The sequence below is a fragment of the Streptomyces sp. NPDC003635 genome, assembly GCF_053587635.1.
Map to the genome: position 1 here is coordinate 1 of NZ_JBSFOK010000024.1, position 106,198 is coordinate 106,198.

The 106,198-nt window shown below is 71.9% G+C and carries 92 protein-coding genes and 2 pseudogenes; 49 read left to right on the forward strand and 45 right to left on the reverse strand.

Features of this window, described 5'->3' with window-relative positions; genetic code table 11:
* Window positions 1-108 precede the first annotated feature (108 nt).
* The 5 genes from ACWDRW_RS22385 to ACWDRW_RS22405 form a co-directional block, all read right to left on the reverse strand.
* A complete protein-coding gene (locus ACWDRW_RS22385; RefSeq protein WP_451725617.1) occupies window positions 109-1,056 on the reverse strand; it encodes an aminoglycoside phosphotransferase family protein in 948 nt (315 codons plus the stop codon).
* Between the two features lie 50 nt (window positions 1,057-1,106).
* The gene (locus tag ACWDRW_RS22390) at window positions 1,107-2,231 is read right to left on the reverse strand and encodes an aminopeptidase P family protein (protein ID WP_451725618.1); all 1,125 of its coding nucleotides are present in this window, start codon (window positions 2,229-2,231) and stop codon (window positions 1,107-1,109) included.
* Window positions 2,232-2,319: 88 nt separating this feature from the next.
* Window positions 2,320-2,943, reverse strand: a complete 624-nt coding sequence (locus tag ACWDRW_RS22395) for a LysE family translocator (protein ID WP_451725619.1) — start codon at window positions 2,941-2,943, stop codon at window positions 2,320-2,322.
* 88 nt (window positions 2,944-3,031) lie between these two features.
* Window positions 3,032-3,610, reverse strand: coding sequence for a PDZ domain-containing protein (locus tag ACWDRW_RS22400; protein WP_451725620.1), 579 nt, complete (start codon window positions 3,608-3,610; stop codon window positions 3,032-3,034).
* Between the two features lie 100 nt (window positions 3,611-3,710).
* Window positions 3,711-4,595, reverse strand: a complete 885-nt coding sequence (locus ACWDRW_RS22405; RefSeq protein WP_451725621.1) for a LysR family transcriptional regulator — start codon at window positions 4,593-4,595, stop codon at window positions 3,711-3,713.
* Between the two features lie 88 nt (window positions 4,596-4,683).
* On the opposite strand from ACWDRW_RS22405, the gene ACWDRW_RS22410 reads away from it, so the two are divergent.
* Together ACWDRW_RS22410 and ACWDRW_RS22415 are read left to right on the forward strand one after the other, a co-directional pair.
* A complete protein-coding gene (locus tag ACWDRW_RS22410; RefSeq protein ID WP_451725623.1) occupies window positions 4,684-5,397 on the forward strand; it encodes a CTP synthase C-terminal region-related (seleno)protein in 714 nt (237 codons plus the stop codon).
* A 47-nt stretch (window positions 5,398-5,444) separates the two neighbouring features.
* Window positions 5,445-6,995, forward strand: coding sequence for a hypothetical protein (locus ACWDRW_RS22415; RefSeq protein ID WP_451725625.1), 1,551 nt, complete (start codon window positions 5,445-5,447; stop codon window positions 6,993-6,995).
* On the opposite strand, the gene cyc2 is transcribed toward ACWDRW_RS22415, so the two are convergent.
* Window positions 6,985-9,153, reverse strand: coding sequence for a germacradienol/geosmin synthase Cyc2 (gene cyc2, locus ACWDRW_RS22420; protein ID WP_451725627.1), 2,169 nt, complete (start codon window positions 9,151-9,153; stop codon window positions 6,985-6,987). The two genes, ACWDRW_RS22415 and cyc2, sit on opposite strands and share 11 nt — an antisense overlap.
* Window positions 9,154-9,320: 167 nt before the next feature.
* On the opposite strand from cyc2, the gene ACWDRW_RS22425 reads away from it, so the two are divergent.
* The 3 genes from ACWDRW_RS22425 to ACWDRW_RS22435 are packed head-to-tail and all read left to right on the forward strand — an operon-like array spanning window position 9,321 to window position 12,725.
* On the forward strand, window positions 9,321-10,559 hold the full coding sequence (locus ACWDRW_RS22425) for an endonuclease/exonuclease/phosphatase family protein (protein WP_451725629.1): 1,239 nt from the start codon (window positions 9,321-9,323) through the stop codon (window positions 10,557-10,559).
* Between the two features lie 46 nt (window positions 10,560-10,605).
* Entirely contained in the window at window positions 10,606-11,466 is an 861-nt protein-coding gene (locus ACWDRW_RS22430) for an alpha/beta fold hydrolase (RefSeq protein WP_451725631.1), read from the forward strand.
* Window positions 11,463-12,725: a cytochrome P450 gene (locus ACWDRW_RS22435; protein ID WP_451725633.1), complete on the forward strand. Its 1,263-nt coding sequence runs from the start codon at window positions 11,463-11,465 to the stop codon at window positions 12,723-12,725. Before ACWDRW_RS22430 ends, ACWDRW_RS22435 begins: the two co-directional genes overlap by 4 nt.
* Here ACWDRW_RS22435 and ACWDRW_RS22440 read toward each other — a convergent pair.
* The 3 genes from ACWDRW_RS22440 to ACWDRW_RS22450 form a co-directional block, all read right to left on the reverse strand.
* On the reverse strand, window positions 12,697-13,899 hold the full coding sequence (locus tag ACWDRW_RS22440; protein ID WP_451725635.1) for a damage-control phosphatase ARMT1 family protein: 1,203 nt from the start codon (window positions 13,897-13,899) through the stop codon (window positions 12,697-12,699). The genes ACWDRW_RS22435 and ACWDRW_RS22440 overlap by 29 nt on opposite strands.
* A gap of 73 nt (window positions 13,900-13,972) precedes the next feature.
* A complete protein-coding gene (locus ACWDRW_RS22445) occupies window positions 13,973-14,620 on the reverse strand; it encodes a ScbR family autoregulator-binding transcription factor (RefSeq protein ID WP_451725637.1) in 648 nt (215 codons plus the stop codon).
* A gap of 70 nt (window positions 14,621-14,690) precedes the next feature.
* Window positions 14,691-15,605 (reverse strand): ScbA/BarX family gamma-butyrolactone biosynthesis protein, encoded by a 915-nt coding sequence (locus ACWDRW_RS22450; protein WP_451725638.1) that lies wholly within the window; start codon window positions 15,603-15,605, stop codon window positions 14,691-14,693.
* A 176-nt stretch (window positions 15,606-15,781) separates the two neighbouring features.
* Here ACWDRW_RS22450 and ACWDRW_RS22455 point away from each other — a divergent pair, with 176 nt between their 5' ends.
* Both ACWDRW_RS22455 and ACWDRW_RS22460 read left to right on the forward strand, forming a co-directional pair.
* The gene (locus ACWDRW_RS22455) at window positions 15,782-16,450 is read left to right on the forward strand and encodes a ScbR family autoregulator-binding transcription factor (RefSeq protein WP_451725640.1); all 669 of its coding nucleotides are present in this window, start codon (window positions 15,782-15,784) and stop codon (window positions 16,448-16,450) included.
* A complete protein-coding gene (locus tag ACWDRW_RS22460; protein ID WP_451725642.1) occupies window positions 16,447-17,307 on the forward strand; it encodes an NAD(P)H-binding protein in 861 nt (286 codons plus the stop codon). The genes ACWDRW_RS22455 and ACWDRW_RS22460 overlap by 4 nt, the downstream gene beginning before the upstream one ends.
* Window positions 17,308-17,388: 81 nt before the next feature.
* On the opposite strand, the gene ACWDRW_RS22465 is transcribed toward ACWDRW_RS22460, so the two are convergent.
* Complete coding sequence (locus ACWDRW_RS22465) at window positions 17,389-19,188, reverse strand: S8 family peptidase (RefSeq protein ID WP_451725644.1); 1,800 nt, start codon at window positions 19,186-19,188, stop codon at window positions 17,389-17,391.
* Window positions 19,189-19,574: 386 nt separating this feature from the next.
* Between ACWDRW_RS22465 and ACWDRW_RS22470 the strand changes: the two genes are divergently transcribed.
* Window positions 19,575-20,498, forward strand: coding sequence for a lytic polysaccharide monooxygenase (locus ACWDRW_RS22470; RefSeq protein WP_451725646.1), 924 nt, complete (start codon window positions 19,575-19,577; stop codon window positions 20,496-20,498).
* 259 nt (window positions 20,499-20,757) lie between these two features.
* Window positions 20,758-22,137 (forward strand): annotated as a pseudogene (locus tag ACWDRW_RS22475) (glycoside hydrolase family 43 protein).
* A gap of 13 nt (window positions 22,138-22,150) precedes the next feature.
* Here ACWDRW_RS22475 and ACWDRW_RS22480 read toward each other — a convergent pair.
* The gene (locus ACWDRW_RS22480; RefSeq protein ID WP_451725648.1) at window positions 22,151-23,086 is read right to left on the reverse strand and encodes an ABC transporter substrate-binding protein; all 936 of its coding nucleotides are present in this window, start codon (window positions 23,084-23,086) and stop codon (window positions 22,151-22,153) included.
* Between the two features lie 209 nt (window positions 23,087-23,295).
* On the opposite strand from ACWDRW_RS22480, the gene ACWDRW_RS22485 reads away from it, so the two are divergent.
* Genes ACWDRW_RS22485 through ACWDRW_RS22500 form a run of 4 tightly spaced genes read left to right on the forward strand, consistent with a single transcriptional unit; the run spans window position 23,296 to window position 27,304 of the window.
* The gene (locus ACWDRW_RS22485) at window positions 23,296-25,821 is read left to right on the forward strand and encodes an ATP-binding protein (protein WP_451725650.1); all 2,526 of its coding nucleotides are present in this window, start codon (window positions 23,296-23,298) and stop codon (window positions 25,819-25,821) included.
* Window positions 25,818-26,294, forward strand: coding sequence for a roadblock/LC7 domain-containing protein (locus tag ACWDRW_RS22490; protein WP_451725652.1), 477 nt, complete (start codon window positions 25,818-25,820; stop codon window positions 26,292-26,294). The genes ACWDRW_RS22485 and ACWDRW_RS22490 overlap by 4 nt, the downstream gene beginning before the upstream one ends.
* Window positions 26,295-26,322: 28 nt before the next feature.
* A complete protein-coding gene (locus tag ACWDRW_RS22495; RefSeq protein ID WP_451725654.1) occupies window positions 26,323-26,739 on the forward strand; it encodes a DUF742 domain-containing protein in 417 nt (138 codons plus the stop codon).
* The gene (locus ACWDRW_RS22500) at window positions 26,687-27,304 is read left to right on the forward strand and encodes a GTP-binding protein (RefSeq protein WP_451725656.1); all 618 of its coding nucleotides are present in this window, start codon (window positions 26,687-26,689) and stop codon (window positions 27,302-27,304) included. The genes ACWDRW_RS22495 and ACWDRW_RS22500 overlap by 53 nt, the downstream gene beginning before the upstream one ends.
* Here ACWDRW_RS22500 and ACWDRW_RS22505 read toward each other — a convergent pair whose 3' ends face one another.
* From ACWDRW_RS22505 to ACWDRW_RS22515, 3 genes are read right to left on the reverse strand one after another with little or no spacing between them, the layout of a single operon-like run.
* Complete coding sequence (locus tag ACWDRW_RS22505; RefSeq protein WP_451725658.1) at window positions 27,305-27,979, reverse strand: ABC transporter permease; 675 nt, start codon at window positions 27,977-27,979, stop codon at window positions 27,305-27,307.
* Window positions 27,976-28,626 carry an ABC transporter permease gene (locus ACWDRW_RS22510; protein WP_451725660.1) on the reverse strand — a complete coding sequence of 217 codons (651 nt, stop codon included), beginning with the start codon at window positions 28,624-28,626 and terminating at the stop codon, window positions 27,976-27,978. Before ACWDRW_RS22510 ends, ACWDRW_RS22505 begins: the two co-directional genes overlap by 4 nt.
* Window positions 28,623-29,762, reverse strand: a complete 1,140-nt coding sequence (locus ACWDRW_RS22515) for an ABC transporter ATP-binding protein (protein WP_451725662.1) — start codon at window positions 29,760-29,762, stop codon at window positions 28,623-28,625. The genes ACWDRW_RS22510 and ACWDRW_RS22515 overlap by 4 nt, the downstream gene beginning before the upstream one ends.
* A 250-nt stretch (window positions 29,763-30,012) precedes the next feature.
* Between ACWDRW_RS22515 and ACWDRW_RS22520 the strand changes: the two genes are divergently transcribed.
* Window positions 30,013-30,813: a class I SAM-dependent methyltransferase gene (locus ACWDRW_RS22520; protein ID WP_451725664.1), complete on the forward strand. Its 801-nt coding sequence runs from the start codon at window positions 30,013-30,015 to the stop codon at window positions 30,811-30,813.
* Here ACWDRW_RS22520 and ACWDRW_RS22525 read toward each other — a convergent pair.
* From ACWDRW_RS22525 to ACWDRW_RS22535, 3 genes are read right to left on the reverse strand one after another with little or no spacing between them, the layout of a single operon-like run.
* Entirely contained in the window at window positions 30,803-31,561 is a 759-nt protein-coding gene (locus ACWDRW_RS22525; protein WP_451725666.1) for an FAD:protein FMN transferase, read from the reverse strand. The genes ACWDRW_RS22520 and ACWDRW_RS22525 overlap by 11 nt on opposite strands.
* A 2-nt stretch (window positions 31,562-31,563) precedes the next feature.
* Window positions 31,564-31,965 (reverse strand): FMN-binding protein, encoded by a 402-nt coding sequence (locus ACWDRW_RS22530; protein ID WP_451725668.1) that lies wholly within the window; start codon window positions 31,963-31,965, stop codon window positions 31,564-31,566.
* A gap of 10 nt (window positions 31,966-31,975) precedes the next feature.
* Window positions 31,976-33,316 (reverse strand): ferredoxin reductase family protein, encoded by a 1,341-nt coding sequence (locus ACWDRW_RS22535; RefSeq protein ID WP_451725670.1) that lies wholly within the window; start codon window positions 33,314-33,316, stop codon window positions 31,976-31,978.
* 158 nt (window positions 33,317-33,474) lie between these two features.
* Between ACWDRW_RS22535 and ACWDRW_RS22540 the strand changes: the two genes are divergently transcribed.
* Window positions 33,475-34,164, forward strand: a complete 690-nt coding sequence (locus ACWDRW_RS22540) for a response regulator transcription factor (RefSeq protein ID WP_451725808.1) — start codon at window positions 33,475-33,477, stop codon at window positions 34,162-34,164.
* The gene (locus tag ACWDRW_RS22545) at window positions 34,161-35,600 is read left to right on the forward strand and encodes a sensor histidine kinase (RefSeq protein ID WP_451725672.1); all 1,440 of its coding nucleotides are present in this window, start codon (window positions 34,161-34,163) and stop codon (window positions 35,598-35,600) included. The genes ACWDRW_RS22540 and ACWDRW_RS22545 overlap by 4 nt, the downstream gene beginning before the upstream one ends.
* Window positions 35,601-35,683: 83 nt before the next feature.
* On the opposite strand, the gene ACWDRW_RS22550 is transcribed toward ACWDRW_RS22545, so the two are convergent.
* Window positions 35,684-36,220: a barstar family protein gene (locus tag ACWDRW_RS22550; protein WP_451725674.1), complete on the reverse strand. Its 537-nt coding sequence runs from the start codon at window positions 36,218-36,220 to the stop codon at window positions 35,684-35,686.
* An 87-nt stretch (window positions 36,221-36,307) separates the two neighbouring features.
* Here ACWDRW_RS22550 and ACWDRW_RS22555 point away from each other — a divergent pair, with 87 nt between their 5' ends.
* Window positions 36,308-37,297, forward strand: coding sequence for an NAD-dependent epimerase/dehydratase family protein (locus ACWDRW_RS22555; protein ID WP_451725676.1), 990 nt, complete (start codon window positions 36,308-36,310; stop codon window positions 37,295-37,297).
* Between the two features lie 12 nt (window positions 37,298-37,309).
* Here ACWDRW_RS22555 and ACWDRW_RS22560 read toward each other — a convergent pair whose 3' ends face one another.
* Together ACWDRW_RS22560 and ACWDRW_RS22565 are read right to left on the reverse strand one after the other, a co-directional pair.
* The gene (locus ACWDRW_RS22560) at window positions 37,310-38,422 is read right to left on the reverse strand and encodes a sensor histidine kinase (protein ID WP_451725678.1); all 1,113 of its coding nucleotides are present in this window, start codon (window positions 38,420-38,422) and stop codon (window positions 37,310-37,312) included.
* Entirely contained in the window at window positions 38,419-39,129 is a 711-nt protein-coding gene (locus ACWDRW_RS22565; RefSeq protein ID WP_451725680.1) for a response regulator transcription factor, read from the reverse strand. Before ACWDRW_RS22565 ends, ACWDRW_RS22560 begins: the two co-directional genes overlap by 4 nt.
* A gap of 103 nt (window positions 39,130-39,232) precedes the next feature.
* Here ACWDRW_RS22565 and ACWDRW_RS22570 point away from each other — a divergent pair, with 103 nt between their 5' ends.
* From ACWDRW_RS22570 to ACWDRW_RS22580, 3 genes and pseudogenes are all read left to right on the forward strand, one after another.
* Window positions 39,233-39,940 carry a glycosyltransferase family 2 protein gene (locus tag ACWDRW_RS22570; RefSeq protein ID WP_451725682.1) on the forward strand — a complete coding sequence of 236 codons (708 nt, stop codon included), beginning with the start codon at window positions 39,233-39,235 and terminating at the stop codon, window positions 39,938-39,940.
* Window positions 39,937-40,557, forward strand: a complete 621-nt coding sequence (locus ACWDRW_RS22575; protein ID WP_451725684.1) for a TIGR04282 family arsenosugar biosynthesis glycosyltransferase — start codon at window positions 39,937-39,939, stop codon at window positions 40,555-40,557. The genes ACWDRW_RS22570 and ACWDRW_RS22575 overlap by 4 nt, the downstream gene beginning before the upstream one ends.
* A gap of 158 nt (window positions 40,558-40,715) precedes the next feature.
* Window positions 40,716-41,036, forward strand: a pseudogene (locus ACWDRW_RS22580) (class I SAM-dependent methyltransferase); the annotation flags it as partial.
* Between the two features lie 134 nt (window positions 41,037-41,170).
* Here ACWDRW_RS22580 and ACWDRW_RS22585 read toward each other — a convergent pair.
* Both ACWDRW_RS22585 and ACWDRW_RS22590 read right to left on the reverse strand, forming a co-directional pair.
* Complete coding sequence (locus ACWDRW_RS22585) at window positions 41,171-41,614, reverse strand: hypothetical protein (RefSeq protein WP_451725686.1); 444 nt, start codon at window positions 41,612-41,614, stop codon at window positions 41,171-41,173.
* Window positions 41,614-42,855: a molybdopterin-dependent oxidoreductase gene (locus ACWDRW_RS22590; protein WP_451725688.1), complete on the reverse strand. Its 1,242-nt coding sequence runs from the start codon at window positions 42,853-42,855 to the stop codon at window positions 41,614-41,616. Before ACWDRW_RS22590 ends, ACWDRW_RS22585 begins: the two co-directional genes overlap by 1 nt.
* A 137-nt stretch (window positions 42,856-42,992) precedes the next feature.
* On the opposite strand from ACWDRW_RS22590, the gene ACWDRW_RS22595 reads away from it, so the two are divergent.
* Window positions 42,993-44,345: a hypothetical protein gene (locus tag ACWDRW_RS22595; RefSeq protein ID WP_451725809.1), complete on the forward strand. Its 1,353-nt coding sequence runs from the start codon at window positions 42,993-42,995 to the stop codon at window positions 44,343-44,345.
* 54 nt (window positions 44,346-44,399) lie between these two features.
* Here the strand turns inward: ACWDRW_RS22595 and ACWDRW_RS22600 are convergent, their stop codons facing one another.
* Window positions 44,400-47,084 carry a SpoIIE family protein phosphatase gene (locus tag ACWDRW_RS22600; RefSeq protein ID WP_451725690.1) on the reverse strand — a complete coding sequence of 895 codons (2,685 nt, stop codon included), beginning with the start codon at window positions 47,082-47,084 and terminating at the stop codon, window positions 44,400-44,402.
* A 199-nt stretch (window positions 47,085-47,283) separates the two neighbouring features.
* Here ACWDRW_RS22600 and ACWDRW_RS22605 point away from each other — a divergent pair, with 199 nt between their 5' ends.
* A complete protein-coding gene (locus ACWDRW_RS22605) occupies window positions 47,284-48,042 on the forward strand; it encodes a DUF4142 domain-containing protein (RefSeq protein ID WP_451725692.1) in 759 nt (252 codons plus the stop codon).
* A gap of 7 nt (window positions 48,043-48,049) precedes the next feature.
* Here ACWDRW_RS22605 and ACWDRW_RS22610 read toward each other — a convergent pair whose 3' ends face one another.
* Window positions 48,050-49,105, reverse strand: a complete 1,056-nt coding sequence (locus ACWDRW_RS22610) for a PucR family transcriptional regulator (RefSeq protein ID WP_451725694.1) — start codon at window positions 49,103-49,105, stop codon at window positions 48,050-48,052.
* 145 nt (window positions 49,106-49,250) lie between these two features.
* Window positions 49,251-49,832, reverse strand: a complete 582-nt coding sequence (locus ACWDRW_RS22615; RefSeq protein WP_451725696.1) for an Rv1733c family protein — start codon at window positions 49,830-49,832, stop codon at window positions 49,251-49,253.
* Window positions 49,833-50,088: 256 nt separating this feature from the next.
* Between ACWDRW_RS22615 and ACWDRW_RS22620 the strand changes: the two genes are divergently transcribed.
* The 3 genes from ACWDRW_RS22620 (at window position 50,089) to ACWDRW_RS22630 (ending at window position 52,752) form a co-directional block, all read left to right on the forward strand.
* A complete protein-coding gene (locus ACWDRW_RS22620; RefSeq protein WP_451725811.1) occupies window positions 50,089-50,880 on the forward strand; it encodes an SAM-dependent methyltransferase in 792 nt (263 codons plus the stop codon).
* A gap of 247 nt (window positions 50,881-51,127) precedes the next feature.
* Complete coding sequence (locus tag ACWDRW_RS22625) at window positions 51,128-52,132, forward strand: lysylphosphatidylglycerol synthase transmembrane domain-containing protein (protein WP_451725698.1); 1,005 nt, start codon at window positions 51,128-51,130, stop codon at window positions 52,130-52,132.
* A gap of 47 nt (window positions 52,133-52,179) precedes the next feature.
* Window positions 52,180-52,752: a hypothetical protein gene (locus tag ACWDRW_RS22630; protein ID WP_451725700.1), complete on the forward strand. Its 573-nt coding sequence runs from the start codon at window positions 52,180-52,182 to the stop codon at window positions 52,750-52,752.
* A gap of 3 nt (window positions 52,753-52,755) precedes the next feature.
* Here the strand turns inward: ACWDRW_RS22630 and ACWDRW_RS22635 are convergent, their stop codons facing one another.
* The 5 genes from ACWDRW_RS22635 to ACWDRW_RS22655 all read right to left on the reverse strand — a co-directional run bounded on the left by ACWDRW_RS22635 (window position 52,756) and on the right by ACWDRW_RS22655 (window position 57,401).
* The gene (locus ACWDRW_RS22635; protein ID WP_451725702.1) at window positions 52,756-53,991 is read right to left on the reverse strand and encodes a PP2C family protein-serine/threonine phosphatase; all 1,236 of its coding nucleotides are present in this window, start codon (window positions 53,989-53,991) and stop codon (window positions 52,756-52,758) included.
* Window positions 53,992-54,123: 132 nt separating this feature from the next.
* Complete coding sequence (gene msrB, locus ACWDRW_RS22640; protein WP_451725704.1) at window positions 54,124-54,531, reverse strand: peptide-methionine (R)-S-oxide reductase MsrB; 408 nt, start codon at window positions 54,529-54,531, stop codon at window positions 54,124-54,126.
* Window positions 54,532-54,544: 13 nt separating this feature from the next.
* Window positions 54,545-55,930 carry a UDP-N-acetylmuramate--L-alanine ligase gene (murC, locus tag ACWDRW_RS22645; RefSeq protein ID WP_451725706.1) on the reverse strand — a complete coding sequence of 462 codons (1,386 nt, stop codon included), beginning with the start codon at window positions 55,928-55,930 and terminating at the stop codon, window positions 54,545-54,547.
* A 74-nt stretch (window positions 55,931-56,004) separates the two neighbouring features.
* Window positions 56,005-56,460: an indole-3-glycerol phosphate synthase gene (locus ACWDRW_RS22650; protein WP_451725708.1), complete on the reverse strand. Its 456-nt coding sequence runs from the start codon at window positions 56,458-56,460 to the stop codon at window positions 56,005-56,007.
* 149 nt (window positions 56,461-56,609) lie between these two features.
* A complete protein-coding gene (locus tag ACWDRW_RS22655) occupies window positions 56,610-57,401 on the reverse strand; it encodes a pyrimidine reductase family protein (RefSeq protein WP_451725710.1) in 792 nt (263 codons plus the stop codon).
* 128 nt (window positions 57,402-57,529) lie between these two features.
* Here ACWDRW_RS22655 and zapE point away from each other — a divergent pair, with 128 nt between their 5' ends.
* The 12 genes from zapE (at window position 57,530) to ACWDRW_RS22715 (ending at window position 69,908) form a co-directional block, all read left to right on the forward strand.
* A complete protein-coding gene (gene zapE, locus ACWDRW_RS22660) occupies window positions 57,530-58,612 on the forward strand; it encodes a cell division protein ZapE (RefSeq protein ID WP_451725712.1) in 1,083 nt (360 codons plus the stop codon).
* Between the two features lie 442 nt (window positions 58,613-59,054).
* Window positions 59,055-59,633, forward strand: coding sequence for a carbonic anhydrase (locus ACWDRW_RS22665; protein ID WP_451725714.1), 579 nt, complete (start codon window positions 59,055-59,057; stop codon window positions 59,631-59,633).
* Window positions 59,634-59,641: 8 nt separating this feature from the next.
* Window positions 59,642-61,096, forward strand: a complete 1,455-nt coding sequence (locus ACWDRW_RS22670) for a SulP family inorganic anion transporter (RefSeq protein ID WP_451725716.1) — start codon at window positions 59,642-59,644, stop codon at window positions 61,094-61,096.
* A gap of 113 nt (window positions 61,097-61,209) precedes the next feature.
* Entirely contained in the window at window positions 61,210-61,995 is a 786-nt protein-coding gene (locus tag ACWDRW_RS22675) for a slipin family protein (protein WP_451725718.1), read from the forward strand.
* Between the two features lie 90 nt (window positions 61,996-62,085).
* Window positions 62,086-63,465, forward strand: a complete 1,380-nt coding sequence (locus ACWDRW_RS22680; RefSeq protein ID WP_451725720.1) for a PhoX family protein — start codon at window positions 62,086-62,088, stop codon at window positions 63,463-63,465.
* Window positions 63,466-63,531: 66 nt separating this feature from the next.
* Window positions 63,532-63,996 (forward strand): MarR family winged helix-turn-helix transcriptional regulator, encoded by a 465-nt coding sequence (locus tag ACWDRW_RS22685; protein ID WP_451725722.1) that lies wholly within the window; start codon window positions 63,532-63,534, stop codon window positions 63,994-63,996.
* 63 nt (window positions 63,997-64,059) lie between these two features.
* Window positions 64,060-64,914, forward strand: a complete 855-nt coding sequence (locus ACWDRW_RS22690) for a polysaccharide deacetylase family protein (RefSeq protein ID WP_451725724.1) — start codon at window positions 64,060-64,062, stop codon at window positions 64,912-64,914.
* 18 nt (window positions 64,915-64,932) lie between these two features.
* A complete protein-coding gene (locus tag ACWDRW_RS22695; protein ID WP_451725726.1) occupies window positions 64,933-65,115 on the forward strand; it encodes a hypothetical protein in 183 nt (60 codons plus the stop codon).
* Between the two features lie 59 nt (window positions 65,116-65,174).
* The gene (locus ACWDRW_RS22700; RefSeq protein WP_451725728.1) at window positions 65,175-65,855 is read left to right on the forward strand and encodes a peptidyl-tRNA hydrolase; all 681 of its coding nucleotides are present in this window, start codon (window positions 65,175-65,177) and stop codon (window positions 65,853-65,855) included.
* Window positions 65,856-65,955: 100 nt separating this feature from the next.
* Window positions 65,956-67,275 (forward strand): DUF692 domain-containing protein, encoded by a 1,320-nt coding sequence (locus ACWDRW_RS22705; protein WP_451725730.1) that lies wholly within the window; start codon window positions 65,956-65,958, stop codon window positions 67,273-67,275.
* A gap of 104 nt (window positions 67,276-67,379) precedes the next feature.
* Window positions 67,380-68,153 carry a TIGR04222 domain-containing membrane protein gene (locus ACWDRW_RS22710; protein WP_451725732.1) on the forward strand — a complete coding sequence of 258 codons (774 nt, stop codon included), beginning with the start codon at window positions 67,380-67,382 and terminating at the stop codon, window positions 68,151-68,153.
* A 117-nt stretch (window positions 68,154-68,270) separates the two neighbouring features.
* A complete protein-coding gene (locus tag ACWDRW_RS22715) occupies window positions 68,271-69,908 on the forward strand; it encodes an alpha/beta hydrolase (RefSeq protein ID WP_451725734.1) in 1,638 nt (545 codons plus the stop codon).
* Here the strand turns inward: ACWDRW_RS22715 and hemQ are convergent.
* Both hemQ and hemG read right to left on the reverse strand, forming a co-directional pair.
* On the reverse strand, window positions 69,857-70,588 hold the full coding sequence (gene hemQ / locus ACWDRW_RS22720) for a hydrogen peroxide-dependent heme synthase (protein ID WP_451725736.1): 732 nt from the start codon (window positions 70,586-70,588) through the stop codon (window positions 69,857-69,859). The genes ACWDRW_RS22715 and hemQ overlap by 52 nt on opposite strands.
* A 5-nt stretch (window positions 70,589-70,593) precedes the next feature.
* Window positions 70,594-72,051, reverse strand: a complete 1,458-nt coding sequence (gene hemG / locus ACWDRW_RS22725) for a protoporphyrinogen oxidase (RefSeq protein WP_451725738.1) — start codon at window positions 72,049-72,051, stop codon at window positions 70,594-70,596.
* Window positions 72,052-72,235: 184 nt separating this feature from the next.
* On the opposite strand from hemG, the gene ACWDRW_RS22730 reads away from it, so the two are divergent.
* Together ACWDRW_RS22730 and ACWDRW_RS22735 are read left to right on the forward strand one after the other, a co-directional pair.
* Window positions 72,236-73,144 carry a DUF4349 domain-containing protein gene (locus ACWDRW_RS22730; protein WP_451725740.1) on the forward strand — a complete coding sequence of 303 codons (909 nt, stop codon included), beginning with the start codon at window positions 72,236-72,238 and terminating at the stop codon, window positions 73,142-73,144.
* 38 nt (window positions 73,145-73,182) lie between these two features.
* Window positions 73,183-74,577: an FAD-dependent oxidoreductase gene (locus tag ACWDRW_RS22735; protein WP_451725742.1), complete on the forward strand. Its 1,395-nt coding sequence runs from the start codon at window positions 73,183-73,185 to the stop codon at window positions 74,575-74,577.
* 63 nt (window positions 74,578-74,640) lie between these two features.
* On the opposite strand, the gene ACWDRW_RS22740 is transcribed toward ACWDRW_RS22735, so the two are convergent.
* The gene (locus ACWDRW_RS22740) at window positions 74,641-74,961 is read right to left on the reverse strand and encodes a hypothetical protein (RefSeq protein WP_451725744.1); all 321 of its coding nucleotides are present in this window, start codon (window positions 74,959-74,961) and stop codon (window positions 74,641-74,643) included.
* 108 nt (window positions 74,962-75,069) lie between these two features.
* Here ACWDRW_RS22740 and ACWDRW_RS22745 point away from each other — a divergent pair, with 108 nt between their 5' ends.
* Complete coding sequence (locus ACWDRW_RS22745) at window positions 75,070-75,891, forward strand: rhomboid family intramembrane serine protease (protein WP_451725746.1); 822 nt, start codon at window positions 75,070-75,072, stop codon at window positions 75,889-75,891.
* 1 nt (window position 75,892) lies between these two features.
* On the opposite strand, the gene hemE is transcribed toward ACWDRW_RS22745, so the two are convergent.
* Window positions 75,893-76,948: a uroporphyrinogen decarboxylase gene (hemE, locus tag ACWDRW_RS22750; RefSeq protein ID WP_451725748.1), complete on the reverse strand. Its 1,056-nt coding sequence runs from the start codon at window positions 76,946-76,948 to the stop codon at window positions 75,893-75,895.
* A 109-nt stretch (window positions 76,949-77,057) separates the two neighbouring features.
* On the opposite strand from hemE, the gene ACWDRW_RS22755 reads away from it, so the two are divergent.
* From ACWDRW_RS22755 to ACWDRW_RS22775, 5 genes are all read left to right on the forward strand, one after another.
* Window positions 77,058-77,729, forward strand: a complete 672-nt coding sequence (locus tag ACWDRW_RS22755) for a DUF3000 domain-containing protein (protein ID WP_451725750.1) — start codon at window positions 77,058-77,060, stop codon at window positions 77,727-77,729.
* Window positions 77,730-77,986: 257 nt separating this feature from the next.
* Entirely contained in the window at window positions 77,987-78,649 is a 663-nt protein-coding gene (locus tag ACWDRW_RS22760) for a response regulator transcription factor (RefSeq protein WP_030687574.1), read from the forward strand.
* Window positions 78,650-78,844: 195 nt separating this feature from the next.
* Window positions 78,845-80,146 (forward strand): ribonuclease D, encoded by a 1,302-nt coding sequence (locus ACWDRW_RS22765; protein ID WP_451725752.1) that lies wholly within the window; start codon window positions 78,845-78,847, stop codon window positions 80,144-80,146.
* 378 nt (window positions 80,147-80,524) lie between these two features.
* Window positions 80,525-81,742 (forward strand): thiolase family protein, encoded by a 1,218-nt coding sequence (locus ACWDRW_RS22770; RefSeq protein WP_451725754.1) that lies wholly within the window; start codon window positions 80,525-80,527, stop codon window positions 81,740-81,742.
* Window positions 81,739-83,868 (forward strand): 3-hydroxyacyl-CoA dehydrogenase NAD-binding domain-containing protein, encoded by a 2,130-nt coding sequence (locus tag ACWDRW_RS22775; RefSeq protein WP_451725755.1) that lies wholly within the window; start codon window positions 81,739-81,741, stop codon window positions 83,866-83,868. Before ACWDRW_RS22770 ends, ACWDRW_RS22775 begins: the two co-directional genes overlap by 4 nt.
* Window positions 83,869-83,925: 57 nt before the next feature.
* Here the strand turns inward: ACWDRW_RS22775 and ACWDRW_RS22780 are convergent, their stop codons facing one another.
* On the reverse strand, window positions 83,926-84,939 hold the full coding sequence (locus tag ACWDRW_RS22780; RefSeq protein ID WP_451725757.1) for a hypothetical protein: 1,014 nt from the start codon (window positions 84,937-84,939) through the stop codon (window positions 83,926-83,928).
* 51 nt (window positions 84,940-84,990) lie between these two features.
* Here ACWDRW_RS22780 and ACWDRW_RS22785 point away from each other — a divergent pair, with 51 nt between their 5' ends.
* Window positions 84,991-85,359 carry an NTP pyrophosphohydrolase gene (locus tag ACWDRW_RS22785; RefSeq protein ID WP_451725759.1) on the forward strand — a complete coding sequence of 123 codons (369 nt, stop codon included), beginning with the start codon at window positions 84,991-84,993 and terminating at the stop codon, window positions 85,357-85,359.
* A gap of 2 nt (window positions 85,360-85,361) precedes the next feature.
* On the opposite strand, the gene ACWDRW_RS22790 is transcribed toward ACWDRW_RS22785, so the two are convergent.
* From ACWDRW_RS22790 to ngcE, 10 genes are all read right to left on the reverse strand, one after another.
* Window positions 85,362-86,786 carry an ArnT family glycosyltransferase gene (locus tag ACWDRW_RS22790; RefSeq protein ID WP_451725761.1) on the reverse strand — a complete coding sequence of 475 codons (1,425 nt, stop codon included), beginning with the start codon at window positions 86,784-86,786 and terminating at the stop codon, window positions 85,362-85,364.
* Window positions 86,787-86,861: 75 nt separating this feature from the next.
* Window positions 86,862-88,385, reverse strand: coding sequence for an amino acid permease (locus tag ACWDRW_RS22795; protein ID WP_451725763.1), 1,524 nt, complete (start codon window positions 88,383-88,385; stop codon window positions 86,862-86,864).
* A gap of 138 nt (window positions 88,386-88,523) precedes the next feature.
* Window positions 88,524-90,452 carry a 1-deoxy-D-xylulose-5-phosphate synthase gene (gene dxs / locus ACWDRW_RS22800; RefSeq protein ID WP_451725765.1) on the reverse strand — a complete coding sequence of 643 codons (1,929 nt, stop codon included), beginning with the start codon at window positions 90,450-90,452 and terminating at the stop codon, window positions 88,524-88,526.
* A 193-nt stretch (window positions 90,453-90,645) separates the two neighbouring features.
* Entirely contained in the window at window positions 90,646-91,941 is a 1,296-nt protein-coding gene (locus ACWDRW_RS22805) for a sugar ABC transporter permease (protein ID WP_451725767.1), read from the reverse strand.
* Window positions 91,938-92,729 carry an ATP-binding cassette domain-containing protein gene (locus tag ACWDRW_RS22810; protein WP_451725769.1) on the reverse strand — a complete coding sequence of 264 codons (792 nt, stop codon included), beginning with the start codon at window positions 92,727-92,729 and terminating at the stop codon, window positions 91,938-91,940. Before ACWDRW_RS22810 ends, ACWDRW_RS22805 begins: the two co-directional genes overlap by 4 nt.
* Window positions 92,730-92,913: 184 nt before the next feature.
* Window positions 92,914-94,011 (reverse strand): substrate-binding domain-containing protein, encoded by a 1,098-nt coding sequence (locus ACWDRW_RS22815; protein WP_451725812.1) that lies wholly within the window; start codon window positions 94,009-94,011, stop codon window positions 92,914-92,916.
* 133 nt (window positions 94,012-94,144) lie between these two features.
* Window positions 94,145-95,344, reverse strand: a complete 1,200-nt coding sequence (locus ACWDRW_RS22820; protein WP_451725814.1) for an ROK family transcriptional regulator — start codon at window positions 95,342-95,344, stop codon at window positions 94,145-94,147.
* A 195-nt stretch (window positions 95,345-95,539) separates the two neighbouring features.
* On the reverse strand, window positions 95,540-96,460 hold the full coding sequence (locus ACWDRW_RS22825) for a carbohydrate ABC transporter permease (RefSeq protein WP_451725771.1): 921 nt from the start codon (window positions 96,458-96,460) through the stop codon (window positions 95,540-95,542).
* A gap of 16 nt (window positions 96,461-96,476) precedes the next feature.
* Window positions 96,477-97,406 (reverse strand): carbohydrate ABC transporter permease, encoded by a 930-nt coding sequence (locus tag ACWDRW_RS22830; RefSeq protein WP_451725773.1) that lies wholly within the window; start codon window positions 97,404-97,406, stop codon window positions 96,477-96,479.
* Between the two features lie 72 nt (window positions 97,407-97,478).
* The gene (gene ngcE / locus ACWDRW_RS22835; protein WP_451725775.1) at window positions 97,479-98,924 is read right to left on the reverse strand and encodes an N-acetylglucosamine/diacetylchitobiose ABC transporter substrate-binding protein; all 1,446 of its coding nucleotides are present in this window, start codon (window positions 98,922-98,924) and stop codon (window positions 97,479-97,481) included.
* Between the two features lie 346 nt (window positions 98,925-99,270).
* On the opposite strand from ngcE, the gene ACWDRW_RS22840 reads away from it, so the two are divergent.
* The 3 genes from ACWDRW_RS22840 to ACWDRW_RS22850 all read left to right on the forward strand — a co-directional run bounded on the left by ACWDRW_RS22840 (window position 99,271) and on the right by ACWDRW_RS22850 (window position 105,940).
* Entirely contained in the window at window positions 99,271-103,065 is a 3,795-nt protein-coding gene (locus ACWDRW_RS22840) for a GH92 family glycosyl hydrolase (RefSeq protein WP_451725777.1), read from the forward strand.
* A 203-nt stretch (window positions 103,066-103,268) separates the two neighbouring features.
* On the forward strand, window positions 103,269-104,630 hold the full coding sequence (locus ACWDRW_RS22845; RefSeq protein WP_451725779.1) for a hypothetical protein: 1,362 nt from the start codon (window positions 103,269-103,271) through the stop codon (window positions 104,628-104,630).
* 77 nt (window positions 104,631-104,707) lie between these two features.
* Window positions 104,708-105,940, forward strand: coding sequence for an AAA family ATPase (locus ACWDRW_RS22850; RefSeq protein ID WP_451725781.1), 1,233 nt, complete (start codon window positions 104,708-104,710; stop codon window positions 105,938-105,940).
* Window positions 105,941-106,198: the final 258 nt, after the last annotated feature.

The following is a 106,198-nucleotide window of genomic DNA, read 5'->3' on the forward strand; positions in this document are numbered from 1 at the left end:
CCAGGGTCGGGTGTGAGCCTCGGGCGGGCGCGAGCCCGGAGCGGGCGCGAGCCCGGAGCGGGCGCGAGCCCGGAGCGGGCGCGAGCCCGGAGCGGGCGCGAGCCCGGGTCAGGTTTCGTCGTGGGGGGCCTCGTCCTCTCGGAGCTCGGTCACCCGCTCCAGCAGGATCGCCTCCCACGCCACTTCCAGCTGGTGTCGGAGCTGGGGCAGGGGGCCTCGGTCCGGGCCGGTGAGGGCCTCGGCGAGGCGGACGACGGTGTCGCAGCGAGCCAGCCACAGGCCGCGCAGGCAGGGCCGGGCCCCGTAGCCGGCCAGGGTGGCGGCGCGGACGGCGGCCGGGGAGCCGACGGCACGGGCGAGCCCCGCGATGTCCTCCGCGGGGTCGCCCACGACCGTGTCGGTCCAGCCGAGGACGGCGCGCACCCGACCGTCGGCGCTGACCACGAGGTGCTCGCCGGTCAGCCCGTGGTGGACGAGGACGGCGCTGCCGGGCTGGGCGGCGAGCTGTACGGCGGCCGGCGGAGTGAGCTGGTGCAGCCGGGTCGGGTCGAACTCGTCGGTCGCCGCGAGGCGCGCGGCGGCGCGTTCGGCGGCCCGGCGCAGCCCCTCCAGGGAGCGCGGTCCGGTCCTCGGCACACCGAGCGACTCGGCCTGCCGTACGGGGACCTCGCGCAGCCCGGTCAGCAGCCCCGCCAGGTCGGCCTCGCCGAGCGCGGACACGTCGTGCACCTCGGCCGAGCCGCCGGGCAGCTTGGTGTCCAGGGTGTAGGTCAGGCCCGGCGCCCACTCGCCGTAGGCGACGCTCGTCGGTACGGCGACCGGGACGTGCGGGCGGACGAGGTCGCGCAGCCGCAGCTCACGGCGCTGGCGGGCGGCGGCCTCGCGGTCGGGCGCGAGGCGCAGCACATGGCGGGTGCCGACCCACCAGGTGGCGGCCGAGCCGCCCTCGGCGACGGGCCGGACCTCGGGTCCTGCGGTGTCGTCCGCGCCCTCCTTGAGCAGGGAGCGGACCAGTCGGCGGACGGTGTCCGCGGTGGGTGTCGGTGCCTGGGTCATGGGTCGCGCCGTTTGTCGCTGGAGGGTGTGCCGGGGCTGCTGAGGGCCGTTCAGTCCACTATGACGAGCTCGCGGGTCGTGTCGTTGAGGCGCCGTCCGCCGTCCCCGGTGACCGTGACGATGTCCTCGATACGGACCCCGAAGCGTCCGGGCAGGTAGATGCCGGGCTCCACGGAGAAGCACATCCCGGGCACGAGGGGCTGTTCCTCCCCTTCGATCATGTACGGCGGTTCGTGCGTGGTGACGCCGATGCCGTGGCCGGTGCGGTGGATGAAGTACTCGCCGTAGCCGGCGTCCGTGATCACCGCGCGGGCGGCCCGGTCGACCTCCTGGCAGGCGACGCCGGGCCGTACGGCACGGAAGCCCGCCTCCTGGGCCTCGCGCACGACGGCGTGGACCCGGTGCTCCTCGTCGGTGGGCTCGCCGACGTGGACGGTGCGTGAGGTGTCCGAGCCGTACCCGCCCAGGAGGCCGCCGAAGTCGAGGACGACCATGTCGCCGCGCTCGATGACCCGGTCGCCCGCCTCGTGGTGCGGGTTGGCGCCGTTCGGTCCCGAGGCGACGATCGTGAAGTCGACCGTGGTGTGTCCGTGCTCGCGCAGCAGCCGGGCCAGGTCGGCGGCGACGTCGGACTCCGCCCGCCCGGCGAAGGGAACCTTCCGGATCTCCTCGTACGTCGCGTCCGCGGCGGCGCCGGCGGCTGCCAACCGCTCCAATTCCGCCGTGTCCTTGACGGCGCGGAGCATCGGCAGGGCCTCGGTCAGGGAGGCGTAGGAGGAGCCCGGCAGGGTGCGCGTCAGGCCGAGCAGGTGCATGGCCCAGGCGTTGTCGCTGATGCCGAACCGGCCGCCGGAGTCGAGCAGGGCCGCGGTGGCGGCGTAGGGGTCCTTGCCGTCGGTCCAGTCCCGCAGGGCGAGCGCGGGCCCGCCGGGCGCCTTCTCGGCGTCGGGGGCCTCCAGCGCGGGGACGATCAGGGCGGGGTCCTGGCCGGGGACCAGGACGAGCAGCGTGAGCCGTTCGGTGACGTGCGGCGCGTAACCGGTGAGCCAGACCAGGTCGGGTCCCGGCGCGACGAGCAGCCCGGCGAGACCGGCGTCGGCGGCCGCCCGCGCGGCGCGCTCCATACGGGCGCGGTAGTCGTCGGCGGTGAAGGGGGCGGGCGTACGGGCGGTCATCCGGGCCTCCCGGGGCGGGTGAAGGTGACTACGGGCAGCATCCTGCCCGCATGGCGGGGGCGGCGCGAGCCGGTCGGCGGAGCCGGTCTCATCCCTCCAGGGCCATCCGCACGCCGAGGAGCAGCAGCACGCCGCCGGAGACCTGCTCCAGCCGCCTGCGCACTCCCGCGCGGGACAGCAGGCTCTTCATCCGGCCGACGAACCACACGTACAGGCCGTAGTAGCCGATCTCGTAGACCGCCCAGATCGCGGCGAGCGCCACTGTGGCCGGCAGGTGCGGGGCGCCGTCGGGGACGAACTGCGGCAGGAAGGACACGGCGAAGACGGCCGCCTTGGGGTTGGCGAGGTTGAGCAGCAGCCCCGCGCGGTAGGAGGCCCAGCCGCCGCGGCCGCGGATCGCCTCGGCCTCGCTCGTGGGTTCGTGCCGGGCGCGGCGGGCCGCCCGCAGGGTCTGGACGCCGAAGCCGACCAGGACCACGGCGCCGACGACCCGCATCACGTCGTACGCCACCTCCGAGGCCGTCAGCAGGGCGGTGAGGCCGAAGGCGGCGACGACGCCCCACACGAACACGCCGGTCTCGTTGCCCAGGACGGTCAGGAAGCCGGAGCGGCGGCTGTGCAGCGACTGCCGGATGATCAGCACCGTGCTGGGGCCGGGCGAGGCGGCCACGAGGGTGCAGGCCCCGAGGAAGGCGACGAGAGTGGTCGGCATGGGGCCCCATGGTGGCCTGGGCGCGCCTGTGGGGACAGTGGTTTTACGGGACGCCTCAGGCGGGGCGGTACGGTCGGAGCACGGACCCTCAGGTGACGACGCCCGGGACGACCGTCAGCTGCTGGTAGCCGCCGCTCTCATGACGCACCGTCAAGGTGACCTCGGTGCCGGGGCGGGCCTCGGCCACCGCGCGGGCGAGATCGGCCGCCGTGTCGACCCGGGTCGTGCCGAAGACGAGGAGGACGTCACCGCGGACCAGGCCCGCCGACCAGCCGGGCCCGGGCACATGGACGCCGACCACCTCGGCGCCCGCCTTCTCGGCGTCCACCGCCTCCACGCCGAGGGTCGCGGTGACGGTCTCCGCGGTCGGGCCCGGCGTCGCCGCGAGCTTGGGCCGGGGCTCCACCGGGGCCGAGCGGGTGCCGGGCGACGGGGCCGCCTTCTGCAGCTCGGCGAGCTTGCTCATGCCGATCACCGTGGCGCCCACCGTGCCGAGTCCGACGCCGGACAGGACCAGGACGGCGCCGACGAACAGGGCGAACAGCAGTGTTTTCAGCCGTCGTCCGCGCCGGCGCGCGGCGTGCGGGCGGCGGCCGGGCGCCGCCCGGGTGCCGCCGCCGGGGTCCTGACCGGGCATCGGCTTGGGACGCAACGCGGTCTGTTCCATGGCTCGCCTCCAGCCGGCGCACTGCGGATCGTCTCCGGCTCGAGGACTACCCGGGGCGCCGACGCACGACGTGCCACGAACGAGTGAGACTGACCCGGCGTCAAAGGCGGAAGTCCCCTCCCGCGCGGGACGTCAGCGCGGCCGCCAGCTCCTGTGCGGCCCCCTGGAGCGAGTTGGCGTACACCAGCTCCGTGCGGTGGACGAGGCGTGGTGCGGTGACCGGAACGGCGGCCGTGCCCGGTACCCCGGTCGCCAGGGACCGGGGCAGCAGGGTCAGGCCGTGGCCCGCGGCGGCCAGCGCTGCGAGGACGCGCCCGTCCGTGCCCTCGTAGCGCAGGGACGGGCGGAAGCCCTGGCCGCCGCAGGCCGCGCGGAGGTGCGCGAGCGGCAGCCCCGCGTCGGGGGCGTCCAGCCAGCGGGCGTCGGTGAGATCGCCCAGGCGCAGACCGGGGCGCCGGGCCAGCGGATGCGTCCGGGGCAGCAGCACGCACACCGGTTCCTCGCCCGCTCCGCGCGTGGTCAGCGGTGCCACGTCGGCCAGCCGCAGCGGGTCGCTGGGGGCGGCCAGGCCGTCGACGAGGCCCAGGTCGGCGGCGCCGGTGGCGACGGCCGCCGGGATCTCGTCCCGGGCCGGTGCCTTCAGGGTCACCCCGGCGGCCGGGAGCGCGGCGAGGACCCGGGGAACGAGGGCGGTCGGCGCGGCGGCGAGGGTCAGCCCGTGCGCGGGCGCGGACGCCATGCGTACGACGTCGGCGCGGGCCGCGTCCAGGCGCAGCAGCAGGGGGCCCGCGTGCTCCAGGAGGCGCTCGCCCGCTGCCGTGGGGGCGACCGGTCGGCGGGTGAGCAGCGAGGTGCCCAGGTCCTGTTCGAGGGCGGCGATGTGCTGGGACACCGCCGACTGGGTGTAGCCGAGGGCGCGCGCGGCCTCGGAGAAGGAGGCGAGGCGGGCGACGGTGACGTAGGTGCGCAGCAGATGCGGGTCCACGAGGGCCAGGGTGTCATCAGCTCCGCTTATCGATGGTGCAGGGATCATCGTTGGACGTGAACTCGGCCCGGCGCCCAGGATGAAGCGCATGACCGAGACCTGCGCGCGGATCGCCCTGGTCGGCGACCGCTCCCCCAATGTCGTGTCCCACACCCGGATCCCGTTGCTGCTGGACGCCCTCGCCACCCGCGAACGGCTGGTCCTCGACGCGTACTGGATCCCGTCCGAGGAGGCCGGCGAGCCCGGCGCGGTGGACGGGTTCGACGCGGTGTGGGTCGTGCCGGGCGGCCCCTACCGCAGCGAGGCCGGGGTGCTCGCGGCGATCCGCACGGCACGCGAGCGGGGCATCCCGTTCCTCGGGACCTGCGCCGGGTTCCAGCACGCGCTGCTGGAGTTCGCCCGCACGGTCTGCGGGCTGACCGGCGCGGCGCACGCGGAGAACGACCCGGCCGCCGAGGAGCCGCTGATCGCGCCGCTGGCCTGTTCGCTGGTGGGTCACGAGGGCGTGGTCCTGGTCGAGCCGGACTCGCTCGCCCAGTCGGTGCTCGGTTCGGAGCGGACGGTCGAGCGCTACTTCTGCGCTTACGGCCCGGCCCGCCACCTCGACACCCTGAGCGCGCACGGCCTGCGCTTCTCCGGACGGGACGAGGAGGGCGGGGTCCGGGTGGCCGAGCTGCCCGGCCATCCCTTCTTCCTGGCCTCGCTCTTCCAGCCGGAGCTGTCCGGCGACGGCTCGCGTCCGCATCCGATGGTGACGGCGTGGGCCCGGGCCGCCGTCGAACACGCACGTCAGCCCGCCTGAGGGACGCGCCGGGCCCGTTGTCGGTGGGGACTGTTACGTTCTGTGACATGACCGATCACGCCCTGCGCGTCCTGCGCCAGGACCCGCGCCTGGCCGAACTGGCCGCGTTCCCGTTCGACTTCGACCCGCGCCGGGCGGCCCACGGCCATGTCGAACCGGTCCGCCTCGCCTCGGGCGGACCGCTGGAGGTCGTGGCGGGCACCGGCGCGGGCGGCACGTACTTCGTGTGCGCGGACGGCTCGATGCTGTACGCCGACTCCGAGGGCGGGGCCGGGATCATCGGCTCGAGTGTCGAGGAGGCGCTGGAGACGGTGATCGGTCTGCCCTGCTGGTTCGATTTCGTGGACCTCTCGCCGGCGGACGGGGAGCGGGCGATTCTCGCCCGGTTCGCGGAACTCGAGGCGGAACTGCGCGAGCACCACGACCTCGACGCGGCCCGGGCCGAACTCCGCGCCGCCCTGGGCCTTTCCGAGCGGTCCCCGGTGGAGCTGGTCACCCGGCTGCATACCGCGCTCCTGCGCACCGAACCCGACTTCGTGCTGCTCACCGAGGAGGAGGGGTTCGCCTACCGGCTGCTGGACGAACACCCGCGGCCACCTCTGTGGGAACCGGTGCTGGCCCGAGGTCGCGCGGACCTGGCCCGGTTGCGGGCGGCCGGCACCCGCGCCGGGTGGGACGCGGTGGCCGACGATCCCGTACGGCGTCGACTCGTCCTGCGGGCCGCGCAGTTCGACCGGGCCGACGGTGACCTGGACCTGCTGCGGTATCTGCTGTCGCGCGAGAGGGAGTCGTCGATGACGGACGAGCTCCGGCTCGCCGCCGTCCTCGTGGGCCGGCACGGGGACGTCACCGACCTTCCGCTGCTGCACGAGGTCCGGGAGACGGATTTCGACACCCATTGCGGCCTCAGCGAGATGCCCGGGCCGGGCGCGGACGCCTCCGAGCTGGTGAGGTGGGCCGAGGAGCTGGACGAGTGGATGTTCGGCGCGGATCCGGCGGACGAGCCGCTGACGACGTGGACCGAACTCGCCCTGGACCAAGGGATGACCGAACTGGGGCGGGTGGCGCTGATCCGCGCGCTCGACGAGATCTTCCTGGACCAGAGCGTCCTGCTGCGGCCGGGGGATCCGGCCCGGCTGGAGACCGGACGGATCAGCCAGCTCGCCGATGAGCTGGAGCGGGCGGGCGACCTCCCCCAGGCTCTGCGCGCGCGGCGGCTGTACGCCGCGCTCCAGGAGACGGCGTGGGACCGCGTCTCGGCCCACCGGAACCAGGCTCGGCTGGAGCGCCTCTGCGGGCAACTCCGGCGGGCCGGAGCCACCTTGGCCGCGACACGTGATCTCCTGGCCGACCCGGGCGACGATTCCCTGCGGCACTGGAGCCGGACGAACTTCGGCCGCTTCATCGCCGAGGAGCACTACGCCCTGACCCGGGCCCTCGCCGACGCGAGTCACACCGAACCGGACCTCGCGGAACAGGCCCGCGCCCTGCTCACCGCCGCCGACGCGATACTCGGCGAGCTCTCGGAGTTCCCCGCGAAGGGGGTCCGGGAGCTCGCCGAGGACACCGCCGAGCGCGTGCGGGACGTCAGCCCCTGAAGCAGCCGACCGGCAAGGCGGACGGCCGGTCCGGCAGGAAGCCGTGGGCTCGGCGGGCCAGGTGGTCGGACTTGTAGCGGTCCACCTCGCGGTGCCAGTTCAGGATGCCCGCCATCCAGTTCCCGAGGTCGCCGACATACGCCCCCATGGCCTCGCGGGCCTCGGCCGAGAGACCGAAGTCGTCGTAGAGCACCGGTAGTTCCTGGGCGACGACATGCTCGAACTGCTGCATCCGCTGGGTCATCAGATCGTGCACGACGCCGAGGGCGGCCGGGTAGTCGCAGCCGAAGAAGTTCTGCACGACGAGGATCGAGTTGTGGATCTCGCCCTCGTACTCGATCTCCTTCTGGTACGAGAAGACGTCGTTGATGAGGCAGGCGTAGTCGACGGCGGCGTTCTCCAGGGACCGCACGGGGCCGCTTCGGTAGACCTCCGTCGGTACCGCCGGGCCGTGGCCCATCCGGCACAGGGCCATCGTGAGGTCGGCGCCGAAGGTCGCGCGGCGCATCTCCAGGTAGTCGACCGGGTCGGGGATGCGGTGCTGGAGCTGGTTGGACAGCTCCCACACCCAGCTCTCGGTCATGACGTTCACCGCGTCCTTGAGGGTGCGCCGCTGCTCGGGCGTCATCCCGGCGGTCGTCCGCGCCCACAGGTCGACGAGTCCGCGTTCCATGGCGCCGACGGGGACGGGGGTCGCCTCGCCGTCGACGGGCATGCAGTCGGCGAGGCGCCGCGTGGTGAGCCGGGCGGCCGCCAGATCTCGGCGGTGGCCGAAGACGAGGGGGTAGTAGTCATCGCCGTAGGTCCCCCAGGCGAGCCAGGCCGCGCTGAGGTCGAGGGCCTCCTCGGTCGCGTCGGGATCCAGGCCGGCCGAGCACAGGGCCAAATCGGCGGCGGCGAGCCTGTCCTCGTCCCAGACGCCCTCCGCGAGCACGCCCATGCGCCTGCACCAGTCGGTGAGCCGCTGCCGGGCGCCCGGCAGGTGCGGGCAGAGCTCCACCTGGAAGGGCATGTGGATGTCGGGGATCACGGAGGGCCCGACCTTCTGGTACGGCACGTGCGTGTAGGCGCGCAGTCGTTCGGCGCCGGCGGCGGCCAGCAGGGCGCCGACGTCGGCGGCGGAGGTGCCGGGCCCGGTGAGGCCGTCCCAGGGGTCGGTGGGGCGGGCGCGCTCGTTCATGTATCGGCTGGAGCGCATGTGCCAGGCCTGGCCGCCGGACTGCCAGTCCTGCAGGCCCAGGGTGTACGCGGCGATCGCGGCCACCTCGTCCGGGGGCAGGCCGCGCTCCAGGGCGAGCGCGGGGACCTCGGTGAGGGCGGTGTGCTCGAACTGGTGGAGGCGGGAGGTGAGGACGTCGTTGACCATGTCCGCGGCCTGCTGGGTCGTACAGCCGAAGAAGGTCTCCAGGACCAGGACGCCGTTGCTGAGTTCGCCCTCGTCCTCGACCTCGCGCTGGTAGGAGAACAGGTCGTTGCGCAGGTGCACGGCGTCGGAGAAGGTCTCCATCAGCACCCGCAGGGGCCGGGAACCGGCGACCGACTCCGGGACCTCGGCGCGGGCGTACTCCACCAGGCCCGCCGACCAGGGGGCGCCGCCCACCTTGCGACGCATCTCGATGTACTCGACGGGGTTGGCGATCCGCCCCTCGTTGATGTTGGACAGCTCCCACATGGACTCGTTGAGCAGATGCTCGGTGGCCACGGCGAAGCGGCGGCGCCAGCCCGCGGACATGGCCGGGACCGTGCGCGTCCAGAGGTCGGCGAGGCCGGCCTCCACCGGGTTCCGGGGCTCGGGCATCGGCGTCGCGTCGTCCATGGGCATGAAGAGCGCGAGCCGGTCGAGATGGGCCTTGCCGGCGGCGCGGTCCTGGGTGCGCTTGTACATGTCCAGAAAGTGGTCGTCGAAGAAGAAGACCCAGACGTACCAGTCGGTGATCAGGGAGAGGGCGGGGCCGTCGCATTCGGGGTGGGTGTAGGCGCAGAGCAGTCCGTAGTCGTGTGCCTCGAGGTCGGACCGCTCCCAGATCCCGGAACCCTCCAGCATGCCCATCTCGCGCGCCCAGGCGGCCGAGTGGGCGCGGGCCTCATCGACGTGGGGGTTGAGCCGCGCGGGATACGGCATGTAGAAGTGCGGGAGTTCGAAGGGCTGCTGCGTCATGGCCGGGCACTACCCGGTGGCCCATACAGCCATCCGCACGCCGGGACATGATCACACCATCGCGTGAATCCGGGATGAACCCGCGGATTCCGGGGGGCCCTTGTGACGTTCACCTCTACGCGCGCAGACTACGGAAGTTCTCGTGCCCCCTCCCAGCCGGAGTCCCGATGAACCAGCCCGCATCCCTCTCCCGCCGCACCGCTCTCGCCTCGCTCGCCGGAGCGGCGCTGGCCGGCACCGCGGCCTGGCCGGCCCCGGCCGCCGAACGCCACTCCCGCGCCGTCCGGTTCGCGACCTTCAACGCCTCCCTCAACCGTTCCGCCGAGGGCGCGCTCGTCGCCGACCTGTCCACGCCGGACAACACCCAGGCACGCAATGTCGCGGAGACGATCCAACGGGTCGACCCCGACGTCCTGTTGATCAACGAGTTCGACTACGTCGCGGGCGGCGCCGCGGTCCGGCTGTTCCTCGACAACTACCTCGCCGTCGGTCAACGCGGGGCGCGGCCGGTCCGCTACCCGTACCACTTCACCGCCCCGGTCAACACCGGTGTCGCCTCGGGCGTGGACCTGGACGGCCGCAACGGCGCGGTGATGACGCCCGGTTCGGACGCGTACGGCCAGGACTCCTTCGGGTACGGCTGGTTCCCCGGGCAGTACGGCATGGTCGTGCTCTCCAAGTACCCGATCGGCACCCGCTCGGTGCGTACCTTCCAGCGCTTCCTGTGGAAGGACATGCCCGGCCACCTGATGCCCCCGGGCTACTACGGCGCGGAGGCGACGGCCGTCTTCCGGCTGTCCTCCAAGAGCCACTGGGACGTGCCGGTGCGGATCGGCCACGAGACGGTGCACTTCCTGGTGTCGCACCCCACGCCGCCCACCTTCGACGGCCCGGAGGACCGCAACGGCCGCCGCAACCACGACGAGATCCGGCTGTGGGCCGACTACATCGGCGGGCGCGGGCGCGGCGCCTACCTCTACGACGACCGGGGTGTGCGCGGCGGGCTGCGGCCGGGGGCGCGCTTCGTGCTGGCCGGCGACCAGAACGCGGATCCGTCCGACGGGGACAGCTACGCCCACGCCATCCGGCTGCTGCTGGACCACCCGGCGGTCCGCCGGCCCGCCACCCCGCCCGCGAGCGCGGGCGCGCCCGAGGCGGCAGCGCTCCAGGGCGGCGCCAACGTCTCGCACAGCGGCGATCCGGCGTACGACACCGCGGACTTCAGCGACGGCGCCCCCGGCAATCTGCGCGTGGACTACGTCCTGCCCTCGCGCGGACTGGTCCCCGGCGCCAACGGCGTGTTCTGGCCGACGTCGGCCGATCCGCTGTACCGGCTGGTGGGCGGCGGGGCGAACGTCCCGACGTCGGACCACCGGCTGGTGTGGCAGGACGTGTACGTCCGCTGAATCACGTGCTCTTGCCGAGCCCGGGCGGGAGGGCCACCGTAAGCGCATGACCTCCTTCACGCTCCCGCACGAGCTGCACGGCGCCGGTGCCCACAAGGTGTTCGCGGTGCACGGCTGGTTCGCCGACCGGTCCGCGTACGCAAGCGTCCTGCCGGATCTCGACGTGACGTCCTTCACCTACGCGCTGGTCGATCTGCGCGGCTACGGCGAGGCCAAAGACGCCGTGGGGGCGTACTCGACGGCCGAGGCGGCGCAGGACCTGCTGGAGCTGGCCGACCGGCTCGGCTGGGAGCGGTTCTCGGTGGTGGGGCACTCGATGGGCGGGACGGTGGCGCAGCGGCTGCTGGCGCTGGCGCCGGGGCGGCTGCGCCGGATCGTGGGCGTCTCCCCGGTGCCCGCCTCGGGGCTGCCGCTCCCCGCCGAGCAGTGGGAGCTGTTCGCGGACGCGGCCCACATGGCGGAGAACCGGCGGGCGATCATCGACTTCACCACCGGTGGTGTCCGCCCCGCCGCCTGGCTGAACCGCATGGTCAGCCGGTCCCTCGCGGTCAGCGATCCGAAGGCGTTCCGGTCCTGGCTGGACTCCTGGGCCGGGGAGGACTTCCACGCCGAGGTGGCGGGCGCCCGGGTGCCCGCGCTGGCCGTCACGGGCCGCCTCGACCCGGCGCTGTCGGCGGCGCTGCTGCGCGAGACCTGGCGGCGCTGGTACCCGTACGGCGAGGTGCGGGAGCTGACCTCGGCGGGGCACTACGCGATGGACGAGACACCGCTGGAACTGATCCAGATGGTGGAGGCCTTCCTCGACTCGGACGACGAGGACGAGCCGAACGGGCCGGAGGCACCGGCGCAAAGCGCGGCGCCGGGAGGGCCGGCCGCGGCCGAGGCGCGCGAGGGCGAGGAGGCGTGACCTTCCGGCCGTCCCCGCCCGTCCCCGACGTCTTCGATCCCCGGCAGTACGCCACCGGCGTGCCCTACGCCGCCTACCGTGTCCTGCGCGACCACCACCCGGTGGCCTGGCAGGACGAGCCCGAGGTGCTGGGCTGGCCCGCGGGTACCGGCTTCTGGGCGGTGACCCGGCACGAGGACGTGGTCCGGGTGCTCAAGGACCCGCTGACGTACTCCTCCCATCTGGGCGCCACCCAGATCCGGGATCCGGACCCGGCGGACCTGCCGTTCATCCGACGCATGATGCTCAATCAGGATCCGCCCCAGCACGGCCGACTGAGGAGACTGGTCAGCCGGGCGTTCACCCCGGGCCGCGTCGACCGTTTCACCGCGGTCGCCGAGAAGCGCGCCCAGAGCCTGTTGGCGCAGGCCATGGCGACGGCGCGCGAGGGGGACGGCACGGTCGACCTGGTCACCGCCGTCACCGACGACTACGCCCTGCTCAACCTGGCCGACCTGCTCGGCGTCCCGGAGCGGGACCGCGGGCTGCTGCTGCACTGGACGCAGCGGGTCATCGGCTACCAGGACCCGGACGAGGCCGGGCCGCCGGTGCTGGACCGGACGGGCAAGCCGGTCAACCCGCGGTCCCCCGCGATGCTGCGGGACATGTTCGACTACGCCCGCGAACTGGCCGTGTACAAACGGCGGTACCCGGCGGACGACGTGCTCACGATCCTCGCGCACGACGCCGAACTCACCGGCCCCGAGCTGGAGATGTTCTTCTTCCTGCTCACCGTCGCGGGAAACGACACCGTGCGCTCGGCGGCACCCGGCGGCCTGCTGGCCCTGTCCGAGCACCCACAGGTCTACGACCGCCTGCGCGCCGGCGACATCGAACTCGCGCCCGCCGTGGACGAGTTGCTGCGCTGGCATCCGCCGGTGCTGACCTTCCGCCGGACCGCCGACCAGGACACCGAGCTGGCCGGGCAGCGGATCGGCGCCGGCGACAAGGTGGTCGTCTTCCACGCCTCCGCCAACCGTGACGAGCGGGTCTTCGCCGAGCCCGACCGGCTGGACCTGACCCGCGCGCCGAACCCGCACGTCTCCTTCGGCGACGGCCCGCACGTCTGCCTGGGCGCGCACTTCGCCCGGCTGCAACTGCGGGTGCTGTACCGGGAGGCGCTGCGGGTGCTGCCGGTCCTGCGCGGCGCGGGTCCGCCCGTGCGGCTGGTGTCGAACTTCATCAACGGGATCAAGTCGCTGCCCGTCCAGGTGCGTTGACCTGGACGAGTGCGCGGGTCCCGCTGGTGCGCCAGCGCTGTCCCTCGGCCGCGGTCAGGGCGGCCTCCGTCCCGGCGTCCAGGCCGGTGATCACCTCGGACTTCAGGGTGCGCAGGGCGGCGACCGGGCCAGGGAAGTACGCGGTGACGTCAGTGAAGGCGGTGGTCGGCGGCCAGCGGCGATCACCCACCAGGCGCCGGTAGTTGAGGTCGCCCTTGAGGACGGTCAACGTGGCTCCGGCGAACTCCGCACGGAGGTCGCCGGGCATCCGCTCGTACGGCAGGGGCGCGCAGGAGAAGGGGTGGGCGCGAACCGTGAGCCGGCCGTCGGTGAGCGCCGTCCACAGCGTGTCGCCGTACGCCCGTGCCGCGCCGGACGAGGACCTGAGCCGGCGCAGGGCGTCGAGTACGTCGGCGGGGGTGGCGTCGGAGACGAAGTACGGGTACGGCTTGACGTGCAGCACGGCCCGCTCGACGCGGCCGGTGCTCAGGAGGTGGGCGATCAGCAGCAGGTCGGGGACGAGTTCGCGGCCCGCGTTGTCGGCGACGAGACACAGCAGGGGTACGGTGGCCGGGGCGGGCGTCAGCAGGGACCACAGGGCCGTGCTGTCGTCGGCCACCAGGGGTGGGGTGCCCTCCGGCGTGGTACCGCCCGCGTCGGACAGCCGGAAGCCTAGGTCGGCGCGGTTGCCCCACAGGGAGCCGTGCAGCAGGGCCCGGTCCCGCTCCTCGGCGGACAGCTCGGCGAGACCGTCGAGCGCGGCCAGTTCCTCGTCCGTCTCCGCGGAGTCCAGCTCGGCCAGTTTGGCGGGCCGGAACGGGTCGACGCCCTGCCAGGCGCCGGGCGCGAAGTAGCCGACGGCGTCGAGGAGTCTGCGGTAGAACCAGCTCTCCGCCCACAGCCACGGCAGGGCGGTCCAGGGGCGGCCCGTGTGGTCGGCGAGGCCCCACTCCCGCCAGCGGTCCCGGTCGTGGGCGTCGGCGGGGAGCGGTTCGACGACGCCCTTGGTGCACTCGTCGAGGAGCACGTCGAGCGCGGCCCGCCGCTCGGGCCCGTACGGGAAGGCCTCGCGCACCTGACGGATGATCGCCGGGTGCCGTTCGGTGAGGACGGAGTGCGGGAAGGACCCGGGTTCGTCGCCGAGGATGACAGGCGGAGGCGGGGTGTCGCGCATACGCCGACCGTATCGCGCACCAGGCTGTCTCAGCCGCCTCGGGCCCGGTGGTCCGGCCCCTGGTTTCGCCACCTCACCCGATCCTGGCCTCCCGCTCCAGTTGGTTCGCCAGCGTCAGATAGCGCGGCCTGCGCGGCACCGGGACCATGCCGCGGATCAGGAACTGCCACATCTCCGCGACCCGCCGGGGCTGCCGCGCGACGGGTTCGAGGGAGCGGCCGACGACCCGGGTACCGACGAAGAAGCAGACCAGGGAGTGGGCCGCGGCGTCGATGTCGACGTCCGCATGGACGTCCGACTCCTTGACCGCGCCCACGAGTTTGCGGGAGGCGATGTCCAGCCACTCCGTGAAGGGGTGCTGCAGCGGGGCCTTCACCGCCACTCCGCCGGTGGCCAGTCGGAGCCCGGCCCGCGGGATCGGGCCCTCCACGGACATGCGGCTGATCCCGAACGTCGTGCGCATCAGCGTTTCCAGGGAGGAGTAGCCGCGCGCCTCCATCTCGCCGGCGATCTGCCGGGAGGCCTGGGACTGCAGCTCCATGATCGCGCGGGCCAGGTCCTCCTTCGCCGCGAAGTGGAAGTACAGGGCTCCCTTGGTGACTTGGGCGTGCTCGACGATGTCGCTCAGACTGGTCGATTCATAGCCGCGACGATCGAACAGGTCAGCGGCAGCGGTGATGATCGTCGCGCGGGTCTGTTCAGCGCGTAACTGCCTCGCCATCGGCTGGACTCTCCTGGGGCGGAAAAGAACGGGTCATGCCGTTTGTTTTTTACTCCCCGTACACCATAACTCACGGCGCAACCGTACCCACCCGGCATGCGAAGACTGCCGAGTCCCCCTGGATGCCGACGACTTGGACCTGACCCTCCGAACCGGGCTTCGCCTCGATCCATGTGGGCTGGTCCAGTTCGGCGTAGCGGTCGAAGGTCGCGTGGAACGACACCGGCGCGCACCGCCCGCCGCCCACGACCCGAGCCGCCTGACCGGCCGCCTCCAGCAGCAGCATGCCGGGAACGTGGTCGAGGGGGTGGTCGAAGAAAACGGGATGCGCGGTATCTACTCGCAACTGCCAGCGCCCCGGACGGTCAGGGCGGGCGAGGACGACATCGGCGGGGACCGTGCGACCCACCAGGGCGGGCAGCGGTCCGGGCGGCGGGAGCGGCACGGTGTCGGTGGTGGCCGTACGGCCGCCGCGCAGCCTGCGGTAGACGGCCTCGCTGGTCCAGGACGCGGCGAAGTACGCGCTCGCCACCCGCGTCTCCTCTATGGCCACATCCGCCGTGAGCCGGAACGCGGCCACTCGCCCCGCGCGGTGGCGGACGTCGAAGATCTCGACGGCGACGGCCGCCTCGGCGGGGGCGGGGCCCACGGCGAGGTGCTCGGGACGGGTGCTGACGCGCAACTCCTGGAGCACGAACCGGTAGCCGAGCGGGACGTCGTACTCGGTGTGGGCGAGGAGGGTTCCGCTCTGCCGAACCGTTTCGGTGACGAGCAGCGGCTCGTATGCGGTACGGTCGCTCGACACGTGTACCTGGTGGGCCCGCGGCCACTGCGCCGCGACGTCGAAGCGGTCGGCCCCGATCCGGCGCCAGCCGGTGAGGAGGGTCTCGGCGACGGCCGCGCGGTGCACCAGCTGGCGGGGCACAGTGGTGGTGAGCGCCTCGGACGCCGCAGGGAAATCGGCGAGTTCCGGCATATGAGGCATGTGTCTCCCTGGCTCCCCCGACAGTGCTGACAGACGGCGAGGTGCCCGTGCCGTGAGCGCTAGAGTACGAGCCGACCGGTTTGTTTTCAATGAGACCAGGGTGACCAGGATCGGTGCACGTCCGGGCCGTCGTACTGTGGGCCATCCGGTCAACTCGGCGCTTCGGAGGGCCCCTTATGGCGAAGCAGGAACGCGCCATCAGGACGCGCAGAGCGATCCTGGAAGCCGCGGGCGCGGTGTTCGACGAGCACGGCTACGCCTCGACGACGATCTCCATGGTGCTGGAGCGGGCCGAAGTCACCAAGGGTGCCCTGTACTTCCACTTCCCTTCCAAGGAGTCTCTCGCCCAGGCCGTACTGGACGAGCAGGTGCCCTTCGGTGCGGTGCCGCCGCAGCCGTGCAAGCTCCAGGAAATGGTGGACATGAGCTTCGTCTACGGTCGGCGGCTGCTGCACAACCCGCTGCTCCAGGGCAGTGTCCGCCTGACCGTGGACCAGGCCACGCCACCGGGAGTCGATCACAGCGGACCGTTCCGGCAGTGGGCGGACCATCTGGTCGACCTGCTGGAAGAGGCCCAGAAGCAGAATGAGTTGCTGCCCGCCGTCGTGCCGCGGGAGACGGTGGAGCTGCTGGTCGGGTCCTTCGCCGGCATTCAGCTGATGTCCCGGGCGCTGACCGGACGGGAGGATCTCGCGCACCGCCTCTCCGTGATGTGGGCGCACATCCTGCCGAGCATCGCCGTGCCGGGGCTGCTGGGCCGGCTGGACACCGCGCCGGACCGGGGCGCGCGGATCCTGGCCTCACTCGAGGAGGAGGCCGAGCTGATGCAGGGGGCCGAACCATGATCCTGCTCACCGGAGCGACCGGAACGGTCGGCGGTCTCGTCGCCCGTCGGCTGCGCGGCGCCGTACCCCTGCGGCTGCTGACCCGCCGCCCGGACCGCGCGGCGGGCCTCGCCGGACCCCAAGTGGAGGTCGTGGGCGGTGACTTCGACGATCCGGCGAGTCTGCGGGCCGCGCTGACCGGAGTGACGTCCACGCTGCTGGTCACCGCGAATCCGCTGACGCACGTCCATGACGAGCACTTCGTGGCGGCGGCGCGCGAGGTCGGCGTACGGCAGGTGGTGAAGCTGTCGGCGCTCGCGGTCACCGACCCCGGCGCAGACGACCTGATCACGATCTGGCAGCGGCACAACGAGCAACTGCTGCGCGAGTCGGGGTTGTTGTGGACGCTGCTGCGCCCGCGCGCCTTCATGTCCAACACGCTCGGCTGGGCCATCTCCGTGCGCGCCGAGGGTGTCGTACGGGCGGCGGGCGGGACCGCGGTCAACGCCACTGTCGATCCCCGGGACATCGCCGAGGTGGCGGCACTGACGCTGCTGGACCCGACAGCGCACACCGGGCGGGCGTACGGGCTCACCGGGCCCGAGGCCCTCAGCGCCGAGGACCAGACGAAGATCCTCGGGGAGCTGCTGGAACGGCCTTTGAGCTTCGAGGAGTTGACCGGTGCCGAGGCACTGCGCCGACTGCTCGGGCGGTATCCGGCGCCGATCGCCGAGGCGCTCGCCGAGAGCGCGGCGCGAGGGCGGGCCGGGGCGAAGGCGCAGGTGGACCCGACGGTCGAGGAGCTGCTGGGACGGCCCGCGGGAAGTTACCGGCAGTGGGCCCTCGACCATCTGGAGGCGTTCCGGGGCCGGGCATGACGACGGGCCGGCCGATGCCCCATCCGCACCGGCCGACCCGTCCGCTGTGAGGAACCCCGAGGGTTCCCATGTCCGGCTCGCTCAGAAGGTCAGCTTCCAGCTGTTGAGCGTGCCCGTGTCCTGCGCCGCCGTGTCCTGGACCCGCAGCTTCCAGGTGCCGTTCGCGACCTCCGCGGAGGCGTTCACCGTGTAGGTGGTGTTGACGTTGTCCGCGGAGTCCGAGGAGCTGGCGGACTTCAGGCGGTACGTCGATCCGTCCGGGGCGACCAGGTCGATGACCAGGTCACCGCGGTAGGTGTGGGTGATGTCCACGCCGACCTGGAGCGCCGAGGGGGCGTTGCCGGTGCGGCCGGAGACGGTGATCGGGGACTCGATCGTGCCGTTGTCCGGGACCGCGACGGCCGAGGTGCTGGTGAAGGTGGTGCCCCCCGTGGAGCCGCCGGACCCGCTCACCGCCTGCACCGTCTTGGCCGCGTCGGCCAGGCCCGCGCCACAGCCGCCCGAGCAGGTACCGGCCAGCGGACGCGAGTTGGTCTTGATCGCGGACTCGATCTGGGCCGGGGTCAGCGCGGAGTTCTTCGACTTCATCAGCGCGGCGAGACCCGCGACGTGCGGGGCGGCCATGCTGGTGCCCTGGTAGTACTCGTAGCTCTCCGCGCCGGGACCCTGCGCGCCGGAGTTCAGCGTGGACAGGATGCCGTTGGTGGTGACGGAGTTGGTCTCACCACCGGGAGCGGCGATGTCGACGACCGTGCCGTAGTTGGAGTAGTAGGAGCGGTTGCCCTGGCGGTCGGCGGCCGCGACGCTGATGACGTTGTTGCAGCTGGCCGGCGAGTAGTTGGCCGCGTTGGCGTTGCTGTTGCCCGCCGCGACGACGACCGTGGTGCCGCGGTTCACGGCGGCGTTGATCGCGTTCTGGGTCGCGGTGGTGCAGGCGCCGCCGCCACCGAGGCTCATGTTGATGACCTTCGCGACGTTCGTGTTGGCCGGGACACCGGAGACCGTCCCGCCGGACGCCCAGGTGATGGCGTCGATGATGTCGGAGTCGTAGCCACCGCACTTGCCGAGGACCCGCAGCGGGGAGACCTTCGCGCCGTACGCGACACCGGCCACGCCCTTGCCGTTGTTGGTGGCCGCGGCGATGGTTCCGGCCACGTGGGTGCCGTGCCAGGAGGAGTCGTAGGCCGGGTCGCCGGACTGGCACTCGCTCGCCGCGGTCCAGTCGCCCGGGTCGGCCGGGTTGCTGTCCCGGCCGCCGCCGTCGTTGGCCACGGTCGCGTCGGAGATGAAGTCGTAGCCGCCGACGATGTTCGCCGCGAGGTCGGAGTGGGCGACATAGCCGGTGTCGATCACCGCGACGGTCACCCCGGAGCCGGTCGCGAGGTCCCAGGCGCCCGGCACGTTCATGCCCGCGGTCGTCTCGAACAGGTCCCACTGCTTGGTGTACTCGGTGTCGTTCGGCGTGGCGAGCGGCTTGTTCAGCCGGTCCGGTACGACGTAGGAGACCTGCGGGTCGGCCTCGTACTCGGCAATGACGTCGGCGACATCCGCCTTGGTCAGGTCCTCGCCGAGGTCGACGAGCGCGGCACCGGTGCCGAGGCGGCGCTGGAAGTCCAGCTCCTCGCCGGCCTCCTTGCCCTTGGCGACGGCGTCGGCGTCGGCGGCCTTGTTCGACTTCGCCTCGGCGGCACCGGACTTGTAGCCGACGATGAGACGCTCGGCCGGGGCGCCGGGGGCGGCCTCGGTGCGGGTGGCGGGGGCGTCCTGGGGGGCGGCGGAATCCTGGGCGACGGCGACCGAGGCGGTAGCGGCCGTGAACAGCGCGGCGGAGACCGCGGCGACGGATATCAGCTTCCGTCGCACGGAGGGAGAGGTACGCAAGGGCTTGCCTTTCGTGGCCGTACTCCGGGCAGCGCGGAGCGGCGGTCGATGCGCTTCGTCCTCGAAGCGGAGGGGGGGAGAACCGAAAAGCGGTGCGATGGCCCGGCCAGGCGTGGGGACCGACCCGTCCGGGGTTACCTGTGGGTCGGCTGTGCTGGAACGATAGGCAAACAGCTGGTCATAGGGATACAGGGGAAACCCTCGATCCGGCCGGAAACCAACCCTCGGCGTCCACCGGTTGACCGCTTGTGTCCGTCTTTGCACGGGCTCGCAGGGGATGAACGCAGCGGGCTCCGCGCCCGTACTGGTCAGAAGCAGACGGTCCCGTCCCGGCCCGGCACGGCCCGGCGGCGGACCGACCCGGAGCGGCCGAGGAGACCCGTCACATGACCCGGACCCGCGCTCGGGGCGCCGCCCTGGCGGCGGCCCCCGCGCTGCTCGCCCTGTGGACCGCGGCCCCGGCGGCCGCGCACGGCGCGCCCACGGATCCGGTCAGCCGGGTCATGGCCTGCTCCCCCGAGGGCAACAGCGCGGCGCGGTCGGCCGCTTGCCGGGCGGCCGTCGCCGCGAACGGCGCGCCCTTCACGGCCTGGGACAACCTGCGCATCGCGAACGTGAACGGCCGGGACCGGCAGACCGTCCCCGACGGCCGGCTGTGCAGCGGCGGCCTGCCCGCCTACCGAGGCCTCGACCTGGCCCGCGCCGACTGGCCCTCGACCCAGCTGCGGCCGGGCGCCGGCCTGACCATGCGCTACGTCTCGACCATCCCGCACACCGGCACCTTCCGCCTGTACCTCACCAAGCAGGGCTACGACCCGACCCGTCCGCTCACCTGGTCCGACCTGCCGGAACAGCCCTTCGCCGAGGTACGCGACCCGGCGCTGACGGACGGCGCCTACCGGATCCCGGCGACCCTGCCGAAGGACCGGACGGGACGTCATGTGCTGTACACGATCTGGCAGAACAGCAGTACCCCGGACACGTACTACTCGTGCTCGGACGTGGTGTTCCCGGAAAACGAGGGCGCGACCGACAAGGAGAGCACGGCACAGAAGGAGGAGCCCGCGGAGAAGGAGAGCGCGCGGGAGCGGCAGAGCGCGACCGCACCCTCGGCCTCCCCTCCACCCTCGCCCTCGCCCTCGCCCGCCGCGCCCTCCCCGTCGCCCACCTCGGTCGACGACCGCCGTACGGCGGTCACGAAGGCGGACGCGGAGTCCGGCCCCTCGGCTCCGCTGCTGGCGGGCGGCGCCGCCGCGGTGCTGGCGGTCACCGGCGGCGCAGCCGTGGCCGTACGGCTTCGGCGGCGCTGAACCATGCCGTCGCCTCTCCCTTGACCCTCGAAAGTAACCCCGGGTAACTTCCCCGAACGCTGCCGCGGAGAACGGCGGGAGGCGGGGGAGCCCGCCTGAACCGGGCTTCCCCGCCGACCGTCACGACGGAAACCGGCCAACGCGGCCCACCTCATTGACGTACCCCTGCCCCGCCCCTACCTTCTGACCGCTCCACCGAACTGCGTTCGCGATACCGAACAGTTACCCGCATCAGCAGTGACCGCTCCTGGAGTTCCCCATGACCGCTCTGTCCCGCAGAACACTCCTAGGCCTGGCGGCGACCACCCCGCTGGCCGCGACCGGCGCGCTGACCCTCGGCTCCGGGACCGCGCACGCCGCGGACTCCGCCTACGTGATGGCCTACTTCACCGAGTCGAACACCATGCTGGAGGCCAACTACGGTCTGCACCTGGCCGTCAGCACCGACGGTCTGCGCTGGACCCCGCTGAACCAGAACGCCCCCGTGGTCACCCCGACCGCCGGAGCCGGCGGTCTGCGCGACCCGTTCGTACTGCGCAAGCAGGACGGCACCTTCGTCGTGCTGGCGACGGATCTGAGCGGCACCGACTGGAGCCGCACCAGCGTGTACATCCACGTCTGGGACTCGGTGGACCTGCGCTCGTTCACCGGCTACCGGTTGCTGAAGCTGCACGACATGACCACCACGCACAGCTGGGCCCCGGAGGCCTACTGGGACGCGGGGCGGGGGCGGTACGGGATCCTCTACTCGTCGGTGAACAGCAGCGGCCACAACGTGATCATGGTGAGCTACACGACCGACTTCCGGACGACGACCGGCCCGCAGGTCTTCTTCGATCCCGGCTACGACGTCATCGACGGCAACCTCACCGTCGGTGTGAACGGCGTCAACCACCTCTAGTACAAGCGGGACCAGACCCTCGTCGGGGCGCGATCCACCACCCTGAACCCGGGCAGCTTCACCCCCTACAGCACTCCGGTCGCGCACGGCGGCACCGAGGCGCCGACGGTGGTGAAGTCACTGACGTCCGGCACCTGGTACCTGTGGGGGGACACCTACACCCCCAACGGCGTCTTCTACGCCTGGCAGTCCACCGACCTCGCCTCCGGCATCTGGACGCCGGTCGACCAGAGGCGGTACACGCAGCCCCTCAACTCCAAGCACTGCGGTATCCACCCGATCACCTCGACCGAGTACGACAATCTGCTCACCCGGTGGGGCGCCCCCGCCTGGAACCGGCTCAAGTCGTACAACTTCCCCGACCGTTACGTCCGGCACAGCGGTTTCGCCGGACGGATCTACGCGTACCCCTTCGACCCGTACCCCGACTCCCAGTGGAAACTGGTGCCGGGGCTCGCGGACGCGGCCGGGGTGTCGTTCCAGTCGGTCAATTACCCGACGCGCTACCTGCGGCACCACAGCTACAACCTGCGCCTGGACGCGAACGACGGGACGTCGTCCTTCGCCGGGGACGCGACCTTCTACCGTACGGCGGGGCTGGCGGACGCGTCCTGGGCGTCCTTCCGGTCGTACAACAACCCGACCCGGTACGTCCGTCACTACGACTACGCCCTGCGGATCGATCCCGTCTCCACAGCGACGGAGCGGCAGGACGCGACGTTCCAGGTCGGGTTCTGACGTCGTCTCCCGGTCAGCCGAGGCCGACCGACTTCAGCCACTCCTTGGCCACGTCGAGCGGGTCCTTGTTCTCCAGCTGGACCTGGGAGTCGAGGTCGAGCAGCGTCTTGGTGTCGAGCTTGGCGGAGACCGCGTTGAGCGCGTCGACGCCCTCCTGCGACAGGCCCGACTTGTAGACCAGCGGGGTCACGTTGGCGAAGCCGAAGAGGTTCTCCGGGTCCTGGAGGACGACGAACTTCTCCTTGGTGATGGTCGGGTCCGTGGTGAAGATGTCCGCGGCCTGCACGGTGTTCTTCGTCAGCGCCGCCTGGGTCAGCGGACCGCCGGCGTCGAGGGCCTTGAAGGACTTGAACTCGACGCCGTAGACGTCCTTCAGGCCGACCAGGCCCTGGTGCCGGGTCTGGAACTCGGGCGAACCGCCGATGACCATCTCGGGCGCGATGTCCTTGAGGTCCGCGAGGGTGGACTCGGCGGTGAGGTTGTACTTCTTCGCCGTCGCCGCGTTGACGCTCACGGAGTCCTTGTCCTCGGCGGGCGAGGACTCCAGCAGCGTCAGCTTCTTGTCCAGCTTGGTCTGCACCGCCGCGTTCACTGCGTCGGCGCTCTTCTGCTCCGCCTTCGGGTCCAGGTACGCCAGCAGCGAGCCGTTGTACTCGGGCAGCACCGTGATGGAGCCGTTCTTGAGCAGGCCGTAAGTGGTCTCACGGCTGCCGATGTTGGGCTTGTACTCGACCTTGACGCCCTTGGCCTTCAGGGCCTCGCCGTAGATGTCGGCGAGCAGGATGGACTCGGCGAAGTTGTTGGAGCCGACGACGACGGTGTCGCCGCTGGCCTTGTCCCCGGCCAGGGGGTTGTCGTTCTCGTCGTCGGACGAGCCACATCCCGCGAGCAGGGCCGCGGCGGCGGCCAGCGCGACGATGGACCTGCTGCGTGGGGCGGTAGAAGTCACGATTCCCGTTCCGGACTGAGGGGTTGGGCGGACGGCAGTTCTCCAGTTCTGAACTGATCCAATCCAGCGGCTTCTTGATCAGTCAAGGGAATCCGGGTCACCGATTGGCCTCAATGGGTAATCGGTTGTGATCGTATGTGACGACGTTTGCCTCAAGAGGCGATAGTCTCCCCGCAGTTGACGCCTGGAGCTCGAATCGAGGAGGAATGGTGTCCACGAACGAGGTGGACGCGTCGTCCACCGCGGCACACGGTTCCTCCGGATTCCGGCGCCTCGCCGACCGCTGGCCCTTCCGGCGCAAGCTCAACCTGCTGGTCGGCGTGCCGCTCGCCGTGGTGGCCGCGTTGCTCGCCTACCTCATCAGCGACCAGCTCGACCAGTCCTCCTCCGCCTCCGACGCGGCCCGGCTGGTCCGGGACAGCGCCGAGGTCGCCACCCTGGTGGACCGGGTGGAGGCCGAGCACCAGCAGGCCATCCTGCTCTCCGTGCGGCACGAGGCCGCCGACGGCAGGGCCCGCCCCGCCACCGACGACTACGACCGGGCGCAGGCCGCGGTGGACGCCCAGGTGACCAAGGTCCGGGAGACCTTCGGCGACCGGCTGCCGGAGACCGAGGCGCGGGCCCTGAGGGAGATCAGCGCGCTGGGCAGTCTCCGGGACACCATCGAGCAGGGCTATCTGCCCGCCGACAACATCGACCCGGCGTACACGAACGCGGCCAAGGGCGTCATCGACGGCCTCGGACTGGACCGCAACACCTCCCTCGCGGCCACCTTCACCGGCAACCTCCTCGACTCGCTGCTGCGCGCCGACGCCGCCCACAGCGCCTTCGAGACGGGGGTCTTCTCGGCGACGACCGGTGACTCCAACGCGCTCATCGAGTTCATCGGCGCGGTCGGCTCCTACGAGGTGTACACCTACCAGGCGGACCGCTTCGCCCGGTTCGCCACCACCGAGCAGGCCGAGGAGCTGCGCGGGATCGAGCACAGCTCCCCGCAGGCGGTCATCATCCGGCAGTACGCCGAGCTCCAGATCGACCCCAGCACCCTCCAGGCCGACTCCCCCGCCGAGATCCGCCAGGCGTTCCGGACGGCCCTCGACTCCTACCCCGCCTACCGCGAGCAGGCCGAGATCCGGCTCGGCGTCACCGCCTCCCTCATCGACCAGATCGCCGACCGCGCCGACGCGGCCTCCGACGACGCGGCCTGGCGCGCGGGACTGCTGCTCGGGTTCGCCCTGTTCGGCTTCGCGCTGTGGCTCGCGCTGTCGGTCGCGGTCCGCCGCTCGGTGGTACGGCCGGTGCAGGCCCTCACCGGCGCCGCCCGGGAGGTCGCCGAGGTCGCCGACCGTGAGCTGGCCCGGGTCGCCGACGACGACGCCGAGGACGACGGACCGCCGCGGCTGCGCGAGGTGCCGGCCACCGCGCGCGACGAGATCGGCGACCTGGCCGATGCCTTCAACCGCGTCCAGACCACCGCGGCCGCCCTGCTGGAACGCCAGGTGCTCAGCCGCCGCAACGTCGCCGAGATGTTCGGCAACGTCGGCCGCCGCGTCAGCAACCTGACCACCCGCCAGCTCTCCCTGATCGACGCCGTGGAGCGCGGTGAGACCGACCCCGAGCTGCTGGAACGGCTGTACAGCATCGACCACATCGCGGTCCGCCTGCGCCGCAACGCCGACAGCCTGATGCTGCTGGCCGGCATCCGGGAGTCGGGCCTCGGCTCGGGCCCGCTCGCGCTCACCACGGTGGTACGCGCCGCCCTCGGTCAGATCGAGGGCTTCCAGCGGGTACGGCTGACCGCGCGCTCCGAGGCCGCGGTGGAACCGGACGTGATCGGCGACCTGACCCTGATGGTGGCCGAACTGCTGGAGAACGCGGTGTCGTTCTCGCCCGCGGGGTCCCCGGTCGAGGTGACCGTGGTGACCGGCGCCGACGAGCGGTCCGCGTCGATCGTGATCGCCGACCACGGACTCGGCATGAGCGCCGAGCGCCTCGCCGAGGAGAACGCCCGGCTGATCCGCCGCGAGCGGCTCGACCTGGTGCCGACGAAGGTGCTCGGTCTGTTCGTGGTCGGCACGCTGGCGCGCCGCTGGGAGATCGCGGTGACGCTGACCCGGACGCCGGGCGGGGGTGTGACGGCTGAGGTGAACGTCCCGGCGGCGCTCCTGCTGCCGACGGCGGCGGTGCAGGCGCCGGCCACGAAGGCCGCCACCGAGGCGTCCGGCTCCGGTCCCCTTCCCGCGGCGGCCGACGACTCCGGCCCCCTCCCCGCGGCCGCCGACGACTCCGGCCCCCTCCCCCGCCGGGTCCCCCGGCGCGAGGGCGCGGTTGACGACTCCGGGGCGCTCCCTCGCCGTGCAGCTCCCGCACCGCGGACAGCCACCGCCCCACCCACGGCCGCCGCCACCGCCGTACCGACCGCGGATCACGCCCGCGCCGGGCAGCCGGAGGCCTCCCCCCGGGCGCACGCCGACGGGCCGCCCGCGGGCGGCTCCGGTTCCCGACCGCTGCGCCGCCGGGTCCGCGGGGCCACCCTGCGCTCCGCCGAGGACACCTCGTCCCAGCCGGTCCTGCCCCGGACCGCCCGCCCCGCCGACGCCGACGCCGTACGGTCCGCGCTGGAGGAGTTCGAGGCGGCCGTGGAGCGGGCGCACCGGGACAGCGGCACCTTCGAGCAGATCCAGACGACCGAAGAGCAGGACCAGAACCACCTCCCGGAAGGAGCGGAGCAGTGAGTACGTCGACAGGTGGCACTCCGGCAGGAGGCACCACCCCGGCCGAACTCCAGGCCGCCGCAGCCGACTTCACCTGGCTGCTGAATCGCTTCGCGACCGAGACCGCGGGCGTCGTCGATGCCATCGCCGTCTCCTCCGACGGGCTGCTGATCGCGGTGTCCGAACTGCGCGAGCACGCCGACTCCGAGCGGCTGGCCGCGATCGTCTCCGGCATCACCAGCCTCGCCGCGGGCGCCTCCGGCAACTACGGCCTGGGCGGCCTCAACAAGGTGATCATCGATCTGGAGGGCGGGCACGTGCTGGTCTCCGCGATCGGCAGCGGCGCCGTGCTCGGCGTGGTCACCGACAAGGAGGCCAAGCTGGGCAACATCGCCTACGAGATGACGCTGTTCGCCAACCGCGCCGGCACCGCGCTCAGCCCGCAGCTGGTGCTGGAGCTGAAGAACAGCGTCGGCGCCGCGTCGGCGCGCTGACCGGGCCCTGAAGGACGGAACGGACCCCATGGCGGACGGCACCCCACCCCCGGGCCCCGACCCGGTCGGCCCCGCCCCCGCCGTACGGCCGTTCCTGGTCACCGCCGGCCGGGTGGCGCCCAGCGCGTCCGGCCGGCCGATGCCCGTCGAGACCCAGGTGGTGGCCACCGCCGAGGGGCTCGACGCGCTCGCGCTGCTCTCCTTCGAGCAGCACGACATCGTCGCGGCGTGCCGGCGGCCGCAGTCCATCGCGGAGATCGCCGCTCGGCTGCGGCTGCATCTGAACGTCGTCCGGGTGCTCGCGGAGGATCTGCGGGCCGAGGGGCGGCTGACGGTGCATGTGCCGAACTCCGAGGCCGTCCACGATTCATCCGTACTGCGAAGAGTGATCGATGGCCTGCGCGCCATCCCCGACTCCCGGGGGGTACTCCGTGACGACGACTGAACCGGCCGCCGCCGTACGACCGCCGCTGCCGGTCAAGATGGTGATCGCGGGGGGATTCGGGGTCGGCAAGACGACCGCGGTCGGCTCGATATCCGAGATCGAGCCGCTGACCACGGAGGCCGCGATCACGGAGGTCGCGGCGGGCGTCGACGACCTGACCCACACTCCCGGCAAGACGACCACCACGGTCGCCATGGACTTCGGGACCATCACCATCGACCCGACGCTGAAGCTGTACCTGTTCGGGACGCCCGGGCAGGAGCGGTTCGGGTTCATGTGGGACGACATCGTGGAGGGCGCGGTGGGCGGGCTCGTCATCGTCGACACGCGGCGCCTGGACGACTGCTACGCCGCGGTCGACTACTTCGAGCACAAGGGGATCCCGTTCGCGGTCGCGGTGAACGCGTTCGACGGGAAGGTCGAGCACGCACTGGACGACGTGCGCTGGGCCCTCGATGTCAGCGCGGGCGTGCCCGTCGTGGTGTTCGACGCCCGGGAGCGCGGCTCGGTGCGGGACGCGCTGCTGGTCGTCCTGGAGCAGGCCCTCGCCCGCACCGAGGCCTGACTAGCCGATCCCGGCCCGCCGTACGCCCCGCGACACCGTCAGCCGCGCCACCGCCCAGAAGAGGCCCAGCGTCGCCAGGGCCATCGCGGCCACCAGGGTCGCGCCGCCGACGACCTTCTCGTAGTCCCGCTGGTACAGGCCGTCCACGATGTAGCGGCCCAGGCCGCCGAAGCTGACGTAGGCCGCGATCGTCGCCGTCGAGACGATCTGGATGGCCGCCGAGCGCAGGCCGCTGAGGATCAGGGGGAGCGCCACCGGGAGTTCGACCCGGAACAGGATCCCCGCCTCGGCCATGCCCATGCCGCGGGCGGCGTCCACGGGGGCCGGGTCCACCGAGCGCATCGCCTCGTAGGTGGTGACCAGGATCGGGGGGATCGCGAGGACCACGAGGGGGATCATCACCGGGGCCATGCCGAGGCCCAGCAGCACGAACATCAGCACCATCAGGCCGAAGCTGGGCAGCGCCCGGCCCGCCGTCGCGATGAGGGCGAGGGTGTTGCCGCCCCGGCCGGTGTGCCCGGTGAGCAGGCCGACCGGGAGCCCGATACCGGCGGCGATGCCCAGCGCCATCAGGGTGTAGCCGAGGTGCTCGGCGACCCGGGTGGGGATGCCGTCGTAGCCCTCCCAGTGGGCGCTGTCGCTGAAGAAGGCGTCGATGTGGTTCAGGATGTTCATCGAGCGGCCTTCCTCGGCATCCAGGGGGTCAGCAGCAGGCGTACGACGATCAGGGCCGCGTCCACCAGGATCGCGAGGACAGCCGTGCCCACGACAGAGAGCCAGATCAGGCGATCCTGGTGGTAGATCATGCCGCTGTTGAGCAGGTTGCCGAGCGCGCCCTGGTTGCCGATCAGCATGCCGACGCTGACCAGGGAGATGCTCGACACCGCCGCCACCCGCAGCCCCGCGATGATCGCGGGCGCGGCGATGGGCAACTGCACCTGGAAGTAGCGGCGTACGGGCCCGAAGCCCATGGCCGTGGCGGCGGCCAGGGTCTCCTGCGGTACCGAGCGGACGCCGTCGACGATCGCCGGGACCAGCACGACCAGGCTGTACACGGCCAGCGGGATCATGACGGTGAGTTCGGACAGGCCCGTGTAGTCGATGAGGACGACGAAGAAGGCCAGCGACGGGATCGCGTACAGCACGGTCGTCACCCACAGCACCGGTGGGTACAACCAGCGCAGCCGTATGCAGAGTTGGGCGATCGGCAGGGCCATCAGCAGTCCGGCCAGCACCGGGAGGAGGGCCTCGCGGAGGTGGAGGCCGACCAGGCCGAGGTAGCTGTTCTGGAGGTCGCTCGGCATGTCGAAGAGCTCGCTCATCGCGCGGCCTTCTCCGTCTTCGCGGTCTTCGCGGTCTTCGCGTGGGCGCCCCGGATCGCCTCGCCGATGGTCTGCTGCGAGACCACTCCGGACGCCCGGCCCTCCACGTCCACGGCGACGGCCCAACCGGTCGGGGAGAGCACCGCGCAGTCGAGCGCGGCCCGCAGGGAGTCGGTGCCCGACACGAACGGGCGTCCGTAGGGCAGGAGTCGGGCCGGGTCGATCGCGCCCGCGGTCAGCTCCTTCGGCTCGGCCCACCCGAGCGGCCTGCCGTCCAGATCGGTGACGAGGAGATAGGGGGCGTCGGCGGTGTCGCGGGCGGCGATCTGCTCGGCGGTGGCGTCGATCGCGACGATCGGAGCGGTGAGCAACTCCAGTCCCGCGGAGGGGAAGAAGGACAGGCGCCGGATGCCCCGGTCGGTGCCGAGGAAGTCCTCGACGAAGGAGTCGGCCGGGTCCGTGAGCAGTTCGGCGGGCGGGGCGAACTGGGCGAGCCGGCCGCCGGTGCGCATCACGGCGACCATCGTGCCGAGCTTGACGGCCTCGTCGATGTCGTGCGTGACAAAGACAATGGTCTTGCCCAACTCGTCCTGGATGCGCAGCAGTTCGTCCTGCAGGCCCTTGCGGACGACCGGGTCGACGGCGGAGAAGGGCTCGTCCATGAGGAGGACCGGCGGATCGGCGGCGAGCGCCCGGGCCACGCCGACGCGCTGCTGCTGGCCGCCGGAGAGCTGGTACGGGTACCGCTTGGCGAGGGCGCCGTCGAGGCCGACCCGGTCCATCAGCTCGCGGGCCCGGGCCCGGGACTTCTCCTTGCCCCAGCCGAGCAGGCGGGGCACGGTGGCGATGTTGTCCAGGATCGTGCGGTGCTGGAAGAGTCCCGCGTTCTGGATGACGTAACCCATCGAGCGGCGCAGGGTGTTGACGGGCTGCTGCAGGATGTCCTTGCCGTCGAGGAGGATGGTGCCCTCGCTGGGTTCGACCATCCGGTTGATCATGCGCAGGGTCGTGGTCTTCCCGCAGCCCGAGGGTCCGACCAGGACGGTGATCGAGCGGTCGGGTATCTCCAGCGAAAGCCGGTCGACCGCCACCGTGCCGTCCGGATACCGCTTGGTGACTGAATCTATCCGTATCAAAACGCCGAATACCCTTCGGGTCTGGCAGAAGTCGCCCGCTTCCGGCCGGGATTGAGCAGGCCGTTGCGGGGAGAGTCTAGACCGCCTGAGTCGCGGCGCCTTGGCGGGTGCGTGGCGTGATCCGCGCGGGTCGGAGCGCGGCCGGCCGCATGGGCGGGGCTCCCGTTCGTGGTCGTGGCGGGAGCGACCCGTTCGTCGGTGGATGCCCTGGATGTCGGCCGAAGAGGGCCGCGTCCCGCATGGTGGAGTCATGAGCGAGCAGCAGCGGTTCGACGTCTGGCAGGCCGGGCCCGCCTACGAGCGCCACATGGGGCGGTGGAGCCGGAAGGTCGCCGAGCGGTTCACCGCCCTGGCGGGCCACGCGGACGGGCTGCGCTGGCTGGACGTCGGGTGCGGGACGGGGGCGCTGTCGGCGGTGCTGGCCGCCCGGTGCCGGCCGGCCCTGGTGCTGGGCTGCGACCGGGCGGCCGAGCTGGTGGCGACGGCCCGGGACACGGCGCACGGGCCGGTGCGGTTCGTGGTGGCGGACGCGCTGGCGCTGCCGGTGCCTGACGGCGCGTGGGACGTCGCCGTCAGCGGGCTCGCGCTGAACTTCCTGCCCGAGCCCGCCGAGGGGGTCGCCGAGATGGTCCGGGCGGTACGGCCGGGCGGCCGGGTCTCCGCGTATGTCTGGGACTACGCGGAGGGCATGGTCCTCCTGCGCCGCTTCTGGGACGCGGCCGCGGCGACGGACCCGGCGGCGGGCGAGCTGGACGAGGGGCGCCGGTTTCCGATGTGCCGGCCCGACCCGCTGCACGCGCTGTGGACGGGGGCCGGTCTGGAGGACGTCCGGGTCACCCCGGTCGTCATCCAGACCGTCTTCACCGATCTCGCCGACCTGTGGTCCCCGTTCCTCTCGGGCCAGGGACCGGCCGCGGGCTACGTCGCCGCCCTCCCGCCGGACAGCCGCGACCGCCTCCGGGACACCCTCGCCGAGACCCTCCCCCAGGATCCGGACGGCTCGATCGAACTCTCGGCCCGGGCCTGGACGGTGACCGGCGTCAAGCCGTGACGCCGACTGCCGTCACCGGTGGGTTCGGTGCCGCGACCGGCAGCCCCTCCGTGCGGAACACCCGCCGCTCCGCGTCCACCGCGAACACCTCGCACCCGGGGCGGGCGGACGCCCACGCGACCCCTTCCGCACCCATGGCGAAGGCGGCCGTGGCCGTCGTGTCCGCCACCGTCAGGGAGTCGGCGACGACCGTGACGCTGAGCAGACCGGTCGCCGGACGTCCGGTGCGGCCGTCCAGGATGTGCGCACCCCGCTCGTAGAGGGCGGAGGTCGCGACGGCCCCGTCGGTCACCTCCAGGACGGCGCACACCCGGTCGGCGTGGTCGGGATGCCGTACCCCCACCCGCCAGGGACCGCCCGCGGCGACCACGTCACCACCGGCGTTGAGGCAGAAGCGCGCCACCCCGGCCGCCCGCAGCAGCCCCGCCGCCCGCTGCACCGACCAGCCCTTCACCACCGCGCAGGGGTCGAGGCCCCGCCCCGGCAGACGTACGTCGAAGGCACCGCCGGTCGCCACCCGGTACTCCTCGCACAGGCCGAGGACCTCGGCGAGGTCGGCGCCGACCTCGCCGGGCCCGATCTCGCCCCGGTCGAGCCGGGACACCTCGCTGCCCGCCTTGAACGGGCTGAACCGCTCGTCGACCTCGCGCAGCCAGGAGAAGACGGCGTCCACGGCCGTATCGGGGACATGCTCGTCGTCCACCCGGAGCGAGACCGGGAACCCCATGACGTGTTCGACTCGGCGCACGCTCAGCCCTTCTCGTCGATCGCCGCCTGGAGGGACTCCTTGTAGCCCTCGCTGGTGATCGTCGCCCCGGAGACCGTGTCGATGTCCGCGCTCTGCGCCGCCAGCGTCTCCTCGATCAGCTTCGGCACGGCCGCCGTGGTCTGCGGATGGTCCGGCTGCTGGAGCATCCGCACCGAGGCGATCTCGTCACCCTGGTACGTCAGCTCCACCTGCACCGGGCCTTTCTCGGTGTTGACCACCGTGCCCTCGACGACCAGGGCGGAGGAACCGGACGACGAGGTCGCCGAAGGGACGGGGGCCGCGGCCTCGACCGGGGCGGACGAGGTGTCCGTCGACGGCTCGTAGCGCCACAGCGGGACCAGGCCGACGGCGGTCAGGACCAGGACGGGTATGGCTCGCTTCACGGTCTCCCTCTCATCCCGCCAGGCTGAAACGCTCGAAGTGGATCTGCGGCTTGGGCACGTTCAGCTCGCGCAGACTGCCCAGGACCGCGTTCATCATCGGGGGCGGTCCGCACAGGAAGACGTCCCGGTCCGCGATGTCCGGCACCAGCTCGGCCAGTTCGGCGGGCGCCAGCTTGTCCGGGTGGACGGGCCCGGTCACCAGGTGCAGCTCGGCGCCCTTGGCGAGGGCCAGTTCGCGCAGTTCGTCGTAGAGGACGGCGTCCCGGTCGGCGGCCACCCGGTAGATGACGACCGCGTGCCCGCGCAGTTCCTCGAGCAGCGCCCGGATGGGCGTGACGCCGACGCCGCCGGCGATGAGCACGGCCTCGGGGCGGGTGCGGTGCAGAGCGGTGAAGGCGCCGTAGGGGCCCTCGGCGAAGACCCGGGTGCCGGGCTTGAGATGGCGCAGGCCCGCGCTGCCCTCGCCGGCCGCCTTGGCGGTGAGCCGGAGCGAGCGGCCGTCGGGGGCGGCGGACAGCGAGAAGGGGTTCGCCTGCCACCAGCGGTCCTTGGTCAAGAACCGCCACAGGAAGAACTGTCCGGCGCGGGCGGGCAGCCGGTCCAGGTCGCGTCCGGTGATGTGGACCGAGACCACGTTGTCGGACTCGGGGACGACCGCCGAGACGCGCAGCCGGTGCCGCCAGTTCCGCCACAGCGGCAGGGCGGCCCGGCCCACCACCACCGAGCCGAGGGCGACGCCCCACACGGCGTACCAGTACGCGGTGGCCGCCGACGAGGCCGTGAAGGTCGTACCGACCGCGACCTGGTGGGTGAAGGCCAGCACCACGGCGAGGTAGGTGTACAGGTGGATGAAGTGCCAGGTCTCGTAGGCGAGCCGGCGGCGGGCGAGGCGTCCGGAGACCGCGCCGACCACGAGGACGATCACCAGCGCGGCGACGGCCCGCAGCACGCCCTCGACGGTCTCGGCGAGGTCGACCAGCTGGTTGACCGGGTCGAGCCCGGAGGAGTCGGCGTAGCCGAAGGTGATGAACACGGCGTGCGCCAGCAGCGTCCACAGGATGCCGAAGCCGGTCCAGCGGTGCCAGGACGTCAGCCGGTCCATGCCGATCCGCCGGTCCAGCCACGGCAGCCGGGCCACCAGCAGCAGCTGGAACGCCATGAGCAGAGCGCCGTAGAGCCCGGCGAGGCGGCCGAGGACGAGCAGCGCGTTGGAGGCGCCGAAGCCCGCGTCGACGAAGAAGTAGGTCACCACGGCCACGTTCACGGCCAGCACGGCGTACAGGCCGACGCGGGCCACCACCCTGGGGCGTATCGCCGTGGGGGGTGCGGGGGGTGATTGGACGGTCGTCACGGGCGGCAGCTCCTCATGGGGGTTGGGGGCCGGGGTACCGAGCTTGGCCGGGTGAAGCTGTCGATCACCTGTCGTGCGTCTTTCAAGTGGTTATCGATGTGACAGGGGACGCACGACCGGGCTGTGGTGCGGGGGGCCGGGTGAAGCAGTATGAGCGGGTGGAAAAAGTACGACTCCTCGTCGTGGACGACGACCCGCCGATCGCCGACCTCGTGGCGACGGTCGCCCGGTACGAGGGCTGGGAGGCGGTCACCGCGAACTCCGGTGAGGAGGCGCTGCGCCGTGCCGCCGAGTTCCATCCGGACATCGTCGTGCTCGACCTGATGCTGCCGGACGTGGACGGCTTCGGTGTGCTGGACCGGCTGCGCCGCTCCGGGACGATGGTGCCGGTGGTGTTCCTCACCGCCCGCGACGGCGTCGCCGACCGGGTGGCGGGGCTGACCCGGGGCGGCGACGACTACCTGGTCAAGCCGTTCGCGGTGGAGGAGCTGATGGCCCGGCTGCGGACCGTGCTGCGGCGCAGCGCCGGGCCCGGCTTCCAGCGCTCGGTGCTGCGGGTCGGCGATCTGACCATGGACGAGGACACCCGTGAGGTCCGCCGCGGCGAGAAGCTGCTCACGCTCACCCCGACCGAGTACGAGGTGCTGCGCTACCTCCTGCGCAAGTCGCCGACCGTGCAGACCAAGGCGCAGATCCTCGACCACGTCTGGGAGTACGGCTTCGGCGGCCGCTCCAACGTCGTCGAGTTGGTGGTCAGCCGGCTGCGCCGCAAGCTCGACGACACCGGGCCGCCGATGATCCACACGGTGCGGGGCTTCGGGTACGTCGTGCGGCAGGCCGCGGAGTGATCGGGAGGTTGCGCGGGTCGTACGGCGGGCTGCGGCTGGGCACCCGGCTCGCACTGGGGCTCGGGGCGCTGGCCCTGGTGGTGTTCGCGGTGGTGGGCACCGCGCTGACGACGTACATGCGCGACTACCTCTCGGTCCAGCTCGACACCCAGCTGGCGCAGGCCCAGGTCGCCCAGTCCAAGAGCATCGCGGACCACGGGACGCTGTCCGGGAAGAAGTACTACCGCTGGTACTACGCCGTGTACGACGTCTCGGACGGCGCCCCCGAACTGCGCCGGCCCGAGGTGGCCACCGATCTGCCCGAGGACGTCGACGAGTTCACCGCCGTGGCCGAGGAGCGGGTCGCCACCGGCGAGGAGGTGCTGCGCACCGAGGACCTCAAGGGCGAGGGCCGGTACCGGCTGCGGGCCTGCGAGGTGGAGCCCGGGGTGGTCCTGGTCAGCGCCGCGCCGATGGGCGACATCGACGACACCGTGGGGCAGCTGATCACGATCCAGGCGGTCACCTTCGGACTGGCCCTGCTGGCCCTGGTGGTCGCCGGGCGGTCCCTGCTGCGGCGCGGCCTGAAGCCGCTGAGCGACATGGCGCACACCGCGCGCGGCATCACCTCGCACGATCTGACGGACTCGGCGCGGCTGCCGGTACGCCATGCCGCGCGCGGCGGCGGGCCCGAGGTGGAGGAGCTGCGGACCGCGTTCAACACCATGCTGGAGCACATCGACGAGTCGCTCGCGGTACGCACGGAGGCGGAGCAGCGGTTGCGCCGCTTCGTCGCCGACGCCTCGCACGAACTGCGTACCCCGCTGATGTCGGTACGCGGCTACGCGGACCTCTTCCAGTACGCCGCGGCCAACGCCCCCGAGGAGCGCGACAAGCACCTGGCCCGCCTGCGCGCCGAAGCGGCCCGCATGGGCTTCCTGCTGGACGACCTGCTGCTGCTCGCCCGCCTGGACGCGGCGGAGGTGGAAACCCCGCTGCGGCCTCGCGCGACGGACCTGGTGGAACTGGTGGAGGAGGCCGCGGACGCCTTCCGCGCGAGCCACCCGGACCATCCGCTGACCCGGTCTCCCGGCCCGTCGACGCTGCCCGTCCGCGTGGACCCGCAGCGCGTCCGCCAGGTCCTGGACAACCTCCTCACCAACGCGGCCGTGCACACCCCGCCGGGCACGGAGGTCTCGGTGACGGTGTCGGCCGCCCGGGACACGGCCCGCATCCGGGTCGCCGACGCCGGCCCCGGCATACCGCCGGCCGACCGCGCCCGCGTCTTCGATCGCTTCTACCGCGTCGACAAGGCCCGCAGCCGCGACCGCGGCGGCAGCGGCCTGGGCCTGGCCGTGGCGACCTCGCTGATCCGCGCCCACGGCGGCACGATCGCCCTGACGAGCGAACCGGGCTCGACGGTCTTCACGGTGACGCTCCCGGCGGCCTCGGACTAGTGCCGCGTCAGGCAACGTTTGCCCGTCAAGGAGCGGCGTCCGGTGCGTGCTCTCGGCGTGCCGGGTGGTTGCCTGACGCGGCACTAGCCCGAACGGCGGCTGGCGTCGGACCATTCGGCGTCGTTCCACTCGACGGCCGTCGCACCCACCGGCTCGAACCCGATGTCCGGGTCGTCGCTCTGGACCAGGCACATGATGCGGTGCCCGAACAGGGCCGCGCTGCGCGCCCGGTCGGCGACGATGTCGAGCAGGGCCTGCGCCACGTCCGGTGCCACCCGGGTGAAGCTGTCGTAGCCGGTGAACACCAGGACGAGTCCGGTCGCGTCACGCGTGGTTCCGTACTCATAGGACTCGACGTCCCGCAGACAGTCGTTGAGCGCGTCGAGGTTCCGGCCGTAGTAGTCGGGGAAGTCCAGGGCAGCGGCGACGTCCCGGTGCATGTCCGCCTGCTCGGTCCACGCGCCCGCGTCCAGGGCGACGACCCGGTAGCCGCGCTCGCGCAACCGGCCGACGGCGGCGTCCAGCAGGCTCCGGCGCCAGTACAGGGTGACGAAGGAGTTCAGCATCAGCTCTAGGGCGGGGTCGTCGGAGAGGTCGGCGTCGGGGTCGAAGGCAGCCACCCGCGCACTGTAGCCGGACCTTACGGACCCATGACATGACGGGTGGCGGGTCACCGGAAAGTCCGGTCGCCGCCCTAGCGTGGGGCCATGCGTGTACTGGTCACCGGCGGAGCCGGGTTCATCGGGTCCCAGGTCGTGCGGGTGCTGGCGGAGCGGGGGCACGAGCCCGTGGTGTACGACGTCCGGGCCGATCCGGAGGCGGACGTACGGGATCCGGACGCCGTCCGGCGGGCGCTCGCCGGCGTCGACGCGGTCTGCCACCAGGCGGCGATGGTCGGGCTCGGCACCGGTTTCGGGGACGCGGCGGAGTACGTGTCCCGCAACGACCTCGGTACGGCCGTCCTGCTCGCCGCCATGGCGGACCTGGGCGTCCGGCGGTTCGTGCTGGCCGGGTCGATGGTGGTGTACGGCGAGGGGCGGTACACCTGCGACCGGCACGGTGTCGTACGACCGGGGCCGCGGGCCGCGGCCGATCTGGACGCCGGGCGGTTCGAGCCCCGGTGCCCCGAGTGCGGCGAGGAGCCGGCGCCCGGGCTCGTCGGTGAGGACGCCCCGGTCGACCCGCGGAACGTGTACGCCACGACCAAGCTCGCCCAGGAGCATCTGGCGGCGGCCTGGGCACGGGTGACGGATGGTCAGGCCGTGTCCCTGCGCTATCACAACGTGTACGGGCCGGGCATGCCCCGGAACACCCCGTACGCGGGGGTCGCCTCCTTCTTCCGGTCCGCGCTCGCCCGTGGCGAGGCCCCCCGGGTGTTCGAGGACGGCCGTCAGCGGCGGGACTTCGTGCACGTACGGGATGTGGCGGCGGCCAACCTGGCGGCGCTGGAGGCGGGTTCGCCCACGGGCGCGCTCGTCGCCTACAACACCGGCAGCGGCGAGCCGCACACCGTCGGCGAGATGGCCCGCGCGCTGGCAGCGGCGTACGGAGGTCCCGAGCCGGTGGTGACCGGGGAGTACCGGCTCGGCGACGTACGGCACATCACCGCCGACTCGGCCCGGCTGCGGGACGGGCTGGGGTGGAAGGCCGAGGTCGGATTCGAGGACGGGATGCGGGAGTTCGCGCGGGCCGAGTGACGCCTCGGTCCCTCAGGCCTCCGCCGCCGGCAGCGTCACCTCGAAGCGGCAGCCCCCGGGGATGTTCCGGACCGTGGCTCTGCCCTGGTGGGCCTCCACGATGCCCCGGACGATCGCCAGTCCGAGCCCCGCCCCGGCGGGCGGGGTCCGCGCGTCCGTGCCCCGCCACCCGGTGTCGAAGACGCGCGGCAGGTCCTCCTCGGGAATCCCTCCGCAGCCGTCCGTCACCGACAGCACGACACCCGCGCCCTCGCGCTCGGCGGCGACCGCGACCGTCCCGTCGGACGGCGTCCGCCGGATCGCGTTGACCAGGAGGTTGCCGAGCACCCGGCTCATCTCCTTGCCGTCCACCTCGACCGGCACCGGCTCCACCATGTCGCCGATCAGCCGTACCCCGTGCTCCCGCGCCAGCGGATCCGCGCCGGCGAGCGCGTCGCCGACCAGGTCGTACAGGGAGACCCTGGTGGGGCTCAGGGCCAGCGCCCCCGCGTGGATGCGGGACAGTTCGAAGAGGTCGCCGACCATCGCGTTCAGGCGCTCCACCTCGGTGCGGATCTGTTTCAGATAGCGGCCCGGGTCGGCGGCGACCCCGTCCTCCAGGGCCTCGGACATCGCGCGCAGCCCGGCCAGCGGGGTGCGCAGATCGTGGGAGATCCAGGCGACGAGTTCCCGGCGCGAGGTCTCCAGGGCGCGTTCCCGTTCCCGGGACAGGGCGAGCCTGGCGCTGGTGGCCTCCAACTCGCGGCTCAGGTCGGCCAGTTCGGCGGCGGCGGGGCCGTCGGGTGAGGTGAAGGCGCCGCCGTCGCCGAAGGAACGGGCGGCGAGCGCGAGGGCGCGGCTGCGGGCGACCACCCAACGGCCCAGCAGGTGGGCGGTGGCGAGGGAGACCACGGCTGCCATGGCGACGACCAGCGTGACGACCTTCAGGTCGTGCTCGGACAGGAACATGGCCTGAGCGACGACGAGGGTGCCCGCGAGCATCGCGGTCACGGCGACGGCGGCGACCACGGTGAGGTGCACGGCGAGGGAACGCCGCCGGATCAGCCGTAGGACAGCCGCCCCGACGAGACCGGCCGCGGCAGCGCCGAGGAAGGCGCACAGGGCGATGAGGAGCGTGTCGTTCACGGCCGGGCCTCCTCCGTCGCGCCGGAGCCGTCGAAGCGGTAGCCGACGCCCCAGACCGTCTGGATGAGCCGCGGCCGGGCCGGGTCGTCCTCGACCTTGCCGCGCAGCCGCCGCACGTGGACGGTCACCGTCGACAGGTCGCCGAAGTCCCAGCCCCACACCTCGCGCATCAGGTCCTCCCGGCTGAACACCCGGCCCGGGTGCCGCACGAAGAAGGTGAGCAGGTCGAACTCGCGGATGGTCAGCGCGAGTTCGGTGCCGTCCTTGGCCGCGCGGCGGGCCGCCGGGTCGACTGACAGGCCCCCGGCGCGCAGCGGTCCCGAGGGCTGCGCGGGGCGGACCCGGCGCAGTACGGACTCGACGCGCAGCACGAGTTCGCGAGGGCTGAAGGGCTTGGTGACGTAGTCGTCGGCGCCCACCTCCAGGCCCAGGATGCGGTCGTCCTCGTCGCCGCGGGCGGTGAGCATGATGACCGGCACGGGTCCGCTGCCACGCATGCGGCGGCACACCTCGAGGCCATCCATGCCGGGGAGCATCAGGTCCAGGACGACGAGGTCCGGCCAGTGCTCGGCGGCCCGGGCGAGGGCGTCCGGGCCGTCACCCGCGCGGTCGACGACGTATCCGGCGCGGTCCAGGTACCCGGAGACGACCTCGGCGACGGTCGGGTCGTCGTCGACGACGAGGACCCGGGGCTGCTGCTGTTCCATGCCGCCAGCCTCGCACCAGGCGCGCGCGGGCGGGCCCCTCCCCTACTGACGTCCTTGTTTCGTAAGCAGTCGATGCCCGATACGCCCATTTTGCGCTCGTAGGGTGAACGGTGTGACGACCTCTTCCGCCGCAGAACCGGACCCACCGTCCGTCGACGTCGTACTCCCCTGTCTCGACGAGGCCGAGGCCCTGCCGTGGGTGCTGGAGCGCATCCCGCCCGGCTGGCGCGCGCTCGTCGTCGACAACGGCTCCACCGACGGCTCGGCCGGGATCGCCCGAGCGCTCGGCGCGACGGTGGTGCGTGAGGAGCGGCGCGGTTTCGGCGCCGCCTGCCACGCGGGCCTGTCGGCGGCCACCGCCGACATCGTCTGCTTCTGCGACTGCGACGCCTCCCTGGACCCGGCGGACCTGGTCCCGTTCGTGGACCGGGTCCGCGCGGGCGGCTCCGACCTGGTGCTCGGCCGCCGCCGTCCGCAGGGCCGGGGCGCCTGGCCGGCGCACGCCCGCGCCGGGAACCTCGCGCTCTCCGTCCTGCTGCGCCGCCGCACGGGCCTGCGCCTGCACGACCTCGGTCCGCTGCGGGCCGCCCGCCGCGACCGGTTGCTGTCGCTCGGCCTCACGGACCGCCGCAGCGGCTATCCGCTCCAGATGGTCGTGCGCGCGGCGGACGAGGGGTGGCGGATCTCCGAGTACGACGTCCCCTACCGTCCGCGCACGGGCGCCTCCAAGGTGACCGGCACCTGGCGCGGCACGTGGCAGGCGGTACGGGACATGAGCCGTGTGCTGTCGGACCGGCAGGCCCACGCATGACGGCGCCCGTCACGCTCCTGGTCATCGCCAAGGAGCCGCGGCCGGGCCGGGTCAAGACGCGGCTGACGCCCCCCTTCACCCCCGAGGAGGCGGCGGCGCTGGCGGAGGCCTCGCTCGCGGACACGCTGGACGTCGTGGCCGCCACGCCCGCGCGACGCCGGGTGCTGGTCCTGGACGGAGACCCGGGCCCGTGGCTCCCGCCCGGGTTCGAGGTCGTACCGCAGAGCGCGGGCGGCCTCGACGAACGTCTGGCCGCGGCCTTCGGCGCCTGCGACGGGCCCGCGCTCCTCATCGGCATGGACACCCCCCAGGTGACCCCGCCACTCCTCACGGTGGACCTCACCACCTGCGACGCCTGTTTCGGCCCGGCGGAGGACGGCGGCTTCTGGGCCCTCGGCCTGGCCCATCCGGACCCCGCGCTCCTGCGGGGCGTGCCGATGTCGACCCCGTGCACCGGCTCCGCCCAGCGGGACCGGCTCGCGGGTCTGCGGGTGCGGGACCTTCCGGTGCTGCGGGACGTGGACACCGCGGCCGACGCCCGCGCGGTGGCGGAGCTGGCTCCCGGCGGACGGTTCGCCACCCTTCTGGAGCAGCTCACCGCGGTGGGTCGCCCATGACCCCCCTCACCCGGATCCCGCCCGCGCCCACGTGGTCGGCCGACCCCTACACCCACGCCCTGCACACCGGCCGCGGCCCCCTGTTCCTGCGCCGGGCCGACGGCTGGCTGCTCCCGCTGGACATAGAGCGCTGGTGCGGACGGGCGGACGCGGCCGACATGGAGGTGCTCCGGCACTGCGAGGGCGCCGTCCTGGACGTGGGCTGCGGTCCGGGAAGGCTGGTGGCGGCCCTCGGTGAGCAGGGCCGCCCCGCCCTCGGCATCGACGTCAGCGCCGCCGCCGTGGCCCGCACCCAGCACCTGGGCGCCCCCGCCCTGCACCGCTCCGTCTTCGACCCGCTCCCCGGCGAGGGCCGCTGGGGCACCGCCCTGCTCATCGACGGCAACGTCGGCATCGGCGGCGACCCCGGCTCGCTCCTCGCCCGGATGGCCCAGGTCCTGCGCCCCGGTGGCCTGTTGATCGTGGAGACCGTGCCGGGGCTCGACCTGGACGAGCGGACCCTGGTCCGTGTCACCGACGCCCAGGGCGCCGAAGGGACCCCGTTCCCGTGGGCCCGTCTCGGCACCCCCGCCCTGCTGCGGCACGCGGGCCGGGCCGGCTGGCGGGCCGTGGGTCAGTGGACGGCCGGGGACCGCTCCTTCGCCGCCCTGCGCAACCGCAGCGCGAACAGCGCCGCCGACGCCCCGAACAGCACGGCCGTCACCAGCAGCCAGCGGGCCAGGAAGCCGTCCGGGGACAGCCCGGTCGCGGAGCTGTAGCGCTCCGACACCCGGCCGGTGATCAGCGGGAACCACACGAGCAGCAACAGCAGCGACAGGCCGGCGGGGACCCGGACGTACATGACTTGCCGGCCCGCCGCCTTCCCGAGCGCCCGGTCCGCCGCCGCGTACAGCGGCAGCAGCACCAGGTCGTGCACGAGGGCCGCGCCCACGAACCACAGCGCGATCTCGAAGCGGTCGTCCCCGTCCAGCAGCCGTACCCCGGCATAGCCGGCGAGCGCGAACGAGCAGGCCAGCAGCAGGATCTGGAACGGGCTCCCCCACGGGATCCGTCGCATCACAGGTCTCCGAACGTCAGCCGGGCCACCCACTTGGTGTTGAGCACCCCGGGCGCCGCGGGCACGATGACCCGGGCCGGGTGGCCGTGGTCGGGGGACAGCTCCTCGCCGTTGACGAACAGGGCGAGCAGGGAACGCGGGTCGGCGACCTGGTTGGCCCGCAGGGCGGCGCGGCGGAAGGCGCCGCGCCGTTGCAGGGACTCCACGAACACGTCGGGCGGATCGTCGTACCCGACGAGCGCGGCGAGGTCGCGCAGCCGCACGCCACGCCACCACTGGTCGGAGGTCGACCAGCCCTCCACGCAGGCGATGGGCAACGCGGCGCTGTGCAGGGGCAGCTGGAGGAGGTCCTCGCGGCTGAGCCGTACGGTTCCGGCGCGGCCGGTGACCACCAGGCGCCAGGCCTCGTCCGAGGTCTCCGCCGGTCGGATCCCCGCGTAGGCGGCCGTCTTGTTGATCTGGAAGCCGTTCGGCCCGTCGCCCGGGTCGGCGGGGCCGTGCGGGGCGAGGACGGCCGTCCAGCGCAGGCCGTCGAAGTTCTGCCCGACACTCGTCGCGAACAGCAGCAGCGAGCCGCCCCCGACGAACCACAGCGCCCCGCGCCGCGAGACGGTCGGCTCGGCCGGCGCGGCGGGGACGAGGTCGTTGCGCTCCTCCCTCATCTGCCGCAGATTGCGCAGCACCGTCGGCGTCTTCAGCACCACGTGCGCGACGAACGCGGCGAAGAACACCCAGGCTCCGTAGAAGTGCAGCGGGTAGAAGGAGCCCGGGAAGAGGTAGTCGAGCTGGACGTTCAGCACACCGGTCACGAACTCGAACAGCGCCCCGCCGACCAGGAGGAGCAGCGAGATCCGCTCCAGGGCGTGGGCCAGGGACCGGGCGGGCGGCAGCGTGAACAGCCGTGGCACGACCGACCAGAGCTTGGCCAGCAGCACCGGGACCAGCGTGATGCCGAGGGTGACGTGCACGCCCTGGTTGAGCCGGTACAGCCAGTGCGGGTCGGTCGGCCAGGAGAACAGGTAGAAGCCGAGGATCCCCTTGTCCGGGGTCTTGTCGTTCACCGGCGACAGATCCGGGTTGTAGGCCGCGTACGACACCAGGCCCGTCACGAACAGCACCGTGATCCCGCCGAGCAGCACCACGCCGAGCACCGAGGTGAGCCAGGGGCCGCGCAGGGGGCTGCGCCAGAAGCCGGGCGAGAAGGGAGACCGCTGCAGAACTCGTGCCGGAGTGCGTTTCATGCCCCGACCGTAGGCCGCGAGCACCCCCCGAAAGCGCTCACGAACCATGACGAATCTCTGACGTCCGCGCCTGTCAGCCATCCGGTCGAGACCGGCCGCCCTAGCGTGCAGAGGTGACCCGCGCACCCTCATCCGAACTGCCCCGTGACACCTCCCGCGAACGGCCCGGCGTCCCCTCCCGCGACCTGCGCCGCGACCTGTACGCCGCCACGGCCGCCGCCCTGCTCTTCGCGACCGCCGCCCTGGTCGGCACCGCCGTCGAGCACCGCGACGGCACCCTCTTCGTCAACTGGCCGCCGCTGCTGGCGGACTGGGGCCCGCACGTCGGTCCCGGCACGGCGGCGGCGATCGTCGTGGCGGTCGCGGTGGTGGGGTACGGCCCGCCCCTGGCCGCCCGCCTGCCCTGGCGGGCCCTGCTGCTCGCCGGGTGGGGCGCGGGCACGGCCTGGACCTTCTCGCTCGCCCTGGTCGACGGCTGGCAGCGCGGCATCGCCCGCCGGCTGACGACGCGGTACGAGTACCTCCAGGTCATCGACCGCTTCCACGACATCCCGGCCACCTTGCGGGACTTCACCGGGCACATCCTGATCGGCTCCCCCGACCACTGGCCCGCGCACATCGCCGGCCACCCCCCGGCCGCCACCCTCACCTTCGTCTACCTGGACCGCGTCGGCCTGGGCGGCGGCGCCTGGGCGGGCGTGTGGTGCATCGTCACCGGCGCCACGGCGGCCCTCGCGATCCTCGTCACCGTCCGCACCCTGGCCGACGAGAGGCTCGCCCGCCGGGCCGCGCCGTTCCTGGTGCTGACGCCGGGCGCGGTGTGGCTGGGCGCGTCGGCCGACGCCTGGTTCGCGGCGGTGGCCACGTGGGCGGTGGCGCTGCTGGCGCTCGCGGTCACGGGCCACCGACCGCGCTGGACCGGCCTCGCCTCCGGGCTCCTGTTCGGCCTGACGGTGTATCTGTCGTACGGCCTGACGCTCTACGTCGTCCTCGTGGCGGCGGTGCTGTTCCTGGGCTCGGAGCGGGTGCGGCCGCTGCTGTTCGCGGCCGCCGGTTTCCTGGTGGTCCCGATCGTCTTCACCGCGCTCGGCTTCTGGTGGTGGGAGGCGTACGACCTGCTGGTCACCCGCTACGACCAGGGCGCCGGCGGTACCCGTCCGCAGGCCTACTGGGTGTGGGCCAACCTCGCCTGCCAGGTGCTCGTGGTGGGCCTCGCCTCGGCGGCGGGACTGCGGCGGGCCGGGGTGGCGCTGCTGCGCCGGGAGGGCACGCCGGGGTTCCGGCTCGGGGTGCTGGTGTTCGCCGGTCTGGTGGCGATGCTCGTCGCCGATCTGTCCGGGATGAGCAAGGCGGAGACGGAACGGATCTGGCTGCCGTTCGCGCTGTGGCTGCTGCCGTCGTGCGCGCTCCTGCCCGGCCCGCGAGCCTGGCTCACCGCACAGACCACCCTGGCACTGCTCGTCAACCACCTGCTGTGGACGGGGTGGTGAGGACCGGCGAGTGGGGGGACTACTGGAGGGGCGGTGGGTTCCCTGTCGGTCTGCTCACGGCAGGGGCTGTTCGGTCCAGATGACCTTGCCGTGTGGGGTGTAGCGGGTGCCCCAGCGCTCGGTGAGCTGGGCGACGAGGAACAGGCCCCGGCCGCCCTCGTCCTCGCCGCGGGCCCGGCGCAGCCTCGGTGAGGTGCCGCTGCCGTCGGAGACCTCGCAGATCAGCGCGCGGTCGCGCAACAGGCGCAGCTGGACGGGTCCGGTGGCGTGCCGGATGGCGTTGGTGACCAGCTCGCTCGCGACGAGTTCCGTGGTGAACGCCAGCTCGTCGAGGCCCCAGACGGCGAGCTGCTCGGTGACCGCGGCCCGCGAGCGGGAGACGACCGCCGGGTCGCTCGGCAGGTCCCACTGGGCGACCCGGTCGGGCCCGAGGGCATGGGTGCGGGCGACCAGCAGGGCCACGTCGTCGCTGGGCCGGGCCGGGAGCAGGGCGTCGAGGACGGCCTCGCAGGTGTCCTCCGGGGCGCGGCCGGCGTGGGAGAGGACGTCGCGGAGCCGGTCGAGGCCGGTGTCGATGTCCCGGTGCCGGTCCTCGACCAGGCCGTCGGTGTAGAGCACGAGCTGGCTGCCCTCGGCGAGTTCGACCTCCGCCGTCTCGAAGGGCATGCCGCCGAGGCCGAGCGGCGGCCCCGAGGGCAGGTCGACGAACTCCACCGAGCCGTCGGGGGCGACGACTGCGGGCAGGGGATGCCCGGCGCGGGTGAGGGTGCAGCGCCGGGACACCGGGTCGTAGACGGCGAACAGACAGGTGGCTCCGATGCCGCCGGTCTCGGCGGGGGCGCTCGCCACGTCCCAGCCCTCGCTCCGGTCGAGGCGGCCCACCAGGTCGTCGAGGTGGGTGAGCAGATCGTCCGGGGCCAGGTCCAGGGAGCAGAAGTTGTGCACGGCGGTGCGCAGCCGGCCCATCGTCGCGGCGGCGTGCAGCCCGTGCCCGACGACGTCGCCGACGACCAGGGCGACGCGGGCGCCGGAGAGCGGGATGACGTCGAACCAGTCGCCGCCCACCTCGGCCTGGGCGGGCAGGTACCGGTAGGCGACCTCGACGGCGTTCTGCTCGGGCCGGCCCCGGGGCAGCAGGCTGCGCTGCAGGGTGAGGGCGGTGTTGTGCTCGCGGGTGAAGCGGCGGGCGTTGTCGATGCACATCGCGGCGCGTCCGCCGAGTTCCTGGGCGAGGGAGAGGTCGTCCTCCTCGAAGGGGGTGGGGTTGCCGCAGCGGTAGAAGCTGACCACGCCGAGGGTGGCGCCGCGCGCCCGCAGCGGCACCGTGATCAGGGAGTGCGTCCCGGCCGCGAGCACCCGTTCCAGCCGTACCGGATCCTGCGCGAACCAGCCGCTCGCCTCGGACAGGACCGGTTCCAGCACGGCCTGGCCGCTCTCCAGGCTGCGGGCCTGGGGAGTGGGGGCGAGATAGGCGAAGCCGTCGCCGACGTGGTAGAGCCGCGGCTCGTCGTTGCGGCTGCGCAGGGCCACCCGGCGCAGCGGCACGCCCGCCCCGAGCCGGTCCGGCTCCTCGCCTCTCAGTACGCCGTCGGGCAGGTCGAGGGCGGTGAAGTCGGCGAACCGGGGGACGGTGACCTCGGCCAGCTCCTCGGCGGTGCGGGTGACGTCGAGGGTGGCGCCGATCCGGGCCCCTGCCTCGTGCAGCAACTCCAGCCGCCTGCGCGCCAGTACGGCCAGCTGCCCCACCCCGGGCTCCCCGACGAGCACCACCCCTCCGCCGCCCCCGTCGGCGGGCGCGGCGACCAGGGGCGGGATCACGGGTGCGGGCGGGGGCGGAGCTGCCGGAGGGGTGAGGGAGACGGTGTTGCCGAGCACCCGCGCCTCGACGACGACGCCGTTCTCCCCGGCCGCGCCCACGACCTTGCGGCGCAGCAGGCTGGCCACCCGGCCTCCGGTCAGGGTCACCTCGTCGAGCGTGCGGTGGGGCGAGGCGAGCAGCGCCTCGGCCCGCTCCCGCAGCACCGCGAGGTCGATGCGGTCGAGCCCGGCGTCGCCGTCCGGCTCCGGGCCCCTCGGGTGACCGGCTCGTCGGTAGGCCGCGAGCAGGGATCTCTCCCGCTCGGTGGCCTGGCCCAGCAGCCGGGCCTCGATGGCCTGGGCGGCCTCCCGGACCAGCCGGAGCATGACCGGGTCGCCGTCGTCGCGCAGACAGGTCAGGTCCAGCACCGCCTCGATCCGGCCGCTGAGCGGGTCCCGGACGGGGGCGCCGACGCAGGCGAAGGGCTGCAGGCAGTCGGCGAAGTGTTCCCGGCCGATGATCTGGACGGGCCCGCGCTCGACCAGCGCGGTGCCCACGCCGTTGGTGCCGGCCGCCTGCTCCGAGGCGTCGAAGCCGGGGGCGAAGCTCACCGCGTCGAGCCGGGCGAGCAGGCCTCGTCCGCCGCCGAGCCGCTGGACCATCCGCCCCTGCCCGTCACAGAGCGCGATGGTCGTGCCCAGGTCGGTGAGAGTGTCGGCGAGCTTCCGCAGAATCGGTTCGGCGGCCCGCAGGAACCGCTCGTCGAGCGCCACGTCGGGCTCGTACGGGATGAACAGCCGGTGCGGCTGGAGCCCCGCGGCACGGCAGCGCTTCCAGGAGGCCAGCACGGAGTCCCGGACGTCCGAGTCGACATGGACCCCGGCGAGGAAGCGTTGATGGGCATCGACGAGTCCGCCGATGTCGTCCCAGGCAACGGACAAAAGGCTCACTTCCCTCGAACGCTTTCACCCTAGACCCTTTGTGACCCGCATCACAACACACGGTGAAGGGGCCGCAGCGCTGGGCGAGTGTGACGCAGGACACGCCCGGATGGGGGGAAGTTTTACCCGTCCCGATGATTGTTCCGCCCGGCCCGCTCGTATCTCCTGATGTCCGAGCCGTTCGCCTTCAGGAGGTCCGATGCGCATCTCGCGCAGCACGGCGGGAACCGTCTTCGTCGGCGGCGCCCTGGTGCTCACCCTCTCCGCCCTCGCGTACCCCGCGATGCTCGGGGTGGAGAACACCTCGTCCGACACGTCCCGCATCATCGCCAACACCCAGTGGGGACCCCTCACCGAGGCGGACCGGGACTTCGTGGTGAAGGTGCGGGCGGCGGGGCTGTGGGAGTACCCGCTGGGGGAGATGGCGCTGGAGCGCGGCACGACCACGGAGATGAAGGAAGTGGGCAAGCATCTTCTCGTCGGCCACTCCGGACTCGACGCGCTGTGCCGCAAGATCGCGCCCGATCTCGGCATCACGCTGCCGAACCAGCCGAGCCCGCAGCAGCAGCAGTTCGTGGCGACGGCGGACTCCAAGACCGGCAAGGAGTTCGACTCCACCGCGGTCACGATCATGCGGGTCGCCCACGGCCGGATCTTCCCGGCCGTCGCCAGCATCCGGGCCAACACGCAGAACTCGCTGGTGCGGCAGTTGGCGGACCTGACCAACGACACGGTCCTGGACCACATCACCGTGTTGGAGAAGACGGGCCTGGTCAACTACGAACAGGTCAACTTCCAGCAGACCTCGTCGCCGAAACTCCCCGACGAACAGCTCACCCCGCCCCCGCCGCAGCCGGGCTCCCCGATCCTGGTCCTCAAGCCCCGCCCGGACCTGAACCTCAACACGGCGTCCCCGACGCCGAGTGCGGCCCCGAGCCCGAGCGGCACCGTCGGGTGAGCGGTGCTCACAGGGGCTTCGCCGGCCAGTCCAGCAGCCGGGCCCCGATCACCGCGGTCTGCAGGGTGTAGCGCTGCACCGGGTCGGCCGGATCCGCTCCGGTGAGCTGGCGGACCCGGTCCAAGCGGTAGGTGAGGGCGCGGACGCTGAGGGACAGCCGGCGGGCCGCCTCGGCGGCCACACAGCCGGAGTCGAAGTAGGCGGCGAGGGTGTCCAGCAGCGGCCGGGCGCCTCCCCTGGCCTGCCGCAGCGGGCCGAGGACGCTGGCCACCAGGTCCGCCATGGCCTGCCGGTCCCGGGTGAGCACGGGGTAGACGAGCAGGTCGGCGGCGCGCAGCACCGGTTCGGCGAGTTCCAGGCGCTCGGCGAGGTCCAGCGCGTTCAGCGCCTCCTCGTAGGACTGGACGACGCCCGCGGGCCCGGGGTGCTCGCGGCCGATCGCCACTTGGCCGCCGTCGGTGGCGGCATGGGCGTGCTGGGCGAAGTGGGTGAGCACCTCGGCCTGGTTGCCGGGGGCGATGCAGACCATCCGGCCGTCCTTGGTGGTCAGCAGGATGCTGCGGTCCCCGAACCGGCCGATCAGCGCGCGCTCCACCTCGCGCGGGACGGGGTCGCCGTCCTCGTAGCCGGTCCGCCCCCGGGCCACCGCGACGGCGTGCGCGTGCGAGAGCCGCAGCCCGTACCGCTCCGCGCGCTGCGCCAGCCGGCCGAGGTCGCTGCGGCCGTACAGCAGATCGTCCACGAACTCCCGGCGCGCGGCCTCCTCCCGGCGTACGGCGTCCCGCTGGGCCCGCTCGTAGCCCTCGCCGAAGGCGTCCAGGGCCTGGGCCAGGGCGGCGAGCACCGCGTCCGCGGAGTTTCCGGCCGGCCGGTGCGCGCGGGTTTCGGCCAGGTGCGCGGCGACCATGGCGCGCAGTCCGATCCCGGCCTCGGCGGCCCGTTCACCCAGGACCCGGCGGGAGTCGAGCTCGGCGCGGGTGAGCCGGCGGCCCGTCGCGGAGGCCTCGGCGAGGATGCCGGGGTAGCCGTCCAGGTACTCCACGAACACGTCCGGCCCCGCCATCCCTGGTACCCCCGCTCTCCGCCGCGCCGTCTACCAGGCCGACCGACATCGTTCGCGCACGTTGTTCTCCGCCGTCTTTCTAACGCATGACGGGAGGCCGCGTTAAGCGGGACGACAGGGCCGGACCACGCCTTCCGCGCCGCGCTCAGCCGGTCTTCCAGCCATTGCGGGTGTCGATCCGCTCCCACTCCAGGGCCCACTGCTCCAGCCGCCGCCGCTCCATGAGCTGCCGGAGGGCCCAGAGCGAGCCGAGGACGAGGCCCGCGGTGCACAGGGCCGCCAGCGTGCCGCCGGAGACGGCGTGCAGCCGGATCTCTCCGCCGCTCAGGGGCTCGGCGGTGACCTGGCCGTGGCCGTCGGTCCAGACCCGCACGGTGGCCCCGGCCTTGGTCTTCGGCGCCACGCGCGCGTCGTCGGTGTGGGTCTGCCCGTCGGGGCCGGTCCAGCGCACCGTGGCCCACACCCGGTAGTCGGCCGGCACCCGGGAGGGCACCTTGTCGTCCGCGTTCTCCACCAGCACCGCCGAGACCAGTCGGCTGCGCGACCGCTGCTCCTCGGCGGACCGCTCCACCGCACCGACCGCGACGATGCCCGCCAGCGCCCCGCCCACCAGCGCCAGCACCCACCCGCAGAGCACCACCCACGCCTCGACCAGGTCGCAGCGGCGCCGCAGCGGACTGCGCCGCCACCGCCACATCCGTATCCGCTCGCACCGCGCCTCGTCCATCGGCCGACACCCCCTGGAGAGCACCGACAGCACATTCCCAGTGTGCGCCCGACCGGCGGACTGCGCGCTGGGGGCGCCTTCAACCCGTCACCGGGACCGAGATCGAGGTGGCCGAAAATCGACTGTCTCCAGGGTCTCAACCGACCAAGCCGCATACGGCGAAAGTCAGTTCGCCTAAGTTGGGCTCCACCTGATCAACGAAGCCACCGCAGGAGGCCGCACCGTGTCGGACGTCGATCCCCAGATCCGCGCGTCGATGGAGATACGCGCCCGCATCGACACGACGAAGCCGCACTCCGCGCGCTTCTGGAACTACTTCGTCGGCGGCAAGGACAACTACGAGGTCGACCGGGAGATCGGCGACGAGATCAAGGAGATCTTCCCGGGCCTGGTCGACGTGGCCGTCACCAGCCGGCACTTCCTGGGGCGTGCGGTGCGCCATCTGGCCGGGGAGCAGGGCATCCGCCAGTTCCTGGACATCGGCACCGGGCTGCCCACCGCCGACAACACCCACGAGGTGGCCCAGCGCGTCGCCCCGGACGCGCGGATCGTGTACGTCGACAACGACCCGATCGTGCTCGCCCACGCCAACGCCCTGCTCACCAGCACCCCCGAGGGCCGCACGGCGTACCTGGACGCCAACCTGTACGACCCGAAGGCGGTGCTGGAGGCCGCGGCGGAGACCCTCGACCTCTCGCAGCCGGTCGCCCTGATGATCCTCAACACCCTGGGTCATGTCGCCGACCACGCGCAGGCCCGCGACCTGGTGCGGCAGCTCATGGCGGGCCTGCCCTCCGGCAGTTACCTGGTGATCAGCGACAGCACGGCCACCAGCGAGGGCATGATCGCCGCCTCCGAGGCGTACAACTCGAGCGGCGCGGTGCCGTACTACGTGCGCAGCGTCGAGGAGATCGGCGCCTTCTTCGACGGCCTGGAGCTGGTGGACCCGGGCATCGTCCAGGTCACGAAGTGGCGCCCGGAGGAGACCGGCGCCCAGGCGGCCGAGGTCGCCGTCGACGCGTACTGCGGAGTGGGCCGCAAGGCCTGACCACACGGCTGACAGGGCCGTCCCCCAGGCGCGGGACGGCCCCCGAGGGGCATGATCACCGGCGTCGTGCGGGACGCCGCCGCGGGGGTGCGGCGCGCGTCCTGTTCCGTTTCTTCGGTGCGGTGTCGGTTTCAGGACTCCGCGACGTCATGTCGGGCGGGCACCTTTCGCTCGTCCCCGCTGCTTCGCCCTGTGATCCGTCCGCCCTCCCGCCGCGTGGGCGTGACGCGGAAGGACGACGTGCCCCATGTCCCTTCTCCCGCTCCCCGCCGCCACTCCCGCTCCGGCCCCCTCCCCGGCCCGCCGGTACACTCCCTCCCCCGCCCGCCTCGCCCGCCATCTGCTGACCGTGGTGCCGCTCCTGCTGATCGGCGTCTGGCTGGCGGCCGACTGGCGCGGCCTGTCCGACGGCGCCGCCCGGCTGACCACGGCCGACCCCTGGTGGCTGCTGGTCGGCGTCGCCTTCACCTGTCTGACCTGGGTGGCCGCCGCCGCGGTCCGGCAGGGCTCGATCCCCGAGCGGCTGCCGCCCCTGCTGCTGGTCGCCTCCCAGTTCGCCGCGGGCGCCGCCAACCATGTGCTCCCGGCGAGCCTCGGCGCCCACGCCGTCACCCTGCGCTTCCTCCAGGGCCAGGGCATACCCCTCCCCCGGGCCGCCGCCTCGCTCGCCCTGTACTCCCTGGTCAAACCGATCGCGAAGTCGGTCGTGCTGCTCGGCCTGCTGCTGGCCGCCCCGGAGCTGATCCGCCTGGACGGCCTGGTCCCGGACGGCGGGACGCTGCTGCCGGCCGGCGTGGCCGTGGGCACCGCACTGGCCACCCTGGCCCTGATCCTGGCCTTCGTGCGGCCGTTGCGCCGCGGCTGTCTCGGGTTCGCGCGTACCGCGCTGACCGACGCCCGACGGCTGCACACCATGCCGAGCCGGGTGCTGGCGCTGTGGGGCGGGGCGGCCGTCACGCCGTTGCTCCAGGCGGGCGTGGTGGCGTCGGTCGGGACCTCGCTGGGGCTGCCGCTGTCGTGGGCACAGCTGGTGTTCGCGTTCCTCGCTGCCAGTACCGCCGTCGGGGCCGTGCCGGCACCGGGTGGCATCGGACCGGTGGACGCGGCCCTGGTGTTCACGATGGCCGCCATGGGCGCGGCCCTCGGTCCGGCCACGGCGACCGTGATCGGCTACCGCGTGCTGACGGTGTGGCTGCCGCTGGTGCCGGGCGTGCTCATGCTGTCGGCGCTGGTGCATCGGAAGGTGCTCTGAGTACGCGTACTCATCCGGACCGGCCGAGGGCACGCCACAATCGACCCATGGCCACCTCAACTCCCTTGCACCGCACCCGCCTTGCCGTCGCGCTGGCCGCCTGTCTCGCCCTGACCGGCTGCGGGGAGCTGCGGTCCCCGGGCGCGGCGGCCACGCCCACGCCCAGCCCTTCGGGAGCCTCCCCGTACGTCGAGCCGGGCGCCGGGGACGGCGCCCCGCACTACAGCGAGAACAACGCCCACCGTCAGCCCCGCGAGATGTCCGCCGCGCACGAGAAGGACGCCCGGCGGGAGGCGGCCCGCATCGAGCCGGTGCTCGAGAAGCTGTGGAAACAGGGGAGATGGGACCCCGAGTCGGTACGGGCGGCTCTGCTCCGGCTCGGCTACGAGGAGCGGCGCGTGACGCGGAGCGGCGAGCTGATCGGCGGAAGCCTCGAAGTGCAGGAGATGCGCTCGCGGTACGAGAACGGTGAGTACGTCACGCCGGAGGGCGCCATGATCGGGCTGTGGGTCCACCCCGACGCCTGTGTCACGGCGTTCGTCCAGGAGTCGAACTTCGGAGCGTCGGCCAACGGGCCGTACCTGGAGACCGGCTGTTTCACCCCACCGGTCGGCCACTGACGGTCAGGGTCGCGCGGTGGGTTCGGAGCGGTGCCGGAGGCGGGCGGCGAGCACCGCTACGTCGTCCTCGGCGTGCCGGGCGTCGAGGCGGGCGAGCACGGTGTCGAGGACGTCCTGGACCCCGGTGGACGGGGCGAAGGTGAGCCGGGTGAGCCGGTCCAGGGAGGTGTCGATGTCCTCGCCGCGGCGCTCGACGAGCCCGTCGGTGAAGAGCAGGAGCGCCTGGGAGGGGTCGAGACGGTAGGTGGCGGGTTCGTAGCCGCCGAGGCCGGTGCCGAGGGGCGGGCCGACGGGCACCGGGATCAGCGATACCGTGCCGTCGGCGTCGATCACGGCGGGCGGCAGATGGCCGGCGCCGGCCAGGGTGACCAGGCCGCGCACGGGGTCCACGCGGGCGATGAGGCAGGTGGCCGGGCGGCGGTCAGGCTCGGCGGAGGCGATGTCGTCGAGCTGGCGCAGCACCCGGTGCGGCGGGAGGTCGGCGGAGGCCATGTAGCGCAGGGCCGAGCGGTATGCGGTCATGTCCACGGCCGCGTCCAGTCCGTGCCCCATCACGTCGCCGACGACGAGCAGCGTACGGCCGAAGTGCAGCCGTACGGTCTCGCACCAGTCGCCGCCGACCAGGGCCCGGCGACCGACCGGCAGATAGCGGATGGCGACGTCGAGGTTGGGGTGCGGGCGGCCGGGCTCGGCGAGCAGGGCGCGCTGGAGCCTGCCGACGATGCCGCTGACGGCTTCGTGCTCGCGGGCGTGCCGGATGTTCGCGGCGGCACGCTCGCCGAGGAACGTCACCAGTTCCTCTTCGGCGTGGGTGAAGGGTGGCCCCTCGCGGGCGCAGACCAGGATGGCGTAGCGGTGGTGGTGGACGGCGAGCGGGACGCAGAGGGCGGGCCGGGAGCCGCCGGAGGTCAGCCGTACCGCGCCGCCCTTCTCCCCCGTTTCGCGGGCCGTCTCGGCGGCCCAGCCGGGGTCGGGCAGCACCGCGGGGTTGCCGACGACGGCCTGGTACTCGCGACCGGCGTCGGCGCGGATCACCGCCACCGCGGCCCCCACCTGGCCGGCGACCTCCTGGGTCAGCTCGGCGCAGGTGGTGTCCTCGTCCAGGGTGGTGCCGATCCGGGCGGCGGCCGAGCGCAGCGCGCTCAGCGGGGATCCGCCGGCACCCCAGGGGGCCGAGTCGGCGGAGTCGGCCGGCTCGGCCGTCGCCGGACTCTGAAACGACTCGAACGATCGCGCCACAGCTACCACCGTAAGAGCACCCCGAACCAGAACAGGTGACGATCAGGTTTCTTCAGTTCGAACACCTGCACGTTCGGGGGTGCCCTGGGAGTCTTGCCGGCCCTCCGGCTCCCGCCGGCTCTCCGAGGCCCGTCAGCCCTCGTTCGGCGTCAGCCGCAGCGAGATGCTGTTGATGCAGTACCGCTGATCGGTCGGCGTCGCATACCCCTCACCCTCGAACACGTGCCCGAGGTGGGATCCGCATCGCGCGCACCGCACCTCCGTGCGGACCATGCCGTGCGAGGTGTCGCTGAGCAGCTCCACCGCGTCGGTGTCCTTCGGGTCGAAGAACGACGGCCAGCCGCAGTGGGACTCGAACTTGGTGGCCGACGTGAACAGTTCGGCACCGCAGGCGCGACACGAGTACACGCCCTCGGTCTTGGTGTCGGTGTACTCACCGGTGAACGCCGGCTCGGTACCGGCCCGCCGCAGCACCTGGTACTCGGCCGGCGTCAGTTCCGCGCGCCACTGCTCGTCCGGCTTCTCGACGTCGTACGACATGAGCCTCAGCCCCTCACTTCGACAGGCGGTCCAGGATCAGCGGGCCGAGGTCCGTCACGTCGCCCGCGCCCATGGTGAGAACGAGATCACCGGGCTTCGCCATTCCCGCCACCACGGACGCCACTTCGCCCTTGTCGTGCACCGGCGTCACGTCGGCGCCCGCCACCCGGGCGGCGTCGATGATCAGCTCGCTGGTGACCCCGGGGATCGGGTCCTCCCGGGCCGGGTAGATGTCCAGCACCAGCGAGGCGTCCGCGAGGGCGAGGGACTGGCCCATCTCCTTGCCCAGCTCCTGGGTCCGGGAGAAGAGGTGGGGCTGGAAGACGACCAGGATCCGGGCGTCACCGGCGGCGGCGCGCATGGCCTCCAGGTCCGCCGTCATCTCCGTCGGGTGGTGCGCGTAGGAGTCGATGACCTGCACCCCGGCGGCCTCGCCCTTGAGCTGCAGCCGCCGCTTGACGCCGGTGTACGCGGCGATCGCGGGCGCCAGCTCCGCGGCCGGGATGCCGAGCGCGGCGCCGGCGGCCAGGGCGGCGACGGCGTTGTGGGCGTAGTGGCGACCGGGCACGGAGACGGTGAAGGTGAGCTCCTGACCGTCCAGCACGACGGTCACCTCGCTCCTGAGCCCCTGGGCGACGACGGAGAGCACCCGCACATCGGCGTCGGCGGACTCGCCGTACGTCACCACCCGCACGCCGTCCAGCCGCCGGGTCAGCTCCCGCGCGCCCTCGTGGTCTGCGGAGATCACCAGGGTGCCGCCGGGCACGATCCGGCCCGCGAAGGTCTCGAAGGACTCGTAGATCTCGTCCATCGAGGCGTAGTTCGCGTGATGGTCCAGCTCCACGTTGAGCACGATCGCCACCTCGGGCGCGTACTTGTGGAAGCTGCGGTCCGACTCGTCCGCCTCGGCGACGAAGATCTCGCCCTCGCCGTGCAGCGCGTTGGAGCCGGGCGCGTCCAGGTCCCCGCCGATCGCGTACGACGGGTTCAGCCCGAGCGCGCTCAGCGAGACGGCCAGCATCGAGGTGGTGGTCGTCTTGCCGTGGGTACCGGCGACCGCGATCGGCCGCAGCCCGTCCATCAGCGCGGCGAGCGCGTCGGACCGGTGCACCACCGGAATCCCCAGCTCGGCCGCGCGGACCAGCTCGGGGTTGTCACTCCGGATCGCCGACGACACGACGACACAGCTCGCGTCGTCGGCGAGGTGCCGGGCGGCGTGCCCGATGTGCACGGTCGCGCCCAGCGCCCGCAGCGCCTCGGCGGTGGCCGACTCCTTGGCGTCACTGCCCGCGACGACGGCCCCACGCTGCGCCAGGATCTTCGCGATCCCCGACATCCCGGCGCCGCCGATGCCGATGAAGTGCGGTCGGTCCATGGCGGGGGGAAGGCCGGGTGCCATCTGCGTATCTCCCAAGATCCGGTACGACGATGAAGGTGCCCCCAGCCTATGGGGTGCGACGGCCCGCCGAGGACCTACGCCTTGCTGTGCGAGAACAGCTTCAGCACCGGCACTCCGACCTTGTGCCGGGCCCGGGAGGCCCAGTCCCGGTGGAAGAACTCCTCCACGTAGTGCGGATCGGTCAGGACGATCACCTCGTCCGCCCCGCTCTCCTCGACCAGGGACTTCAGCGCGTCCAGCGGATGATCCTCGATCAGCCGTCCGTCCGCCTCGTTCCCGGAGGCCCGCAGCGCCTGGAGGGACACCTCCAGCGCCCGCTCCCCGAACCCCTTGGCCTCGTCGCCCTCCGGCGTCTCCCCCTCCCGTGCCGCCTCGTCCAGCTCGCCGAGCGCCACGTCGTCGATGGCCCGCAGCAGGCGATCGGCCTGGTCGCCGCGGGGCTGGAGCAGCACATGGAAGGAGACCGGCTCGTCTCCGTGCAACGTGGTGACGAACTCCACGTCCGCGGACGTCAGGGCCTTCTCGATCATCAAAACGCTTCTGAACACCAGGCGCCCCTTCTCCTGCAAGGCCGTGGAAGCCCTGCGGAAACCATCCTGCCCCGTGATCGCACGGGGACTGCGAGTTTTAGTGTGCCCGCCGGAAGCTAAACGGAACGGGTGATTCCGCCGTTACGGGATCACGTCGTCGAAGCCGCCGCGCCGGAGCGCCCGTACCGGCTGAAGAGAAAGCCCTCCTCCTCCAGCAGGGACATCAGTGCGAACGTGCGGGGCTCCGGTACGGCGGGACCGTCGGCGATGCGTTGCGCATTCCCCGCCGTGAGCATCGGAGACACGGTCAGACAGATCTCGTCGAGCACCCCGGCCGCCACGAACTGCCCGAGCAGCCGCGGGCCGCCCTCGGTGAGCAGCCGCCGGTGCCCGAGCCCCGCGAGGGCCCGTACGGCAGGGGCGGGCTCGACCCCGGCGCCGTCCCCGGCGATCACCACGCGCGCGCCCGCCCGCTCCGCCGCGATCTTCCGCTCGGCGGGCGCGGCGGCCCCGGTCAGGATGACCGTCGGCACCAGCGGCGAGGTGAACAGCGGAAGAGAGAAGTCCAGGTCGAGGCCGGCCGTGACCACCGCGATGGCCGGCGCGGGCGCCTGCCCGGCCGCCTCCCGCCGCGCCGCGAACTCCGCCCGCGCGCGGGCGGGCCGATACCCCTCCTGCCGTACCGTCTGCGCCCCGACCACCACGACATCCGCCAGCGCCCGCAGGGTGCCGAAGATCCTCATGTCGGCCGCGCTGGAGATCGGCTGCGACTTGCCGTCGTACTGCGCGGCCCCGTCGAGCGTGGAGACCATGTTGGCGCGCAGCCAGGGCTCGTCGGAGTCGGGATAGGCGTAAGCCTCCGCGAGCTCGTCGAGCCCCCACTCACGGTCGGTGTTCGCGTCGGGGACTGTCGGATCGGTCACAGGGAACAGGCGTCGCATGCGGGCAGTGTTCCACGGAGGGATGCAGACGTATCCGATGAAAATTTCACACGAGGAGCGGACATGAAGGGGCGCGGGGCGGGCACGGAACGGACCGCTCCTCCACCCACCCTCTAAAATCGACAACCGTGACCGCCCGCATAGCCGAAGCCGCCCCGATCTCCCTCTGCGCCAGAGAACCGCACGTCCCCGCGGAAAGCCTGGTGGCCGAGATGGTCCCCCCACCCCGCTTCGACTCGGTCCGCTTCGGCACCTACCTCCCGGACCCGAACCAGCCCAGCCAGACGGAGGCGGTCCAGGTCCTGGAGACCTTCGCGGCCGGCCTCGGCGGAGCGCACGCGACCGGCACCGGCAGGCGCGGCTTCCTCGGCTTCGGCAGGCCCAAGGCCCCCAAGACCCCGGCGGGCCCCCGGGGCGTCTACCTCGACGGCGGCTACGGCGTCGGCAAGACCCATCTGCTCGCCTCCCTCTGGCACGCCACCCCCGCCGAGCCCTCCCTCAAGGCCTTCGGCACCTTCGTGGAGCTGACCAACCTCGTCGGCGCCCTGGGCTTCCAGCAGACGGTGCGGACGCTCTCCGGCCACCGCCTCCTGTGCATCGACGAGTTCGAGCTCGACGACCCCGGCGACACCGTCCTCGTCTCCACCCTGCTCGGCAAGCTGGTCGACGCCGGGGTCGCCCTCGCCGCCACCTCCAACACCCTCCCGGGCAAGCTCGGCGAGGGCCGCTTCGCGGCGGCGGACTTCCTGCGCGAGATCCAGGGGCTCTCCGCGCACTTCCGCCCGTTGCGCATCGACGGCGAGGACTACCGCCACCGCGGGCTGCCCGCGGCGCCGGCGCCGTTCGGCGAGGACGAGGTGACCAGGGCGGCGCACGCCACCGAGGGCGCCTCGCTCGACGCCTTCCCGCGGCTGCTGGACCACCTGGCCCGGGTCCACCCGAGCCGGTACGGCGCCCTGACCGACGGCCTGAAGGCCGTGTGCCTCACCGACGTGCAGCCGGTTCCGGACCAGTCGACGGCGCTGCGGCTCGTGGTGCTCGCGGACCGGCTCTACGACCGTGAAGTCCCGGTGCTGGCCTCGGGGCTGCCGTTCGATCAGCTCTTCAGCGAGGAGATGCTGAAGGGCGGCTACCGCAAGAAGTACTTCCGCGCGATCTCCCGGCTCACCGCGCTGGCCCGGGACGCGAAGGGACTCACCGAGGCTCCCTAGCCCGGCAACTCACCCTGGTCAAGAGCTCGTTCCCGCCATTCGTGCGCGCATTTCAGGCTCTCTTCAGCACGAAACGTTAAGTTAACCCTGCAAACAACTTTGCAGGGTTAACGTGTTTCTTGACCAGCGGTTGACCAAGTGTTGGGGCGCACAAGAGGTGCGGACTGTCCGGAGGGGGGCGCATGTTTCGAGGTAGGAACCCCTGGACCGCGATGTCGGCCCTCGGTGCCGTTCCGTTCCCCCTCCGGTTCTTCACTCCCGGCACACCCTTCGCACAAGCGCACACGCCAAGTGATGCACAGGCCAGAGCCACGCCCGGATTCATACGCGCGGCCGGCCAGGTCGTCCGCCGCTGAGAGGCGCAGCGGGCCCCCACGTCCCGCTCCGCCGCGTCCTGCCCACACCGACGCGCCATCGCCGCGCGCCAGGAGGATCACCACGTATGCAGCCCCTCATCGACAACGCCCGTAGCTTCGGACAGCGCCCTGAGGAGTTCGCCAAACTCGCCGAAGGCCAGTCCCCGCAGGTCCTCTTCATCACCTGCTCCGACTCCCGGGTCGTACCGGCCCTGATCACGGGCGCCCGCCCCGGCCAGCTCTTCGAGCTGCGCACCGCGGGCAACATCGTCCCGCCGTACGCCTCCGAGCACCCCACCAGCGAGGCGGCCACCATCGAGTACGCCGTGGAGGTCCTCGGCGTCGACGACATCGTGGTCTGCGGCCACTCCCACTGCGGTGCCGTCGGCGCGCTGGTGCGCGGCGACGACCTGGACGCCGTGCCCGCCGTGCGCGACTGGCTCACCCACGCCACCCCGCGCCCGACCGGAGCGGCCGAGGACCCCGCCGTGGCCGAGGGCGTGCAGAGCCACGTCCTGGCCCAGGTGCTGCGACTGCGGTCCTACCCGTTCATCGAGAAGAAGCTGAAAGAACGTCAACTGGCGCTGCACGCCTGGTATTACGAGGTCCACACCGGAGCCGTGCGCGAACACCGCGCGGACACGGACACGTTCGAGGCCCTGTGAGCGCGGCGATGTCCCGCTACCCCCACCTGCGGCAGGACTTCGCCGCCTCCCTGGTCGTCTTCCTGGTCGCGCTCCCGCTCTGTGTGGGGGTGGCCGTCGCCTCCGGCGTCCCGGCCGAACTGGGCCTGGTCACCGGCATCGTGGGCGGCATCGTCACCGGTCTGATGCGGGGCAGCAGCCTCCAGGTGTCGGGCCCGGCGGCGGGCCTGACCGTGCTCGTCTTCGAGGCCGTGCGGGAGTTCGGGCTGCCGGCGCTCGGGGTGATCGTGCTGGCCACCGGACTGCTCCAACTGGCCATGGGCGCCCTGCGGCTGGGGCGCTGGTTCCGCGCGATATCCCTGTCGGTCGTCGAGGGCATGCTCGCCGGGATCGGGCTGGTGATCATCGCCGGCCAGCTCTACGCGGCGGCCGGCCTCAAGGCCCCCGCCTCCGGCCTCGACAAGATCTTCGGACTGCCCGGCGCGGCGGCCGACGCGCTCGGCGACACCGAGGCCCTGGCCTCGCTCGCCGTCGGCGCGGGCACCATCGCGGTGATGGTGCTGTGGCAGCGGCTGCCGAAGAAGGTGCGGACGGTGCCGGGAGCGCTCGCCGCGGTCGTCCTGGCCACACTGGCGGTCCTCGCCTTCGATCTGCCGACGGCCAGTGTGGAGGTGCGGGGTCTGCTGGAGTCCGTCCAGCCGCCCGGCGCCGAGGCCTTCGGGGAGCTCGCCGATCCGGCGTTGCTCGGCACGGTGCTGGCGTTCGCCCTGATCGCCTCCGCCGAGTCGCTGTTCAGCGCCGCCGCGGTGGACCGGCTGCACGACGGCCCGCGCACCGAGTACGACAAGGAGCTGATGGCGCAGGGCGTGGGCAACACGGTCTGCGGCGCCCTCGGCGCGCTGCCGATGACGGCGGTGATCGTGCGCAGCTCCGCCAACGTCCGGGCGGGTGCCCGGACGAAGGCCTCCCGGGTGCTGCACGGCGTATGGCTGCTGCTGTTCGCGGCGCTGCTGCCCTCCGCGCTGGCGTTGATCCCGCTCCCCGCGCTGGCGGGCGTCCTGGTTCACGCCGGATGGAAGCTGATCCCCTTCCGCGGGGTCGTGTCGCTGTGGCGGGGGCACCGGGGTGAGGCGCTGATCCTCGTGGTCACCGCCGTCTCGATCGTCGCGGTGAACATGTTCGAGGGGGTCCTGATCGGTCTGGCCCTCTCGGTCGCCAAGACCGCTTGGGAGGCCTCGCACCTGAAGCTGGAGATCGTCGACAAGGGAGCGGGCCCGGTCCAGGCGTATCTGTCGGGCAACGCCACCTTCCTCAGGCTGCCGAAGATCCTCGACAGCCTGGAGGCCCTGCCCCAGGACCGTCCGGTGGAGCTGGACCTGTCGGGGCTGCACCACCTGGACCACGCCTGCCGTACGGCCCTGGAGAACTGGGCGCAGCGGCACAGCGCCGCCGGTACGGAACCGGTGAAGGTCACCGCGCCCTGACCCGAGCGAGCCTGCCCGGCGCCGGATCGCGGACCGCACGTGTCCTGCATCCGAGCGCCGGGCATATCGTTACAAGAAGGGCGCTTCGCAGGCCTCTGGGCGAGGAGGTCGTCATGGTCGAGGAACTCCTGGTGGCGGCCGCGACGGCGGCTTCGGTGAGCGCGGTGTACCTCGCCGCGGCGGCCAGGGTCGTCAAGCAGTACGAGCGCGGAGTCGTCCTGCGCCTCGGCCGGCTCCGGGGCAATGTGCGACAGCCCGGCTTCACACTGGTCGTCCCGATGGTGGACCGGCTCCACAAGGTCAACATGCAGATCGTCACCATGCCCGTACCGGCCCAGGAGGGCATCACCAGGGACAACGTCACCGTGCGGGTGGACGCGGTCGTGTACTTCAAGGTGATCGACGCGGCGAGCGCGCTCATCAAGGTCGAGGACTACCGCTTCGCCGTCTCCCAGATGGCACAGACCTCCCTGCGCTCGATCATCGGCAAGAGCGAGCTGGACGATCTGCTCTCCAACCGCGAGAAGCTCAACCAGGGCCTGGAGCTGATGATCGACAGCCCGGCGGTGGGCTGGGGCGTGCAGGTCGACCGGGTCGAGATCAAGGACGTGTCCCTGCCGGAGACCATGAAGCGCTCCATGGCCCGCCAGGCCGAGGCCGACCGCGAACGCCGCGCCCGCGTGATCAACGCCGACGCGGAGCTGCAGGCGTCGAAGAAGCTCGCCGAGGCCGCGCAGCAGATGGAGGACACCCCGGCGGCACTCCAGTTGCGCCTGCTCCAGACGGTGGTGGCGGTCGCGGCGGAGAAGAACTCGACGCTGGTGCTGCCGTTCCCGGTGGAGCTGTTGCGCTTCCTGGAGAAGGCCCAGCAGCCGCCCGAGCTCCACGAAGGAAAGTGAACACGCTCTACGCGCGTGGTTCACCTGGCCGGAGCCAGATGGTAGACACGGCGTCACCAATGTCCTGTCCGCCAGCAGGAAGGTTCCGCCATGCCCGAGTACGGCAATCAGACCCGCCGTCAACTGCTCGCCCGGACCGGCGCCCTGGGCGCCTCGATCACCTTCGCCGGAAGCCTCGGCGAACTCTTCGCCGGCACCGCGGCGGCGCAACCCCTGGGTCACACGGGGTACGGCCCGCTGGTCCCCGACCCGAAGGGTCTGCTGGACCTGCCGGAAGGCTTCCGCTACCGCGTGCTGTCCCGCGAGGGCGACCCCCTGCGCTCCGGAGAGGGCACGGTGCCCTCGAACCACGACGGCATGACCGCCCTGCCCGGCCGCCACGGCCGGCTCCACCTGGTCCGCAACCACGAGAACCGCAACACCGCGAAGCTCCCCGTCCCCACGGTCGAGGGCCTGACGTACGACCCGCAGGGCAAGGGCGGCTGTACGGCGCTGACCCTGGATCCCCGCGGCCGGGTCCTGTCCGAACGGGTCGCCATCGCCGGCACGGCGGTCAACTGCGCGGGCGGGCCGACCCCTTGGAACACCTGGCTGACCTGCGAGGAGACCGAGGACAAGGCGGGCACGAACGGCTACACCAAGGACCACGGCTTCATCTTCGAGGTGGACCCGGCCGACCCGCACCGCAGCGGCGCGGTACCGCTCACCGCGATGGGCCGCTTCCAGCACGAGGCGATCGCCGTGGACCCGAGAACGGGCATCGTGTACGAGACCGAGGACGCCTTCCAGAAGCCGTTCGGCCTGTTCTACCGCTTCCTCCCCGACCGGCCGCTGGGCGGCTGCGGTTCGCTGCGCGCGGGCGGCCGGCTCCAGGCGATGCGGGTGCCGGGCGTACCGGACCTGTCGTCGGTCCAGGAAACGGGCGCGAGCTTCGACGGCGTCGAATGGGTGGACGTACCGGACCCCCTGGCGGCCGAAACCCCCATCCGCCTGCAGGACTTCGGCAGCCGGGGCATCACCCACGCGCAGAAGCTGGAGGGCTGTTACTGGGGTGGCCGCTCGGTCTACTTCGTCTCGTCGTTCGCCCGCAGCTCCGAGGGCTCGGCCGGCGACCACTACGGCCAGATCTGGCGTCTCGACCCCGCCCGGCGCCGGCTGACCCTCGTGGTCGTCTTCGGCCCCGACACGGACGTCCAACTCCCCGGTGAGTCCCCAGACAACATCTGCCTGGCTCCCAGCGGCGGCCTCATGGTCTGCGAGGACGGCAACGGCGCGCAGCACGTGTACGGGGTCACCCGGCACGGCGAGGTGTACGCGATGGCCCGCAACGCCCAGAACATCGGCACCCAAGAGGCTCCCGAATGGGGTGAGTTCGCCGGGGTCACCTTCTCCCCCGACGGCGAGACGATGTTCGTCAACTGCTACGCGCCGGGCACGACCTTCGCGGTCACGGGCCCCTGGCGGAGGTAGCCGACAGCGGGGCCGTCACGGATAATCTGCGTGACGCAGCCATCATGAGGCCCCGGGGGTCAGCTCATGCCGAACGGAATCCGCGCCGCGGTCACGGCGGCCGCGCGGCGCCACCATGCCGCCTACACGCTGTTCAACCAGGCCATGGCCGAACGGCTCGGGCTGCACCCCACCGATCTGCAGTGCGTGAGCCTGCTCAGCCTGGAGCCCCGGCCGCGCACCACGGGCGAGATCGCACAGCTGACCGGGCTGACCTCCGGTTCCGCCACCCGCCTGGTGGACCGGCTGGAGCGGGCCGGACTCGCCGCTCGGCAGCCCGACGCGCACGACCGGCGCAAGATGCTGGTCCGCCTCACCCCGGACCGGACCCCGGAGATCGAGGCCGCCTGGGAGGCCCCCGGCCGGGCCTTCGACCAGGCCCTGGACGAGTTCACCGACGAGGAACTCGCGGTGGTCGAGCGGTATCTCGAGCGCATGACCGGGGTCGGCGGCGAGCAGACGGAACGGCTGCGCGGCCTGCCGGGCGGGTGATATCCACCCGCCCGGCAGGCCGCCACGCCCGGTATGAACGATTAATCCTCATATGTTCATACGGTGATCACTTCCGTACGCCGTGTCACCGCCGCCTGTGTCCTGGGCGCCACGCTCACCGCCCTCGCCGCCTGTGGGGCCGAGCCGGAGGCGCCCCGGGCCGCCCGTCCGGCCCCGTCCGCCACCTCCGCCGCGCCGTCCGAGCCGCCGACGCTCGCGCCGGGGCCCGCCGGTCTGACCCCGGTCTTCAGCAACGGCCCCCGGACGCCGGACAAGACCGTCGCCCTCACCTTCGACGCCGACATGACCGCCGATCAGGGGCCCCGGGCGGTGGGTGGGGAACGGTTCGACAACCCGGGGCTGATCTCGGCGCTGCGCGAGCTGAAGGTGCCGGCGACCGTGTTCATGACCGGCCGATGGGCCGAGGAGTACTCCCGGCAGGCGCGGGAGATCGGACGGGACCCGCTCTTCGAGGTGGCCAACCACTCCTACAGCCACTACGCCTTCACCGACGACTGCTACGGGCTGCCGACCGTCTCCGAGGGGCGGATGCGGGCCGACGTCGAGCGGGCCTACGCCGCCTTCCGCGCGGCGGGAGTGCCGGACGCCATGCCGTACTTCCGTTTCCCCGGCGGGTGTTACGACCGGCGGGCGCTGAAGGCGCTGACCCCGGCCGGGGTGACCGCCGTGCAGTGGGACGTGGTGAGCGGGGACGCGTTCGCCACGGACGCCGACGCCGTGGCCCGGCAGGTGCTGGACGGGGTGCGGCCGGGGTCGGTCGTCGTCATGCACTGCACCCGCAGCGCCGCCCCGACCACCGAACGCGCCGTCCGCACGATCGTGCCCGAGCTGCGGCGCCAGGGCTTCCGGTTCGTCAAGGTGTCCGAACTGGTCGGGGCCGCCGGGAACCGGCGCTGAGCGTTCTACGCTGGAGACATGAGCGATACCGACTACTGCACGATCGCCGACGCGACGAAGCCGCCCAAGGCCGACGGTCCGCCGTACGCGGAGTGTGTGCTGTGCCGGGAGCCGACCGAGTACCCGGAGTCGTACAAGGGCATCACGTTCTGTCCCGTGTGCGAGTGGCGGGAGGCCGAGCGGACCTCCTGCTCAGGGTGACCGGCGGGAGCTGAGCGCACAGGCCGGAGCGATCGCGTCCGGCTGGCAGACTGGGAGGGGTGAGCCATGAAGTCGACGCCCGCGATGAGGCGCCCCAGTTCGTCCTGCCCCTCGTCGTCCGTATCGAGCGGGACGCTCCGCCCGCCCGTACCGACGCTCTGGAGACCGCCGCCCGTGCCGTGCTGGTGATGCTCGCGGACGAACGGTCCGTCGGGGACGGGGAGTGGGCCTCGGCCGTGCGGGACTGGCAGGACGCCCGGATTCGCAAGGTCGTACGGCGGGCTCGCGGGGCCGAGTGGCGGCGGGCCGAGGCGCTGCCCGGGATCACCGTGACGGGGAAGTCGGCGCAGGTGCGGGTGTTTCCGCCGGTGCCGTTGGACGGATGGCCCAAGGAGCTGGCCAAGCTGCAGGTCTCCGGCACCGATCTGGACGACCCTGAGCCGCCGGTGGCCGCGGATGCCACGGCGCCCGTGCTCTGGCTCAACCCCGAGCTCGACATGTCGGCCGGGAAGGCGATGGCCCAGGCCGGGCACGGGGCCCAGCTCGCCTGGTGGGCTCTGTCCGACGAGGAGCGCGCGGCCTGGCGGGACGCGGGCTTCCCCCTCGCCGCACGCGCGGCGGCCCCGGACCGCTGGCAGGACCTCACCACGAGCGGGCTGCCCGTCGTACGGGACGCGGGCTTCACGGAGATCGCCCCGGGTTCGTGCACCGTGGTCGCCGATCACCCGGCGCTGCGTTAGCGGGCAACCTCAAATGTTGCTCTGAGACCCCGTCCTGGGGGATTCACCGGCCTCGGTCACGGCCATACCCCCTCCACGCGCGTGAAGGAGGGGGACGAGCATGAGGCGACTGGGTACGGGGATCGGGTGGCGGCCGGAGATCGCGGACGCCGTGGAGCGGATGCCGGGCATCGACTGGGTCGAGGTGGTCGCCGAGAACGTGTGTCCCGGGCACCTGCCCGAGTCGCTGCTGCGGCTGCGCGAGCGCGGGGTCACCGTCGTCCCGCACGGCGTCTCGCTCGGGCTCGGCGGCGCGGACCGGCCCGACGAGGCCCGCCTGACCGCCCTCGCCGAGCGGGCCGAGGCGCTGGGCTCGCCGCTGGTCACCGAGCACATCGCCTTCGTACGGGCGGGCGGCCCGCTCACCGCCTCCCCGCGCCTGGAGGCGGGTCATCTACTGCCGGTGCCGCGCACCCGGGACGCCCTCGCCGTGCTGTGCGAGAACGTCCGGATCGCCCAGGACGCGCTGCCCGTCCCGCTCGCGGTCGAGAACATCGCCGCACTGATCTCCTGGCCGGGTGAGGAGATGACCGAGGGGCAGTTCCTCTACGACCTCGCAGACCGTACCGGCGTACGGCTGCTCATCGACGTCGCCAACCTGCACACCAACCACGTCAACCGGGGCGAGGATCCCGCCGCGGCGCTCGCCGAACTCCCCCTGGAGGCCCTCGCGTACGTCCATGTCGCGGGCGGTTTCGAGCGGGACGGCGTCTGGCACGACAGCCACGCCCACCCGGTCCCGCGCCCTGTTCTGGACATCCTGACCGACCTCGCCTCCCGGATCGCACCGCCCGGCGTCCTGCTGGAGCGCGACGAGAACTTCCCGGAACCGGCCGAACTGGAGCGGGAACTGGCGGACATCCGGGCGGCCGTCGACAAGGGCGGCGCCCCCCGAGACGCCGCGCACCCCGCACCAGCCACCGCTGCCGCACCGGCTCCCCCTGCCGGACCCGCCACTCCTGCCGAACCGGCCTCCCCGGCCGCCCGGGACCGTCTCGCCCTCGCCCAGACCGCGCTGCTCTCCGCACTGGTCGCCGGGACGCCCGTGCCCGAGGGCTTCGACCGCACCCGCCTCGGCGTGCAGGCGCGGGCGCTCGCGGGGAAGCGGGCGGACGTGGTGGCGAAGGTCGCGCCCGAACTGCCCGTGATCCTCGGCCCGAAGTACCGTCCGACCTTCCTCGCCTACGCCCAGCGCACCCCGATGACCAGCGGCTATCGACGCGACGCGCTCCACTTCGCCGGACAACTGCTGGATGGGGAAGGGGCGTTGGACGCCACGGTCCGCGAGGACCTGCGGGTGTGGTGGCTGGACCGCTCGGGCCCGGCCCCGCGTTCGCCCTCGCGGCTGGCGCGGATACGGCGCTCCCTGAGCCGCCGGTGACCCAGAGGCCCGCGATGAACCGGAACGTCACATACCCGCAACGCTGCGTCCGTATCGTGAATAAGGCATGGCGTTCAAACGAGCCTTTGGCATAGAAACACGGCATGTTCTGGGTCCTTCTCCTGCTGCTGGCCTGGGCCGTCGCCGGCACCGCCTGCACCCGGCTGTGCCTGGCCGCCGTCCACGCGGCGGCCGCGGACGTGAACGCGGGCCGCGAACACGATCTGACGCTGTACGAGGCCGCGTTCCTGTCGGGTGGCCCCCGGCGGGTCGCCGACCTGACCCTGGTCTCCATGGCCCGCCAGCGGCGCCTGCTGCTCGCGCACACGGGCTGGGCGACGGTGGTCGACCCGCGCGGCCGGGACGACATCGAACGCTCCGTCATAGGCGCCATCGGGCCCGAGGGTCAGTCCCGGATAGCCCCGGTGCGGGACGCCGCCGCGGGTGCCGAAGCCGTGGGGAGCCTGGCGGAACGGCTCGTGCGGGCGGGCCTCGCGGTGCCCGACGGAGCCCGCACCGGCATCGCGGCGGCGGTCCGCCAGGTGCAGTTCGCGGCGGCGGCCGTCCTCGCGCTCGGCGCGACCGCGCTGCTCATGCCGGGCGCCGCCGACATGCCCCGCCACCTGGTCGCCCTCTGGTTCGGGCTGCCGCTCACACTCACCCTGAGCTGCCTGGCCATCGCGCGCGTCGAGATCCACCCGTACTCGCGCTGGGCCTCCCCCGCCGGACAGCGGCTGTTGGGCACCCTCGCCCGGCACACGGGCGGCGCGGACGACCGGACGTATCTCACCACGGTCGCCGTACGCGGCGTCCGCGCGATCGGCGAGCCGGATCTGCGGGCGGCCTTCGAGCACCGCGATTCCCTCAGGCGCGGCTGACGCGCCAGGGGGCGCACAGGGGGCATTGGCGCCGACACCGGCCGCGCGGTGCTTGCCTTCGCCGACCCACGAACGAAACATCCCTTTTGTTGCGTCCGCGCACCGAAGGGACACGCGATGAGAGCCCCCGCCCTCTACTCGGCCGCCGGGTCGTTGCTCCTGACCACCCTCACGGCCGGCCCGGCCGGTGGCGCGGAGGCCGTCCCCGGTCTCGCCGAACTGCGCGGCACGGCGGTGGCCGCCGCGCGCGCGAAGGCAGCCGGCGTCGACTTCGGCTCCTGCGCCGAGGGACAGGACATGCCGGGCGGCTTCCAGTGCGGCACGGTGAGCGTTCCGCTCGACTACGCCGAGCCGCACGGCAAGCAGATCAGACTGACGGTCAGCCGGGTGCGGGCCACCCACAAGGACCCGCACAACAGCAAGCGCCGGGTGCCGCGGCAGGGCTCCCTCGTCTTCAACCCGGGCGGTCCCGGCGCCTCGGGCCTGTACTTCCCGCTGATCGGTCTGATGCCCGAGTGGAAGCGCCTCGGGGCGGCCTACGACCTCGTCGGCTACGACCCGCGTGGGGTGGGCCGCAGCGCGCCCCTGTCGTGCCAGGACCCCAGGAAGTTCTTCAAGGGCCCCTCGCCCGCCCCCACGCACCCCTCGGAGACGTACAAGCGCGAACGCGTCGCGCAGGCCAAGGCGTACGCGCGCGGCTGCGCCCAGCGGTCCGGCAGCGCGCTGCGGCACTACCACTCCCTCAACAACGCCCGTGACCTGGACGTGCTGCGGGCCGCGCTGGGCGAGGAGAAGCTGACGTTCATGGGCGCGTCGTACGGCACGTACTACGGCGCCCTGTACGCGTCCCTCTTCCCCTCGCACGTCCGGCGCATGGTGTTCGACGCGGCGGTGAACCCGGATCCGGAACAGGTCTGGTACCGCAACAACCTCGACCAGTCGGCGGCGTTCGAGGACCGCTGGGCGGACCTGCGGGAGTGGATCGCCCGGCACCACGCGGTGTACGGCCTCGGAAACACCCCGGCGAAGGTGCTGCGCAGCTATGAGCGGGCGAGCGCCCGGCTCGCCGCTCAACCGGCGGGCGGGACGGTGGGACCCGGGCAGTTGCAGGGGGTGTTCCTCCAGGCCGCGTACTACGACGACTACTGGCCGCACCGTGCCGAGGCCCTGTCGGCGTATCTGAAGGGCGATCCGCAACCGCTGATCGACATCGCGTCGCCGGTGACGGAGGCGGCCGTCGAGGCGGAGAACAGCAAGGCGGTCTACACGGCCGTCGAGTGCAACGACGCGCCCTGGCCGACCGAGTGGAGGGTGTGGGACCGGGACAACACCCGGCTCGCGCGAGTGGCGCCGTTCGAGACCTGGGACAACGTGTGGACGAACCTGCCCTGCGCGTTCTGGCCCGCGCCGCGTCAGCGGCCTCTCGACGTCCGGACGGGGCCGGGTGAGCTGCCGCCCACGCTGATCCTGGCCGCCGAGTGGGATGCCGCGGCGCCCTACGACGGGGCGCTGGAGCTGCGCCGACGGTTGTCGGACTCGGTGCTGGTGACCGAGCGGGACGCGGGGACGCACGGGATCGCGGGCGGGCCCAACAAGTGCGTCAACGCCTATGTGGACGCATATCTGCTGGAGGGGCGGCTGCCGGTGCGGCGCGCCGCGTGCGCGCCGCGTCCGGAGCCGCGTCCCGCCCAGGACGAGGGTGCTCAGGCCAGGTCGGCGACCAGGTCGCTGACCGACTTCCGGCGGCCCGTGTAGAACGGGACCTCCTCGCGCACGTGCATCCGCGCCTCCGACGCCCGCAGGTGGCGCATGAGGTCGACGATGCGGTACAGCTCGTCCGCCTCGAAGGCGAGGATCCACTCGTAGTCGCCCAGCGAGAACGAGGCGACCGTGTTGGCGCGGACGTCGGGGTAGCCGCGGGCCATCTTGCCGTGGTCGGCGAGCATGCGGCGGCGGTCCTCGTCGGGCAGCAGGTACCAGTCGTAGGAGCGCACGAAGGGGTAGACGCTGACGTAGTCGCGGGGCGTCTCGTCGGCGAGGAACGCCGGGATGTGCGAGCGGTTGAACTCGGCGGGGCGGTGCAGCGCCATGTTCGACCAGACCGGCTCCAGCGCGCGGCCCAGCCGGGTGCGGCGGAAGAGGTTGTACGCCTCCTGCAGCTGGTCGCTGGTCTCGGCGTGCCACCAGATCATGACGTCGGCGTCGGCGCGCAGCCCGGACACGTCGTACGTGCCGCGGATCGTCACGTCCTTGGCGGCGAGCTGGTCGAACAGCTCCTGGACCTCGTCGGCGTAGCCCGCGCGGTCCTCGGGGAGCGCGTCCTTCAGCCTGAAGACGGACCAGAGGGTGTAGCGGATGACCTCGTTGAGGTCCTTGGCCAGCTTGCCCTTGTTCGGGATCCTGCCGGACTCGGTGGTGGGGGCGTCGTCACTCATGTCCCTTATTCTCCTGCTCCTCCGTGCAGACTCTGCACCGGGTGGGCGGTGAGCTCCCGCGCTGCGCGCAGGTCACCGTGGATCTGGTCGACGGCCGCGTACGCGCTCGCGACACAGGCCGGGATGCCGACGCCGTCGTAGGCGGCCCCGCACACGGCCAGTCCGGGGACGCGGTCGACGTGGTCGCGGATGCGGGCCACGCGCGCGTGATGGCCGACGGGGTACTGGGGCAGGCCGTCGGTCCAGCGGGTGACCCGGCTCTCGACGGGGGTGGCGTCCAGGCCGGTCGCGGCCTTCAGGTCGTGCCGGGAGACCTCGACGAGGCCCGCGTCGTCCCGCTGGAGGATCTCCGTCTCGCCGTACCGCCCGACCGAGGTGCGCAGGACGAGCAGGTCCGGGTTCTCCTCGGCGATCCAGCCCCACTTCTGGGAGGCGAAGGTCGAGGCCTTGATGGTGCGGCCGTCGACCGGCGGCACCAGGAAGCCGCTGCCCTCGGGGAGGGCGAGGTCGGCGCGGCGGTAGGCGAGGGTGACCAGGGCCATGGAGGCGTATTCGACGACGGACAGCTCGGCCGCGGCGGCCGGGGCCTCGGCGCGCAGCAGCTCGGCGGCGGCCGGGGCGGGGAGCGCGACGATCACGGCGTCCGCGTGCAGCGTCCGGTCGCCGGTGCCGACCCGCCAGCCCTCGCGGTCGCGGCGCAGCTCCGTGACCCGCGCGCCCCTGACGATCTCGCCGCCCCGGGCCCGCACCGACTCCGCGACCGCGAGCGGGAGCGTGCCGATGCCGCCCTCGATGCCCATGAACACCGGGCCGGTCTGCTGAGCCGTCGCGGCCCTGGCCTGGATCTCGCGGACCGCCTCGGTCAGGGAGTCGTGGGTTCGAGCGGCCTGGAAGAGTTGCGGGACGGCCGAGCGCATGGAGATGCGGTAGGCGTCGCCCGCGTACACCCCGCCCAGCAGCGGCTCGACCAGGCGGTCGACGACCTCGCGGCCGAGGCGTTCGGCGACGTAGGCCCCGACCGCCACGTCGTCGCCGATCTCGGTGCGGGGCAGTTCGGCGTCGCGCCCGATCCGGGTGAGGCCCTCGTCGGAGAGCACCCCGGCCAGCGCGGCGGCGGTGCCGGGCACGCCCATGACGTGGCCCTTGGGCATGGGGCGCAGGGCGCCTCGGGTCCACAGGGAGGCACTGGCGGTGGCGGGCGGCTGGAGGCGGTCGGCGAGACCGACTTCGCGGGCCAGACCGACGGCCTCGGGACGGCGGGCCAGCATCGACTCGGCGCCGAGGTCCACGCGGACGCCCGCGATCTCGCCGGGCAGCAGCTTGCCGCCGATCCGGTCGGCGGCCTCCAGCACGGTCACGCGTCTGCCCTCGCCCACCAGCCGGTGGGCCGCCGCGAGGCCGGCGATCCCGCCGCCGATGACGACGACCTGTCCCTGTTCCGCTGGAGTGTCCGCTGCGTGCATGATCCCACTCTCTCAAACCCCACCGACCGTCCCGCCAGGGCCGTTGGGCCCCAAGGCGCCACGCCCGTGTGCCCGGCCCGAGTCCCGACCGTGACCGCATCGGAACCGGACGGGCCCAACGTCCGGGACGCCTCCGGCGTCGAAGGAGCATCAAGTCGTCACGACCCTCGGGGGGTTACGCCTCATGCGATCACGACGTTCCGTTCGACCCGTCCATGCCGTCGCCGGTCTCCTGCTGGCCGCGGCCCTCGCCCTCACCGGGTGCAGCGGGGCCTCCGACTCCGGTGGCGACGCCGCGGGCAGCAAGGAGGCCGGCATGTCCCAGCAGGACGGCGCCGCGGCCGCGGACTCCGGCAGCTCCGGCGCGAAGGCGGACGCGCCGCCCAAGGTCACCGCGAGCCACATCATCCGCACCGCCTCGCTGACCGTGCAGGTCAAGGACGTGCCGAAGGCTCTCGACGAGGCCCGCACGACCGCCGAGACCGCGGGCGGCTTCGTCGGCAACGAGACGACGACCCGGGACGGCAGGGGCAACGAACGCACCCGTGTCGTCCTGCGCGTGCCCGTCGACTCCTACGCGGACGTCCTCGCCGACCTGGAGGGCACCGGCAAGCTGATCGACCGCACCGCCAAGGCGCAGGACGTCACCGAGCAGGTCGTCGACGTGGAGAGCCGGATCAAGTCGCAACGGGCCAGCGTGGCCCGGATCCGGGAGCTGATGGACCAGGCCACCAAGCTGAGCGACGTGGTGACGCTGGAGGGCGAGCTGAGCACCCGCCAGGCCGACCTGGAGTCACTGCTCGCCCAGCAGGCCTCCCTGAAGGACCGCACGAGCCTCGCCACCATCACCCTGTCGCTGTCCGAGACACCGGTGAAGAAGGCGGTGGCCGAGGACGACGACCCGGGTGTCGTGGACGCGCTGACGGGCGGCTGGGACGCCTTCGTGACGATGCTGCGGTGGATCGTCATGGCGGTCGCGGCGGTGCTGCCGTTCGCCGTGGGCGCGGCCCTGGTCTTCGTGCTCTGGTGGTGGCTGGTCCGCCCGCGCGGGCCCCGCCGCGCACCGGAACCGAGCGGGCGCGAGGAGGGCTGACGCGAGCCTGAAATGATCGGCACCCGTAGCGTGTTCGCATGAACATGAGCCTTGGGCGGGGTACGAGGGAACGGCTGGTCGTGATCGGTGGCGACGCCGCGGGGATGTCCGCGGCGTCGCAGGCGCGGCGGCTGAGGAGCGCCGGGGAACTGGAGATCGTGGCCTTCGAACGTGGCCACTTCTCCTCCTACTCGGCGTGCGGCATCCCCTACTGGGTCGGCGGCGAGGTCCGGGAGCGGGACGACTTGATCGCCCGTACGCCCGAGGAGCACCGCGCGCGGGACATCGATCTGCGCATGCGCACCGAGGTCACGGAGATCGACGTGGCGGGCCAGCGGGTACGCGCGCGTGACGTCGATTCCGGGGCCGAGTCCTGGACGTCGTACGACAAACTCGTGATCGCCACCGGTGCCCGCCCGATCCGGCCCGACATGCCGGGCGCCGACGCGCCGGGGGTGCACGGGGTGCAGACCCTCGACGACGGGCAGGCGCTGCTCGACACGCTGGAACGCACGCGTGGCCGCCGCGCGGTCGTGGTCGGCGCCGGTTACATCGGCGTGGAGATGGCCGAGGCGCTCATCAACCGCGGCTACGAGGTGACCGTCGTCAACCGCGGCAAGGAGCCGATGTCGACGCTCGACCCGGACATGGGCCGGCTGGTGCACGAGGCCATGACCGGCCTCGGCATCACCATGGTCGACGACGCCGAGGTCACCAAGATCCTCACCGGGGACGACGGCAGGGTCCGGGCGGTGGCGACGGAGGACGCCGAGTACCCGGCGGACGTCGTCGTGCTCGGCATCGGGGTCCGCCCGGAGACGGCGCTGGCGCGGGCGGCGGGCCTGCCGCTCGGCAAGTACCAGGGACTGCTCACGGACCTCGCGATGCGGGTGCGCGGCCACGAGAACATCTGGGCGGGCGGCGACTGCGTGGAGGTCCTCGACCTGGTCTCGGGCCGGGAGCGGTACATCGCCCTCGGCACCCACGCCAACAAGCACGGCCAGGTCATCGGCACCAACGCCGGCGGCGGCTACGCCACGTTCCCCGGGGTCGTCGGCACCGCGGTCAGCAAGGTCTGCGACCTGGAGATCGCCCGCACCGGCCTGCGCGAGAAGGACGCGCGCCGGGCGGGCCTGCAGTTCGTCACCGCCACCGTCGAGTCGACCAGCCGGGCCGGTTACTACCCCGGCGCCGGCCTGATGACGGTCAAGATCCTCGCCGAGCGTCGCACCGGACGGCTGCTGGGCGTGCAGATCGTGGGCCGGGAGGGCGCGGCGAAGCGCGTGGACGTCGCCGCCGTGGCCCTCACCGCGGGCATGACGGTGGAACAGATGACGTCCCTGGACCTCGGCTACGCCCCGCCGTTCAGCCCGGTGTGGGACCCCGTGCTGGTGGCGGCCCGCAAGGCCACGAAGGCCGTCGCGGGCTCGTGACCGTCGCGGGCTCGTGACCGTCGCGGGCTCGTCGGCGCCGGGGCTCAAGACCGTCGGGGGTTCCTAGGCCGTCCCGCTGATCCTCGGCAGCGAGGCCACGGAGGCGCTCGGCTGGGCGGCGGCCACCGACTGCTCCCCGGCGCCCGACCCCGACGCCGACCCCGTTCCCGTCCCGGGCCTGGCGTGGGCGGCCGAGGTCCGCACGGTCCGCAGCCGGTGGCTCACCGCCTCGTCCAGCGTCACCGGACGTCCCGCCTGCGCGGCGAGCCGCCCGGCCTCCTGACCCAGCCGTGCGACGTCCTCCCACGGCAGCCGCACCACCACGGAGAGCTCCGCCTCACCATCAGGCAGCGCGTGCATCGAAGGAGCAACTCGATCGTTCATCGCCCGTCCTCACGTAGACCCGGTTGTCGACCCGGCTGAGAAGCCATACGCGCGCGGGCACACCGGTGTTCACCGATTCCCCGACCCCATCCGGGGAAGAAGGAAATCGTGGTCATACCCGTCCATGACGTGAACCCCGTACGCGGTACTCCCTGGGTGACGTACGGCCTGATCGCCGCGAACGTCCTCGTCTTCCTCGCCATGCCGGGCACGTTCACGGTGCCCGGGGCGAGCCGTCTGGCCCAGACCTGTGAACTGCACGCCTTCCTGGACCACTACGCGGCGGTGCCGCGGGAGTTGATCCACGACCAGCTGCCCCGCCTGGTGCCGACCGGCGACGTCGCGGTCGGGCCGCAGGGTCCCGGCTGTGTCATCGGCGAGCCGGGCTACGACAAGTCGCCCGTGCTGTCGGTCTTCACGGCGATGTTCCTGCACGGCGGCTGGCTGCACCTGCTCGGCAACATGCTCTTCCTGATGATCTTCGGCAACAACATCGAGGACCGCATGGGCCATGTGCGGTTCTTCCTCTTCTACGTCGTCTGCGGCTACGCGGCCGGTTACGGCTTCGCGCTGCTCAACGACGGCTCCGGGGACCCGCTGATCGGCGCCTCGGGGGCCGTCGCCGGGGTGCTGGGCGCCTATCTGGTGCTGTATCCGAAGGCCAGGGTGTGGGTCCTGGTGCCCTTCCTGATCTTCCTGCCGCTCCGGCTGCCGGCCTGGCTGGTGCTGGGCTTCTGGTTCGGGCTGCAGGCGGTGTACTCGTCCGGCGAGGGCGTCTCCGACGCCGGGACCGTGGCGTACACGGCGCATGTCGTGGGCTTCCTCGCGGGCATGCTGCTCGCCTGGCCGCTGAAGCCCGGCACACCACCGCCGCCGGAGCCGCGCGGCCTGCTCTTCGGCAGACGGGCCCGGCCCCGGGAGACGTGGTGAGTCAGCGCGCGGTGCGGGTGTGGACGTACTCCACGAGCCGGGTCAGCGCGTCCGGGTCCGTGTTCGGCATGACGCCGTGGCCGAGGTTGAAGACATGGCCCTCGAGGCCCGCCGCCGCGTCCAGGACCTCCTGCGTCCTGGTCTCGACCGCCTCCGTGGTGGAGAACAGCACGGTCGGGTCGAGGTTGCCCTGGAGTGCCTTGCCGGGGCCGACCCGGCGGGCGGCCTCGTCGAGCGGGACGCGCCAGTCGACGCCGACGACGTCCGCGCCGGCCTCGCCCATCAGGCCGAGCAGTTCGCCGGTGCCGACGCCGAAGTGGATGCGCGGGACGCCGTAGCCCTCGACCGCCTTGAAGACCTTCGCCGAGGCGGGCATCACCGAGCGGCGGTAGTCGGCCGGGGCGAGCGCGCCGACCCAGGAGTCGAAGAGCTGGACCGCGGAGGCGCCGGCCTCGATCTGGACCTTCAGGAAGCCGGCCGTGATGTCCGCGAGCCGGTCGAGCAGCTCGGCCCACAGCTCGGGGTCGCCGTACATCATCGCCTTGGCGTTCTCGTACGTCCGCGACGGACCGCCCTCGACGAGGTAGCTCGCGAGGGTGAAAGGCGCGCCCGCGAAACCGATCAGCGGGGTGGAGCCGAGCTCGCGGGTGAGCAGGCCGATGGCCTCGGTGACGTAGGAGACGTCCTCGGGCGTGAGGTCGCGCAGCCGCGCCAGGTCGGCGCGGGTGCGGATCGGGTTCTCGACGACCGGGCCGACTCCGGGCTTGATGTCGAGGTCGATGCCGATGGCCTTGAGCGGGACGACGATGTCACTGAAGTAGATCGCCGCGTCCACGTCGTGCCGACGCACGGGCTGGAGGGTGATCTCGGTGACCAGCTCGGGGCGCATGCACGACTCGAGCATCGGGATGCCCTCGCGCACCTTGCGGTACTCCGGCAGGGACCGGCCGGCCTGCCGCATGAACCACACGGGAGTGTGCGGCACGGGCTCGCGGCGGCAGGCCTTGAGGAAGGCGGAGTCGTGCGTGGCGGTCGGCGTCGTCTCGTGTGCACTCACGCGGAAAGTCTCGCACGGCGGCGCGGGTGCGCCGTTCCCACCCGGGCCGGGCTGAACAGAGCGGGTGTCTAGGCCAGCGCGGCGGCTCCGTTCCCCTTAACCTTCCCGCATGGCTGCGGCTCAGGGACGACTGTCGGACGGCACTGGTGGGATGGACGACGCGAAGGACGAGGACGGGGAGGGAAGCGGGTCGGGTGTTCCGCCGGCTTTCCAGGCCGCGGTCCAAGCCCTGCGCGGCAGCCGGCTGAGGCCGCAGATCGAGGTGGAGGCCACCCGCCCGCCGCAGCGGCTCGCCCCGCACGCGTACGCGCTGGAGGCGACCGTGCTCGACGGCGACCAGGACCTGGCCGACGGCCGGCTGGTGCTGCTGCACGACCCGGCCGGGCACGACGCCTGGCGCGGCACGTTCCGGCTGGTGACGCTGGTGCGGGCGGAGCTGGAGCCGGAGATGGCGGCGGACCCGCTGCTGCCGGAGGTGTGCTGGTCGTGGCTGACCGGCGCGCTCCAGGCCCGCGGACTGACGTACGGAGAGCCGAGCGGCACCGTCACGCGCGCGAGTTCGCACTACTTCGGCGGTCTGTCCGAACGCCCCTCGGCCTCACAGATCGAGATCCGCGCGTCCTGGACCCCGCGCGAGGGCCTGGGCGGCGTACCGGACACCGCGGGGCATCTGGCGGCGTGGGCGGACCTGCTCGCGCAGATCGCGGGACTGCCGCCGGCGGGCCCGGGCGACGCGGCGGTGGTAACGCTGCCGCAGCGCCGCGGACCGCAGTCGCGCTAGGGGCACGGCCGACCGTCACAAGTACGACGAGTGAAAGGGCTCGTGCACGGGAAGCGATCGGCATGTATTTGTCGATACGGCCACTTTCAGTCACGAGCAGTCACTCGAACGAACCGATTCGTTCACCGAACGATCGACCGTACGTCCGAATTGCCCCAATTGTTACTCACTAGATCGTGATCATTCTCTAAAGGATGCCGGGTTCGGTGCCGAAGACGTCTGTGACCTTCAAAGCCGTCCCGCCCCCAGGAGGCCTGGTGTCCGTTCTCCTCGAGCAGCCCGCAAGCCTGGTCGCCTACCGCCCGAACAAGCCGACCGCCATGGTGGTCGTGGCCGATCCCCGCGTCCGCTCCACCGTCACCCGCCACCTGTGGGCGCTCGGTGTGCGCGACGTCATCGAGGCCTCGTCCATCGCGGAGGCCCGTCCCCGTATCGGCAACCCCCGCGACATCTGCGTCGCCGACGTCCACCTGCCCGACGGCTCCGGCCTGACCCTGCTGTCGGAGACCCGCGCCGCGGGCTGGCCCAACGGCCTCGCCCTCTCCGCCGCCGACGACATCGGCGCCGTCCGCAACGCCCTCGCCGGGGGCGTGAAGGGCTACGTCGTCACCGGCACCCGCACCAACGTCGGGCTCCCCACCCGGCCCGGTGCCGCCCCCATCGGTTCCGCCGCGGCGCGTATGCACCGCCGCCCCCCGGGTGCCCCGAGCCACCCGGGCGGCTACCGCGAACTGTCCGGCCGTGAGGTCGAGGTGCTGCGGCTGGTGGCGGAGGGCCAGTCGAACAAGGCCATCGGCGTCTCGATGGGCCTGTCCGCACTGACCGTCAAGAGCCACCTCGCCCGCATCGCCCGCAAGCTCGGCACGGGAGACCGCGCCGGCATGGTCGCCGTGGCCCTGCGCACCGGCATCATCCACTGACCCGAGCCTTCGTCCCTGCCCCCGAGCCCCCGCCCTTCACGGACGTGAACGGATCGGCCGCTGGTCCGCCCCGTCCCCGCCCCCGTCCGTCGTGAGCCGGACGATTCACTTACCTGACTGGTTTACGACCCCAAGGCGCCCGTCGACGGAACGTTCCGTCGACGGGCGCTGTCCATACACGGATACCCTTGACAGGTGACCGACGCCCAAGAGACCGCAGCAGACAGCTCACTGCGAACCACCGGAGGCGCCCCTCCGGACGACGGCGGATCGTCTGTTACGGGGGCGCCGGACGTTTCGAGCCCTGAACCGACCCCTTTGCTCGAACCGCGTGAGGGCATTCCGCCCGTGATCGCCGACGAGGAGTCCCTCGCCCGGGTGATCGCCGCCTTCGCGGCCGGCTCCGGACCCGTCGCCGTCGACGCCGAACGGGCGTCCGGCTACCGCTACGGACAGCGCGCCTATCTGGTGCAGCTGCGGCGGCAGGGGGCGGGCACCGCGCTGATCGACCCCGTGGCCTGTCCCGAGCTGTCCGGCCTCGGCGAGGCGCTCGCCGACGCGGAGTGGGTGCTGCACGCCGCCACCCAGGACCTGCCCTGCCTCAGGGAAATAGGCATGGTGCCGACGCGGCTGTTCGACACCGAGCTGGCCGGGCGCCTCGCCGGGTTCCCCCGGGTCGGGCTCGGCGCGATGGTCGAGAGCGTCCTCGGGTTCGTCCTGGAGAAGGGGCACTCCGCCGTCGACTGGTCCACCCGCCCGCTGCCCGAGCCGTGGCTGCGCTACGCCGCGCTCGACGTCGAGCTGCTGGTCGATCTGCGCGACGCGCTGGAGAAGGAGCTGGACCGGCAGGGCAAGCTGGAGTGGGCCCGGCAGGAGTTCGACGCGATCGCCTCGGCCCCGCCCGCCGAACCCCGCAAGGATCCCTGGCGACGGACCTCCGGGATGCACAAGGTGCGCCGGCGCCGACAGCTCGGTGTCGTCCGGGAGCTGTGGGAGGCCCGGGACCGCATCGCCCAGCGGCGGGACGTCTCTCCGGGCAAGGTGCTCTCCGACGCGGCCATCGTCGAGGCCGCGCTCGCCCTTCCGGCGAACGTGCACGCCCTGGCCGCCCTGAACGGCTTCGGCCACCGCATGGGCCGGCGTCAGCTGGAGCAGTGGCAGGCCGCCGTGGACCGGGCCAAGATGCTCTCCGAGTCGCAGTTGCCGCAGCCGGGGCAGCCGGTGACGGGGCCGCCGCCCCCGCGGGCCTGGGCCGACAAGGATCCGGCGGCGGCGGCACGGCTCTCCGCGGCCCGGGCCGGAATCTCCGCGCTCGCCGAGCGGCTCACCATGCCCCAGGAGAATCTGATCACTCCGGACACCGTGCGGCGGGTGTGCTGGGAGCCGCCCCAGGAGGTGGACGCCGAGACGGTGGGCGCCGCCCTCGCGGCACACGGCGCCCGGCCGTGGCAGGTGGAGCAGGTGACGCCCGTCCTGGTGGCCGCGCTGTCCGCCTGACCGGCGGCGGCTGCGGCTGCGGCTGCGGCTGCGGCTGCGGCTGAACCGCCGCAGGAACGGAAAAGGGCGCGCGTCGGCGGGACCACCAGGACCGCTCCTGCCGGGATAAGAACGTCGAGATCACGCCAAGGTCCTGCCGGAGGTGAGGGAGCGGCCCGCCGCAGTGGAGCAGGGCGCCGGACCGCCCGGGAGGTGCAATGACCCCCGGGCACACGGAGATCCGTCACGGCCGCCCGCGCGCCGCCCACGGTGTGACCTTCGCCGCTTGGATCCGTGGGGCTGGGCAGCTACGTTACTCATAAGTAGCATGGTCGTAAGCGCGCGCTCAGTGCATGCGTGCCGCAGCAGTGCAGTCCCGCACCCTGGAGGAGAGCCATCGTGCCTCGTACCGTCAGGGACGTCGTCTTCGTCGACGGCGTCCGCACCCCGTTCGGCAAGGCGGGCCCGAAGGGCATCTACCACGAGACCCGCGCCGACGACCTCGTCGTGAAGGCGATCCGGGAGCTGCTGCGCCGCAACCCCGGTCTGGAGCCCGCCAAGATCGACGAGGTCGCCATCGCCGCGACCACGCAGATCGGCGACCAGGGTCTGACCATCGGCCGCACCGCGGGCATCCTCGCCGGTCTGCCGCAGTCCGTGCCCGGTTACTCCATCGACCGGATGTGCGCCGGCGCGCTGACCGCCGTCACGTCCGTCGCCGGTTCCGTGGCCTTCGGCGCGTACGACGTCGCCATCGCCGGCGGTGTCGAGCACATGGGCCGCCACCCGATGGGCGAGGGCGTCGACCCGAACCCGCGGTTCGTCAGCGAGAAGCTGGTCGACGAGTCGGCGCTGTTCATGGGCATGACCGCCGAGAACCTGCACGACCGCTACCCGACGATCACCAAGCAGCGCGCCGACGAGTACGCCGTGCGCTCGCAGGAGAAGGCCGCCAAGGCCTACGCCAACGGCAAGATCCAGGCCGACCTGGTCCCGGTCTCGGTGCGCCGCACCAACCCCGAGGCCGGCGAGACCGGTTGGGGCCTGGTCACGGCCGACGAGCCGATGCGCCCGGGGACCACGCTGGAGAACCTGGCCGGTCTGAAGACCCCGTTCCGCGTCCACGGCCGGGTCACCGCCGGAAACGCGGCCGGTCTGAACGACGGCGCCACCGCCTCACTCATCGCCTCCGAGGACTTCGCCCGCGAGCACGGCCTCCCGGTGAAGATGCGCCTCGTCTCCTACTCCTTCGCGGGTGTGGAGCCGGAGGTCATGGGCTACGGCCCGATCCCGGCCACGGAGAAGGCGCTCGCCCAGGCGGGCCTGACCATCGACGACATCGGCCTGTTCGAGATCAACGAGGCCTTCGCCGTGCAGGTGCTCGCGTTCCTGGAGCACTACGGCATCGCCGACGACGACGCCCGCGTCAACCAGTACGGCGGCGCCATCGCCTTCGGTCACCCGCTGGCCTCGTCGGGCGTGCGTCTCATGACGCAGCTGGCCCGTCAGTTCGAGGAGCAGCCTCAGGTCCGCTACGGCCTGACCACCATGTGCGTCGGCTTCGGCATGGGCGCGACGGTCATCTGGGAGAACCCGCACTTCGAGGGGGACAAGTGAGCACCACCGCTGAGCTTTTGAAGGGTGCGGCCGAGCTGTTCCCCGACGAGGTCGTGACGTCCGCGCACGTACGCCACCTCGACCTGCCGTTCGGCGCCGGGCGCTTCGCGCTCATCACGCTGGACAACGGCTTCGACCACACCAAGCCGACCACCTTCGGCCCGGCCTCGCTGGCGAACCTCAACGCCGCCATCGACCAGGTCGAGAAGGAGGCCGCGGACGGCGACATCGTCGGCGTCGGCGTCACCGGCAAGCCGTTCATCTTCGCCGTCGGCGCGGACCTGAAGGGCGTCGAGCTCCTCAAGGAGCACAAGGACGCGCTGGCCATCGGCAAGGGCGGTCACGAGGTCTTCAAGCGCCTCGCGGGCCTCGCGGTGCCGACCTTCGCGTACTACAACGGCGCCGCGATGGGTGGCGGCGTCGAGGTCGGTCTGCACTGCCGCTACCGGACCGTCTCCGCCGCGCTCCCGGCGTTCTCGCTCCCCGAGGTCTTCCTCGGCCTGGTGCCCGGCTGGGGCGGCTGCACGATCCTGCCGAACCTGATCGGCGCCGAGAAGGCCGTCTCGGTGATCATCGAGAACAGCCTCAACCAGAACAAGCAGCTCAAGGGCTCGCAGGTCTACGAGCTCGGCATCGCCGACGCGATCTTCGAGGGGGCCGACTTCCTGGAGCAGTCGCTCCTGTGGACGGCGTCCGTCCTCAAGGGCGAGATCGTCGTCGAGCGCCCGGCGATCGACCGTGGTGAGGCCTGGGACCAGGCCGTCGCCAAGGGCCGCTTCATCGCCGACTCCAAGGTGCACGGCGCCGCCCCGGCCGCCTACCGCGCCCTGGACATCATCGCCGCCGCCAAGAACGGCGACCTCCAGCAGGGATTCGACGCCGAGGACGTGGCGCTCGCCGACCTGATCATGGGTGGCGAACTGCGCGCCGGCATCTACGCGTTCAACCTGGTGCAGAAGCGCGGCAAGCGTCCCGCGGGCGCCCCGGACAAGAACCTGGCCCGCCCGGTCACCAAGGTCGGTGTCGTCGGCGCCGGTCTGATGGCCTCCCAGCTCGCGCTGCTCTTCCTTCGCCGCCTCGAGGTGCCGGTCGTGCTGACCGACATCGACCAGGAGCGCGTCGACAAGGGTGTGGGTTACGTCCACGCCGAGATCGAGAAGCTGCTCGGCAAGGGCCGTATCAACCAGGACAAGGCCAACCGTCTGAAGGCCCTGGTCACCGGTGTGCTGGACAAGGCCGAGGGCTTCGCGGACGCGGACTTCATCATCGAGGCCGTGTTCGAGGAGATCGGTGTCAAGCAGCAGGTGTTCGCAGAGGTCGAGGCGGTCGCCCCGGCGCACGCGATCCTCGCGACGAACACCTCCTCGCTGTCGGTGTCGGAGATGGCGTCGAAGCTTCAGCACCCCGAGCGGGTCGTGGGCTTCCACTTCTTCAACCCGGTGGCCGTCCTCCCGCTCCTCGAGATCGTCCGCGGCGAGAAGACGGACGACGCCTCGCTGGCCACGGCCTTCGCCGTCGCCAAGAAGCTGAAGAAGACCGCGGTCCTCACCAAGGACGCCCCGGCGTTCGTCGTGAACCGCATCCTCACCCGCTTCATGGGCGAGATCCAGAACGTCATCGACGAGGGCACCCCGGTCGAGGTCGCCGAGAAGGCCATCGAGCCGCTCGGTCTGCCGATGTCCCCGCTGGTGCTGCTGGAGCTGGTCGGTCCCGCGATCGGTCTGCACGTCTCGGAGACCCTCAACCGGGCCTTCCCGGACCGCTTCACGGTCTCCCCGAACCTCGCGGCCGTCGTCAAGGCGGGCAAGCGCGGCTTCTACGTCTACGACTCCGGCAAGCCGGAGCTGGACCCCGAGGTCGCCGCGCTCCTGAAGCAGGGCGACGTCGTCCTGACCGAGGAGCAGGTCCGCGACCGCGTCCTCGACGCGGTGGCCCAGGAGATCGGGCTCATGCTCGACGAGGGCGTCGTCGCCGAGGCCCAGGACATCGACCTCTGCCTGATCACGGGCGCCGGCTGGCCCTTCCACCTGGGCGGCATCACGCCGTACCTGGACCGCGAGGGTGTCTCCGAGCGCGTGAACGGCAAGAAGTTCCTGGCCCCGGGCGTGGCGTCGGTTCCGGCGTAACGTCTCCTGCGGCTGTGAAGAGGGCCTCCGCCTCGGCGGGGGCCCTCTTCCCGTTGCTCAGACGGTCTGCCAGGCCGCCAGCGCGAGTCCCGGTTCGTCCTTCTGGCGGGCCAGGCGCAGAACGCCGTCCGGGGTGAGGCTGGCGGCCACCACCCGGCCCTCGGCGTCCTCCGCCACGGCGACCCGGGTGCCCACCGGCAGCACCGGTCCCGACTCCGTCCACCACAGTCCCGCCGACTCCTGTTCCGTCGGATACGCGGCGAACGCCACGCGGCCGGAGGAGGAGCGCTGGGCGAGCAGGGTGCAGTCGTGGCCGCCCAGGACGCAGCGGACCGCGGAGACCGGTCCCGGGCCCGCGACGGCGATGAGCGGGATCGGGTCGGCGTCCGGACGCCAGGCGTGCAGCATGCCGTCGGGGTCCGCGTAGAACAGGGTCGTGTGCTCCTTGGAGGTGGACAGCGCGCTGAGCGTCCCCGGGGCGACGTCGGCGGTCAGCGGGTCGGCCGCCGCCGGACGGGCGCCGGGTTCCTGCTGGAGCCAGCGCAGGACCCCGGTGGGGCCGACGGCGTACACCTCGACCAGGCCCGACTCCGCGGTGACGGCGACGAGTTCCTCGCCGACCTTGGAGCCCTTCAGGTCGTGCCAGGTGTTCCAGCCGCCCCGCTCCTTCTGGTTGATGGTGTGGACGCCCCTGCCCCGATTGCGTACGAAGAGGTACACGCGGCCCTCGGCGTCGACGGCGACGGCCGGGGTGCCGGTGCGCTCTCCCGTCTTGTTGGGGTGGCCGATGGGGATCCAGTCCAGCGCCGCGAGCAGCGGGCGGAAGTGGGTGGAGTGCACCAGGCCGGATTCACCTGAACGGGTGGGCCGCCAGGCGACCAGTTGGGCGTAGCCGTCGGCGCCCTGGCCCAGGGCGAAGCCCGCCTGGACCTTCTGGTCACCGCCCACTCGGCGGGGAGCGTCCCAGCCGCCGCCGGGGATGTGTTCCGCACGGCACAGGACGGCGTCCTGGGTGTGCCAGTAGACGCTGAGGCGGCCGTCTCGGCCGCGTATGAGCCAGTCGCCGTTCACCGGATCACTTTAAACGGGGGCGTGCCGGGCAGCGCGTGCGACCCTGGGCCCATGGAGGCTCCTTTGCTGGTGATCGTCGACGCCGCGAACGTCGTCGGGTCGGTGCCCGACGGGTGGTGGCGGGACCGGCGGGGGGCGGCGGAGCGCCTGCGGGACCGGCTGGCCGCGGACGGCGTCCCGGGGCGGGCGGGGCCGGTCGAGATCGTGCTCGTCGTGGAGGGCGCGGCTCGTGGGGTCCCTTCGGTGGCGGGCGTACGCGTGGAGTCCGCGCCGGGCAGCGGCGACGACCACATGGTCCGGCTGGTCGCCGACCGGCCGGACGGACGTGCCTGCCTGGTGGTGACGGCGGACCGGGAACTGCGGCGGCGCGTGACGGAGTTGGGCGCGGAGGTGACGGGACCGCGGACGGTACGGCCATGAGGTCAGGCCCGTTTGTGGAGCACGGCTCCGTCCACCGTCGCCACTTCCTCGTACCGCTCCAGCAGTCGCCGTAGCGTGCGGATGCGGTCCGGGGCGTACGGCTTGCCGCGGGAGTCGTCGACGATCAGGGCCGGGGGGTCGGCCAGTTCGGTGCGGAAGGTGGTCCAGGCGCCCGCCATGCCGTGGCGCTCCCCCACCCGCGGGCCGTTCCGGCCGCCGCTGTAGTTCGTCAGGAGGCCCGCCGTCAGGTATCGGGTCGCCGGGGTGCGGTCGGCGAGCCAGTACGTCTCCGGGTGTATCCCCCACAGCAGGATCCGGTCCCCCGGAGCCGTGTGCTCGGTGATCGCCCGTGCCAGGCGCTGGGCGTGGGTCAGTTCCGGGCGGGGGGCGAGCAGGCCCCAGGTCAGGAACAGGGCGCAGGCGCAGGCCGAGGCCACCACCGCACCCCGGGCCTGGGCGCCGCGCAGGGCCGCCGTCGCCAACAGGGCCAGCGGGGGTGTCAGTTGCAGGTAGTAGTGGCCGAAGAAGTGGAAGCCGAGCGCCACGGCCCCGGCCGACGAGACCAGCCACAGCACGACGTCCGCCGTCCCGGCACGCCGGCTGCGCACGGCCCGTGCGACCGCCGGGAGCAGGCCCGCGCAGGCCACCGTCAGGATCGCCGTGTTCGTCAGCGCCCGGGCCAGGACGTGGAGTTCGGACCCCGTGAAGGATGCGTACGCCCCCGACCCGGTGACCGTCCAGAACAGGAAGCCGCCCGGAGTCGTCAGCACCGCCGCCGTCAGCACCGGCGCCGCCGCGCCCACCCCCAGCCGCAGCAACCCGCCCCAGGAGGCGCCGCACAGCCACAGCACCGGAACCAGCACCGCCCCGCCGGTCTGCTTGGCGAGGAACGCGCAGCCGACCGCCGTACCGGCCGCGGCCCAGCGCCGCCGGTCCGCGCACCACATCGCGGCCGCCGTGCAGGGGAGCATGAAGACCTCGAAGGTGGCCGCCTGCGCGTCCTCGGGGTTGAGGCCGACGGAGATCAGCAGGTACAGCACCCCGGCCGTGCGGCCCGCCGGGTCTCCCCAGCGGCGGCGGGCCAGGGAGGCGAGCAGGACCGCCGTCAGCAACTGGGCCAGCACCGCCAGCACCCGCACCGACGTCAGCGAGTCCGAGCCGGCCAGCGCGAACGCGCCCTGGTACAGCCACGGCACGAGCGGCGGCTTGCGGTCCACGACCGTCGCGTACAGCTCCCCACCGGCCGCCAGCATCCGGGCCTGTACGGCGAGATAGCCCTCGTCGGGGTTCCACAGGGGCCGGGTGAAGGACGGGACGCGCGTCACGCAGGCCAGCAGCGCGAGGACGGGCACCAGACGGCTCCAGTAGCCGTGGCCCGCTCGCCGCGCGGACACGGAGCGTTGCGGGGCGAAGGGCTCGGCGTGCATGGAAGTGCACGCTATCCGGCCCCGCAGTCCCTATCGAAGCGGGACATACGGGGCCGGGAGGTCAAACAGAACTGACTACTGCATGTCACCGCGGGGCGGTTCCCCGGCACCGCCGACCGAGGTCTGCTCCTCCCGTCCGAGGCGGCTGTGGGAGCGGCCGTAGAGGAAGTACACGACGAAGCCGGCGGCCATCCAGATCGCGAACCGGATCCAGGTCTCGGCGGGCAGGTTGATCATCAGCCACAGCGAGGCGCACACCGACAGGATCGGGATGACCGGCACCCACGGGGTGCGGAAGGCCCGGTGCAGGTCGGGGCGCGTCCTGCGGAGGATGATCACGCCGATCGAGACGACCACGAACGCGAACAGGGTGCCGATGTTCACCAGGGCGGCGAGTTCGGTCAGCGGGGTGAAGCCGGCGAGCACCGCGATGATCACGCCGAGCAGGATGGTCGGCCGGTGCGGGGTCTTGAACCGCGGGTGGACGCGGGAGAAGAAGCGCGGCAGCAGCCCGTCCCGGCTCATCGCGAAGAAGACACGGGTCTGGCCGAGCAGCAGGATCATGCAGACCGTCGTCAGGCCGACCGCGGCGCCGAAGCTGATGAAGCCCGCGAACCAGGGATGTCCGGTGGCCTTGAAGGCGTCGGCGAGCGGCGCGTCCACGGACAGCTCGCTGTAGTGCTGCATGCCCGTGACGACGATCGACACGGCGACGTACAGCGCGGTGCAGATGAGGAGGGACCCGATGATGCCGCGCGGCATGTCGCGCTGCGGGTTCCTGGTCTCCTCGGCCGCCGTGGCCACCACGTCGAAGCCGATGAAGGCGAAGAACACGACCGAGGCGGCGGTGAAGATGCCCATCACGCCGAAGTTGGAGGGAGCCCAGCCGAACATCAGCTGGATGAGCGGGGCCTGGAGACTCTCGCCCGCCTCCACGGCCTGCGCCTTCGGGATGAAGGGGTCGTAGTTGTCGCCGTCGATCAGGAAGGCGCCCGCGATGATCACGGTCAGCACGACGGTCACCTTGATGGCGACGACGAGCGAGGTGATCCGCGCCGACAGCTTCATGCCGAGGACGAGGATGAAGGTGAGGACGAGGACGAGCGCGGCGGCGAGGATGTCGAAGCCGAAGGCGTCGGCGCCCTCTCTGCTGCCCAGGGCCGCGGGCATCTCCCAGCCCGCGTTGTCCATGAGCGACTGGACGTAGCCCGACCAGCCGACGGCCACCACCGCCGTGCCGAGCGCGAACTCCAGGACCAGGTCCCAGCCGATGATCCAGGCGGGCAGTTCCCCGAGGGAGGCATAGGAAAAGGTGTAGGCGGACCCGGCGACCGGGACCGTGGAGGCGAACTCGGCATAACAGAGCGCGGCGAGCGCGCAGGCGACGCCGGCCGCCACGAAGGCGAGGGCGACGGCGGGCCCCGCGTTGTTCTTGGCAACGGTGCCGGTCAGGACGAAGATGCCGGTGCCGATGATGACACCGACGCCGAAGACCGTCAGATCGAGCGCGGACAGGGATTTCTTGAGCGCGTGCTCGGGTTCCTCGGTATCGAGGATGGACTGCTCGACCTTCTTCGTCCGGAAGAGGGTGTTGCTCATGGGCGTACCTCCGACGCTTGTCGTCCTCGACATGATCGAGAGGGGGCGTGGTGCGTATGCCCTGACACAAGCGCTGTCACACGGACGGGCCGGTTCCACCACCGCAAAGGGGGGTGGGACCGGCCCATTCGGCGGTACTCAGTCGCGCGCGGGCTCCACCGAGTCGACCTCGGCGGCCGTACGGTCGAACCGGCCGTCCAGTTTGGAGACGAGCCCGGTGACCTGGCGGGCGATGTCCGGGGCCGTGAGGCCGATCTCCGCCATGACCTCGGCGCGCGAGGCGTGGTCGAGGAAGCGCGGCGGGATGCCGAAGTCACGCAGCGGGACGTCGACGCCCGCGTCCCGCAGCGCCTGGGCGACGGCGGAGCCGACGCCGCCGACGCGGGAGTTGTCCTCCACGGTGACGACCACCCGGTGCCGATCGGCGAGCGGGGCCATGGCCTCGTCGACGGGCTTGACCCAGCGCGGGTCGACGACGGTGGTGGAGATGCCCTGCTTGTCGAGCAGGTCCGCGATCTCCAGGCACATCGGCGCGAGGGCGCCGACCGAGACGAGCAGCACGTCGGGCCGGTCGGTGCCCGGCTCGCGCAGCACGTCCATGCCGCCGACGCGGCCCACGGCCGGTACGGCGGGGCCGACGGCGCCCTTGGAGAAGCGGACCACGGTCGGCGCGTCCTCGACCTCGACGGCCTCCCGGAGCTGGGCGCGGACCTGGTCGGCGTCGCGCGGGGCGGCGAGCCTGAGGCCGGGCACGACCTGGAGGATCGACATGTCCCACATGCCGTTGTGGGAGGCGCCGTCGGTGCCGGTGATGCCGGCCCGGTCCAGGACGAAGGTCACCCCGCACTTGTGCAGGGCCACGTCCATGAGGACCTGGTCGAAGGCGCGGTTGAGGAAGGTGGCGTAGACGGCGAAGACCGGGTGCACCCCGCCCGTGGCCAGGCCGGCCGCGGAGACGGCGCCGTGCTGCTCGGCGATGCCCACGTCGTAGACCCGGTCGGGGAACGCCTTGGCGAACTTGTCCAGGCCGACCGGCTGGAGCATCGCGGCGGTGATCGCGACGATGTCCTCGCGCTCCTTGCCGAGCGCGACCATCTCCTCGCCGAAGACGGACGTCCAGTCGGCGCCGGAGGAGGCGATCGGCAGTCCGGTGTCGGGGTGGATCTTGCCGACGGCGTGGAAGCGGTCCGCCTCGTCCTGGAGGGCGGGCTGGTAGCCGCGGCCCTTCTCGGTGAGGCAGTGCACGATGACCGGGCCGCCGAAGCGCTTGGCGCGGGCGAGGGCGGACTCCAGGGCCTCGATGTCGTGGCCGTCGATGGGGCCGACGTACTTCAGGCCGAGGTCCTCGAACATGCCCTGCGGGGCGATGAAGTCCTTCAGGCCCTTCTTGGCGCCGTGCAGGGTCTCGTAGAGCGGCCTGCCGACGACCGGGGTGCGGTCGAGGATCTCCTTGGTGCGGCTCAGGAAGCGCTCGTAGCCGTCGGTGGTGCGCAGCGTCGCGAGGTGGTTCGCCAGGCCGCCGATGGTGGGCGCGTACGACCGCTCGTTGTCGTTGACGACGATGACGAGGGGGCGGTCCTTGGCCTCGGCGATGTTGTTCAGCGCCTCCCAGGCCATGCCGCCGGTGAGGGCGCCGTCCCCGATCACGGCCACGACGTGGTCGTCGCGTTTCCGGATCTGGTTGGCTTTCGCCAGGCCGTCGGCCCAGCCGAGGACCGTGGAGGCGTGGCTGTTCTCGATGACGTCGTGCTCGGACTCGGCCTGCGAGGGGTAGCCGGACAGGCCGCCCTTCATCTTCAGCCGGGAGAAGTCCTGGCGGCCGGTGAGGAGCTTGTGGACGTAGGACTGGTGGCCGGTGTCCCACAGCACCTTGTCCTTCGGCGACTCGAAGACCCGGTGCAGGGCGATGGTCAGCTCCACCACACCGAGGTTGGGGCCGAGGTGGCCGCCGGTCTTGGACACGGCGTCGACGAGGAAGGTCCGGATCTCCCCTGCCAGCTGGTCCAGCTGCTCCAGGCTGAGCCGGTCCAGATCGCGCGGTCCCCTGATGCGGGTCAGCAGCGGCACCCGTGCCTCCTTGCAGTAGAGCTGTTCGAGCTGTTGCCGGGCTTGTCGAGTCTAATGTTCCGTCTTCGCGGACCGCGCCCGGGCGGTGCGTCGTAGGTCACGCGACCGGCTGTACCCACAATGTGGCGTTCCTACGACATGACTGTTGCCCGGTACCCCCATTGGTACCGGGCAACAGGTCTCACGGGATGCGCTAGGCGCGGCCGGCGGTCTTCTGGGTCTTGCGGGTGACCGCGTCGATGACGACGGTCGCCAGCAGGACACCACCGGTGATCATGTACTGGACCGGGGAGGCGATGCCCTCCAGGGCCAGGCCGTACTGGATCGAGACGATCACGAGAACACCGAGCAGGGCGTTCCACGTGCGGCCCCGGCCACCGAACAGCGAGGTACCGCCGATGACGGCCGCCGCGATGGCGTTCATCAGCAGGTCACCGGCGCCGGCGCCCTGGTTCGCCGAGGCGATCTTGGACGCGATGAACAGACCGCCGATGGCGGCGAAGGTGCCGGAGATCGCGAAGACCGAGATCCGGACCATCTCGACGTTGATGCCCGCACGACGGGAGGCCTCGACGCTGCCGCCGAGCGCGAACACCTTGCGGCCGTAGGAGGTGCGGCGCAGCACGAAGTCCGTCACCAGCAGGACCGCGATGAAGAGCACCACGGCCAGCGGCAGGCCCTTGTGCGAGTTGTAGACCATGGCAGCGGCCACGGAGACGATCCCCAGCAGCGCGGTGCGCAGGATGGTGTCGCTCAGCGGCCTCGACGGCACGCCCGCGGCCTCGCGGCGGCGGTTGTCGTAGAAGGAGCTGAGGAAGTACAGCACCGTCGCGGCGATGGCGAGGCCGTAGGCGGCGGCCACGTCGGAGAAGTAGTAACCGGTCAGCTGGCCCACGAGGCCTTCGCTGTCCAGGTTGATGGTGCCGCTGTCGCCCAGGATCTTGAGCATGAAGCCGTTCCAGAACAGCAGACCGGCCAGGGTCACGGCGAAGGCGGGGACGCCGATCTTCGCGAAGAAGAAGCCGTGGATGGCGCCGGCGGCGGTGCCGGTGAGGATGGCCAGCACGAAGGCGAGCCACTCGTTCATGCCGTTGGTGACGTTCAGCACCGCGAAGGAGGCGCCCGCGACACCGGAGACCGAGCCGACCGAGAGGTCGATCTCGCCGAGCAGCAGGACGAACACGATGCCGACGGCGATCATGCCCGTGCCGACCATGGCGACGGAGATGTCGGAGAGGTTGCCGGCGGTGAGGAAGTTGGAGTTCAGGCTCTGGAAGATGATCCAGATGACCGCCAGACCGATGACGACCGGGAGGGAACCCAGGTCGCCGGCCTTCATCTTGCGCTTGAACTCGGAGACGTAGCCCGCGAGGCCCTGCTCGCGCACCAGGAGCCGGGGGTCCACCACGGTGACGGCCGCGGCCGCCGCCTCGGGGTTCTCCACCACGTGGTCCTCGGGCGGCGTGGAGGTCTTGTCGATGCTGCTCACTTCTTGATCTCCCCATTGCTGCGCGCCGCACGACGGGTCACGGCGTTGTCCGTGGCGCCGGTGATGGCGGAGATGATCTCTTCCTGCGAGGTCGACTTGACCTCGAAGACGCCGTTGTTGCGCCCGAGGCGCAGGACGGCGACCTTGTCGGCGACCGCCTTCACATCGGCCATGTTGTGGCTGATGAGGATGACGGCGTGGCCGCGCTCGCGCAGCCGCTCCACCAGGTCGAGCACCTGTGCGGTCTGCTCGACGCCGAGGGCGGCGGTGGGCTCGTCCAGGATGACCAGCTTGGGCTCGCCCAGCATGGAGCGGGCGATGGCGACCGTCTGGCGCTGACCGCCGGAGAGCGAGGCGATCGGGATACGGACGCTGGGAATGCGGATCGACAGCGTGTCCAGCAGCTCGCGGGAGCGGCGCTCCATCTCCACCTCGTCCAGGACACCGCGCTTGCGCAGCTCCCGGCCCAGGTAGAGGTTGCCGACGACATCGATGTTGTCGCACAGCGCGAGGTCCTGGTAGACCGTCGCGATGCCCAGGCTCTGGGCGTCGTGCGGCCGGTTGATCGTTACGGCCTTGCCGTCCCACTCGATGGCACCGTCATCGATGGGGTGCACGCCGGCGATCGTCTTCACCAGCGTGGACTTTCCGGCGCCGTTGTCGCCGACCAGGGCGACCACCTCACCGGCGTGGACCTCAAGCTCTACGTCGGTGAGCGCCTGGACGGCACCGAATCGCTTGGAGACCCCGCGCAACGCCAGCACGGGCGTAGCGGACACGTGAATCATCTCCTTCGCCGCCTGACCCGGCGGGAGGTTGTGCATGAAAAGTAGGGGGGAAGTTCCGTCCGGCGCCCCGCGCCGAGCTTGCGGGGCTGTCGAGTGCGCGGGGCACCGGAGGAGCCTGGAGCTTCAAGTCCCGTACCGGAATTCAAGAGCGAATCCCGGTACTTGGAAAGGGGACCCGAGCTGTTTACTCGAGGCCGATCTTCTCGCAGGCCGCCTTGTACTTGGCGGTGCAGATCTCGGCGACGGTGTAGACGCCGTCCTTGACGACGGTGTCCTTGATGTTGTCCTGGGTCAGCGAGGTGACGTCGACCAGGACGGACGGGATGCCCTTGTTGGTGGGGCTGTCGACCTTGTCCTTGGCGACGGAGTCGAGCGACTTGCCCTGGGCGAGCGCGACGGCCATCTCGGCGGCGGCGTCGGCCTCGGGGGCGTACGGCTTGTAGACGCTCATGTACTGCTCACCCGTGACGATGCGCTGCACACCGGCGAGCTCGGCGTCCTGACCGGTCACCGGGACGTCGATGCCGGCGGCCTTGAGGGCGGTGATGATACCGCCGGCCATGCCGTCATTGGCGGAGTAGACGCCGATGATCTTGTCCTTGCCGATCGCCGAGATCGCGCCCTCCATGTTGGCGTTGGCGTTCTCCGGCTTCCACTCCTTGGTGTCGTACTCCTTGCCGACGTTCACCTTGCCGTCGAGGACGGAGTGCGCGCCCTCCTTGAACTGAGCCGCGTTCGGGTCGGTGGAGGAACCGTTCATCATGACGATCTGGCCGTCCTTGGCCTTGTCGCCAAGGGCCTCCAGGAGCGCCTCGCCCTGGGTCTTGCCGACCGTCACGTTGTCGAACGACGTGTAGGCGTCGATCGGGCCCTGCGCCAGGCGGTCGTAGGCGACGACCGGGATGCCCGCGTCCTTGGCCTTCTGCACGGAGGACTTGATGGCCGCGGAGTCGACCGCGTCCAGGATGATCACGTCCACCTTGTTGGTGATCATCGAGTCGACCTGCTGGCTCTGCGTGCTGGCGTCCTGCTTGGCGTTGGCGTAGACGACCTCGCCCTTGCCGTTCGTCAGCTCGCCGATCTTCTTCTCGATCAGCGGGCGGTCGAACTTCTCGTAACGCGCGGTCTGGTTCTCCGGAAGGAGGAGGCCGACCTTGATGTCGTCGCCCTTCTTGGCGCCCGACGTGGTGGAGCCGTTGTCGCCCGCTTCATCGGCGCTGCCACAGGCGGCGAGCGAGATGGCCATTGCACCTGCGGCAACGGCGACGGCGGCACGACGCATACGCGTGTTCACTTCAGAAACCTCCCTGACGAGGCCGCGTCGTTGCGGCCGAGGTGGCTGGAAGTCAACTCGGCCACGCGTGCGACGTCAAGAAGTAAATCCTTAACGGGTTGGCAACGGTGCCATCCGTTCTCTAAGTGAAGGCGGGTGCCGCAGCATGCAGGGTGCCGTCCAAAAGGGTCGAATCGCCCATCTCGCTGAGTGCGAGAGCGAGCGCTCCGAGCACCTCCGCACGGCCTCCAAGGGCCCCTGGGAGAACGGAGAGTTGACGTGCCGCGCTGGGGATCGCGTACCGGCTCACGGACTCCCTGATGGGCCCGAGAACCAGCTCGCCGGCCTCGGCGAGATCGCCGCCGAGGACCACCCGGCTCGGGTTCAGGAGATTGCAGAGATTGGCCACTCCACTGCCGATGTGTCGGCCGACGTCGGCGATCACCCGACGGCAGCCCGGATCCCCGTCCCTGGCCAGCCGTACGACACCTTCCATGGTGAGATCCGTGCCGTGACTGGACTGGAGGAGCGGCAGCACGTAACGGGCGGCCGCGAAGGTCTCCAGGCAGCCGCGGTTTCCACAACGGCAGACCGGGCCGGACTCGTCAAGTGTAATATGTCCGATTTCTCCTGCGGTGCCACCAGGTCCCCGGTAGATCTTTCCGTTGATCACCAGACCCGCGCCGACACCGCTCGCGACCTTGATGTACGCCAGATCCCGCACCCCCCGGCCGCTCCCCCAGACGAGCTCGCCGAGGGCGCCGAGGTTGGCGTCGTTGTCCACGTGCACCGGCACTCCGAGCCGACCGCCCAGTTCCTCGGCGGGTTTGGTGCCGGTCCAGCCCGGCAGGATGGCGGTCGAGCCGAGCGTCCCGGACTCCACGTCGATCGGACCCGGCACGCCGAGACCCACGCCCGCGACCTTCGAGCGGTCCACGCCGGTCGCCGCGATCAGGCGGTTGACCAGCTCTTCCGCCCGGTCGAAGCCCTGTGTCGAGGAGGCGTCCACGTCCAGCGGCTCGGACTCCTCGGCCAGTACCTGATGGGCGAGGTTGCCGATCGCGACGCGCAGGTGGGCGTGGCCGAAGTCGACGCCGATGACGATGCCGGCGTCCCCGCTCAGGGAGACGCTGCGTGCCCGGCGGCCGCCCGCCGAAGTGGGCGTGACCTCGACGGTTCCGCCGTCCTTCAGCTCCCGGACGATATTGGAGACCGTCGCCGCGGACAGGCCCGTCGTCCTGGCGATCTCCGCCTGGGTGAGCGAGCCGGCCAGCCGTACGGCCCGGACGACCCGTTCCAGGTTGGCTCGGTGCAGCGACGACTGCGACCCCGGAGTCTCCACGACGACCTCCTGCGCGCGGGACCGCTTCAGTGAGGCCCCGTCTATGTCCAACTAGTGAACTCTAAGCTGAGCTGTTCGGGTTGCCTCCCGTCAAGAGGTTGAACAGTATCCGGGGTCTTGGACACACCGACGCACGCCGCTCCCAGGGACGGGAACGGCGTGCGTACGAGCGACTGCCGAGGGTTACTTCGGGGCTTACTTCAAGGTTGCGGACGTCAGACCCGCCTGCACCTGGCGCTGGAAGGACAGGTACACGACCAGCATGGGGATCATCGCGATGGTGACGCCCGCGAAGAGCACCGGCAGGTCGGAGGCGTACCCCTGCTGCTGCTGAAGCTGGATGAGCCCCTGGGTGAGCACATAGCGCTCGGGATCGTCACCGCTCTGCGGCTGCATCAGCACCGTCGGCAGGATGAACTGGTTCCACTGGCCGAGAGTGTTGAAGATGCCGACGCTGAGCAGTCCCGGCTTCGCCATCGGCAGCATGACCTGGAAGAAGGCCCGGCTGTGGGAGGCGCCGTCCAGGATCGCCGCCTCGAACACCGCCGTCGGCAGGGTCCGGAAGAAGGCGTGCATGAAGAAGACCGTGAACGGCATCGAGTAGGCGACGTAGACCAGGATCAGGCCCTGGTACGTGTTCAGCATGTCGAGGCGTTTGACCATGAAGAACAGCGGGACCAGCGCCAGGAACACCGGGAACATCGCGCCCGCGACGAAGAAGTAGTAGAGGAAGCGGTTCCCCCAGAACTGGTAGCGGGCCAGCACGTACGCCGCCATCGAGCCGAACAGCATGGTCAGCGGGACCGAGAAGATCAGCACGATGACGGTGTTGACGAAGTAGTCCCCGATGCCCTTGTCCCAGGCCCGGGAGAACACGTCGAACGACCAGTTCTCCGGCCAGCCGAAGGCCGAGGAGCCGATCTGCACGTCGGACTTGAAGCTGCTGAGCACCAGCCACAGCAGCGGCAGCACGATCAGCAGCGCCCACAGGGCGAGGAAGCCGTGCGAGAAGACGTTCAGTACGACGCCCTCGCTGCGCTCGTCGCCCGGTCGGGCCGGGGTCTTGTCCACGGGCCGCCCGGTGGGCGGCGCGGATTCCTTGATGGGTGCGCTCATCGTCGTCTCTCCCCGCTCAGAACTCGATGCGCTCGCGGCGGGTGGCGCGCAGCGTGACCACGGACACGATCAGGGTGAGCAGCAGCATGATGACGCCCATGGCGCAGGCGTAGCCGCTCTTGCCGTACAGCAGGAAGTTCCGCATCATCACCGTCGCCATGACCTCGCTGTGGTGGTCGGGGCCGCCGCCGTAGTCACCGGAGGTCATGGTCGTCACCAGGATGAACATGTCCATCGCGGCGATGCCGAGGTAGACCCAGGCGGTCTGCACGGAGTCCCACAACAGGGGCAGGGTGATGCGGAAGAAGGTGTGGGCGCGGCCGGCGCCGTCGATCAGCGCGGCCTCGTAGATGTCCCGCGGGATGGACTGCATGGCCGCGGAGAACAGCACCAGATAGAAGCCGACGCCGTGCCAGACGACCACCGCGATCAGCGCCCACAGCACGATGTCCGGCTCGTTGAGCCACTCCACGGGGCTGCCCTCGTCGACCAGACCGAGCTTGATCAGGAACCCGTTGAGCATGCCGCCGCCGTCGCTGCGGTACACGGCTCCGAACAGCACCGCGAGGATCGCCAGCGACAACACCTGCGGGAAGAAGTAGACGACCTTGTAGAACCGGGAGCCGGCCACCCCCGAGACTCCGCCGGCCCGCCCGCGCCCGCCCGCGTTCAGCATGAACGCGAAGAACAGCGCCAGCAGAATGGTGATCGCCGGGATGAAGATCAGGAACAGGATGTTGTGCCAGATGGCACCCATGAAGATGTCGTCCTTGAACAACGCCTCGTAGTTGTCCAGGCCGACGAAGTTGAAGGTCTGCGACTGGCCCTTCCAGTCGGTCAGCGAATAGCCGAACGTCTGGATGTACGGCCAGATCACGAAGATCACATACAGCGCCACGGGGACGAAGAGAAACCCCGCGACGAACCGGTACTGCCCTTTGCGCATTGGCGTTTCCTGCCCCTGAAGTCCCGTTCCGGGCCGGAGTCGGTCTCCGGCCCGGAGTGCGGTCGGTCGAGATCAGTCCCGTCGGTTCTTCTTGGACTCCGGGTCCTTGGCCTGCTTGTCCACCGCGGCCTGCGCCCGCTTCAGCCACTCCTTGGGCTGAATGCGCTTGGCCATCAGCTCGTTGGAGGCGTTCTCGATGGCCGTCCCCATCTCGCTGTACCACTCGGTGTACAGGAAACGGAAGGTGTTGTCGCCGGCCGCCTTGGAGGCCTCGACGGTCGACTGGGTACCGGGGCGCAGCTGGACGCTCGCGTCCACGCCGTCCTGGAGGATGGTCAGCGAGTTCGCCTCCTTGGCGAACATCGTCGACCACTCCTTGGACAGCATCATCCGCATGAACTCCTGGGCCGCGGGCAGGTTCTTGGCCTTGGCCGGGATGATGAACGGCTCGCCGGAACCGGCCCGGATCGCCTCGAACGGCAACTGGCTGTCGGGCAGCAGCGGCATCGGCAGGAACTTCATGTCGAAGTCCTCGGGCGTCTGCTTCAGCTGCTCGTTCTCCAGCCAGGAACCGCTGGTGATGAAGGCCGCTTTGTACTGGTTCCATCGGGTCTGGGACTCGGTGTGGGTCAGGCCGTTCGTACCGGGCATCAAGTAGCCCTTCTCGACGACCTCGTAGATGGCCTCGACGGCGGCGGTCGCGGCGTCCGAGCCGACGAACGCGTTGGGCTCGAGGTTGTCGATCGCCTTCATGGCGTCCAGACCACCGGTCTTGGCGATCAGGTCCATGATGGCAACGTTGATGTAGTACGGGTACTTGCCCTGGTGGGCGAGGCCGCCGATGCCCTGGGACTTGGCGTCCTTGCAGATGGCCAGGAAGTCGTCCCAGGTCTGGGGCGCCTCCCAGCCCTTCTCCTGGAAGAGCTTGCCGGAGTACCACAGGCCCCACACCGTGTAGATGTAGTTGAGCGCGACGACCTTGCCGCCCTGCATGCCCGCGTCGAGCGTGCCCGGGATCAGGGTGTCGCGGACCTTCTTGCTCGGGTCGTCGATCGACGGGGCCTCCAGGACCGCGTCGAGGTCGAGGAGCTGGCCGTTCTTGGCGAGCACGTCGATCGGGATCTGCTGGGCGCCGGAGTCGTCCACGATGTCCGGCGGGGTGTTGGCGTTGAACCTCGGCTGGAGCTTGCCGGTGATCTCCTGGGTGCCGGTGTGGGTGGAGGTGACCCCCCACTTCTTCTCGAAGGACGCCTCCCACGCCTTGGCGTAGTCGTCGCCGTAGCCGCCCTTGAAGACGACGACGTCGAGCTTGGTGCCCTTCTTCACGCCGAAGGGGTTCTCCTTCGACGTCTTGCCTTCGTTCTCGGTGCCCGAGTCGTCGTCCCCGCCGCCGCTCGCGCAGGCGGACAGGAAGCTCATCGTGGGTACCGAGATCAGGCCGAGCGCGGCGGACCGCTTGATCAGATCGCGGCGGTTCGTGCCCACGGCTGTGCTGTTCGGGTCGGTGTTGGATCCCATGCTCAAGTCCTCGCCTTCTCCAGGACTCAGGCGGTGAACCGGATCCTCCCCGGCACCGCGGTCAGGTCAAGCAGGGTCATGCAGGAAGTACCGTGAATCGCCGACAGGTATAGTCCACTTCCCGCCAGCGGAGCAAGATCGAATGCAAGGTTGGCCGGTGGTCTTTTCCGAGTTGAGACCTCTCGGAAATATGAACGGGCTGTGCACCGCCTGACGGAAATATCCGCGCCATCACCCCCGAATGCCGCAGCCAACACCCTTGACACAACAGGCGACTTGAGCCACAACTAATCCTTGCGCACCGAAGCTGACAACGTTGTCCAGAGCGCGGGGAGAGGGCTTGCCAATGAGTTCGCCGATGAGGCACAGACGTGGCACGGCGGTTGCGTGGGCGACCGCCTTCGCTTTGGCGGTGGGCTCACAGGGCGTCGCGGTCGCCCTGCCCGAGGCCCCAACCGCCGACCGGGAGTTCAGCTCCTCCTTCGAGTCCGGCGACCCGGCTCCGGACTGGCTCAACACCGTCGAGACGGCGCCGGACGGCAGCAAGCGGACCGCGGGCGTGGACGGCGGGTACAGCACCGGCATTCCGGGCAATGTGACCGATCAGGTCACGGACGTCCGCGCGAGCGGGGAGAACGCCGGCGCCCGCGAGGTGAAGGAGAACCTCGTCGACGTCGAGCCGAGCACCAAGTGGCTGACCTTCGCCCCCACCGGCTGGGTGGAGTTCGACCTGGCCACACCGGTCAAGGTGGTCACCTACGCGCTCACGTCGGCCAACGACCACGAGGAGCGCAATCCCGCGGACTGGACCCTCCAGGGCTCCACGGACGGCACGAACTGGACCACGGTGGACACCCGCACCGGGGAGTCCTTCTCCGAGCCGTTCCAGACGAAGACGTACGACATCGCCAATCCCGGTGAATACCGTCATTTCCGGCTGAACATCACCAAGAACAACGGCGGTGACATACTCCAGCTCGCCGACGTCCAGTTCTCCAGGGGCGGGAGCGCCGACCCGATCCCGCAGGACATGCTCTCGCTGGTCGACCGCGGCCCCACCGGCTCGCCGACGGCGAAGGCGGGCGCCGGCTTCACCGGCAAGCGGGCACTGCGCTACGCCGGACGGCACACCGCGGACGGCCGCGCGTACTCGTACAACAAGGTCTTCGACGTCGATGTGGCCGTCGGACGCGACACCCGGCTGTCTTACCGGATCTTCCCGTCCATGGCCGACGGCGACCGCGACTACGACGCCACGAACGTCTCCGTCGACCTCGCCTTCACCGACGGCACGTATCTGAGCGATCTGAAGGCGACCGACCAGCACGGCTTCCCGCTGACCCCGCAGGGGCAGGGAGCCGCCAAGATCCTTTACGTCAACCAGTGGAACAACGTGGCCTCGCGGATCGGGTCGGTCGCGGCCGGCAAGACCGTCGACCGGATCCTGGTGGCGTACGACTCCCCCAAGGGCCCGGCCAAGTTCCGGGGCTGGCTGGACGACGTGGCGCTGAAGGCCGTACCGCGGGAGCGGCCGAAGGCGCATCTGTCGGACTACGCGGTGACCACCCGCGGCACCAACTCCAGCGGCGGCTTCTCGCGCGGCAACAACTTCCCCGCGACGGCGGTGCCCCACGGCTTCAACTTCTGGACACCGGTGACCAACGCCGGCTCGCTGAGCTGGCTCTACGACTACGCGCGGTCCAACAACGCCGACAACCTGCCGACGATCCAGGCGTTCAGCGCGAGCCATGAGCCGAGCCCCTGGATGGGTGACCGGCAGACCTTCCAGGTGATGCCGTCCGCCGCGGCCGGCACGCCCGAACTGGGCCGGGAGGCGCGGCAACTGGCCTTCCGGCACGAGAACGAGACGGCACGGCCGCACTACTACGGCGTGCGATTCGAGAACGGTCTCAAGGCGGAGATGGCGCCGACCGACCACGCGGCCGTCATGCGCTTCACCTACCCGGGCGACGACGCGAGTGTGCTCTTCGACAACGTCACCGACCAGGCGGGGCTGACGCTCGACAAGGAGAACGGGACGTTCACCGGCTACTCCGACGTGAAGTCGGGGCTGTCGACAGGGGCGACCAGGCTGTTCGTGTACGGCGTGTTCGACGCGCCGGTGGAGGAGGGGTCGTCGAGCGGGGTCAAGGGCTATCTGCGGTTCAAGCCCGAGAACAGGACGCTCACCCTGCGCATCGCCACCTCGCTCATCAGCATCGACCAGGCGAAGGACAACCTGCGCCAGGAGATCCCGGAGGGCACCTCCTTCGACGCGGTGAAGAACCGGGCCCAGCGCCAGTGGGACCGGCTGCTCGGCAAGGTCGAGGTCGAGGGCGCCACGCCGGACCAGCTGACCACCCTCTACTCCAGCCTGTACCGGCTGTACCTGTACCCCAACTCCGGTTTCGAGAAGGTCGGTTCGAAGTACCAGTACGCCTCGCCGTTCTCGCCGATGCCGAACCCGGACACCCCGACGCACACCGGCGCGAAGATCGTCGACGGCAAGGTGTACGTCAACAACGGCTTCTGGGACACCTACCGGACGACGTGGCCGGCGTACTCGCTGCTGACGCCCGGTCAGGCCGGTGAGATGGTCGACGGGTTCGTGCAGCAGTACAAGGACGGCGGCTGGACCTCCCGCTGGTCCTCGCCCGGCTACGCGGACCTCATGACCGGCACCTCCTCGGACGTCGCGTTCGCCGACGCCTACGTCAAGGGCGTCGACTTCGACGCGAAGTCGGCGTACGACGCGGCCGTGAAGAACGCGACCGTGGTGCCCCCGTCGTCCGGCGTGGGCCGCAAGGGCATGGAGACCTCGCCCTTCCTCGGCTACACCAGCACCGAGACGCACGAGGGCCTGTCGTGGGCGCTGGAGGGCTACCTCAACGACTACGGCATCGCGAAGATGGGCCAGGCCCTCTACAGGAAGACCGGCGAGAAGCGCTACCGGGAGGAGTCGGAGTACTTCCTGAACCGCGCCCAGGACTACGTCAACCTCTTCGACTCCGAGGCCGGCTTCTTCCAGGGCCGGAACCTCAAGGGCGACTGGCGGGTGGAGTCGGAGAAGTACGACCCGCGCGTGTGGGGCTACGACTACACCGAGACCAACGGCTGGGGCTACGCCTTCACGGCCCCCCAGGACAGCCGAGGGCTCGCCAACCTGTACGGCGGGCGCGCCAAGCTCGGTGACAAGCTGGACGAGTACCTCGCCACCCCGGAGACGGCATCGCCCGAGTTCAAGGGCTCCTACGGCGGCGTCATCCACGAGATGACCGAGGCCCGGGACGTGCGGATGGGCATGTACGGCCACTCCAACCAGGTGGCCCACCACGCCCTGTACATGTTCGACGCGGCCGGACAGCCGTGGAAGACGCAGAAGAACGTCCGCGAGGTGCTCTCCCGCCTCTACACCGGCAGCGAGATCGGCCAGGGCTACCACGGCGACGAGGACAACGGCGAGCAGTCGGCCTGGTTCCTGTTCTCCTCGCTCGGCTTCTACCCGCTCGTGATGGGCAGCGGCGAATACGCGGTCGGCTCACCGCTGTTCACCAAGATGACCGTCCATCTGGAGAACGGCGAGGACCTCGTCGTCAAGGCGCCGAGGAACAGCGCCCGCAATGTGTACGTGCAGGGACTGAAGGTCAACGGCAAGGCGTGGACGTCGACTTCGCTGCCGCACAAGCTGCTCGCCAAGGGTGGGGTCCTGGAGTTCGACATGGGTCCGCGGCCCTCGGCCTGGGGCACCGGCAAGAACGCGGCGCCCGTCTCGATCACCCAGGACGACGAGGTGCCCACCCCCCGGGCGGACGTGCTCAAGGGTGACGGCGCCCTGTTCGACAACACCTCCGCGACCACCGCGACGGTGACCTCCGTCGACCTGCCGACGCAGCGGGCGGCCAAGGGCGTCCAGTACACGCTGACCTCCGCGGACCGCACGAAGGCGCCGACCGGCTGGACCCTCCAGGGCTCCTCCGACGGCACCGAGTGGAAGACGCTGGACCGGCGGACCGGCCAGTCCTTCGCCTGGGACCGGCAGACCAGGGCGTTCTCCGTGGGGACTCCGGGCGCGTACGAGAGGTACCGCCTGGTGCTGGACGGCGAGGCGACCGTCTCGGAGGTCGAACTGCTCGCGGACTGAGTGAAGTTGCCGAGGCCCGTGCGCGGTTCGGGGGCGGCGTCGAGCGTGACGCCGCCCCCGGGCCGTGGCGCGACCGGAGGGGGTGCCGGACGAGTGGGGCGGGTTCTCTGCTGACAGATCGTGATCGCGGTGCTTATGATGCGGGCGATGAAGAACTTCTCCTCTCGTGGATTGGGGGAATCGTCCGCGCAAGGTGAGTGCTGATGGCAGCTCACTTCGCGCCCGCGATTCCGACCCGCCTGTCGATGTGGCAGCGCGTACGCGAGTACGCCGTGCCACCGTCCATGATCGAGACCGCGACCGCCCGCCGTACGGCCGGTGACTGGGCCGGTGCCTGCGCCGCCGCCCGTGTCGACGTCGATCTCGATCTGCGCGCCGTGCGCCACCGCCACGGCACCGAACTCGTCACCCGGCTCCGCGCCGATCTGCGTCGGCTGGCACCGGATCTGCTGCGCTGGCACATGCCCCGGTCCGCCCCCGACGGACGGCTCCGGCCCGGCCTGACCCTCTCCCTGGCCCGCTACCCCGGTCCGCTGCGGCTGGTGGTGCGGACTCCGCCTGCCTGGGCGGACGCCGGGCAACGGATGTCGCTGGCCCTGTGGGAGGAGTCCGGGAGCGGCGTCGGCCCCGGACACCATCCGCATCCGCACCCCGACCGGCGGTTCCGGCTCGATCTGCATCGGCATCTGTGGGATGCGGGGCGGAGTACGGAGCTGGCGGGTCGGCACGAGGGCCTCCTGGCTTCCGACTCCCGCTGGGCCGAAGCGAGTTGGGCCGCGGAGGCAGAGCTGTTGCTGCGGGCCGAGGGCCGTTCTCGTGGGGCCTTCACCGTGCGGCTCGGCGCGCGCAGCCGTGCGGTGCTGGAGCTCTGCGCCCCTGACGACAGCCATGTCCCGGCTGTCCGTCCGGTGCGTCGGGAACCGCCGCCGCAGGAGGTCGCGGCGCTTCCGGTGCTGCCGGAGGCGGCGGCGCGGGTCCTGCCGGACCTGGAGCTGTTGCGGGCCGGGCTGATCAGTGCCGACCGACTGCATCCGCTCGTCGCCGCGGCCCTGCCCACGTACGGGTCGGTACCGGAGACCCGCCCGGCTCCCGAACCCACGGACCCGCATCGGGTGGTGTGCCGGGGCGAGGTGCACCGGATCGCGTTGCGGGACGGGGTGCTGACGGCGGTCGACCACGACCCGGCCGAACTGCGCCGGGAGGAACTGCTGGTGGCGCTCGGTGGGCCGGCGCTGCCCTGTCTGCGGGCGATCGACGCGGTGCACCGCAGCCCGGAGGAGCTGCCGGCGGTCCGGGAGCGGCTCGGCCACGGTGATGTCGCCGGGGCGCTGGCCGTGGTGGAGGGGCTGCTCGGTCCCGGGGCGATGCTGCGCGACGGGCCCCTCCGGGAGGAACTGGAGTCGGCCGCGGCCGGCCGTATCGAGCACGGGCTGTTCCGCTCGGGACTCGTCCCCGTGCATCCCGCCGCCGACGCGGGCGCGCCCCGGCTCGGTCGGCACACGCCCCTGACGTGGCGCAGCAAGCGCGTCAACCGGGCACGGCCCCGAACCGGCATGGCCTCCTGACCGGACGATCTCGTCCCCCTTTCCCGCTTCGGCCCTCGCGGCCTTCCCGTTCCTTCGACACACCCAGGTGATGCCTCATGACTTCTCGCACGCTGCTGCCCGTGGACGCCCAACTCGGCCTCGCCGAAGACCTCCTGACCCTCCTTCGGACGACGACGACCGAACCGCGCCCCGACGAGCAGCTCGAAGCGCTCACCCTGGCCGTCGCGGCCGATCTGCCGGTGCTGCTCTGGGGCGAGCCGGGCATCGGCAAGACGGCGGCCCTGACGCAGCTCGCCGACTCCCTGGACCTGCCGCTGACCACGGTGATCGCCAGCGTCCACGAGCCGACCGACTTCTCCGGACTGCCGATCGTGGGCGACGACCCGGCGGTGCGGGGCGTCCCGATGGCGCCGCCGCAGTGGGCCGTGGAACTGGTCCGCGCCGGGCGGGGACTGCTCTTCCTGGACGAACTGTCCACCGCCACCCCGGCCGTCCAGGCCGCGCTGCTCCGGGTCGTGCTGGAGCGGCGGGTCGGCGCCCTGCAACTGCCGCCGGGCGTCCGGATCGTGGCCGCCGCCAATCCGCGCGCGTCGGCGGCGGACGGGTGGGAGCTGAGCCCGCCCCTGGCCAACCGGTTCGTGCACCTGTACTGGGTGCACGACAAGGACGTGGTGGTACGCGGTCTCGGCGGGGTCTGGCCCCGGGCCGAACTGCCCCACCTGGACCCGGAACGACTGCCGGAGGCCGTGGCCTTCGCCCGGCGCGCGGTATGCGGCTTTCTGAAGGCCCGGCCGACGCTGATCCACCGGCTGCCGAGCACCGAGACCCGGCGCGGCGGCGCCTGGCCCTCGCCCCGCAGCTGGGAGGCCGCGCTGACCCTGCTGGCCTTCGGCACGGCGGCCGGCGTGTCCCGGGACGTGCTGGCGCTGCTGGTGCGGGGCGCGGTGGGCGACGGGCCCGGTCTGGAACTCCTCGCCCACCTGGACCGGATGGACCTGCCGGACCCGGAGCTGCTGCTCGCCGACCCGGCCCGTGCCGAACTCCCGGAGCGGGGTGACCTCAGGCAGGCCGCGCTGGAGGCGGTGGTGGCCGCCGTCGGAGCGCGGCCGGAACGGGAGCGCTGGGAGGCGGGCTGGGCGGTGCTGGTCCGTGCCCTGGAGACGGGCGCGCCGGACCTGTTGGTCGCCCCGGCCAAGGCGCTGGCCGCGGTGCGGCGCGACGACTGGGAGGTGCCGCGGGCGGTGGAACGGCTCGCGGCGATCGTCGGCCTGTCCGAACGCGCCACCCGCTCGGTGGAAACCGCCCGCACCCCGGCGACGCGCCGATGACCGACACCGAGCACAGCCCGACCCCACCCGCCACGCCGACTACCGACACCGAGCCCCGCCTGAACCCAGCCACCGCGCCGACGCCCGGGCCCACACCACACCCGCACCCCAGCGCCGCGCCAACGACCGACACCGAGCACCGCCCGACCCCACCCACCGCACCGACGCCCGGGCCCACACCACACCCGCACCCCAGCGCCGCGCCAACGACCGACACCGAGCACCGCCCGACCCCACCCACCGCACCGACGCCCGGGC

Coding starts and splice junctions, on each gene's coding strand:
- ACWDRW_RS22385 (WP_451725617.1), bottom strand. CDS start 1,056: ATGACCCAGGCACCGACACCCACCGCGGACACCGTCCGCCGACTGGTC.
- ACWDRW_RS22390 (WP_451725618.1), bottom strand. CDS start 2,231: ATGACCGCCCGTACGCCCGCCCCCTTCACCGCCGACGACTACCGCGCC.
- ACWDRW_RS22395 (WP_451725619.1), bottom strand. CDS start 2,943: ATGCCGACCACTCTCGTCGCCTTCCTCGGGGCCTGCACCCTCGTGGCC.
- ACWDRW_RS22400 (WP_451725620.1), bottom strand. CDS start 3,610: ATGGAACAGACCGCGTTGCGTCCCAAGCCGATGCCCGGTCAGGACCCC.
- ACWDRW_RS22410 (WP_451725623.1), top strand. CDS start 4,684: ATGACCGAGACCTGCGCGCGGATCGCCCTGGTCGGCGACCGCTCCCCC.
- ACWDRW_RS22415 (WP_451725625.1), top strand. CDS start 5,445: ATGACCGATCACGCCCTGCGCGTCCTGCGCCAGGACCCGCGCCTGGCC.
- cyc2 (WP_451725627.1), bottom strand. CDS start 9,153: ATGACGCAGCAGCCCTTCGAACTCCCGCACTTCTACATGCCGTATCCC.
- ACWDRW_RS22425 (WP_451725629.1), top strand. CDS start 9,321: ATGAACCAGCCCGCATCCCTCTCCCGCCGCACCGCTCTCGCCTCGCTC.
- ACWDRW_RS22430 (WP_451725631.1), top strand. CDS start 10,606: ATGACCTCCTTCACGCTCCCGCACGAGCTGCACGGCGCCGGTGCCCAC.
- ACWDRW_RS22440 (WP_451725635.1), bottom strand. CDS start 13,899: ATGCGCGACACCCCGCCTCCGCCTGTCATCCTCGGCGACGAACCCGGG.
- ACWDRW_RS22445 (WP_451725637.1), bottom strand. CDS start 14,620: ATGGCGAGGCAGTTACGCGCTGAACAGACCCGCGCGACGATCATCACC.
- ACWDRW_RS22450 (WP_451725638.1), bottom strand. CDS start 15,605: ATGCCTCATATGCCGGAACTCGCCGATTTCCCTGCGGCGTCCGAGGCG.
- ACWDRW_RS22455 (WP_451725640.1), top strand. CDS start 15,782: ATGGCGAAGCAGGAACGCGCCATCAGGACGCGCAGAGCGATCCTGGAA.
- ACWDRW_RS22460 (WP_451725642.1), top strand. CDS start 16,447: ATGATCCTGCTCACCGGAGCGACCGGAACGGTCGGCGGTCTCGTCGCC.
- ACWDRW_RS22470 (WP_451725646.1), top strand. CDS start 19,575: ATGACCCGGACCCGCGCTCGGGGCGCCGCCCTGGCGGCGGCCCCCGCG.
- ACWDRW_RS22495 (WP_451725654.1), top strand. CDS start 26,323: ATGGCGGACGGCACCCCACCCCCGGGCCCCGACCCGGTCGGCCCCGCC.
- ACWDRW_RS22500 (WP_451725656.1), top strand. CDS start 26,687: ATGGCCTGCGCGCCATCCCCGACTCCCGGGGGGTACTCCGTGACGACG.
- ACWDRW_RS22505 (WP_451725658.1), bottom strand. CDS start 27,979: ATGAACATCCTGAACCACATCGACGCCTTCTTCAGCGACAGCGCCCAC.
- ACWDRW_RS22510 (WP_451725660.1), bottom strand. CDS start 28,626: ATGAGCGAGCTCTTCGACATGCCGAGCGACCTCCAGAACAGCTACCTC.
- ACWDRW_RS22520 (WP_451725664.1), top strand. CDS start 30,013: ATGAGCGAGCAGCAGCGGTTCGACGTCTGGCAGGCCGGGCCCGCCTAC.
- ACWDRW_RS22555 (WP_451725676.1), top strand. CDS start 36,308: ATGCGTGTACTGGTCACCGGCGGAGCCGGGTTCATCGGGTCCCAGGTC.
- ACWDRW_RS22565 (WP_451725680.1), bottom strand. CDS start 39,129: ATGGAACAGCAGCAGCCCCGGGTCCTCGTCGTCGACGACGACCCGACC.
- ACWDRW_RS22575 (WP_451725684.1), top strand. CDS start 39,937: ATGACGGCGCCCGTCACGCTCCTGGTCATCGCCAAGGAGCCGCGGCCG.
- ACWDRW_RS22585 (WP_451725686.1), bottom strand. CDS start 41,614: ATGCGACGGATCCCGTGGGGGAGCCCGTTCCAGATCCTGCTGCTGGCC.
- ACWDRW_RS22590 (WP_451725688.1), bottom strand. CDS start 42,855: ATGAAACGCACTCCGGCACGAGTTCTGCAGCGGTCTCCCTTCTCGCCC.
- ACWDRW_RS22605 (WP_451725692.1), top strand. CDS start 47,284: ATGCGCATCTCGCGCAGCACGGCGGGAACCGTCTTCGTCGGCGGCGCC.
- ACWDRW_RS22610 (WP_451725694.1), bottom strand. CDS start 49,105: ATGGCGGGGCCGGACGTGTTCGTGGAGTACCTGGACGGCTACCCCGGC.
- ACWDRW_RS22615 (WP_451725696.1), bottom strand. CDS start 49,832: ATGGACGAGGCGCGGTGCGAGCGGATACGGATGTGGCGGTGGCGGCGC.
- ACWDRW_RS22620 (WP_451725811.1), top strand. CDS start 50,089: ATGGAGATACGCGCCCGCATCGACACGACGAAGCCGCACTCCGCGCGC.
- ACWDRW_RS22625 (WP_451725698.1), top strand. CDS start 51,128: ATGTCCCTTCTCCCGCTCCCCGCCGCCACTCCCGCTCCGGCCCCCTCC.
- ACWDRW_RS22630 (WP_451725700.1), top strand. CDS start 52,180: ATGGCCACCTCAACTCCCTTGCACCGCACCCGCCTTGCCGTCGCGCTG.
- msrB (WP_451725704.1), bottom strand. CDS start 54,531: ATGTCGTACGACGTCGAGAAGCCGGACGAGCAGTGGCGCGCGGAACTG.
- murC (WP_451725706.1), bottom strand. CDS start 55,930: ATGGCACCCGGCCTTCCCCCCGCCATGGACCGACCGCACTTCATCGGC.
- ACWDRW_RS22650 (WP_451725708.1), bottom strand. CDS start 56,460: ATGATCGAGAAGGCCCTGACGTCCGCGGACGTGGAGTTCGTCACCACG.
- ACWDRW_RS22655 (WP_451725710.1), bottom strand. CDS start 57,401: ATGCGACGCCTGTTCCCTGTGACCGATCCGACAGTCCCCGACGCGAAC.
- ACWDRW_RS22665 (WP_451725714.1), top strand. CDS start 59,055: ATGCAGCCCCTCATCGACAACGCCCGTAGCTTCGGACAGCGCCCTGAG.
- ACWDRW_RS22670 (WP_451725716.1), top strand. CDS start 59,642: ATGTCCCGCTACCCCCACCTGCGGCAGGACTTCGCCGCCTCCCTGGTC.
- ACWDRW_RS22675 (WP_451725718.1), top strand. CDS start 61,210: ATGGTCGAGGAACTCCTGGTGGCGGCCGCGACGGCGGCTTCGGTGAGC.
- ACWDRW_RS22680 (WP_451725720.1), top strand. CDS start 62,086: ATGCCCGAGTACGGCAATCAGACCCGCCGTCAACTGCTCGCCCGGACC.
- ACWDRW_RS22685 (WP_451725722.1), top strand. CDS start 63,532: ATGCCGAACGGAATCCGCGCCGCGGTCACGGCGGCCGCGCGGCGCCAC.
- ACWDRW_RS22695 (WP_451725726.1), top strand. CDS start 64,933: ATGAGCGATACCGACTACTGCACGATCGCCGACGCGACGAAGCCGCCC.
- ACWDRW_RS22705 (WP_451725730.1), top strand. CDS start 65,956: ATGAGGCGACTGGGTACGGGGATCGGGTGGCGGCCGGAGATCGCGGAC.
- ACWDRW_RS22710 (WP_451725732.1), top strand. CDS start 67,380: ATGTTCTGGGTCCTTCTCCTGCTGCTGGCCTGGGCCGTCGCCGGCACC.
- ACWDRW_RS22715 (WP_451725734.1), top strand. CDS start 68,271: ATGAGAGCCCCCGCCCTCTACTCGGCCGCCGGGTCGTTGCTCCTGACC.
- hemQ (WP_451725736.1), bottom strand. CDS start 70,588: ATGAGTGACGACGCCCCCACCACCGAGTCCGGCAGGATCCCGAACAAG.
- hemG (WP_451725738.1), bottom strand. CDS start 72,051: ATGCACGCAGCGGACACTCCAGCGGAACAGGGACAGGTCGTCGTCATC.
- ACWDRW_RS22730 (WP_451725740.1), top strand. CDS start 72,236: ATGCGATCACGACGTTCCGTTCGACCCGTCCATGCCGTCGCCGGTCTC.
- ACWDRW_RS22735 (WP_451725742.1), top strand. CDS start 73,183: ATGAACATGAGCCTTGGGCGGGGTACGAGGGAACGGCTGGTCGTGATC.
- ACWDRW_RS22740 (WP_451725744.1), bottom strand. CDS start 74,961: ATGAACGATCGAGTTGCTCCTTCGATGCACGCGCTGCCTGATGGTGAG.
- ACWDRW_RS22755 (WP_451725750.1), top strand. CDS start 77,058: ATGGCTGCGGCTCAGGGACGACTGTCGGACGGCACTGGTGGGATGGAC.
- ACWDRW_RS22785 (WP_451725759.1), top strand. CDS start 84,991: ATGGAGGCTCCTTTGCTGGTGATCGTCGACGCCGCGAACGTCGTCGGG.
- ACWDRW_RS22790 (WP_451725761.1), bottom strand. CDS start 86,786: ATGCACGCCGAGCCCTTCGCCCCGCAACGCTCCGTGTCCGCGCGGCGA.
- ACWDRW_RS22795 (WP_451725763.1), bottom strand. CDS start 88,385: ATGAGCAACACCCTCTTCCGGACGAAGAAGGTCGAGCAGTCCATCCTC.
- ACWDRW_RS22810 (WP_451725769.1), bottom strand. CDS start 92,729: ATGATTCACGTGTCCGCTACGCCCGTGCTGGCGTTGCGCGGGGTCTCC.
- ACWDRW_RS22815 (WP_451725812.1), bottom strand. CDS start 94,011: ATGCGTCGTGCCGCCGTCGCCGTTGCCGCAGGTGCAATGGCCATCTCG.
- ACWDRW_RS22825 (WP_451725771.1), bottom strand. CDS start 96,460: ATGAGCGCACCCATCAAGGAATCCGCGCCGCCCACCGGGCGGCCCGTG.
- ACWDRW_RS22830 (WP_451725773.1), bottom strand. CDS start 97,406: ATGCGCAAAGGGCAGTACCGGTTCGTCGCGGGGTTTCTCTTCGTCCCC.
- ngcE (WP_451725775.1), bottom strand. CDS start 98,924: ATGGGATCCAACACCGACCCGAACAGCACAGCCGTGGGCACGAACCGC.
- ACWDRW_RS22840 (WP_451725777.1), top strand. CDS start 99,271: ATGAGTTCGCCGATGAGGCACAGACGTGGCACGGCGGTTGCGTGGGCG.
- ACWDRW_RS22845 (WP_451725779.1), top strand. CDS start 103,269: ATGGCAGCTCACTTCGCGCCCGCGATTCCGACCCGCCTGTCGATGTGG.
- ACWDRW_RS22850 (WP_451725781.1), top strand. CDS start 104,708: ATGACTTCTCGCACGCTGCTGCCCGTGGACGCCCAACTCGGCCTCGCC.